Genomic DNA, 98,944 nt, shown 5'->3' on the forward strand with positions numbered 1-98,944 from the left:
ATAAAATGTATCAATTCAAAAGTTCAAATTTTAAAAAACTTAAAAATTATGCAGGCCATCCTGAACCAGACTAACACTGCTAAAACACGACCACTTCAAAAACCTTTTCAACAATCAAAAATGTATTCAATTGTACCCATCTTTATTTGGGTACTTTTTTTTGCCAATCTTGGTGCGCTTATTTATTATTTTCCAAACACGCCAACGTGGCATTGGGAAAACATCTTCAAAATTAATGGGTTCACGCTTTTAATTTGGACAACCGTAACATTTTTCAGCGCAATTGTAAGCACGTATGCTCGTAATTATCTAAAAGGTTTTTTAAACCATTCACAATTCACAATATACAGTTTTGGATTTCTTTTTGTGGTAATGCTCTTGGTGATGTCCAACCACATCCTTCCCTTTATAGGCTCTTGGTTGCTGATGGGTATATTTATGGCGCAACTGATTGGTGTTGATAAATCTTGGGTAGAAGCGCGAGAAGCTTCGGAATATGCCCAAAAATTCTTTTTGCTTGGCACTTTTTTTCTGGGAAGTGGTTTATTTCTTTTAGCAAGCCAAACAAACTTTTATACCATTGAAGAAATAATTCAAAATCTTGAAACGCTACCAGCATACATAAAAATAATGGCGTCCGTTTGTATTATTATGGCCGCAATAATCCAGTCGGCAATGTATCCATTTCAACGCTGGCTGCTTTCGGCGATGACCGCTCCCACGCCAGCTTCAGCATTAATGCATGCTGGTTTTGTAAACGGTGGTGGTATTCTGCTAGCCTTTTTTTCAACCCTACTTTTTGACTCGCATACATTAACGCTACTCTTTGTAATTGGTGGAATTACTGCCATTACTGCGCAGTTCACAAAATTGCTACAAGTAAATGTGAAACAAAAATTAGCCTGTTCTACAATTGCCCAAATGGGATTTATGATTATGCAATGTGGGCTCGGTTTTTTCAATGCCGCAGTTGCACACCTTATTTTACACGGGTTTTATAAAGCCTATTTATTTCTTTCCGCCGGAGATGAAATTCAAAATACAAACCCATCCAAACCTTATAAAATAGTAATTACACCGGTTCAAGCTTTGGTAGTACTTATTTTCGGAGCATTGGGAGCCGTATTGTTTTCCTATCTCACGGGAAAGGGCACGACTTTGGACAGTGGCATCATTCTTACCCTGATTGTCGCAATAACAGTAGGGCAGGTAACCTATAATATTGTAAAACAGGAAATTTTTACATCGTTCCAAAAAATCCTTTTCCCAATTATACTTTTCACAACCGGCATTGTGCTGTACGCGCTACTTTATAATGGAGTAACCATTTTGATGGCAGATATGCCAATGATTGACGCACCGGTATCCATTTCCGCAATACATATCATTTTTGGAATCATCTTTTTGATTGGCTTTTTTATAATGAAACTAGGTGTTTACAGAAAAGTACCTTGGCTCTACGTAAAACTGATGAATGATTCACAACCCTATAAAAAAACCATTTTAACTTCAAATCAGAAATCTTTATGATGAATTCAAAATTGCAGCAAAGTTTAAATGAAGCTTCCGAAATTGTCGGTACAACCTGGCCGCTTTACGGTTTCGTAACTTCTAATCCGCTTGTAGGTTTTGAGAAAAATCATTTCTCTGAAGCATTAAACCAAGCCAAAACGCTTTTTGGTGCACGTTCCTTTCCCGAAGTTTCGGTTTATCGCCAAGCTTGGGAGCGCAATGAGATTGACGAAACCGAAATTTCTACGTTACTTTTAAAAAATGGTTTTTCAGAATCGCCCTTCGAATCACTTAAAAAGATGGAGATTGAAACGCCTATAATTGAAAGAAATCAAAATCCAAAACTTAATCGGATTGTATCAAAATGGCTCGCTGCCTTTATGGACGAAGGTTTGGCTGAATGGGAAATGCCAAATAAAAATCAAGGTTTTTATAAATCTTGGCGAAAATTGGCAAAGTACGATTCTAAACTGCAGATTAAAAACAGTGATGAAATCCCTGAAAAAGCCTCAGAAACTTTAGAAAGTATTTTGAAATCATATTCAAAAGAAGAATGTGTTGAAATTTTTAAACAGCATTTGGCAGCGTTGCCCGGATGGACAGGCTATATAAAACATCGGAATAATTCCAACACGTTATGGCAAAAAGAGTACCCAATAACCTTTGAAGATTATTTAGCCGTTCGCTTTTTTATTGCGAAAAAATTGAATATAGAAATTCTTCCGAAGAAAATTGCAAGTAATAATAGTGAAACGGTTTCGCTGCGCCATCTTTGGCTGCAAGCCTGGGAAAATAGCTGGCAGAAAAAATTGACTAAAACGCTTGAAACGAACAAAACTGAATTGAATAAAAATGTTTCAACTTCAGAAATTCCCGATGCCCAATTTGCTTTATGCATAGACACGCGCTCAGAGTTAATGCGAAGACATATAGAGAATTCGGGTAACTACGAGACTTTTGGTTATGCAGGTTTCTTCGGAATTGCGATGGATTATAAAAACGAAAATGACGGCGTGATTCGGAAATCCTGTCCGCCAATTGTAGGTTCTGCGTATCAAGTTTCAGAAATTCCACAGAAAACTAAAATAGCATCCGCTAAAAAATTCACCCAGCGAAACCAAAAGAAAATTTTTAGTGAATATTTTCTGAAAAGAATGAAAAACATGCTTCCATCTGCCTTTGGATACGTGGAAGGTTCAGGTCTTTTTTATGGATTCTCTTTAGTTGGTAGAACAGTTTTTCCGGGAAATTCCTATAGATGGAAGAATAGAAATGCCACTGATTATGAAAATGTTTATGAGCCGCAAATTGATAAATGTTCGGAAAGAAATCACTCGCATTTAGAAATTCCATTGACAGAAAAAGTTGCAATAGTGAAAGGGGCTTTCGATCTTACAGGTTGGAAAAACTTTGCACCACTCGTGCTTTTTGTTGGCCACGGAAGCCATTCTGCAAATAACCCTTTCGGCTCTAGCTTGGATTGTGGGGCTTGTGCCGCGAGTCCGGGAAGGCATAATGCGCGGATGCTCGCCAAAATAGCTAATTCAGAAGATGTAAAAGAAATTTTGCGGAAGGAATACGGGTTTAATATTCCTGAAGAAACTGTATTTATAGGAGCTGAGCACAACACTACGACGGACGAAATTGTAATTTTTGACTCTGAAGTGCCCAAAACTCATTTGCTAGCTTTGCAAAACTTGAAAGCAAATCTTGCAAAAGCGCAACAAACCGCTACTGCAGAACGATTAAATACAAAGCATAAAAGCGTGAAAATAGCGCACGGAAATGCCAACAATTGGTCAGAAACGCGACCTGAATGGGGACTAGCGAAAAATGCCAGTTTTATAATTGCGCCACGAAAACTGACTAAAAATCTAAATCTCGATGGACGCTGTTTTCTCCATTCCTATGATTGGGAATTAGATGCCGAAGGCGCCGCGCTGGAAGGAATAATGCAGGGCCCGATGGTTGTTACACAATGGATTAACAATCACTATTACTTTTCTACGGTAGATAATGAAACCTTCGGCGGTGGTTCAAAAATTACGCATAACGTAACTGGAAAATTTGGAGTGGTTCAAGGCAACGGTGGCGATTTAAAAATGGGACTTCCCTTGCAATCGGTAAAACAAAGCGATACTGAAATGTATCACCAACCGCTGCGGCTTTCTGTTGTTATTCAAGCACCCATCGAGCGTATAAAAGGGATTTTAAAGCGGAATGCAAACATTCAAAATTTGTTGGACAACGAGTGGATTTATTTAATGGTAATGGATCCAAAAAATGAAAACCATATAAAAAGATATTCCAAGGGTATGCAATGGGAAAGCGTAACCAATTCTGAAAAAATTGAGAAGGTAAAAAGTGAAGTGAAAGAGGCGGTTGTTTCTCAACTATAAATTTTAAATCTTACCGAAATGAAAAGATATAATGGTTCCGAAATTTTTAGAAATAGATGTGTTGTTATAGCAACAATGCACAAAAAGGAAACAGTTATCGAGCCACTTTTAAAGCAAGAGTTTGGATTGAAAGCTATAACTCCAAAGAATTTTGATACTGATCAATTTGGAACATTTTCTGGAGAAATTGAACGTGTAAGAAATCCTTTGGAAACCGTTCGCGCCAAAGCGTTGGCAGCGCTTTTACAAACAAATGAAAACTTGGCAATTGCGAGTGAAGGTTCTTTTGGACCACATCCCGAAAGTCCCTTTATAATTGGAAATGAAGAACTTGTTATATTGATTGATACGAAAAATGGTTTCGAAATAATTGGTAGGCATTTTACGGAAAAGACCAACTTCAACCATCAAAAAATAGAAAATTTAAATGATTTGAAGGAGTTCTCGGAAAGAATAGGATTTCCTGAACACGGTATTATTCTGAAAATTTCCAATGAAAAGAATTCAGAAAGTATTTATAAGGATTTTAAAAGTTTTGATTTGTTGCATAACCAAGTTGTTAAACTGTTGGATGAAGAAAAGAAAGTTCAAGCTGAAACAGATATGCGCGCATTTCAGAATCCAACCCGGATGGAAGCTATAAAACAGGCGACAAAAAATCTTGTAAATATTATAAATACAAATTGTCCAAAATGCAATGCGCCCGGTTATTCAATAATTGAGGCCATTCGTGGCCTTCGGTGCGAGCTTTGCAATTTACCCACAAAAGGATTGAAGGGATATATTTTTTCTTGCCAAAAATGTAATTTCAGTTGTGAACGGAAAAAGGAAGATGTAAATTTTCAAAATGCTACATTTTGTGATTACTGCAATCCTTGAATTTTTGATTTAATAATTTTCAAGCCACTTATAATGTGTTTCAATTACAGTTTCAATGTTTTCCTTTAAAAATTCGAGATAGGTTAGTGCAGCGGGTGAAAATTTCTTGCCTTTAAGCCAGATAAGATTCCACGCGGTTTTTACTGGCAGCCCTTTTACGGGAACGATACTTATTTCTTTATCGTTCAGCTCATTTTTTAAACCAATCAAAGGCATAATACTAAAACCCAACCCCGCTAAAACCGCTTGTTTAACCGCTTCATTTGAGGTAAGTTGAATTTTTTTATTCACTTGAATATTGTTGCTGGCTATAAAACGCTCCATGGATTGTCTTGTTGCTGAACCTTCCTCGCGGTAGATCCACGGTAAATTTTCAAAAATTTCAGTTCTCTTTTTTGAAATTGATTGTGTTAAGGCAGGGCTTCCCACTAAAAATAATTTATTCTCCATCAAGCCCATTTTTTCAACTTTCAGATTATCTGGCAATACGGAAACAAGTGCAAAATCTACTTCATTTTTTTCCAGTGCTTCCAATACTTGATATCGATTGGTAACATCCATTACCAAGTCTACACCACTGTTTTCATTCAAAAAAGAGGACAGAAAAAATGGCATTACATATTTTCCTGTAGAAACTACGGCAATAGTCAATCGGCCAGTTAGCTGTCCTTTAAAAGCGAGGCTTTTGTGTTTCATTGTTTCCACTTCTGCTAAAATACGTTTCGTAGCTTCGGCAATTTCTTGACCGAAAGACGTAACGTAAAGTTGTCTTCCAATAACTTCCGTTAAGGATATTTCAAACTGATCCTGAAAATTCTTTAGCTGAATTGATACAGCAGGTTGCGTTAAATAAAGGGCTTCCGCTGCTTTGGTTATACTTTTGAGTTCTGTTATTTTCAAAAATATAGTGAGTTGGTTGAGTGTATAATTCATTAATTAATTTTATTAATTGCATAGTAAATATAAATAAAAATATATGAGTAAACATCTTCATATTTGTAGTGAATATTTAAAAAATCAATTGAATGAAAAAACAAGAAACAGTAGATCTAATTAAAGGAGAATTCACGCCAGATGAGGCATCGGAAATATTATTTTCAATTATTGGTGATAAGATTAAATTTAATAATCGTCAGATTTTTAGTAGGGAAGAGCGTAATCTTGGAAATACGGACAGATATAAAAAAAGGCTTATAGAATTAAAACATTCTCAAGAAAAAGTTTCAAATCTAATTGATTTAGCCAAAGCCGAAGGTAAGATTATTGAGGTAAGTGGAATTATTGATATTACAGTTAGATAAATCAATTGAACAAAACAAAAAAATCCCCTATATAGGGGATTCGATGTGATCGCAGAAGGATTCGAACCTTCGACCGCCTGCTTAGAAGGCAGGTGCTCTATCCAGCTGAGCTATGCGACCAATAAAAAACAAAAAAACCGAACTTTGTGTTCGGTTTTTGTCGGGGTGGCAGGATTCGAACCTGCGGCCTCCTGCTCCCAAAGCAGGCGCGATAACCGGGCTACGCTACACCCCGTGAACAGCAATCAATATTGTTCACTGTAATTTTGGAGTTTTTTTTTAACTCAATAATGCGGAGAGACAGGGATTCGAACCCTGGCGACGGTTGCCCGTCGACAGATTAGCAATCTGCTCCGTTACCACTCCGGCACCTCTCCAATTTTTTATGAACGTGTCATCCTAAAATGCGGTTGCAAATGTAAGTTTTCAATTGTAATAACGCAAGCAAAAAACGCCCTTTTTTAATGTTAATTTTTAAAGCGGTTTAAATCAAGGGAATGCTAGGCAAATTGATTCAATAAAAAATAGATTTAAACCTTAGAACAAATGAGCATCTCTTTTTTATCCTCTAAATTAGTCACAAAAAACAAATAGATATCGCCACCGTCTTTAATTTTCCACTTTTTACGAAGGGTTTCCACAGATTCTGGAAAATTTCTGGTAGTAATATTTGCTTTTTTGAAGGATAGGGCGGCACGCATCTCGATTTTGGTATAAGGAATAGCCTTTTCAATCAAAAAAACTCTTCCCGGAAAATCTATTAAAGTTTCACTGGTATAAAGATGTGTATTTTTATGAAGTTTATTCACCTTAAATTTTTCGAACACCAAATCGAAGGCACCACTTTTTAAGATTGCAGCATTTGGCTCATAAAGATACTTTTTGGGTAAGCTATATAAAGCCGTGGGAGTTTCGTTCCATTTAAAATCAAATCTTTCAATCCCCGATTTTTTGATATTTACAGTTTTAATATGTGGTTCCTGAAAAGCATCCTTTTTCAATAACCAAAGCAATTCTTTTACTTCGTTATCAACCGCAACAATATGAATTTCGAAAACTTTCTGCAATTCAGCCAATCCAATTGAAACATCCAACATAGGCGAAGTTTTCAAAAGTAATTGATTGCAGTTAGTTAATATTTTGGATATATTTTCAGGTATATTCGGTTCGCAATCCCTAAGAAAGAAAACCTTTCCTTTACTTTCATGGCGCCGGGAAGGGTCTGCGTATACTACGCCATAATTCTTGCTTAAAACGGCCGTTAAACCATCTTCAGGAAAACATTGGACATTGTCTTTATGGAAAACTTTAAAATTATGCTTTGCCATCTCTGAGAGTGCTTCATTAATTTCAAAGTGATGCACAGTAGAAATTTTTTCAGAAAAGGAAAAACTATCAACCCCAAAGCCGCCAGTTATATCTGCAAGAATTTCACCTTTTACCAATGAAGCCTTATAATCGGCAGTTATTTCAGAAGAAGTCTGCTCTAGATTTAATTTTGGTGGAAACAAAATATTTTGCGTTTCAAACCAGGTTGGCAGTTTTTTTTCAATCTTTTTTCGGCTTTCAATTTGCTGAATCAATTCATGGACTGAAACATCTTCAAACGGACTACCGGCGAAAGCAAGTTTTGAAATATCGTCTTCAAAATTTTTTATAAAATTCTGTACTTCGGTATTTAAAAGGGCAGAGTTAATCAAATATTATAGATTTCGGGTAAGGCGTTTCACAACTTTGTATTCCGATAGAAATTCTTTAGCTATTACTTTTAATGCCGTGTAAGTAGGAACGGCAAGTATCATTCCCGGAATGCCAAAAACAAAACCTCCTATTAAAATTACAAGAAAAATTTCCAGCGGATGGGAGCGAACACTGTGACCAAAAATTACAGGCTGAGATATAAAATTATCAAAAACCTGGGCAATAGCATATCCTCCCGAAGCAATCATTAATAATGGCAAGAGTCCTGTAGAAAAATCAGCTCCAAGGTTATTGGAGATTATTACAAGTAACATTAACCCCCAACCTATTATTGGACCCAGATAGGGAACAATATTTAAAAAGGCACATATTAGCGCCACTGCAATTGCATCACGAATATCTAGATAGAGCAGAAGTACGGAGTAAAAAAGTGAAAGTATAAAAATTTGTAAAAGCAGACCTATAAAATAACGGGAAAGCAGTTCTTTAATTTTTATTAATATCCTTTTAAATTTTTCTTCATCTCCAGTTTTTGCCAGGGAAAGTACTGTTCGGGCTATTAAGTATTCATCTTTCAAAAGAAAGAAAGAAATGAACAAAACCGAGAATATACCAATAATAGTACCTGCAATATTTCCGAAGAAAATATCAATAAAACTTGGAATAATTTCAATATCCATATTTTGTACGTAGGTAGTACGCTTGATTGCTTCAACCAGCTGAAAATGGTCTACACCAAGATAATCACTGGCTTGGATGTTCAGTTCGTTTAAATCGCGCTTTACTTGTTCAAAATCAATTTGGGAAATATGTTTTCCCTGTTCAATTATAATAGGAACAAAAATACTGAGAAGTAAACTAAAGGTTCCAATAATAATAAGAAGTGTAAAAACCGAAGCTAGCGTATTCCCGAAACGAAACCTTTTTCTTAAAAATAATACTAGCGGCCTTCCCATCAATGAAAGTACCAAAGCCAAGCCAACATATAGAATGAGTGCTTGTATTTCATACAAAAACCAAATAAAAATTATGATACCCACCATTACAGCGAGGGCTCTTAATATACCTAGGGTTATTGCTTTTGCAGTAGTTTTCAAGCAGTAAATATACTATATTCCACTATAGAAAAAATCAAAGTTTTGTTAAGGGATTGTAATGTTGATTAATGAATAATAGTATGCTGCGAATTAATTTTCGAAAACGTATTTAATAATATTGGCACCCATTTGCAGGGCTTTAAGTCTTACTTCCTGCGGATCGTTATGAACTTCTGGGTTTTCCCATCCATCACCAAGATCTGTTTCAAAAGTGTAAAGCAGGACCAATCTATCTTCCACAAAAATACCGAAAGCCTGTGGACGCCCTCCGTCATGTTCATGAATTTTGGGCATTCCCTGTGGAAACTTATAAACGTAACTAAACATCGGATAATTAGCGGGTAGCTCTTTCAATTCTTTGTTGGGGAAGATTTTCACAATTTCCTTGCGTATATATTGGTCTATTCCGTAATTATCATCAATATGAAGAAAACCGCCGCTCATCAAATAATTACGAAGGTTTTCAGCCTCTTCGGAGGAAAAGAAAACATTTCCGTGACCCGTCATATGCAAAAAAGGATAATCAAAAATATCAATGCTACTAGGTGTAACGGTTTCTGGCTTTTCCTTTATAGAAGTGTCTATGTGTTGGTTGCAGAATTTCGCCAAATTAGATAGCGAAGTTGGGTTTGCATACCAGTCACCACCACCGCCGTATTGCAAAAGAGCTATTTCCTGAGCTGAAATGTTGCCGATAAAAATAAAAATAAAAACTGTAAATATTGTTATTCGCATATCTTCAAAAGTACAAATTCAGAAAGAATAAAAGTGAAACAATTTTCTAAAAATGGCTTACTGTAAGTTTTAAAGAAATAGACGGACAAACTTTTAAAATTGTTGGTATGAAAAGGATATTATTAGTGCTTATTTTTCCGGTGATTTTTGCAATTTGCTCTTTTAATAAAGACTCTTCCGAATTAGAAAATAAACCTTTTGCCATAGTTCAACTTTTTACTTCGCAAGGTTGCAGCAGCTGTCCAAGTGCTGATATACTGTTAGAAAAAGTTGAAAAGGAATATGGAGGCAAAAACGTTTTCGTTCTTTCCTATCATGTAGATTATTGGAACCGTTTGGGCTGGAAAGATGTTTTTAGCAAGAAAGAATTTTCAGATATACAGTATCGCTATAGTACTAAATTTGGAGGCTCAAGTGTTTATACTCCGCAGGCAGTGGTAAATGGCGATGTTCATTTTGTAGGCTCCAGTGAAGCAAAAATGGAGGATAATCTTTCAAGATTTCTAAAAATAAACCCTGAGAATACAATAGCTCTTTCTGAAATTAAAAAAACCGGAAATCAAATAACTTTCAGCTATAAAACGGAAGGTGATATTTCCAGAAAAGATTTAAAAATTGCGCTTGCCATCGAGAAAAAAGAAACTAGTATTAAACGCGGCGAAAACAGCGGACGAAAGCTTTCAAGCGTAAATATTGTAGTAGAGCAGTTAAAGAATTCACTAACTGAATCTAGTGGAACAATGAGCATCAAAATTCCAGAGTTGGTTGAAAAAGGGGATCAACTTATTTTGATTGGATTCGTTCAGTCCCAGAATTTTGTCATAACTGCAGCGACACAACAAAAAATATAATTAAGGCCTAACAGGTTTTCCTCCAATTTTGAAGCTTCCGCAATGGGCGGGTGGCAAAAAATTGAAATCTGTTGGGTTTTATTCATTTAAAAAAGCTACGCTGTGACAAGCCACCACAGCCGCAGTTTCCGTTCTTAAACGGCTTTCACCCAAGGTAACTGGAATGTATCCGCCCTTTTTTGCAAGCTCAATTTCTTCAGATGAAAAATCACCTTCGGGACCGATAAGAATTGTTACTTTCTTATTTGGAAGTAAGATTGATTTTAAGGATTTTTTATCGGTTTCTTCGCAATGCGCTATACATTTTAAATCAGCGGAATTATTTTCCAAATTTATAAAATCCTTAAATGAAACGGAATCATTTAAAATGGGCAAATACGCCTTTAGCGATTGTTTCATGGCACTTTGAAGGATTTTTTCATACCGTTCAGGCTTAATGATTTTTCGTTCGCTGTGGGCGCAGATTATTGGGGTGATCTCTGTTATGCCTATTTCGGTAGCTTTTTCTAAAAACCATTCGTAACGATCGTTCAGTTTTGTGGGTGCAACGGCTAAATGAAGCTGATAGGGTAGTGGTTGCTGAATATCTTGTGAAAGTATTTTTACCAAACACGCTTTAGGATTCGCATTCATTATTTCTGAATCGAAAAAAGAACCCTTTCCATTTGTGATTTTGAAAGTGTCGCCTTCTTTCATTCGTAAAACCTTTGCAATATGACGGCTTTCCTCTTTATCAAAAGTAATTTCCTTTGTGGATTCTGAAATGTTGGGATTGTAAAAAAGCTGCATTTATTTCAATTTTGTTTTAGCGTGTGCAACGCCTATTTCTACCCATTGCTGTAGTTTTTCCTCTGTATTAAAACCTTGTGCTGTTACAAAAATGAATTCCTTCATCGGTTTTCCGGTAAAGTCCATTGGTTTTACGAAAGGACTTTTGGTTATTTCAGCCATTTTTTCAGCGGGGATGCGAACCATCAATCTTTCCTTGGTTTCTCCCACACACATTTTTCCTTTAAAAAGAAAACAAGTACCTCCGAACATTCGCTTTTCTTCGATGTCCTTTTTCCAAGGATTGAGAGCAGTTCTAATGCGTTTTAATATTTCCTCGGAATTTGGATTCATATTCTCAAAACTTCATGCGTGCCGAAGCTACAACATTATTTTCGGCGAAATTTTGAGTTTTGTATTTTAGTTCGCCCACAATGGCAATCATTGCTGCGTTATCTGTGCAGAACTCAAATTTTGGAATATGGGTTTTCCAGCCGTATTTCGCTTCGGCTTCTTTTAAAGCCGTTCTAATACCACTATTGGCAGAAACCCCACCACCAATAGCTATTTCCTTTATCCCTGTTTTTTTTACTGCGTTTTTTAGCTTATCCATTAAATAATCTACTATTGTAAACTGAAGGCTTGCGCAAATGTCTTCTATGTTTTCTGAAATAAAATCCGGGTTTTTATTTACTTCCTTTTCAACAAAATAAAGTACCGAGGTTTTTAAACCACTAAAACTGAAATCTAAAGGACTAACTTTTGGTTTTGGAAACTTGAAGGCTTTTGCATTTCCTTTTTGCGCATATTTATCAACCAAGGGACCACCAGGGTAGGGAAGCCCAAGTATTTTTGCACTTTTATCAAAAGCTTCGCCTACGGCATCATCTATGGTTTGGCCTATTACTTCCATTTCAAAATAATCTTTCACTTTTACAATTTGTGTATGCCCACCACTAATGGTCATCGCCAAAAATGGAAAGTTAGGTGCGGTTTGTTCTTCGGTCTTAATAAAATGTGCTAAAATATGTGCTTGCATATGGTTAACATCTATCAACGGAATGCCCAAACCCATAGCCAAAGATTTTGAAAATGAGGTACCTACAAGTAGCGAACCCATCAAGCCAGGACCGCGCGTAAAAGCAATGGCGGATAACTGATTTTTGTCGATATTTGCTTTTCGTAAAGCTTGATGCACAACTGGCACAATATTTTGTTGGTGTGCGCGTGAAGCAAGTTCGGGAACCACCCCGCCGTATTGTTCGTGAATTGCCTGAGTGGCAACAACATTGCTGAGTATTTCACCGTTGTTGATAACAGCTGCAGCCGTGTCGTCACAGGAAGATTCAATACCGAGAATATAGCAATTTTTTTGTGTCAAAGTAAAAGGGGTATATTTATTGGTTGTAAAATTAAAACTTTAAAAGCGTATCAAAAAACTTCGGAAAATAATAGTTCGCACATTCGTGATCATTGTATTGCTGCTCGTGCTTATAATTATTATTTTTTCAATACCGGCAGTACAGACTTGGGCTGCTAAAAAAGTAACCACAAATCTTAATGAAACTTACGGAACTGATATTCAAATAAAACGGTTGGGCCTCAATTGGAAAGGCGAAGTGGACGTCCGTGAAGTTTTTATTGCTGATCATCACGCAGATACATTAATTTATAGCAAAGAGCTGCAAACCAATATAATTAGCTTTCAAAATTTAATTAAAGGGGATCTTGGTTTTGGAAGTATTGCACTGGATTACGCCAAATTGTACGTTAAAACTTATAAAGACGAAGAAACCGATAATCTTTCCATTTTCGCTAAAAAATTTGATACAGGCAAGCCTAGTACTTCTCCGTTTTCGCTATTTAGTAACGATGTAAGCTTAACCAATAGCAGGATTAAGATTACTAACGAAAATCTTGAAAACCCTGATGTTTTTATTTTAGACAATGTAAACGTAGTTGCAGATAATTTCAAAATTAATGGCCAAGACGTTAGTGCCAATATTAAGAAATTGTCCTTGATTGCTGCCCGTGGAATTACTATTAATGACTTACAAGCAGACTTCTCTTATACTGCTACAAATATTACTCTAAAAGATTTGAATCTTGAAACTACAGAATCAAAAATTGTGGGCGAAATTGATTTGGATTATTCAAAAAACGGGATGGCAGATTTTGTGAATGATGTAATTATAACAGCAAACATCAAGGATTCTAAAATTGCATCAAACGATTTAAATGGTTTTTATAACGAATTTGGCCCAGATCAAATAATCTTACTAGATACTGAGCTAAAAGGAACTTTAAATAACTTTACCGCTAACAACCTGAAATTTCAAACCGGTGATACAAATATTGAAGGAGATTACATTTTTAAAAACATTTTAGATTCAGAAAAAGAATACGCTATTACCGCCTCCAATCACAATATTTCAACTAATTATTTTGATCTCAGACGCTTTATGCCGCGTGTTTTAGGCGACGTTGTGCCAGTAGAATTAAAAGAGTTAGGATCTTTTAATCTTAGCGGAAACACTTCAATTATTGGTAGTGAATTAAATACAAAAAGTAATTTACAAAGCACAATAGGACAAGCAGTTGTAGATTTAAAAATGGGCAATATCAATAATATTGACAATGCCTATTACAAGGGGAATATTGTGTTGATAAACTTCAATTTGGGCAAAATTGCCAATACAACTTCTTTGGGAAAAATGACCGCCAATTTAGATTTTGACGGTCGCGGTTTTAGCAAAAACACAGTAAATACAGAGATTTCAGGAAAAATATCTTCTTTTAATTTTGAAGATTATAATTACAAAAATATTGTGGTTTCGGGAAATCTTAAAAATCCTCTTTTTAATGGTGAACTTTCTATTGACGACCCAAACTTAAAAATGCAATTTAAAGGTTTGATAGATGCATCAAAAGAAACCAACCAATTAGATTTTGAGGCAAATGTTGAATATGCAGAATTGAATCAACTAAACCTGATAAAGCGTGATAGTATTTCGGTCTTCACTGGGAAAGTGGTGGTTGACATGGAGGGAAAAACCATTGACGACGTTGTTGGAACCATCAACTTCAACCAAACCTTTTATCAAAACGAGCGAGATTATTATTATTTTGATGATTTTAATATTACTTCATCATTTGAAGGCCCTAAGCGAACCATTGAGATAAATTCACCCGATATTTTAAATGGAAAAATTTCAGGCGAATTTTTAATTGCAGATATCCCCAATCTTTTTCAGAATGGGATTGCCAGTATTTATACAAACTACATTCCCCAAGAGGTTACCACCAATCAATATATTGATTATGAATTTGTTATTTACAATAAAATTATTGATGTTTTTGTACCCCAATTGAAACTAGGTGATAACACCCGTGTAAAAGGATCTGTTTCTTCGGATGAATCAAAGTTTAAGCTCGATTTCCGTTCTCCGGAAATACTTCTTTTTGACAATTATATAGGTAAACTGAATATTCAAGTAGATAATGACAATCCATTGTATAATATATACATATCTGCAGATTCCGTATACACGGGATTCTATAATATTAAAGATTTAAACGTAATTAATAAAACTTTGAACGATACTATGTATGTACGTTCAGAATTTGCTGGAGGTCCAAAAAAAGAAGACCTTTTTAACCTTTCATTATACCATACCATCAACCCCTCGGGTAAATCTGTGATTGGTGTAAAAAAATCTGATATCACTTATAAAGGCAATGTTTGGTATTTAAACGAAAACAACAATCGCCTAAATAAAGTTGTTTTTGATGATAATTTTTCCGAAATCAGGATTGATTCCTTGGTTTTAAGTAGAAATGACCAATTAATTCAAATGGCAGGCGTATTGCGAGATTCAACGTATAAAGATTTAAAGGTGCGCTTTAAAGACGTAAATATTGGAGAGATAACGCCGGAAATAGACAGTTTGCGTCTTAATGGAAATATGAACGGAAAGTTTGATTTTCTTCAAAAGAATGGCGCATATTATCCAAATAGTACCGTAACAATTGATAACGTTAATATCAATGAAATTCCGTTCGGAGATTTGAATTTAAAAATAGACGGAAATGAAGATTTAACCAAATACCGGATAAACACATCCTTAACAAACAATGATGTTAAATCAATAAATGCCGTGGGTGAAATTGATGTTTCTTCCAAAAACCCCCAAATACAGCTCAATGTTGATTTAAATCAGTTCAACATGCAGGCTTTTAGTCCATTTGGAGGTGATGTAATTACCAATATTCGCGGACTTATTTCTGGAAATGCAAAAATTTCAGGTAGTTACAAATCTCCAGATATTTTAGGGCGTTTCTCTTTGGTTAAAAGTGGATTAAAAATTCCTTATTTGAATACAGATTTTGATATTGAAGATAACGCACAGATTATAGTTACCAAAAATAAATTTCAAATAGGCTATACAAATATTACCGATACCAAATACAAAACTGAAGGACTACTATCGGGAAATGCTACACACACGAATTTCAGCAATTGGGAACTGAATTTGAATATTGACGCACCCGAACGATTGCTGGTTTTGGACACGCCTCCCGAGGAAGATGCGCTTTATTACGGAACAGCTTTTATAAGCGGAGATGCCAAAATTAAAGGACCAATTAATGAGCTTGTAATTAATGTGAATGCCACTACGGAAGAGGGAACAACATTTAAAATTCCAATAAGTGATACAGAATCCATCAGTGACGATTCATTTGTGCATTTCCTTTCTCCCAAGGAAAAAGAGGCGCGTATAAATGGAGAGGATATAGTTTCAGAAGATGCGAAAGGACTTAGCCTCAACTTTGATCTTGACATTAATAGAAATGCCGAAGTAGAAGTAGTGGTAGATAAAGTGAACAATTCTACTTTAAAGGGCCGCGGGGCAGGTATTCTTCTTATAGAAATAAATACAAATGGAAAATTCCAAATGTATGGCGATTTTCAGGTGTATGAAGGGACATATGATTTTAGATATGGCGGAATAATACAAAGAACCATTGGAGTAGTGCCTGGCGGAAATATTACTTGGGACGGTGCGCCCGAACGTGCCAATTTAAACTTAAGCGCAATTTATAAAACACAAGCTAATCCGTCTGTTCTATTAGACAATCCTTCCATAAATACAAAAATACCTGTGGAAGTCTATGTAGGTTTGGAAGGCGAACTTGCAAAACCAGAATTATCTTTTAGCATAGATTTTCCGAGAGTAAGTTCAACATTAAAAAGTGAGTTGCAATACAAGCTGCAAAATCAAGAGCAGATGCAGAACCAGGCACTTTTCTTATTGGCTTCAAACTCTTTTGTAAATGACAATTATGCGGGTTCCAACGCTTTTGCGGGGACAGTGGCCGATAGGGTTTCTGGATTGGTAAATAATATTTTTGCTGATCAGGATGGAAAGTTCCGTGTTGGTTTAGATTATTCTGTAGGTAATAGGACTCCAAATCAAGAAACATCAGACCGTTTTGGCATTACGCTTTCCACACAGATAAATGAACGTATTCTTATAAATGGAAAAGTAGGTGTTCCCGTGGGGGGAGCAAATGAAACCTCCGTTGCGGGTGATATTGAGGTACAGTGGCTTATAAACGATGATGGAAGCCTACGTATGAAATTTTTTAACCGACAAGCAGACCTTCAGTTTATTGGGGAGGATCAAATTTTTGAACAGGGTACAGGAATTTCGTATTCCGTAGATTTCAATACGTTCCGGGAACTTTACCAAAAACTCTTCAATAAAAAAATGACCTTAGAGTCTGAAATGCCTGTAACGCCCGATGACGATACATACCCAGTGGATTTTAAACCAAAAGGCATAAAAACGGATGAGGAAGGGCAGTAAAGGTTTTAATTCTAATGGTAAATTGAAGATTTAACTATTTTCTTTTTAGGATATTTTTTTCTTAATACAGCGTCCTCTCGGCTCATCAGCCTCATGAAGTACAATTTCGGAATGAAGGAACTGTGCAGCGGCAGCTGAATCCTTCACTTTGGATGCACTGCGTTCTAACATTTCGGATTCAAACTCACTTAACACACTTTCTCTTACCCCAACTTTTCTCCATTGAGATAAGGGTCTGCATCCTAATGAGATTCCTCTAGCTAATGCCAAAGCATCCAGCAGCGCTTGATTCGCCCCTTGCCCTTTAAATGGACTCATAGGGTGAGCAGCATCACCAATTAGAGTCACTGGTCCGCCTTTTATTAATATCTCTTTCTTAAGTATTTCTCGGTCATACACAGGATATCCAGAAACTTGAGCTTCTGGGGTTGCCGCCAAAATTTGAGGAATAGGATTGTGCCACTGCGTTCTCTTGCATGCTTCTATCTTGAGTGCTCGAGCGCCTTTAGCACTTAATGCCTTGGCCTCTTTTTCTGGCATTGGAAAACTGAGTTGCCACATCACTGAGTCTGACGCATAGGGCATTATGTAGATACGTTCATTACCATTGGCGGTTTGAAATACCGTCGCCGAATCTAACAAAGAACTATCAACACTTTTGAGCGCACTCAAAGAACAAATACCCAATATCACAATACAATCTAGGTACCGTAAAGGGGAAATATTTTCATCCATCAATAAGCTCCGCACCGAACTACGAATTCCATCGGCTCCAACCACAATATCTGCCTTAGCGCTTTTTATTTCTCCGTTCACTTCAAAATTCAGTTCAACAACTTCATTATTAAAATTTTTAAAATTTATTAATTGGTGGCCCCACTGCACTACATCATGGCTGCCAAGTTGTTCAAGCAGCGCTAAACGCAAAGACTGCCGTGCTATATGGACATTTGTGCGTTTTGAAAAGGTTTTTACATCAGACTGTAACCACTTTCTCATACCCCATTCACCGATTACTTTTCCGTCTGTAGTGTGTACTAGATGTCTTTTTGAAATAACTCCTTTTTCTAAAGAGAATATACCAAACCCCTCTATTGCTTTACTAGCTTGTTGCAAAGTGAGTCCATACCCCTGAGATCTTGCATTAAAGTTGCTATCGCGTTCATAAAGTGTAAAAGGTATTCTACGGTGCAAACAAGCCACAGCTAGAGCCACTCCGCCTATACCGGCACCAATAATAGCAACGTGCGGGTAATTTTCTTTATCTGCTAAAGGAGGACTGGCAGAAGGAACTAAACCTGATCCAGAACAGTTTAAGCAAGAATATAAGTGACCCTTAGGACGAACTGGAACTGCTCCTTCGCCATTTGTTTTTTCAAATTGATCGAGTTCCCTCTGGTAACGAAGTCGCACTTTCTTTCGAATTCTTTGGCTTTTTTTGCCACGCCCTTGACATTCTTGACAAATAGTCCAGCTAGTGGCTGTATTTTCCACCTTTTTCACTTTTCATTATTTAATTTGATATTGACTTCCTTCTATAATAAAAAACTTAGCCAGTACTATTGATAATAATAAGTTCTTAATCCCCAATGTTTAAAAACTTTTTTACCATATTCTTTTTTGAAATGGCCCCTAGTAATTGTTCAAAGTTACATGCTGTATTTTTATTCGATTTCATTTTTTGAAATATTCGGTAAAATTTCAATTCCGCTCCTTTTCATAAGCTCACTTGCGTTAAAGTCAGTACATATACCTTGATCAAGTTTATAGCTAAAAATCATCGAATTATCTTTAATTTCACTATTGAAACTATAATTTGTAACTAACTTTTTATTTCCTGATAATTTTGCAAGTTTAATATCGTGTGTGGCAATGATTCCTGAAGTTCTGAGCTTACTTAATTGATTAATCAATGAATTCCCTCCTTTATATCTATCTTCAGAGTTTGTGCCTTTAAACATCTCATCCAACAGGAAATAAATATTATTATTACTTTTTATTTGTTTCAGCATATTTTCAATCCTACTTAATTCTGCATAAAAAGAAGAAATTCCTTTCATTAAATTATCTTGGGTTCGCATACTTGTATATAACTTCAAATTAGAAACCTGTCCATATTTTGCACAACAAGGACCACCAGCTAATGCTAATACAAGGTTTACCCCAACACTTCTTAAAAAAGTGCTTTTTCCTCCCATATTAGAACCAGTAATCATAACGACATCACCTTGTCCTTCTGAATGAAAATCATTGCAAACACGTTTATTAGAGTCTATTAGCGGATGCTCTAACGCCTCGAATTGTATGTAGTGATCCTTTTCTGTTATCTCTGGAAATGCATAGCATGGATTGGAATAGCAAAAACCTGCAAAACTATTTATTACCTCAAACTCACTTACAACTTCTGCCCATAGTTTTAAAAACGCTTTATTCTTTAATTTCCATTTTTCTGTTCCAATAATCAAGTAAATATCCAAAAGCAGGAAACTATTTAATAGTGGATACAAATAATTTCCATTTATCGGTATCTTTTTTATAGGTCTTTGATGTGAGAAGTCCAATAAGCCACATATCCTATTAATTTCATTGCTCGCTGAATATTTGCCCTTTATAAGTATTGACTGTAATTCGTGTAATTTTTTAGATTTAAAACTGTTACTTTCTATTTCAGTAATAAGTGTCTGATAACCCCTTAATGTGTTAAGATTTTCTGTGGAGGTTTCAACAATATTTTCGGCAATTGGTCTTAACTTTCTTAAAATGACTTGATTGATAAACAAGATTAGAATCATTAGAGATAATGAAATAACAACAATTAATGAGCCCAGGTTAGCATAAAAAAAGTATGCGACAAACAAAAAAATAATTGGAAGAGATATTGCTATTGTTATGTATAAATAGCTATGTTTTAATAAAACTATAGGTTTCTCTACCCAAGCCATCAATTTAGAATAATCGCTTGTTTTATTTTGAAAGTGCATACCTGACGCTTGAAAACCTTGCCTCCAATCCAAATTCGGAGATAATTCTTTTATCGCTTCTTGTCTGTCATATATTTCAGAATTAGGTGCAGCTTCAGATAGCCATTGAGATAAATAAATCATACCAGACTCTGTGGTTGTTCTATTAAGCAACTGAAAAATGGAATGTTGTCCGAAAATATCTAGATCAGATGTATAAGGGTGATTTGGATTTATAAATTTATGTCCGGTATCGAATTCTTCCAAATCACATTTTTCTCTTAGAATTTCTGATTCATTTATCTTTTTCAGGAATGTAGTATGCTTTTTTAAGTAATCTATTTTGTTATAGTGCTTTATAACAAAAGCAAAACATATAATTAAAATAGGAAGAACAATAAAAATAGGAGTAATTAATTTGATGGTAAAAGAGGTTATAAGGAAGGCAATTGAAATAACGAAAATTAATAATCTAAGAAATGAAAAACGGGCTAACAACTTGTTAAGCTTTAATAATCTGGCATCATATATTTTTATATTATCTGTATAAATTTTCATTTTTCTTCAATTTAAAATATCCTTCAATATTCAAATATCGGTATAACTTATTTTTAAAATTATACATAACCATTAATGGACGATTACGAAGCTCAAAAATTTGGTGTAAGTACAAGTTTTGATAAGAAATTAAAATCTTGATTTTACTAATTTTTCGTCTTTTATTATATACATTTTTCTATGTCTATATTCATTAGCTTCAAATATAACATAAAAGCTATTACTTCCTAATAACAGTAACTTATTGCTAATTCCTTCTTCTATAAACCAGCAAATAAAATTTTAGAATAGAGTCAATAAAAAAGGTTTCCGCAAATGCGAAAACCTTTTTTGAGAATAGGAACGAAAGGATACTTTTTACACTATTTTTATTTACTTCTCAATAATTAATTTATGTGTTACTTTTCCAGCTGAAGTTTCAAGAGTGATAAGATATATACTGCCACTAGAAAGATTTTTAATCTCCTTAGAATACTTGTTTTTACCTTCTTTTAAATTTTTTAAAACAACTTTATCTACCAATATTCCTTTAACATCGAAAACATAAATTTTCACATCATCATTTTGGGTTAAATTGAACTGTAGATTTAAAATTCCATCATTCGGGTTTGGATAAATTTTTAAATTAAGCGCATCTGTACTAGCGGTATTAAAGTCATCAATTGATAGTGGAGAGGCCGCTTTTATAAAAACTTTAAATATTTGGTTGTTTGCAATACTTTGAGTTCCATCATTAATAAAAAAAATGTTTGGCTGAGAACTACTAATTCCACCAAATATATATCCTATTAAAGTGTTTTCGTTGGTGATGTTATCTAGTTTAAAAACCATATTGTCAAAATGTGGAAAATTTAAATTTGGAATAAACTCTGCGCCAGATCCAAGTAGTGCGGGCATCTCTATTGGCAATTTATGCTCAGACATTACACCATTTGCATCTCGTGTAACTCTTGCGATTGTATTTACAAAAGGCACATTGTCATCCTGAACCAAGGTGCCATTGCTATCATAAAATTGAGCAATCCCGCCAAAAAACACAGTATGCATTTCATTTTCTGTTGTAGAATATAATGGTAAAACGGGACAATGATAATGATTATAATACTGTTGAAATGTATTGTTTACGGCATATCCTTGGGAATCTACTGTAACAGAATTTAAAAAAGGTAAATCTATATTTTGTTGAAAAACGCCGGAAAACATAGTAATTCCTTCAGTTCCATTTGGTAATATTTGAGCTTCTGCATTATAATCTCTTCGATGAAAATTTTCAATGTCTGTATAGGAAGGCAAATGATTAATTGTTATAGAAGTTCCGTCGTCCAAAATTGTAAATCTTCTAATTTGGTTAGAATATTCCTGTACAAATGTTGGCTGGTTATTTGGATTATATCTTCCTATAAATTTTTGCCCTCCAAGCAAATAATAGATGTCATTAATTTTATTTAATCCACCACCCGTAACTTGAAATTTTGGGTCTGTAATTTGTCTAAAATGACTTGTAAAGCTTGAATTTGTAATAATGGCATTAATTACATTAGAAACCTTAATAGCGGTAAGATTTGCATATGTTGTATGATCACCCGCTATTGCACTATATCCATAACCACCAAAACAATATAAATAATCTCCCTCTTGAAAAAACTCCATATTAGTGGCGCTTAATTGTTCTTGGATTGATGTGGGCAATGAAGTAAGTGGTGCTGACCATTTTTGCTCTGTGAGTGGATCTACAACTATTAATTGGTTATTATTTCCCGCGATATCAAAAGCGGCAAAAGGCTGTCTTCGATGTAATCCATCTAAACGGCCCCCAACAATAAGCCATTTGCCATTGTCTTGACCAACGACATACGATTGAATTCCGCCTAAACCATTAATATTTATTGGCTCTATGCTAATTTCAAAAGGAGCTGTTTGCGAAAAACTGAAATATGAAATTAACGTTGCTGCTAGGAGTATTATAATTCTTTGTATCATTCTTAAATTTTAATCAAAACTAATTGTTAGGAATGATTTGTTTTGTAGCTTTTGATACAGACGGTTCTATTTATTTAATAATCTATTAGGCTATAATACCGTATTTTAACAAAAAAATCCCCAAGTCTAAACTTGGGGATTTTCTAATTCTATTACAATAACTTATAATGATGCAATCACTGAAATTTCCACATTTACAAACTTGGGTAGATTTGCAACTTCCACAGTCTCGCGGGCTGGGGCAGTGGTTTCGTTAAAATAGGTGGCATATACTTCGTTAATAGCAGCAAAATTGTGCATATCGCTAATAAAAATACTAGTTTTTAAAATGTTTTCAAACGTCATGCCGGCTTCGGTAAGGATAGCCTTTAGGTTTTCCATTACCAGCTTGGTTTCGGTTTTAATATCATCAATCACTAAATTTCCAGTTTTTGGATCAATAGCAATCTGCCCAGAAGTATAAAGCATATTTCCATTAAGCACCGCTTGGTTATATGGGCCAATAGGAGCAGGGGCGTTGGGTGTAGTGATTATTTTTTTCATTGAAAGTTGAATTTGTGAATCTATGAGTAAACTATATAATTCATTAAAGTCTTTTGTCGCTTTCTCGGCGCTTGTCATATTTAATATCACTAAGCACTGACGATTTTATTCCAACAAAGAAATACCAGGCGGTGTTAATACTGCCAATGGGTGTCCAATTGAAACTCATCTGCCAACTTTCCAAATCGCGCTGGAAACGGAACTGTGTAAGTGTAACCCCTTTGTTTTTAAAATCATACCCAGAGGAAACGCCCACGGTCCATCGCGGTGCAAGTTCCATATTGGTACTCATCATAAACGATTGGCTGGAAATTTCATTCTGTCGCTGGTTGTTTCCGTAGGTTATTGTGTATGCAAAGCGCACATCCCACGGAATACTGTAATTGTACCATTCAATATTGGTTTTGTCTTCATCTTCGTTTTCATCGTTCTTATAAATCTGCCCTTCATAAACATCTGCAGCTTCACCAAAGAGGTCGTCGGGTCGCCCACCATTTCGGAAGGTTTCGTTTTCTATTCGGTCTGTATCTTTTGTTTTTGTTTCAAAATCTTTACTGGAGAAGGAATAGTTTATACTAACATTGGCATTTGTAAGCCTAAAAAGACTTCCCCCATTGTCAATATTAAAAACATCAATCTTTTTATTATTGCTATCGAGAGCATAAGGATCTAAAGTTCCACTAAAGTTGAATTCCAGCTTTTTTACAATTGGAATACTTCCCGTAAATTGCAACGGACTCCATTGTAAAGAATCACCAGCAAGATTATAAGCTGTAGAAAAGTTAAGGTTGTTCAGTAAAGTAACTTTTTTGGGTTCTAAAGCAGTAGTATCTCTATCACGTACTTTAGCTTCAAAAGTATTACTGAGCGACATCCCGATGCTACTTGAATAAACTTTACTTGGAGGCCCGTAAAGCGTATTTTCAAATCTGGAGTATTCTACAACCTGCGCTGCCTCATCTGCGGTGGCAGGTATAATAAATTCATCATAATATCTATCAAAAGATGGATTGATGTTATAACTAATGGAAGGACGAACTACGTGCCTTAGGGCCTGTATTTTACTGTCTTTTCCAAAGTTGAAAATTCCGTAAAGAGTGGTTCCTAAACTGGTTGAAAAATTATAGGTTCTATAACTCTCAAAGCCTGAAAGAGTATCCTGCACAATGCCCCCCAAACCATTGTCTACGGTTTCATCATAGCGTTTTCGCGTACTTTTCAATACCCAAGTTTCACGATAATTAGTTCCTGCAGAAGCACTTAAATATTTTAAAATCTTAAAGTTTGTTGTTAGAGGAATATTGTGCTGTGCGCCAATCTGTGCCGAATTGAACATTTCTGGTTTAAAGAAAAGTGAATCTGTGGTCAGGATTCGGTTTTCAGCAGTAAGATCATACTGAAAGTTTATATTTTGAATAATCCCTTTTTTGGTACCATCTTTTGGTGCGAATGGATAGATTCTTGAAACACTGGTATTCAAATTTGGTAAAGACATGGATATTTCCTGTGTTCTCGTATTTTGTGAATGTGTAGCTGCTACCGACAAATTTACCTGCGGTTCGCCCTCAAACGTTTTTGAATAGGAAATGGAGGAACTCAGTGTATTTACCAATGCGCTTGCATTGTTTGTTTGGTTGATGGATTGCGTAAAATATTTACTGCTCCCTATGTTCACAGAAGCTGAAAAACGGGAGCTTGGGCTGCTTTTAGTATCTTGTGAGTGAGTCCAGCGTATGTTGTAAATACTGCTTTCGCTAAAGTCGGGGAAACCGCGTTCACTATTAACAAGGCTTTCAAACCGCGCACTTAAATTTCCTTTAAATTTATAGCGAATGGCATACGTGGTTTCTCCACGCAATGCATAACTTCCGTTGGTGTAATAATCGCCCAGCAAACTAAAATCCAGATAATCGTTAATGGCAAAATAATACCCACCATTTTGTAAGAAGAAACCACGGTTGTTATTTTCCCCAAATGATGGAATAATAACCCCCGAAGTACGATCTTCCGTCAACGGGAAATATGCAAAAGGGAGTCCGATGGGCGTTGGTACATCGGCAATATACATGTTTGTAAGACCGGTTACAATTTTTTTCTTTGGAACAAATTTCGCCTTTCGGGTATAGAAATAATATTCGGGATCGTCAATATTTTTTGAAGTGGTAAACTTCACATTTCGCAGATAGACTACAGAATCATTCACTTTTTTAGTTACTTCGGCAATCACCTTGAATCCATTTTGCTCCGTTCGGCTATTATATACAAGTGCTTTTTCACTATTAAAATTATACCGAATGGAATCTGGCTCCACACGATTGGCTCCCTGTACAAAAATAGGCCGCTGACTGTAAATACCAGAACTATCAATACCCTTGGCATATACTTCGTTCTTATTGTAGTCAAGAATTATTAACCCAGCATTTATGCGCATATCTCCATAAATTATGAAGGCTTGGTTGTACATATATACTTTATTCTCCTTTCTATTTAGAAATACATAATCTTCTCCATAATATTCTACCACATCAGTTAAGGTTTCTTTGGCAGGCTTTATGGAATCAGTTTTTACAGTGTCTCGGACCTGTTCATTTATTTCGTCAATAACAGGTTTTAAATTTACGGAGAGAGTATCGTCTTTAGTTGTTTTTTGAATATTCGCTTCATTCTTCGGCGGAATATCTTGTGCATGTATAACAGCGCTGCCAAGAAGCAGGAATGTTAAGAAGATTGTTAAGTAATGCCTGTTAGTCTGCAATGCTACGATGCTATTATTTTGTAGTTTTGGCTCAGTATTTGAAACGGTCAAAAATAAACATATTTTTTCGGGTACGTTTTTTTAAATGATTTTTTTAGAAAAAAGAAAATGTGGCTGAAATTGAACCAGGCACAAGGACAAAAAGGAATCACAACAAATAAAAAATGCTTTATAATTTATTTTTTTTACCTAATAGTTTTTACATAAAATAAAATCCCTTATATATCGTATATAAATGTGGTCTTGGTCCATATAGTCAATTTTTAAAATATTAATCAATAATAACAATCGTTAATAGATTTATGCAAACGAAAATATTTTCATCTTTCGTATTAATAATAATTTTTTCAATAACCAGTTTTACTGCTTCTGCGGCTGAAAATCCCATAAAACCATTTATTGTAGTTTTGGACGCAGGGCACGGTGGACACGATACGGGAAATATAGGCAATGGTTACAAGGAATCTGAAATAGCACTAAACATTGTTCTGAAAGTTGGTGCAGAACTGGAAAAGCTTCCAAATGTAAAAGTTATTTACACCCGTAAAACCAATGTTTTTATTGAATTGCGTGAACGCGCCGCCATTGCAAATAGGGCAGATGCAGATCTTTTTGTTTCGGTGCACTGCAACGCTCACAAAAGCCAAGCATATGGTACTGAAACATTTGTACTTGGACTTCATAAAAGCCAAGCTAATTTTGAAGTTGCCAAAAAGGAAAACGAAGTTATCTATCTGGAGGATAACTACAAAGAAAAATATGGCGGTTTTGATCCAAATGCTCCAGAATCATTGATAGGGATGGTATTAATGCAGGAAGAATATTTAGACCAAAGTATCCTTTTGGCAAGTTTGGTGCAAAACAATATCGTAAACAACTTAAAGCAAAATGACAGAAGTGTAAAACAAGCTGGATTTTGGGTTTTACACAATACATACATGCCAAGCGTATTAATTGAAACGGGGCTTCTTACAAATAAAAATGAAGGAGCATATCTAAATTCTGCAAAAGGACAGTCAGAAATGTCACGAGAGATAGGCAATGCTATTAAAACATATATTAGTAGCCTTTCAGTTGCCACTGAAAAAATAAAAGATCCGGAAATAGAACAGATACAAGTTGAGAAAACCATCGAAACTACGAAGGAAAATGTTTATGAAGGCGTAATTTTTAAGGTTCAACTCGCAGCTACCAGTAAAAAGATAGATCCTAAACCCAGTAACTTCAGAGGTATTAAAGAAATAAATCGTGAAAAGGAGGATAAACTTTATAAATACTATTATGGGGAAACATCAGATTATAATAAAATTCAGGTAATGAAAACATTTGCACAGCAAAAAGGATATCCCTCTGCATATATAGTAGCATTTAAAAGTGGGAAAAAAGTTAATGTATCGGAAGTGTTAAAATCCAAAGCCAATTAATAGGCTTTCTTTATATTTATCACTTAAATTTGTTGAAAATCTAAAAATAGAATCTTGAGACTATCGAAAGAAGTTAAAACCGGAATCCTCGCCATTGGCGCTATATTATTATTGATTTTTGGTTACAGTTTTTTAAAGGGAACTAACCTTTTGGACAAAAACCGAGAATTTTTTGTGAAATATAATAACGTTGAAGGTTTAGCACAAGCAGCTCCCGTTACTATCAATGGTCTTACCGTTGGTAAAGTTCAGGACATTACATTTGCAAATTCAAAAGGTGGATTGATAGTAAAATTTACTGTTGAGAAGGATTTCGAATTTTCAAAAAACAGTGTAGTTAGAATTTATAGCACAGGGCTTATTGGCGGAAAATCCTTGGGAATTTTCCCCGAATACGATGTGAAAAATATCGCTAAAAGTGGTGATACGCTTCGTGGGGATGTTGAAGACGGCATGCTAACAGCGGTTTCAAAGGCTTTGGGGCCGTTAGAGAAAAAAGTAAACAATACTTTGGCTACTGTTGATACACTACTGCTAAACGTAAACGCAATAATTGATGAAAAAACCCGTCAAAATTTAAAAGAAGCTATTGAAAATTTAAACAATACCTTAAATTCATTTTCGGGTGTTTCAGAAAACCTGAATCATATTCTTGCAAATAATACAGGTAAACTTGATAATACCTTTACCAATCTAGATCAAACCGCAGGTAATCTTTCCAAATTGACAGATTCTTTAGCGCAATTAGATACAGGAAAACTTGTAACAGATTTGCAAAATGTAGTAGATAAAATGGACAAGATTGTGTCTGGTGTTGATAATGGCGAGGGTTCAATTGGAAAGCTCTTAAAAGACGATAAATTATACGAAAATCTAGAAGGTGCTTCAAGACAGTTGGAACAACTTCTTCAAGACGTGAAATTGAATCCAAAACGTTACGTTCACATTTCTGTTTTCGGAAAAAAGAACAAAGAATACGAAACGCCGGACAACCCAGACGAATAAACCATGCAGTACATTCCGAATATACTTTTCTCAATCGCCCTTGCAGTGGGTATTGGTTATTTTACCATTAACATTCGTAAAATAATCCGAAATATAAAATTGGGGCATGAAATTGATGCTTCAGATAATACAGCCCAAAGATGGAGCAACGTATTCCGAATTGCCCTCGGGCAGTCAAAAATGGTTGTTCGCCCAATTCCTGGATTGCTTCACATCTTTGTTTATGTAGGTTTTGTCATTATAAATATTGAAGTACTCGAAATAATTATTGATGGTATTTTCGGAACGCACAGAGTTCTTTTTTCAATACTCCCTACTGGTTTATACAACTTTTTGATTGCTTCTTTTGAAATTCTTGCTTTCCTCGTTTTAATAGGAGTTATTCTTTTTTGGACTCGAAGAAACATTCAAAAATTAAAACGTTTCTGGGCTAATGAAATGAAAGGCTGGCCAAAAAACGACGGAAATATCATCCTTTATTTTGAAATGGTGTTGATGGTTCTTTTTCTAACAATGAATGCGGCTGATCAATCTTTACAATCATTGGGCGCAAGCCATTATGTTGAAGCTGGATCATTTCCTATAAGTCAATTTATCGCTCCACTTTTCAACGGACTTTCTGAAGGGACATTAATTGCAATAGAGCGCGGTGCTTGGTGGTTGCATATTTTAGGAATACTTGTGTTTCTTAATTACCTGTACTTTTCAAAACACCTTCACATTATCTTGGCGTTCCCAAATGTTTATTTCGGAAAAGTAGTTCCAAAAGGAAAATTTAAAAACCTTGATTCCGTTACTAATGAAGTGAAAATGATGATGGATCCAAATGTAGATCCATTTGCAGCGCCCGCGGAAGGAGTAGCGGAAGCACCTGCAAAATTTGGCGCCAGCGATGTGATGGATTTAAACCGAATTCAATTGTTGAATGCTTATACCTGCACAGAATGTGGCCGATGTACCAGTGAATGTCCCGCAAATATTACTGGCAAAAAACTTTCTCCCAGAAAGATAATGATGGACACCCGTGATCGTTTAGAAGAAATAGGGGAGAACATCAATAAAAATGGGGAGTTCAAACCAGACGGAAAACAATTGCTTGACGATTACATTTCAAGAGAAGAACTTTGGGCTTGCACCACTTGTAATGCTTGTGTAGAAGCTTGCCCTGTAAGCATAGATCCATTGAGTATTATTATGGATATGCGCCAGTATTTGGTAATGGAACAATCTGCAGCACCCACAGAGTTGAATGTTTCAATGACCAACATTGAAAACAATGGCGCCCCTTGGCCTTACAACCAAATGGATCGTTTAAACTGGAAAGATGAAAACTAGTAATTAATTCAATTTATTGAATTAAAAATTAAACAAGATGAAGAAAGAAGAAGTAGAAAAAATGCTGCACGAGAAAGTAGAAAAAGGCGAACACGTAAGCCCTATTCTTCCCGAAGGAACAAAAAACTACTTGATTGATATAGACGGTACCATTACAGATGATATTCCAAACGAAGAGCCTGAAAGAATGGCAACATGTGAACCGTTTCCCGATGCTTTAAAAACATTGAATAAATGGTATGACGAAGGCCATATTATATGCTTTTTTACATCGCGCACAGAAGCCCATCGGGAAGTAACCGAAAATTGGCTAAACAAACACGGCTTTAAATATCATAGTATGTTGATGGGAAAACCACGCGGTGGAAACTATCATTGGGTGGATAACCATTTGGTGAAAGCCACGAGGTACAAAGGAAAATTTACAGATCTAGTAGAAAAAGAAGTAACTATCGAAGTTTTTGAAGATTAATTAGATAGAAATATAAATTGTCACCCTGAGCGCAGTTGAAGGGTTGAAAATAGAAACTTAAAAAAATGACTGAACAAATAAAAGTCCCAACAATGGCCGAATATATGGCCCAAGGCAAAAAACCCGAAGTTTTATTTTGGGTAGGTTGTGCAGGGAGTTTTGACGACCGTGCAAAAAAAATTACCAAAGCCTTTGTGAGGTTGCTCAACAAAGCAAATATAGATTTCGCCGTTCTTGGAACTGAGGAAAGTTGTACCGGTGATCCCGCAAAAAGAGCAGGGAATGAGTTTCTGTTCCAAATGCAGGCAATGACCAATATTGAAGTACTTAACGGATACGAAATAAAAAAAATAGTTACTGCGTGTCCGCATTGCTTCAACACAATAAAAAACGAATATCCTGGTCTTGGTGGCAATTATGAAATAATGCATCACACCCAGTTCCTCAAATCTTTGATGGAAGAAGGACGTTTGAAAGTGGAGGGAGGTAAATTCAAAGGAAAACGTATTACATTCCACGATCCATGTTATTTGGGAAGAGCGAATGGGGAGTATGAAGCACCGCGAGAATTGCTTCAAAAACTTGAAGTAGAGCTAGTAGAAATGAAACGCTGTAAAAGCCGCGGATTATGTTGTGGTGCTGGTGGTGGCCAAATGTTTAAGGAGCCAGAAGCTGGAAATAAAGATATTAATGTGGAGCGCACAGAAGAAGCTTTGGAAACCGCTCCTAAAATTATTGCGGCGGCCTGCCCGTTTTGCAATACCATGATGACAGATGGAGTTAAGGCTAAACACGCCGAAGAAGATGTTCAGGTTTTGGACATTGCGGAAATGATTGCAAATGCAGAAGATTTATAAAAATGCTGACAGATTTTAAAAACCTCCCCGATGATTCAAGAGTATGGATTTATCAGGCCAATAGAAAATTAAGTGACGATGAAGTTGCTGAAATCTCCAAATTAACAGAAGATTTCTTAACTAAATGGACCGCCCACGGCGCTGAGTTGGAAGCGGGCTTAGAAATAAAATACAATCGTTTTATTGTTTTAGGATTAAATCAAGCAAATGCCTCAGCTTCTGGCTGTAGCATAGATTCATCTGTACATTTTATTCAATCGCTTCAGGAAAAATTTGATGTTGATTTACTTGATAAAATGAATGTTACTTTCTATTCTGGCGAATATATTGCGTATAAAACTTTGGCCGATTTTAGAAAAATGGCGAAAGACAAATCTGTATCAAAAAACACTGTTGTCTTTAATAACCTTGTAAATACAAAAGCAGAATATCTTGAAAATTGGGAAGTTCCCGCGAACGAAAGTTGGCACAATAGATTTTTATCATAAAAAACATTTTAAAATTATGAAAAAATTATTGTTTGCACTTGCATTCTTTATTCTGTGTTTTCCTGCTTTTTCTCAGGATAAAAACCCATTAATCGTTAAAAAAGATTTTCAAAACCAAAAAAAATGGGTCGATAGTATTTACGACAATATGACTTTGGAAGAAAAAATGGGCCAACTGTTTATGGCTGATATTTTCAGCAGCGACCCGAAGGAAAAAACTGATAAAATAAAAGACTTAATTAGCAACTACAATCTTGGAGGAGTAATCTTTTCAAAAGGTGGTCCAGTTCGGCAAGCCCGATTAAATAACGAGTTTCAATCACTCGCAAAAATTCCGTTACTAGTTGGAATGGATGCAGAATGGGGGCTAGCTATGCGTCTCGATTCAACATATGCTTTTCCGTGGAATATGACATTGGGTGCAATTACAGATAACAAAATAATTGAAAAAATAGGACATCGCATTGGCGAACAGTCTAAACGCTTGGGGGTCCACATAAACTTTGCGCCAGTTGTTGATATAAATACAAATCCTAAAAACCCAATTATAGGGAACCGTTCTTTTGGAGAAGAAAGGGATAATGTAACAGAAAAAGCGCTCGCTTTTATGAAAGGAATGCAGAGTGCTGGGGTTATGGGCAGTGCAAAGCATTTTCCTGGTCACGGCGATACCGATATGGATAGCCACAAAGCTCTACCCACTGTTGATTTTTCTAGAGAAAGACTTGACACCTTGGAGCTGTTTCCTTACAAAAGATTGATAAATGAAGGATTAAATAGTGTAATGGTCGCACATTTGAATGTCCCTGCATTGGAAGAACAAGCCAATTACCCTTCATCGCTCTCCGCTAAAGTGGTGACAGATCTTTTAAAAAATGAAATGGGGTTTAATGGCCTTATTTTTACCGATGCGCTTAATATGAAAGGTGCTTCTAACTTTAAAAAACCTGGCGAAATTGAATTGGCAGCTTTTTTGGCCGGAAATGACGTGCTTTTGATTTCTGAAGATATTCCGAAGGCAATGGAATTTCTAATCAATTCATTTAATGAAGGCGTTATTAGTGAAAAGCGATTGGCTTATTCCGTAAAGAAAATTCTTTATGCCAAATATAAAGTAGGCTTAAATCACTATAAGCCCGTAAATACTACTTATTTGGTAGAAGATTTAAATTCGGTTAATGACAATGCGCTCTATGAAGAGGCTATGGATAATGCATTGACCGTGATCAAGAATGATCGCGCCATTCTTCCCATAAAAGATCTTCAAAAAAAGAAAATTGCCTATATAAATTTTGGAGATGACTCTGGAGAAGAGTTTTTAGAAGAATTAAGAAAATATGGCAATGTTACTTGGGTAAAGGCAAATAGTTTGGACGATTATGTTCAGAATTTAAAAGAGTATAATTATGTAATTATTGGTTTTCATAAATCAAATGATAACCCTTGGAAAAAGTTTGAATTTTCTGAAAATGAACTTGTTTGGCTTTATGAAATTGCACGAACCAACACTGTTATTCTTGATGTTTTTGCAAGGCCTTATGCAATGTTAGATTTGAAAACTACCTCTAATTTTGAAGGTGTAATTATGTCTTATCAAAACAGCAAAATTTCACAACAAATATCGGCACAGTTAATTTTTGGCGCTCGGGAGGCTAAAGGAAAATTACCTGTTTCATTGGGTGCGGATTTTCCTTTAAATAGTAGTTTAAAAACAAAATCACTTAAAAGACTTCAATACGGAACCCCCGAAAGTGTTGGTGTAAATAGTTATAAGCTAAAAAAAATAGACTCTCTTGCAAACTTAGGTATTAGTCAAGGAATGTATCCCGGAGCTCAAATTCTAGTAGCACGTAAAGGAAAGATTATCTATCAGAAGGACTTTGGCTATCATGAATATGATAAAAATCTCGCAGTTCGTGACACCAATGTGTACGATCTTGCTTCCCTTACAAAAATTCTTGCCAGTTTACCGTTAATAATGCAGCTAGTAGATCAAGAGGAATTGAGTTTAGACACCAAACTTTCCGATATGCTTCCGGAGTATAAAAATTCAAACAAAGCAAACATAACTTTAAAGCAAATGCTCTCGCATTACGCTCGCCTTAAAGCTTGGATTCCTTTTTATCGCCATACTTTTAATGAAGAAAAAACAGGTATTTCCTCAAAATACTATTCAGATATTCCCGGGAAAGACTTCAACGTGCAAGTGGCCGAAAATCTATATATGCGAAGGGATTATATGGATACTATTTTTAAAGATATCCGTGAAAGTGATTTGAATCCAAAATTAGAATACAAATACAGTGATCTACCATATTATATCTTGAAGCAGTATTTTGAGCGAAAATATGGAAAACCTTTGGAAATCATTGTACAAGAGAATATTTATGAATCTTTGGGAGCCAATTATACAGGCTACCATCCTTTGGAAAAATTTTCAAAAGATAATATTCCCCCGACAGAACAAGATGATCTTTTCAGAAAGCAGAAAGTTCAAGGGTATGTGCACGACCAAGGAGCAGCAATGCTGGGCGGTGTGAGTGGTCACGCGGGATTATTCAGTAATTCTAACGATGTAGCCAAAATAATGCAGATGTATCTCTGGGAGGGATTTTATGGAGGAAAACGATATTTTAAACCAGAAACCATGGAGATTTTTAACACCTGCTATTATTGTGATAAAAACGTAAGACGAGGTGTTGGTTTTGATAAACCACAATTGGGAACCTCGGGTCCAACTTGTGGTTGTGTGTCTATGACTAGTTTTGGACACAGTGGTTTTACAGGTACTTTTGCCTGGGCAGACCCTGAACAGGAAATTGTTTATATATTTTTATCAAATAGAACTTTTCCCGACTCTGAAAATAGAAAACTGATCCAGAGCGATTTGCGAAGCAAAATTCAGGAAGCTATTTATGATGCAATTGATTATTAAAGGGAAACAGGAAAAAAGACCACTTCGCTGCACCTCCCACAACAAATTTTAATTAAATAACAAATTGTCCTGTTTCCTTTAGTTTTGGGTCTTAGTTCAAAATAGAAAAATTATGAGAATAGCAATAGTATGTTATCCAACCTTTGGTGGGAGTGGGGTAGTAGCCACAGAACTTGGTTTGGCACTTGCCGAAAATGGACATGAAATTCATTTTATTACATACAAGCAACCTGTGCGATTAGAACTGCTTTCAAAAAATATTCACTTTCACGAAGTTTCTGTTCCAATGTATCCACTTTTCCATTATCAACCTTACGAGCTTGCTCTTTCCAGCAAATTGGTAGATATGGTGAAACTTCATAAAATTGAAGTCCTCCACGTGCATTATGCTATTCCACATGCCTATGCAGGCTATATGGCGAAAAAAATGCTGGAAGAAGAAAATATATATATTCCAATGGTTACCACGCTTCACGGAACCGATATTACATTGGTTGGAAATCATCCATTTTATAAACCTGCAGTTACTTTCAGTATCAATAACAGTGATGTGGTAACTTCAGTTTCAAAAAGCTTAAAAGATGATACTTTGCACCTTTTTGACATAAGAAAGGAAATACACGTTGTTCCCAATTTTATAGACATCCCAAAAAAAATAAATACGTTTACCGATTGTCAGCGGGATATGATGGCGGCTAGAGATGAACGTATAATAACACATGTAAGTAATCTCCGTAAAGTAAAAAGGGTAAAAGATGTAATAGAAGTATTTTACCGTATTCAGAAAAAAATTCCATCAAAATTGATAATTGTGGGCGAAGGTCCAGAACGCGAAGCTTGCGAAAACTTGTGTGCAAAAAGAGGAATAGAAGAAAAAGTACTTTTTCTGGGAAATAGTAATGAAGTGGATAAAATTTTATGTTTTACAGATCTATTTATTCTCCCGTCGGAAAAAGAAAGTTTTGGTCTTGCAGCTCTAGAAGCAATGGCTTGCGGAGTACCGGTAATTTCAAGCAACACTGGAGGTCTTCCTGAAGTAAACATTCAAGGCGTAAGTGGATTTTTAAGCGATGTAGGTAACGTTGACGAGATGGCCGAAAATGCATTAAAAATTCTTAGTTCGGATGAATCGTTAAGTATATTTAAAAAGCAGGCCGTTGAATCTGCAATGATTTATGATACCAAGAAAATAGTGCCTTTGTATGAAAAATTATATGAAGAAGCAATCCTTCAAATGAAACAGTTCTAATTTTTAATAATTTGTTTTTATAAATTCCATTGCATTATCATGCATCACTCGCTCTACAATAGTTTCAGCGTTGATCCTGTTAAAGTCATTGAGCATAATTAAATTTTTTGAAAGGTAACTTTCAGCATGATTAAGTAATTCTTCGGATAGATCCTTCATATTTTCTGCAGTCCACAAGCCATTGATAGGGTTTACAATTCCATCAAAATCACTACCAATACTTTGTATTCCCCAGCAAAATAAACCTTTTCTATCAAGAACTTCTGCAATATGTTGCACTTGCCGCCAAACCAACAGTGCTTTTTTATTTAGCTGTTTGCGTTTGTTAGGGAAAATCATTTTACTTTCTGAAATGGCTTTACTACTACCAATGCGCCTTTCGTCCAACTGTATTCCGAAGATTCCACTACTTCTTGCAATTCGAATTAATTCATCATCATAGAAATTAATGTCAATATCACAAAACCAATCTTCGTGTCCCATAAAATCCCTTAGATTCCATTCAACAATAGAACGTTTGCCATTACACGCTCCGTGACTTGCGATTATTGGTATCTTTTCAGAAACATATTTTGTGTCCAATAAGTTATAATATGCTTTTCGCGAAGAAGTACTCAAGTGCTTTACATCTATCGGGATTCTTTTGCCGTCAGTATTGTCAAGTAACAAATCAATCGCATCAAAGCCTAGATCCGTAATCCCAGTATTTAAACCTCTATCTTGATTTTTTTTGAGCATACCAATAGAGATGCTTCGTGCGTGCCCACAAAGTTCATTGTAAAAATGATGGGCTAGCGTAAGAAACATCGGGCGATGCTCCCAGTTTTTTATGGCGTTTATGTTTCCAATTACTTCGGTACGGCTTGCCATGTCTTTGTTTAAGTCTAATCCAGTATTAAAACTATGACCACCCTCAATGGTGATGATAATATTTATAATTTTTTTTGAATCAGTTTCCTGTGAAAGATTTTTTTCTACATCCTTATAACTTCGTACAATTCGATAGGTGTAAATTACTCCATCAATATTTTCTACCTGATTATGGAGCTGTTTGTAATAATGATATTCATCCATCAAATCCAGATAATAGTCATTATTACTTCGTATATAATCCATCCTGGATTGACTAATACTTGCAGCAAGATTAACTAATACGTCTGTAACTCCTTTTATTCCGATGATTTCTTTGCCAAAAAAATGTTTTTCAAAAGGGTAGAGGGCAACAACAACTACTTTGGTTTTGGATTTTGCTAAAGCAGTTAAATCAGTTTGAGTGAATTTGGTAAGAGTAACAATTCGATTGACAAATTTTTCAAGGAAATTGGGAGGACTATAATGCCAAATTGAGTTTTTTCTATTTGGATCTAGCGCATTTTGTTTGGTTGGTTTATTCTTAAAACTTTTGCTATAAGGTTTTAACGAGGGGTGGCAATGAATATCAACATAATTCTTTTTCATAATCCTTTATTTTATGGAACTTTTAAAATTGCAATAAAATTTAAAGCTACAAAACAGGATTTTTCCTGTTTTTTAAAAGGAAAATGCCCCTTTAAAAAGGGGCATTTTTTGTAAAATAATATGTTGAATTAATTTTAAAACTGATAACGAGCACTCAAACCTACATCAAAACTAACATCATCTCTGTACCCCAAGTTTGCCTGTGGTCTGAAATCAAAAGAAATAAGTAACGGGAAATCAAAATTGTATTCTATCCCAACATCGCCCGTTAAAAAGGCAAATGCTTCAGAATCATTATACCTGTCGTCATAAGGGTAATCGTTATTCTTACGATCATAACTTACAACACCTGCACCCAAACCAGGACCAGCATACCAATTGAACCCACCATCAATATTCCAAACCCATTGATAGATTCCGGTAAGCTTTACGGCATCCCAATAACGCTTACTGTGAAACGCCAATCCAAGTTCCAGCCGGTTATCATCACCAACCGCACGTTGGTAGTTTACTTCTGGGCCAAAACCATCACTTTCGCTTAGGCGAATACCAATGGCATTTTTTGAAATTTCTTGTGCACTAGCTTGCCATCCAAATGCAGAAACCATAAACATTAAAAAAATTGCTTTTTTCATAATTATTCTATTAGTTAATAAGCTGTAAAAGTAACTCTATTACTAAGTAGCAATAGTTAATAGCGTGCCAATCCTTAATTAAATATCTACAAATTTTTGTTAAGGAATTTTCTACATTTACAGTCTGTGCTATGAAAAAAGAACTCCAAGATTTCAATAATACTTTTGAAGGTGAATTTTTTAAAGATTCACTCCATAAAAGCATTTATGCAACGGATGCATCCGTATATAGAAAAATACCATTCGCTGTAGCGTATCCAAAAAATGAAGCGGATATTAAACAGTTAATTTCATTTGCTGCCAAAAATAATACATCGCTAATTCCTAGAACTGCAGGTACATCGTTGGCCGGACAATGTGTAGGCGATGGAATTGTAGTGGATGTATCAAAATATTTCACTAAAATTCTTTCGGTAGATACAGAAAAGAGAACTGTTACGCTTCAGCCTGGAGTGATTCGGGATGTATTGAATGCATATTTAAAACCTTTTGGACTTTTCTTCGGGCCGAATACTTCCACCAGTAATCGGTGTATGATTGGCGGAATGGTAGGAAACAACAGCTGCGGCACAACCTCTATTCAATATGGAGTTACACGCGACAAAGTTTTAAAACTAAAAACCATTCTTTCCAATGGAAGTGAAGCAATTTTTGCCCCCCTTTCAAAAGAAGAATTTTTAATAAAAACGGAACTGGATTCTTTGGAAGGAAAAATTTATAAAACAATTTACAATGAATTAATTTCCAAAGAAGCACAGCAAGAAATCTGGAAGGAATTTCCAAAGCTCGGAATCCACCGCAGAAATACAGGGTATGCAATAGATAGTTTACTCAATACTTCTGTTTTTGGTGAATGTAACGATGAAATAAACATTTGCTCCTTACTGTGCGGTAGCGAGGGGACTCTTGCCTTTACAACAGAAATCACACTGCAATTAGATCCATTGCCACCAAAATTTACCGCCATGGTGGCTACTCATTACCACACTTTGGAGGATTGTTTGAACGATGTGGTAATCGCTATGCAGCACAATCTGCATACCTGCGAAATGATGGATAATGTAATTTTGGATTGTACGAAAAAAAACAAAACCTACGAACCGTATCGTTTTTTTGTAAAAGACAATCCGAAGGCTATATTGCTTTTAGAACTTAAAAGCCATTCAGAAGCAGATTTAAATAGACAGACAGAAGCTTTATTGGAATCATTAAAGATTTCTGCACATAGCTACCACAGCCCCATTTTAAGAGGCGAAGAGATTGATATGGCGCTCGAACTTCGAAAAGCTGGCTTGGGACTTTTGGGGAATATGGTTGGTGATAAAAAAGCAGTTGCTTGTATTGAAGACACAGCAGTTGCTTTGGAGGATTTATCTGCTTACATACAGGAATTTTCCGCTTTGATGAAAAAGTACGATCAGCAAGCTGTTTACTATGCACACGCTGGGGCAGGTGAGTTGCATTTGCGACCCATTCTTAATTTGAAAGAAACAGAAGGGGTTGACTATTTCCGAAAAATCACCACTGATGTTGCAAAGCTTTGTAAAAAATATAATGGGTCCTTTAGCGGCGAGCACGGTGATGGCATTGTTCGCGCAGAATTTATTCCTTTAATGATTGGGGAAAAGAATTATGAAGTTTTAAAAGAAATTAAATCTGCCTTCGATCCAAAAAATATATTTAATCCGGGAAAGATTGTCGATGCTTTTAAAATGGACGAGTCATTACGTTATGTAATTGATAGAGAGGAGCCAACTATTGAAACCTTACTTGATTTCAGTGATTCTGAGGGAATTTTACGGTTAGCAGAAAAATGTAATGGTAGTGGCGATTGCCGAAAAAGTGAAAACGCTGCTGGAGCAATGTGCCCCAGTTATCACGCTACAAAAAATGAAAAAGATACAACTCGTGCAAGAGCCAATGCATTGCGGGAGGTATTAACAAATAATGAAGCTGTTAATAAATTTAATTCTAAGGAGTTAAAAGAAGTTTTTGATTTGTGTATTAGCTGTAAAGCCTGTGCTAGTGAATGCCCAAGTAACGTGGATATCAGTTCTGCAAAAGCAGAATTTTTATATCAGTACAACAAATCAAATGGCGTCTCACTTTCCAATAAATTATTTGGAAAAAGCACAAAGCTTAATAGAATGGCATCGAGTATTCCGAAGTTATCAAATTGGTTTTTTTCAAATGGTTTTACTTCAAATATTATTAAAAATATAAGTGGAGTCCATCAAAATAGATCCTTGCCAATAATTTCAACTAATAGTTTTAGTAAAATACATCAATCCATTAAAAAACAACATATTAAAGAAAATTTTATCGAAACTAAATTTCATAAAAATCTATTGTTATTTGTTGATGAATTTAGTAATTATTTGGATGCCGAAATAGCACTGGATTCTTTTTTACTTTTAACGGGTTTAGGTTACAAAGTTACAGTTATTGATACTTTAGATAGCGGTAGGGCATTGATTTCAAAAGGGTTTTTGGAGGAAGCAAAAAAGGAAGCCAATAAAAATATTTCTTATTTAAAAGACAAGGTTTCAGAAATGATTCCGTTGGTAGGTATTGAACCGTCTGCAATTCTTTCTTTTCGCGATGAATATTTGCGATTGGCGGATGATAAATTAGCCGCAGCTAATATTTCAAAAAATGCATTCTTGATAGAGGAGTTTTTGGCATCTGAAATCCAAAATAAAACTATTTCTGCAGCACAGTTCACTTCTGAAGCAAAAAATATTAAAATTCATTCACACTGTCACCAAAAATCATTGAGTAACCAAAAAGTGACTTTTGATATTTTAAATCTTCCCATAAATTATAAACCCACCATCATTGCTTCTGGCTGTTGTGGGATGGCCGGAAGTTTTGGGTATGAAAAGAAACATTACGAAGTAAGTATGAAAATAGGGGAGTTGAAGCTATTTCCCTCAGTGAGAAAAACAACCGAAGAAACGATTATTTCAGCTAATGGCACAAGTTGTAGGCATCAAATTTTGGATGGAACTGGAAGGAAAGTTTTACATCCTGTCACTATTTTAAAAAATGCATTAAAAAAGTAAGTTATAGTGTTGTTTTAAATGCTTTCATCGCGGCTAACATTACTTCAAATCCTCCGTTTTCTTCCTCAAGCAAAGGTTCTTCAGGAGCTAAAAGATGTTGCCGGTCTTGGTATGAATATAAAGTCCAGCGTTCATTATTATACTCCAGAGCAGTTAAGTTTTCAATCCAATCGCCACTATTTAAATATTCACAACTTCCCTTAGCAGTTTTTATTTTTTTTATACACGGCTGATGAATGTGGCCGCAAACAACGTAATCAAACTCATTGTCAATTGCCAAGTCTGTAGCTGTAGTTTCAAAATCATCAATAAACTTCAAGGCACTTTTTACACTGTTTTTTATTTTTTTGGAAAGAGAATATTTTTCACGCCCCGCTTTTTCAAGAAAATAATTTATGAATCTGTTGAAAAGAATTAAAAGATCATATCCCCAACCACCAAGTTTTGCAATCCATTTTGCGTGTTGTATAGAAGCATCAAATACATCACCATGAAAAAACCAAGCTCTTTTACCATCCAAATTGAGCAAAAGTTTATCTACAATTTGAATGTTGCCCATTTTGGTATCGCTAAATCTGCGCAACTTTTCATCGTGATTACCAGTTATGTAATACACTTTGGTGCCTTTGGTGGCAAGTGATAGTAGTTTTTTTATTATTAGCAGATGTGCTTTTGGAAAATAACGCTTTCGGAATTGCCAGATATCAATAATATCACCGTTCAAAATTATTTTTTTTGGCTTTACGGAATTTAAATAATTTAGTAATTCTTTAGCGTGGCAGCCGTAGGTCCCAAGGTGGACGTCTGATATTACAACTAGCTCAACTTTTCTTTTCAATCAAAAATATTTATACTACAAACTTCTAAAATTTAAAGAGTAAATATTTTACGTCAATGTTACGTTTGCTGTGCTTTATGGTTATTTGGGTTGTAGTATGTTTCTAAAATATTAAGGATAGTGTTTATTTTCATTATTCGTCCCTATCGTTTACATTTGTTGAAAACCATTATATGGCGGGAAATTCCTTCGGAACAATATTTAAACTTGCAACATTTGGCGAATCGCACGGTCCTTCTATCGGTGGAATTATAGATGGCTGTCCAGCAGGTATTTCATTAGATATTGAAGCGATACATGCTGAAATGCAGCGCAGAAAACCAGGTCAGTCTGCTATTGTTACCCAACGAAAAGAAGAAGATGAGGTAAAATTTCTTTCAGGAATTTTTGAAGGTAAAACAACTGGTATGCCCATTGGATTTCAAATTGAAAACACTGACCAAAAAAGCAAAGATTACAGCCACATAAAAGATATCTATCGTCCCTCACACGCTGATTTTACGTATGATAAAAAATACGGAATACGTGATTACCGCGGTGGAGGGCGTTCTTCTGCACGTGAAACTGCTTGCAGGGTTGTTGCCGGAGCGATTGCAAAACAATTATTGAAGAATATAAAGATCATCGCCTACGTTTCTTCTGTGGGTGAAATGGAACTGAAAAAACACTATTCCGAACTTGACTTTTCTGAAATCGAAAAAAACCCTGTTCGGTGTGCTGATGCAGCAATGGCTTCAAAAATGGAAGATTATATAAAGTCCATTCGAAAGGAAGGCGATACTGTTGGGGGAATAATTACCTGTGTTATCCAAAATGTTCCTATTGGTTTAGGCGAACCGGTTTTTGATAAATTACATGCTGAATTAGGAAAAGCAATGCTATCCATAAACGCCGTAAAAGGGTTTGAATACGGAAGCGGTTTTGCAGGAACCAAGATGAAAGGTAGTGAGCATAATGATGCGATTAATGAAAACGGAACCACGAAAAGCAACCACAGCGGCGGAATTCAAGGCGGAATAAGTAATGGCGAGGATATCTATTTTAAAGTTGCCTTTAAGCCTGTAGCTACCATTATGCAAAAACAGGAAACCATTAACAGCAAAGGAGAAAAAGCCGTTGCTGAGGGCAAAGGCCGTCACGATCCTTGTGTGGTTCCACGTGCTGTACCCATTGTTGAAGCCATGGCAGCATTGGTTTTGGCAGATTTTTATTTATTAAACAAAATTTCAAAATACGGAACAATTTAATATTTCTATGAAAAAACTAGCGCTACACTGGAAGATAATCATCGGACTTGTTTTAGGTATAATTTGGGCATTGCTTTCAAGTAAATTGGGCTGGAGCGAATTTACTATTGATTGGATAGCACCCTTTGGAAAAATTTTCATCAATCTCCTAAAGCTAATAGCTGTTCCTTTGGTGTTGGTTTCAATTATTACAGGTGTGGCAAACATTGGAGATCCTTCAAGCCTTGGAAGAATGGGAGGGAAGACACTACTTGCATATTTGCTTACAACACTTTTTGCAGTAGGTTTAGGTCTCGCGCTTGTTAACATTATTCAACCTGGAAAATTAATTGATGAACAAAGCAGAATTGACAACCGTATTAGTTATGAGGTTTGGGCCGCATCTGAAGGCTACGAAATAAAAGATGGAGTTAATTATTTACAGGATCCTGCATTCTTTGAACGTGCCCAAAAAATAACCGACCTTTCAAAGGGGGAACTGAGAGATGCCGCTGTAAGCGATAAAATGCAGACTGCTGAACAAACAAAAGAAGCTACACCCCTTCAACCTTTAGTAGATTTAGTTCCTGAAAACTTTTTCTTCTCGTTGACAAACAATGGGTTGATGCTTCAAATTATATTCTTCGGAATATTTTTTGGGGTTTGCCTCTTGCTTATTCCGAATGAAAAATCAAAACCCGTAACAGACTTTATGGATAGCGCAATGGAAGTTTTCCTAAAAATGGTAGACTTGGTTATGCAGGCAGCTCCTTTTTTCGTTTTTGCACTATTGGCGGGGGTTGTAAGTAAAATGGCTGGAGATGATATTGGAAAAGTATATGAAATATTTAAAGGCTTAAGCTGGTATTCACTAACCGTCTTTTTAGGATTGATGCTGATGATTTTTATTGTGTACCCTTTATTGATGAAGCTTTTTGTTAAAAAAATACCTTACAAAGGGTTTTTTAATGCAATTGCTCCCGCACAGACCTTGGCATTTTCAACTTCAAGTAGCGCCGCCACACTACCGGTAACTATGGAATGTGTGGAAGAAAATCTTGGGGTTGATAAAAAGATAACTAGTTTTGTTTTGCCAATTGGAGCAACAGTAAATATGGATGGAACTTGCTTGTATCAAGCTGTTGCTGTTGTTTTTCTCGCACAACTGCATATGATTGATTTAACATTCGGACAACAATTAACTATCGTACTTACTGCTACATTGGCCTCAATTGGTTCAGCCGCAGTACCGAGTGCAGGTCTAGTAATGCTTATAATTGTTCTGGAATCTGTTGGATTAAATCCGGCTTGGATTGCTATAATTTTTCCAGTAGATAGAATTTTAGATATGTTCCGAACCGTTGTAAACGTTACGGGAGATGCAACCGTTTGTACCATAATTGCTGATGGCGAAGGCATGCTTAATTACGATCCACAGGAAAATCCTTCTGAAACATTCGATTTAGATTCTTAAATAATTTAATGTTCATTAAACTTTTTTTATGACTAATCATTTAATAGAATAATGATGCGTCAAAGGTTTGAATTTCTTATATGATTATATTTTAACAGTTTAGTTTTTTGAAAAAAGATTAAATTTCAGTAATTTAGATTATTACTTCTCCCCGGGAACAAATGCCCGATCTAATTTTTTTTCTTGAATTTACCTATTTAGCTATGACTAAATATCATAGTTATGAAAAAAATTATCTTATTATTTTGTGCTGGCTGTACATTAGTAAATGTATTTGGCCAGGTGGGGATTGGAACCGTAAATCCCACTAATTCTTCAATGCTTGAAATTAGCAGTACCTCTGATGGAGGCACTACTTACAAAGGTTTTATGCCGCCTAGAGTTGATGTTGCTGCACAGCGGGATTTAATAAACCCTTCGGTAAACGATGTTGGTTTAATGGTTTTTGTGGAATCTATTGGATGTCTACAAATTTGGAACGGTACTAACTGGGAAAACATCAATTGTCTCGATAGAATAGCGGTTGAGCCTTGGATAAACGAATTTCATTATGACAATATTGGTGCAGACCTTGGTGAATTTGTAGAAATCGCTGGGCCTACTGGATTGGATTTAGGTAATTATAGATTATTGTTTTATAATGGGGTTGATGGATCTGTTTATTACGGACTTAATTTATCTGGAATAATTGATAATGAATCGAACAATTTTGGGGCTTTAAGTTTTTCTCCTCCTTCTATTCAAAATGAAATGGAAGGAATCGCTCTAATCAAAAGATCAAATGGTCAAGTCATACAGTTTATTAGTTATGAAGGCTCTTTTACAGCTACAGAGAATTTAGCTAATGGAATGACTTCAATTGATATAGTAGTTTTCGAGGATGGAACTGATTCTGCCGGGCTTTCCATTCAATTAACTGGAACTGGAGATTTTTATGGCGATTTTATTTGGAATGCCCCTACAGATGATTCTCCAGGAGATTTGAATGTGGGGCAAAATATTAATTGAGAATTTATTTAGTTTGCTGAATTAAAGAAACCTTTCCTTCAATTCCGCAGTTGGAATCATACAGCTTTCTTTTTTTCCGAACCACTTGTAACGATTACGGGCAATATAATCGTAAACAGCGTTGCGAATAAATTTTGGAACAATCATAAACCCAAAAAGTAGAGGATAAGCTCCAGATAGATCTTTAGAGATCCGAAGGGCAGCGGTAGATTTTTCGTAATGTTTTTCACCATCAATAAAAATAATGGAATCTACTTTTTTTGTATCAATTTTGAATTTTGCAACCAATTGTTTCCCAATCTCACTCTGAAGCGCCGCAAATTTGAAGATGTTTTTTTTATCTCGTTGAATGATATATGTAACCGCGCCATTGCATAGGTTGCAAACGCCGTCGAACAATATTATTTTGTGTTTTGCATTCATAATAATCTCTCGCTAAACTTAAGGAGACAAATATCCTGTCGAGTGCAGTCAAGAATTAATTAAACTTTTTCTAATTCCTCCAGACTTACATTAGTCGTAAACATTCCATAATTAACGATTGCTTTGTTTTTTTCAATAGTATCAATTGTTCCAATAGCCTTTCCGTCAATCATTCGAACCCTGTCGCCAATTTTGAGTGCAACTTTCGGTTTTGGGGAAGGTAATTTTTTTGCTTGTTCTTTTTCTTCCTTCTTCCGCTCACGAATTATTTCAACTTTTTGCTCAACTTCCTTAATAACATTTTGCTCTTTAACTTTTACAGCCTTTTTTACTTTTGGAGTCAACTTTTTTCGCTTGCTGTTTTCTATCATTACCAGCTTCATCAACTCATCAATCAACTGTTTTTTCTGCTTGTTGTTGAAATACTTTTCAGAAAGTACATCCACCTTTTTGCCTAAACTGATTAGTTTTTGGTTGGCATCAAATAATTCTTGATAGCTTTCCAGTTTTTCCTGTACGCGAGCATTTACTTCTTCTAATTGTTTGCCTTCAACTCGAGCTTTTTGTTCTTCATTTTTTAAAGATTCTGAAGTTTTCCGAAGATTTGAGCGCTCTTTTTGAAGGTTGGCAATCGTTTTATCAAAGCGAACTTTACCGCGTTCAATTTTTTTCTTTGCCTTATTTATAAGACTGTAGGGAATACCGTTTTTCTGAGCAACTTCAAACGTATAACTGCTTCCCGCTTCGCCCAAATGCAGATGATACAAGGGCTCCAAAGATTTATTGTCAAACTGCATATTGGCATTTATCGCGTCTGGCAGTTCGTTGGCCAATAGCTTTAAATTGGTATAATGCGTTGTGATTATCCCGAAAGCTTCACGCTCGTAAAAAACTTCCAAAAATGTTTCTGCCAATGCGCCACCAAGTTCGGGGTCGCTTCCAGTTCCAAATTCATCAATCAAAAAAAGTGTTTTATTGTTGCACTTTTTCAGAAATTGATTCATTTTTTTTAAGCGATAACTATAGGTACTCAAATGATTTTCAATGGATTGATTGTCGCCAATATCAGTTAAAATCCTTTTGAAAAAGCACATTTCACTTTGCGGTTCAGCGGAAATCAACATACCACTTTGCAACATTACCTGCAAAAGCCCAACTGTTTTAAGTGTAATACTTTTACCACCAGCATTTGGCCCAGAGATAACAATTATTCGTTTGTCGGGAACCAATTCAATGCTTTGCGGAAAGGTTTTTTCTTTCCTTTTATTGTTTGAAACCAACAGTAATGGGTGGAATGCTTTCTGAAGCGAAATCTTTTTTTCTGAAGTTATAATTGGCAAAACACCGTTTATTTTTAGAGCATATTTTGTCTTCGCGTATAGTACGTCCATTGTTATCAAGTATTCCTGATAACTCGCTAAAAGTGATGCATACGGTCGGACAAATTCAGTTAAAGCTTTTAATATTCGCTTTACTTCTTCGTCTTCTTCATAAAGCAAATTGCTAAGTTCATTAGCATATTCAAGGGTTTCCTGTGGTTCAATATAAACAATGCTTCCGGTTTTTGAACTACCCAAAACAGCGCCCTTTACTTTTTTTCGGTGCATCGCCTTTACGGCAAGAACACGACGATTTTCAACAACAGATTCGCGAATTTCATCCAAATAATCATTTTGAATGTATTGCGAAAGTGCTTTTGTAAAAGAGGAATTAATTTTTCCTTTTACCACATTCAATCTTCTGCGAATCATCCCTAACTCCGTAGAAGCTTCGTCTTTTATTTCGCCGTATTTGTCAACCCGTTTGTTTATTTCTTCAGAAATGATTGAAGTATAACTTACTTCTTCCGAAAAAGAATTCAAGTGAATGTAAAACTCTTCAAACTTTTTGAAAAATTTTAAAAGTATCCGAGTAGTTTCAGAAATGGAAAGAATTTTTCGAAAACCTGAAATTTCAAGCGAGCTGTTTTCAATATCCAGCAATCGCAACTCTCTAAAAATTGTATCAAAACCGTGGTTTGGAATTCTATTGTCTCCATCAAACGAAGCCGTAAATTCCTTTACACGTTGTAACTCAGGTTCAATTTCTTCAAAATCCTGAAATGGCGCTATTTCAAGTACCTGCTCACGCCCCGGTTCGGTTACACAAAATTCCGAGACTTGACGCAACACCGAAGGGAATTCAAGGTCTTCTAAAGTTTTACTGTCTATACGGAGTTTCCGTTTTATTTCCATTAATTTTACTTTTTCAGCAATCATACAAAAGTAATAATAATGCAGGTAACAATCGAACCCACATGGAAGGCGATTTTAAAGGATGAATTTGAGAAACCCTATTTTAAAGATTTAACCGAATTTGTTAAAGATGAGTATGCTTCAACCCTATGTTTTCCACCAGCGAAGGAGATTTTTTCAGCTTTTAACCACACTCATTTTGAGGAAGTAAAAGTTGTAATAATTGGGCAGGATCCTTATCACGGTCCGGGACAGGCGCACGGTCTTTGTTTTTCTGTTGGTGAAAATGTTGCTGTTCCACCTTCACTTAAAAATATTTTTGGGGAAATAAAAACAGACATTGGTTCATCACTTCCCCACAATGGAAATTTGGAACGTTGGGCAGATCAAGGCGTTCTACTTTTGAATGCAACACTAACGGTTCGCGCCCATCAAGCTGCAAGCCATCAAAATAAAGGTTGGGAAAAATTTACGGATGCAGTGATTGAAAAGCTTTCAAAAGAAAGAGAGGGATTGGTTTTTATGCTCTGGGGTGGACCCGCAAAGAAAAAAGGGGCAAAGGTGGATACTTCAAAACATTTGGTATTAACAAGTGGCCATCCTTCACCATTAGCAGCAAATAGGGGTTATTGGTTTGGAAACAAACACTTCAGTAAAACAAATGAATATTTAATAGGGAAAGGAAAAAAACCAATTGATTGGTGATTTTAGGAAAAGAAAAGAAATGGGGATATTTCTTATTCTTCTTCCGGTACTTCTGATTCGGTTGCGTCATTGCAGCTAAATTGCAATAGCAAGAAGTTTGTGACTAACAACGCTCCCAAAACGATTAAAAAAGTAGTCATAATATTTGATTTTATATCAATAAGATGCAGCTAACACTTTCGGGTTGCGTAAAAATTAAGATTTTTTTTAGAAATTTTGTAAAATGTTGTTTTCCTGAATTTTACCTTCTATCAAATCCAATTCCAATAGTTTTTGTTGAATTTTTTCCAGCTCTTCTGAAGTTAATTGACGGTCACTCCATTCAGTTAACGATAGCCATTCACGCACATCTTCAATTTTTTGACCGTAGCGTTTGGCTATCATTTCATCAATACTTGGCAGTGTATTAAAATTTTCTGTCATGGAATTTATTACTTCCAAAATATATTTGACACTTTCGGTATCATTTTCCAAAACATCATTTCGAACAGCTATAACAAAACTTGGCCACGGAGTAGGGGATTCGCCAATTAATCGAAACGTACCATTATCCACATGTGGTTTGGTCATAAACTTTTCCCACATAAAATAATCACCGTTTCCTTTTGGAAGCCCCTCTAAAGCCCCATCCAGATCTTTTATTACCTTAAAATACAAATCGTTCTTCAAATCCCATTCAAGGTTTTCAGCATTCACGAAAGCCATTAAATGTGAACCAGAACCAAAACGGCTTATTGCGGCTTTTGTTCCTTTTAAATCTGAAACCGTTTCATAATCTGAATTTGCAGCCACATGAATTCCCCAAAGCAGCGGAGATTTTACAAAAACTTGGACAATCTTGCTTTCATTGCCATTAATAATATCGCGTACCATTCCTTCGGTTAGAATTACAGCCATATCAATTTCTTTATCCCGCAAAGCACGACACATTTGACCTGTTCCGCCGGGATAATCCTTCCATCGCAGATTAATTCCTTTTTCGTTAAATTTCTTATCGCGAAGTGCGATGTACCAAGGCAAATTAAAATGTTCCGGCACGCCGCCAATTAAAAAGTTTTTCATTCTGTAATTTTTCCCAAAGTGTATTGAATAAGCGCTTCAATGGTTTTTGCTGCATCTTTGCTGAAATTTCCCGAAGCACGATTTGCGATAATCGCATTCATTGAAACTGCACGATGCCCAAGCAATTTAGACATTCCGTACATTGTGGCCGTTTCCATTTCTAAATTGGTTATTTTTTTCTTTTTATATCGGAAGGAAGTCAGTTTTTCATTCAAATTTATATCCTTCAATTTTGCGCGAAGCACGCGGCCTTGTGGCCCATAAAATCCAACATTGGTAATAGTTATACCAGAATATGTCTTTTCTGAAGAGAATTTTTTAAATAAAGCTTTATCTGCTTCCACAACATAAGGCACAGAATTGTCAGGATTCCATTGGGTATGATCTATAAAAGCTTGTGCAAATTCACGATTAAAAATTTTGTCTGTCTTGTCGTAATAATGCATTACGTTGTCCAAGCCAATACCCAAACTACTTATTAGAAAACTATCAACTTCAATCTCTGGCGTTAACCCTCCTGAAGTCCCAATTCTGATGATTTCAAGAGATATTAGCTTTTTTTTTGGTTGACGTTTTTCAAAATCTATGTTAACCAAAGCATCCAGCTCATTAAATACAATATCAATATTATCTGGACCAATTCCTGTGGAAATCACACTAATTCGTTTTCCTTTATAAGTTCCGGTGTGGGTTTTGAACTCTCTATGCTGTGCAGTTGTTTCAATAGTGTCAAAATATTTTGAAACCATTTCCACACGGTCAGGATCACCAACAGTAATTATTGTTGGGGCAAGTTGTGAAGGTTCCAAATCCAAATGGTAGATTTTTCCTTCTGGAGTCAATATTAATTCAGATTCCTCTATTCTCATCTTATCATTTTTATCCACCAACTCTTTTTACTTTAAAGCCCTTATCTTTTAAAAACTGCATAATCTTATCACGATAATCACCTTGAATGATTATTTGTTCATTTTTAAAACTTCCGCCAACGCTCAATAATTGTTTTATTTCCTTTGCAAGAATTTTAAAATCTGAATCTGCGCCGGTATAGCCTTCAATAATAGTTATCGGTTTGCCTTTTCGCTTTTCATATTTACAAATCAATGGATCATCTTGCATCCAAATAGTAGATTCCTCCTCGGTTTCAGGAACCTCTTTTGGTTCGTGATCGGGGAAAAGGTTTTTTAATTGGTCTTCTAGAGATTTCAATGTATTAGATTTCAGGTTTAATTATAAACTGTCTTGGGCACTGCTTACTTCTTTATGAGTCCTATTTCTACTAAACGTTGGTGTAAAAATTTACCTGCGGTTATATCTTCGTAGGCTTTTGGGTGTTCAGCGTCAATACATTCTTCCAAACAATTCAGTTTCATATCGCTTCGCGGATGCATAAAGAAAGGGATGGAATATCTTGGACTGCCCCATTCCTCGCGAGGTGGATTTACAACTCTATGGATTGTAGAACGCAATTTATTATTAGTAAGTCGTTCCAGCATATCGCCCACATTTATAACCAACTCATCCTCATTTGGGATTGCGTCAATCCATTCGCCATCTTTTCGCAACACTTGAAGTCCGCCAGCAGATGCGCCCATTAATAATGTAATCAAATTTATATCTCCGTGAGCTCCCGCACGCACTGCGCCTTTGGGTTCTTCGGTTATAGGTGGGTAGTGAATTGGTCTTAAAATACTATTTCCATTTGTTGCCCAATGGTCAAAATAAAACTCATCCAGACCTATATATATAGCTAAGGCCCTAAGCACATAAATCCCTGTTTTTTCAAGCATTCGGTATGCTTCCATACCTGTATGGTTAAAATCCAGCAATTCTTTAACATGTACGTTTTTCGGATATTCTTCTTCAAGATTGGCATCGGCAGTAGGTTCTTGTCCAAAGTGCCAAAACTCTTTTAAATCACCTTCTTTCTTTCCTTTAGCATGCTCTTTTCCAAAAGAAATATAACCTCGCTGGCCGCCAAGTCCTTCAATTTCATATTTTTCCTTTACTTCAATCGGCAGGGCAAAAAAACTTTTTACTTCTTTATAAAGTTCGTCCACCAAATTATCACTGAGAAAATGGTTTTTAAGCGAAACAAAGCCTATATCTTCATAAGCGGAGCCTATTTCATTTACAAATTTTTGTTTTCTATTTGGGTCTTCGGAAATAAAGTCGGCCAAATCTACGCTGGGTATATTATTCATAGCAATTAAATTTAGGGTACAAAGATACCAAATTGTAAAAGTTTTTCCGAAGATAAAATTTGCTTTAATAATCCGTATTACAATGGTTTTTTTCTACTTTTGAATCTTCTAATTACTAATGATGAAACCTGAAACAACTCCACATATTTTTTTTGATTATAACCGAAAGGATCTTGACAATAAAACCTTGCTAAAACTCTATCGCGGAATGTTGAAGCCGCGAATGATAGAAGAAAAAATGCTAATTCTGTTGCGTCAGGGAAAAGTGTCAAAATGGTTTAGTGGAATAGGGCAGGAAGCAATTTCAGTAGGAATCACGGCTGTTTTAGACAAAGACGAGTACATATTGCCTATGCATAGAAATCTCGCAGTATTCACTATGCGCGATATTCCCCTTCACAGATTATTTTCGCAATGGCAGGGAAAAGCCAACGGTTTTACAAAAGGACGCGATAGAAGTTTTCATTTTGGAACTCAGGAATTCCATATTATTGGAATGATTTCGCATTTAGGCCCACAATTTGGCGTTGCTGATGGAATTGCTTTGGCTAACAAATTAAAAGGGAACAATAAAGTGTGTGCCGTATTTACAGGTGAAGGCGGAACAAGCGAAGGAGATATTCACGAAGCACTAAACGTTGCTTCTGTCTGGCAACTCCCGGTTTTATTCTGTATTGAAAATAATGGTTACGGACTTTCAACCCCCACCAATGAACAATATAATTGTGAGAACCTTGCAGATAGAGGCAAAGGCTACGGCATGGAATCACATATTATTGAAGGTAACGACATTTTGGAAGTTTACACAAAATTGAAAGATCTAGTGGAAAGCATACGTACAAATCCACGTCCTGTGCTTTTAGAATTCAAAACTTTTAGAATGCGTGGCCACGAAGAAGCTAGTGGGACAAAATACGTTCCAACAGATTTAATTGACGAATGGGGCTTACGTGACCCCCTTCTAAATTTTGAAAGTTATTTGCTATCCGAAGGAATTCTTTCTGATGAAAAGATCCAACAGTTTAAAAATGAGTTTAAGCACGAGATTGATGAAAATTTGGATATAGCTTTTGCAGAACCAAAAATAGAATCTACTGAAGCTAATGAATTAAATGATGTTTACAAAGAATTTAAATATCAAGAAGTTAAGGAAAATTTAGAAACAGAAAATATACGTTTAATTGATGCGATTTCTCACGGTTTGAAACAGTCCATGGAACGTCATGACAATCTTGTGATAATGGGTCAAGACGTTGCTGAATACGGGGGTGTTTTCAAAATTACTGAAGGTTTTGTAGAGCAATTCGGTAAAGAGCGGGTACGTAATACACCTATATGTGAATCTGCTATTGTTTCTGCAGCAATGGGTCTTTCAATAAATGGATTTAAAGCTGTGGTAGAAATGCAGTTTGCAGATTTTGTTACTTCTGGTTTTAACCCAATCATTAATTACCTGGCAAAAAATTATTACCGTTGGAACGAAAAAGCTGATGTGGTTGTACGTATGCCTTGCGGGGCAGGAGTAGGCGCAGGACCTTTTCACAGCCAGACAAATGAAGCTTGGTTTACACATACACCAGGTTTAAAAGTAGTTTATCCCGCATTTCCGTATGATGCAAAAGGTTTATTAGCTACGAGCATTGAAGACCCAAACCCCGTAATGTTTTTTGAACACAAAGCACTATATAGAAGTATACGTCAAGATGTGCCTACTGATTATTATACAATCCCATTGGGGAAAGCATCTTTATTAAAAGAAGGAAAAGATGTCACTATTATAACCTACGGCGCAGGTGTTCATTGGGCTTTAGAAACTTTAGATCAAAACCAGGAAATTAGCGCAGACTTAATTGATCTAAGAACATTGATACCTTTGGATACTGAAACTATTTATAAATCTGTTGAAAAAACAGGAAAGGTTATTATACTTCAAGAAGATTCTTTGTTTGGAGGTATTGCGTCAGATATTTCAGCATTGATAATGGAAAATTGTTTTGAACACTTAGACGCTCCCGTTAAAAGAGTTGCCAGTTTGGAAACGCCTGTTCCGTTTGCTTCAAATTTAGAATCTGCCTATCTTCCTAAGAATAAATTCAAAGAAAACCTATTAGATTTGCTTTCTTACTAGTATTTTAACATTCGTTGTTAAACTTTAGATAAAGGAAATCCAAATGTTAAAATTGTTGTTTACTTTAGTATCATACTAATCATTAAAACACATTATTATGATACGCTGGATTGTTATTTTTCTAGTCATTGCATTGATTGCAGCAGTTTTTGGATTTGGAGGCATCGCAGAAGGTGCAGCTGATATAGCCAAAATTATTTTTTACATTTTTATTGTACTATTAGTACTATCGTTACTTTCAAGTCTATTTAGAAAGTAAAATTACTTAACCCTTTTTTAAAAACAAACTATCATTTATGAAAAAAATCCTCATTTTGGCCCTTATTGCGGTCACAGCTTTTTCGTGTGGAACACCTAAGACTGTTCAAGAATCCCGAAAAGTTATTAAAGGCTATTGGGCTTTAAACAGTATCTCTTATGACTCTTCAGGAAAATATAATGTTACCTTATTTAATGACACTTCAGTAGAGTGTTTTGAAGGAAGTAACTGGAGATTTATACCAAATAATAATACAGGTAATTATACTATTGAAAATTCAAATTGTCCAACGGGACAACGTGATTTTATCTTTACAATTCAAGAAATTGACCCCGCAACTGGTTTGTATGATTTCCTTTTAAAACCCACAAATGCCAAAGGTAAATCAGATACAAATGTTGGTTTCAGACTTCGTCTTGCTCAATTAAACGAATCTTCGATGCGTTGGGAGCAAACAGTAAATTTGGACGGGAAACCATTCAAAATAAATATGAACTTTTCTAAAATTCAAGAATAATTATGAAGACATTTTTTAAACAAACTGCATTAGTAACTTTAGCTTTAACCCTTATTGTTAGTTTAGGGAGCTGTGAAGCTACCCGTAATGCAAATAATAAACAAAAAGGTGCTGTAATTGGCGCTACCGGCGGAGCTATTTTGGGAGCCATTATAGGTAATAATGTCGGAAAAGGTGGAAACGGAGAGCTTGGGGCTGTAATTGGCGGTGTAGTAGGCGGTGGAGCAGGTGTTCTTATCGGAAACAAAATGGACAAGCAAGCTCAAAAGATTGAAGAAGAAATTCCTGGTGCTCAAGTAGTAAGAGTAGATGATGGAATCGTTGTAACTTTTGATGAAAACAGCGGTGTTTATTTTGATACAGCTAAATATAACATCAACACAGCATCACAAAACACGTTAGACAAACTAGCAAATGTGCTAAAAGAATATCCTGATACTGATGTTCTTGTGGTAGGTCATACAGATAGCGTAGGTGCTGAAGAGATGAATTTAACACTTTCTAAAAACAGAGCTCAATCTGTAACAAATTATTTTGTTCAAAACAAAGGATTGAGTTCCGGAAGATTTACTACTAACTGGTATGGAGAAACTGCTCCAGTAGCAGATAACTCAACAGCTGAAGGCCGTGCAAAAAACAGACGTGTTAACCTTGCAATCGTTCCAAATCAAAAAATGAAGAACGAGGCTAAACAACAAGCTGGCGAATAATATTGAAATAAAAATAAATTTTAAATCCCGTACCATAATTGGACGGGATTTTTTTTAGTTTTAAAGGAACGGATGACAAACTTAAAAAAATGGGATATTATTGTAATAGGGGGCGGACTTGCCGGTCTCTGCACTGCATTACATCTAGCAAATAATAATTGTAAAGTCTGTTTGATTGAAAAAACTGATTACCCACATCACAAAGTTTGCGGTGAATATGTAAGCAATGAAGTATTGCCCTATTTACAATCTTTAGGAATTGATCCTTTTTCAATTGGGGCCAAAAAAATAAATAAATTTGAATTTACCGATAAAAGCGGTTTCCCCTTAAACGTAAATCTACCGTTGGGCGGATTTGGATTGAGTAGATATGCTTTTGACAATTTAATATATCAAACCCTCAAAAACAAAGCAACAATTGTTTTTGACACCGTTGAAAAAATTGATTTTGATAAAAATCAATTCACTGTTTCCACACAAAGTAAAACTGTTTATAAAACAGACTTTGTTGTCGGTTCTTTCGGAAAACGTTCTAATATTGATTCCTTTTTAAAACGAGACTTTATGAAGCAAACTTCTTCTTGGCTTGCTGTAAAAAGTCATTATGAATATGATTTGCCAGAAGATACTGTTGCCCTTCATAATTTTAACGGCGGTTATTGTGGCTTAAGCAAAACAGAAACTAATGCAGTTAATGCCTGTTATCTTACTACTTTCAAATCATTTAAAAAATATGGAGATATTAAAAATTTTCAAAAAAAGGAACTTTCAAAAAATCCTTTTTTAGAAAAATTCTTTCGAGAAGCAACCCCAATTTTTAAAAACCCATTAACCATTAGTCAGATCTCATTCAATAAAAAGATGCCTGTTGAAAATCATATTTTTATGGTTGGAGACAGTGCTGGTTTAATACACCCTTTGTGCGGCAATGGTATGGCAATGGCCATTAAAAGCGCTCAGATTTTTTCAAATATATTTTTAAAAGCTTTCCAAAATAACAGTTTTGATAGATTAAAATTGGAAGAAGCCTACACAAAGAAATGGCAAAATGAATTCGGCGAACGCTTAAAAACAGGAAGATTAATTCAGCGAGTCCTATTGAATCCTTATGCTTCTAAAATAGGATTTTCAATGGCGAGAGCCGTACCTTCCATTGTGCCAAAAATTATCAAAAAAACCCACGGAACCAAATCTCTATGATAACTTTCAACAATAAACAAAGATCCCATCAAATAGAAATAATGGACGATTTGGATTTTCAAGGGGAAGAAATGAAAAATGTATTAAACGATCTAAAAAACGTAAACAGATGGCTTGGCGGCAACAATATAACTATTGACGGAATAGAGAAACTCCTAAATGGCTATTCAAAAAATTCTTTAATTACTATATTAGACTTAGGTTGTGGAGATGGAGAGTTGCTTCGTAAATGTGCAGACTACGGAAAAAATAATAATTACAATTTTGAATGTATAGGAATAGATTTCAACGAAAATATTTTGGAATTCGCCAAAAAAAAGAGTTTCAACTATCCAAACATAAAATTTAAAAAAATTGATGTTTTTTTAGAAGAGGAATTACTTCCCAATTGCGATATTGCAATATGTACATTGTTTTTACATCATTTCAGCAGTGAAAAAATTGAAACACTACTAAAAATAATTCTTGAAAAATCTAAAAAAGGATTGATAATTAACGATTTGCAGAGAAGCCTAACCGCATTTAAACTTTTTAAATTTGTTAGTCAAATGTTTTTGAAAACAAAAACTGCCCAACACGATGGTTTGGTTTCCATTGCCAGAGGCTTCAAGAAAGATGAGCTTGAGAATATTTCAAAAAAAATCCCAAATCAAAAAAGCAAAATCCAATGGCGATGGGCTTTCCGTTATCAGTGGATACTTAAAAAAAATATATGAACGTAAAAATAACAACCGTAGCAAAACAACTGCCGCCGTACAGTAGAAATACCGATGAAGTAATTCCATTTGTAAAGCAATGGATGCACGAGCAAGATACCCGTTTTCAGAGAAAAGTGATAAAAATATTTGAAGGTGCGGGGGTGGACAAACGCTACTCCATTATGGATCCCATAGAGGTTTTCACCAATACAAGTTTTGAGGCACGCAATGATATTTATATCCGAGAAATTACTAAGCTTGGCAAACAATGCGTTGAAAAAGCATTGGAAAAAGCGAATTGGGAACCCACAGATATTGATTTTATAATTACCGTAAGTTGTACGGGAATAATGATTCCATCTGTTGATGCATATTTAATAAACGAACTTAAAATGAAACAGGACATCGTTCGGCTACCGGTAACAGAGATGGGCTGTGCCGCAGGTGTTTCGGGAATTATTTACGCAAATAATTTTTTAAAGGCAAACCCTGGGAAACGCGCTGCAGTAATTGCGTTGGAGGCACCAACTGCCACTTTTCAGCTAGATGATTTTTCAATGGTAAACATTGTGAGCGCAGCAATTTTTGGTGATGGCGCAGCTTGTGTTTTACTATCTTCCAACGAAGAAGATACCGGTCCCGAAATACTTGCTGAAGAAATGTACCACTTTTATGATTCTACAGATATGATGGGCTTTAAGCTTGTAAATACAGGATTACAAATGATTCTTGATAAAGGAGTACCTGAAAAAATTGCTGAACATTTTCCTGCTATTGTACATCCATTTTTGAAAAAAAATAATTTTGATATTAAGGATATTGATCACCTCATTTTTCATCCCGGAGGACGAAAAATACTAGAAACAGTTGAGGATTTATTCGGCAGTTTGGGCAAAAACATTGAAGATACTAAAGAAGTGCTTAAATTGTACGGAAATATGAGCAGCGCGACCGTACTTTATGTTTTGGAAAGATTTATGGACCAAAAACCTACAAAAGGAGATTTAGGTTTAATGCTAAGTTTTGGTCCTGGATTTTCGGCACAGCGCGTTTTACTGAAATTTTAAAATTTCTTTATTCCAAATGAAATAATATTTATGAAAGAATTCGAAAATCAATGGGCAATTATTCTTGGAGGCAGTAGCGGCCTTGGACTTGCAAGCGCCAAAAAACTTGCTTTCCACGGAATGAACATCTGCATTGTCCATAGAGATCGAAAAAGTAATTTAGCCGCATTTGATGAAGAAGTAAATAAAATGGAATCGTATGGAGTAAGGGTTAAAACTTTTAATCAAGATGCTTTAAGCAATGATGTTAGAAATGCCATTGTTCAAGAATTTCCAAAGAATAGCGTTAAACTATTGGTGCACAGTATCGCCAAGGGAAGTTTAAAAAAAATGAATGGAAGCGAGGAAGAATTACTTTCAAAACAGGATTTTGACATTACCATTCACGCCATGGCCACAAGTTGGTATGAATGGAGCCAAGCTTTAATACATAACGAAATATTCACGAAAAAAGCGAGAAATGTTGCTTTCACCAGTGAAGGAAATAGTAGAGTATGGCCAGGTTACGGCGCGGTTTCAGCAGCAAAATCTGTACTTGAGGCACTAATGCGAAATATGGCTGTGGAATTAGCTCCGCTGGAAATAACGACCAATTGCATTCAGGCTGGAACCACAGAAACTCCTTCATTTTTAGTAATTCCGGGTAGCGATGAACTTGCAAAAATGGCAAAAAAGAGGAATCCTTTTCAGAAACTAACACAACCTGAGTATGTTGCGAATGTATTGTATTTGCTCTGCAAAGATGAAGCCGATTGGATAAATGGAACCATACTGAAAGTAGATGGCGGGGAAAGCCTGAGATGATTAACGATTTTAAATTTTGAAACATAACTATATTCTTAATTCACTTCCGTATTCCGAACCATTTTTGTTTGTGGATGAAATACTCTCTGTGTCGGAATATGCTATAAAGGGAACATATACATTTGAGCACGATGCTTACTTTTATAAAGGACATTTTAAGGACTATCCAATTACACCGGGTGTAATTTTAACGGAATGTATGGCACAGATTGGCTTGGTATGTTTTGGAATCTATCTTTTAAATGGAAAAACTATTTCAGAGAAATCCACATTTGCATTGAGTAGTACTGAAATTGATTTTTATCTTCCTGTCTATCCAGGTGAAAAAGTTTCCGTTGTTTCAGAAAAAATATATTTTAGATTTCAAAAATTAAAGTGTAAAGTAAAAATGCTAAATGCAAAAGAGCAAGTTATTGCTAAAGGAACTATTAGCGGAATGATTTTGAAAGAGAATAAATCCAAATGAAGAAACGCGTTGTAATTACTGGTCTGGGAATTGTTTCTCCAAATGGGGTAGGGATTCCAGCATTTACGAAAGCAATTAAAAAGGGCGTTTCTGGAATCCAGTTTTTCCCCGAACTGCGCGATCTCAATTTTTCTTGTCAGCTGGGTGCAATGCCAACTATTTCCGAAGAAAAAAAAAGGGAATATCTTTCAGAGCTACAACTTCGAAATTTTAATAGCAGTGGGATTTTATATGGAATAATAGCAGGAATGGATGCATTTAAAGATGCAAAATTGGAACCTGCAAAAAATGATGATGAACCACTCTGGGATTTGGGAATAATATTTGGAAGTGGTACAAGTGGCGTTGAAAAATTTCGCGAAGCAATTTATAAAATTGACGATAAAAACGTGCGGCGACTGGGAAGCAATTCCGTAGCCCAAACTATGACAAGTGGGGTAAGCGCTTATCTAGGTGGGCTCATTGGCGCTGGAAATATGGTTACAGCCAATTCTTCTGCTTGCGCAACTGGCACAGAATCACTCTTGATGGGTTATGAGCACATTGCCAATGGAAAAGCTACCTATATGCTTTGCGGCAGTACAAGTGATCAAGGACCGTATATTTGGGGCGGTTTTGATGCCATGAAAGTTACAACCTATAAATACAATAATACTCCCAAAAAGGTTGCAGGCCCCATGAGCGCAGATGCTAGCGGATTTGTTCCTGGAAGTGGGGCAGGGGCTTATTTATTAGAATCATTGGAAAATGCGCAAAATCGCGGTGCCACTATTTATGCAGAAATTTTGGGCGGAGCTATAAACAATGGAGGCCAAAGAGGAGGAGGAAGTATGACGGCACCCAATAGTTTAGCAATTCAAAAATGTATAAAACACGCATTGAAAGATGCAAATATTTCCGCATCGGAGATTGAATATATAAATGGTCACTTAACTGCAACAATTAAAGATCCGGACGAGATTGAAAACTGGAGCATTGCATTGGATCGAAAAGGGAATGACTTTCCGTATATAAATTCTCTAAAAGGAATGGTAGGTCATTGCTTGGCGGCAAGTGGAAGTATTGAAATTGTTTCAGCAATTCTTCAACTTTACGAGGGCTTTATTTTTCCAAATGTAAATTGTGAAAATTTGCATCCAAGAATTACTGAAGTCATTTCTCAAGAAAGAATTTCGACGAAATTAGTTAAAACCTCGTTACATACCATAGCCAAGGCTAGTTTTGGTTTTGGTGATGTAAATGCTTGTGCTATCTTTAAAAAAATTTAAAACTATGAATTCAGAAGAAATTTACAGGCTTCTTGAACCTATTATAAAAACCTACTTGCCTGAGGACATTTCAGCAAAAGAAATAAATAGAAACAGTGATTTGACCCGAGAACTGAATATAAACTCGGCCCATCTTGTAGATATAGTTTTAGATATTGAGGATGTGTTCAATATTGAATTCAAAAATGAAGATATGGAAAGTCTTCGCAATGTAAACGATGCAATTTCACTCATTCAACAAAAGATTTCTGGCTAAATAATTATTTAAACAGTTGTCTTATCATTTTGTTAATTCTTCTTTATAAACCAGTTAAAGTGGGTTAATTTTTTTGTTTCGCCTTTATGAATGATTAATTTTAAGTAAATTAAAATATTATGAAAAAATTATTTCTATTATTATTTGTTTTTACTACGTTTTCGGCATTCTCACAAGATCCATTTTTGCAAAAATCGAATCCAGAATCAAAAAAGGAAGCTGTTAAAATTACAAATAGTTATATTCCAAAACTTGCCTTAACTGGTAAGCAACAGCTTTTATTTCAACAAAAAGTTGAGGAATTTTTGATTAGAAGATATAAAATTGAAGCAGAATTTGAAGGAAAAGAAAAACTCAACATGCTCTATCAACTTCAACAGCAAGAAACTGATGAAATGAATAACATAATTACACTTCCGCAAATGGAAGTCTACAAAAAGGTAAAACCAACTATTCAACCATTGGAAACAGTAAAAAAGGACGAATAATTATTCGTCCTTTTCAATAAAATTTTCATCTTCTGTTGTGCTCTCAATATCTGGATCGTCACCGTCCATTGGGCTTTGTTCCAAACCAGCTGAATCTACCTCAAAAAATTCCATAATTTCTGGGGGATTATCTATTTGTTTGGTTCGTTTTCCTTTAATAGCAATAGGTCTTGAAATTACGCAATCATTTTTTTGTATGATCTTAAGCCAGTCGTTGGAGCTAAATTCTGCAGTACTCTCATCACTCAAATCGAGTTCTCTTTTATCTACCAAATCTCCAATTTTCACCCCCAGAGCCTCAGCAATTTCTGCCCATTGTGTATCTGAAACTTTAGTTTTCGCTATATCTATGGCCAAGTATTTTTCGTTAAGTCCCGTTAAATAACTTAAAGTATGTCTGCCCACGCGGGTATTGCTACTGTAAATAAGGGTTAACTGCCTTTCATTTCTTGCTATCACTCCCATATCATTCATCTGTATTAGTCTTTTTTTATTTAAGGTATAGTGCCAAGTAGTATTTACATATTTTTTTACGAAATGTTATTTGGCATTTTAAATTAATGTGAATTCAGTTTTTCTTTTCTTTTTTGAAGTTGTGAACGAAGTTCTGTAATAACTTTTGCCACAGAAGCTTCAAAAGAGCCTAAAGATGTTTCGGCAAAAATAGTGGGGCCAGGCATAGCCAAACGAATACTGCATATTTTTCCGAGCTCAGGATTGGAAGTATTTTCTTTTTTAAAATAAACATCTGCACTTACAATTGCATCATATTTATTTTCAAGTTTATTTAGTTTTTCAGCTACAAAAGCTTCCAATCTCGGACTCCCTGCCACCTCGTGGTATTCAAAATTTATATTCATAATCGTTGGTTTTATTTATCAATTTTAAAGATACAATAGCCAAAAATCCATTCCAAACTTTTAATAGGATTTTGTGAAATTAATCTTCTTCAGCGGGCTGCGGGTTTGGATCGGGGATGAGGAGAGAGGCAATTATACCTCCCGCCAATGAAAAACCAATTACACTAAGCGAAAGCCATTCAGGGATTTCAATATTGTGGGAAAGAATCATTTTTACACCAACAAAAGCTAGTATTACTACCAAACTATAATTAATATATCTAAACTTGGTCAACATCCGTGATATTAAAAAATACATAGATCGTAGTCCTAAAATTGCTAAAATATTCGAACTGAAAACTATAAACGGATCTGCTGTTATGGCAAGGATGGCAGGAATACTATCCAGGGCAAAAAGAATGTCCGTCAATTCAATTATTATTAGTGCAACAAAAAGTGGAGTAGCAGCGCGAATACCCATGCGTTTGATGAAAAACTTATCCCCGTCCATCTTGTAACTTATCGGAAAAAGCTTTTTTAGGAAACGGAACATCTTTGATTTTTTAGGATCGAATTCCTCCTCTTTGTGGAACAACATTCTAAAAGCAGTAATCAAAAGAAAACCACCAAAAACATAAATTATCCAATCAAACTTATTGATTAAAGCAACGCCAAAAAAGATCATTAACGCCCTAAATACAATTGCTCCTAAAATTCCCCAAAACAGAACTTCGTGTTGGTACTTCTTCGGAATAGCGAAGGAAGAAAAAATTACCGCTATTACAAAAACGTTGTCAATACTTAATGAGAGCTCTATTAAATAGCCTGTTATATATTTTAATACTGCAAGTTTTGGTGTAAGATCTGTTGGATTCTCAATCAAACCATCCTTAAAGAGCCAATAAATTACCCCAGAAAAACTAAGCGCTACAGTTACCCAAATTGCGGTCCAAATAGCAGCTTCTTTAGTTTTTATTACATGTGGATTTCGGTTAAAAACACCCAAGTCCAAAGCCAGAAATAATATAATAAAAGCAATAAAAATTACCCAGACAATCATTAATTAATATTTTGAACAAAAATAAGTGCAAATACTGTCTTAAAAATATAGGAAAATGTTAATAATAGAATAGAGCGTTAAATCTTTTTTAAAAACTTTTTAAGACAATACAAACTTGGTACATTTAAAATAAAAAACATGGAAAAATTGACTACAATTCAAAAAATCACCCCATTAGATTACCCTGTTTTAGATAATATAAAAAATAGATGGAGCCCTAGAAATTTTGCAGAAACCCCTATCACTGAAGAAAAAGTGAAGGTGTTACTGGAAGCTGGCCGTTGGGCTCCAAGTGCTTCTAATATTCAGCCGTGGCGCGTAATTTGGGGAATTAAAGGAACTGAAATGTACGATCGTATTTTTGATTGTTTAGACGAATTCAACCAAAGTTGGGCAGTAAATTCACAAATGCTGTGGATAAATGCTTTCAAAAAAACAATGGAAAAGAACGAAAAGGAAAATTTTCATGCCCTGCACGATCTCGGCCTTTTTATGGGAAATATAGTTCAACAAGCCCACAGTATGAACATTGGTGTGCACCAAATGGCAGGGGTTCAGTTTAAAAAAGCCCAAAAGGATTTTCACTTTCCAGAAGACTACCACGTAACTACGGCTGTTGCTTTTGGATATTTTGGAGGTGATCCCGAAGATTTACCCGACGATTTGAAAAAACAGGAATTAGAGAAAATGCGGGAAAGGAAACCCCAGCAGGAATTTGCTTTCAACGGAAATTTTAAAGATAAAAAATAATAATTCAGATAATTATGAGCGATAAAAAAAAACATGCAGATTTTCAAGATGAATACAGAAAATCATCAAATTTTGGAAAACTTCAACAAGATGAAAATCTCAAAATTAAAGGAGATGGAGAATTAAAGGTTGAAAATGATACTGAAATGAAATTGAAATCTGAACAAAAAAAGATTTCAGATACACTTAAGGAAATCAATTCAGAAGAAGAATAAAACTAAAAATCATGAAAATAGGAGTAATAGGAAGTGGAAATATAGGAGGTAATCTTGGAAAACATTGGGCAAAAGCTGGGCACGAAGTTTTGTTTTCTTCTAGGCATCCTGAACAATTAAATACTTTGGTAAAAGAAGCAGGAGGAAAGGCAAAAGCAGTAAGCCTCGATGAAGCGTGGGAAGCAAATGCAGACGTATACCTATTGGCTGTACCTTTTAAGGCAATAGATAAATTATCTGAACTTTATGCTGGTGAATACGGCAACAAAGTTATAATTGATGCTACCAATCCATACCCCGAAAGAGATGGTGAGATGGCACAGGAAGTTCGGGACAGTAATAGAAATGCTTCGGAATATACCGCCATGAAATTTGGAACAGCCAAAACGGCCAAAGCGTTCAATACTATTTATGCCGAACACTTAAAGGATAGAGCATTTAGGGATACTGATAAACTGGCAATCCCATTTGCAGCCCAAGATGAAGAAAGCAAACAGTTAACGCAACAGCTCATTGAAGATATCGGTTTTGAGGCTGTATATATTGGCGGATTAGAAAACACACATATTATGGATCCCGATCAAAAAATTTATGGAAAATCCACCAATAGAGAACATTTAGAAGCAATGATTAAAAAATAAAATCATTGCCTTATAAAAAGAAAGGTTTCGTTTTTGATAAACTAAAAAATTTTATCTTCGAAGAACGAAACCTTTTTTGGTATCAACACACTATATGCTAAAAAAAAAGAACAACGAAACCGAAGAACAGAAAAACATTGATGAGGAATTGAAAAAATCAGAGTCCTCTGAACTGACGCATGCAAAATCGCACGGTGAAATCCTTAAACAACAAATAATTGAGGGGCAGGAAACTTATGATAAAAATCCTATAAGTATCTTGCTAAGTTCATTTACCGCTGGTCTTGAGATAGGTTTCAGTTACCTACTTATTTGCACGCTTTTTTTCTTTCTCCAAGGTAAAGTAGAAGAAGACACAATAATTAAATTATTGTCTTTTGTTTATCCTGTTGGGTTTATTATGGTGATTTTAGGGCAATCTATTTTGTTCACAGAACACACTTCTTTATTAACGCTTCCCGTTCTAAATAAAAAAAGAACATTGCATAGCTTATTAAAATTGTGGGGCTTAGTAATATTGGGAAATTTAATTGGTGGCTATGCTATTGCATTTTCATTGGTTTGGATAGGCCCGCATTTAGGAATATTTGACCTAAAAACTGTTGAAAAAATAGCTATACACGTCACAAATTATGACAATACAGTAATTTTTGTAAGTGCAATTCTAGCTGGTTGGTTAATGGGTTTACTTTCTTGGCTTATTGCAGCTTCAAAAAGCACACTTAGTAGAATAGTTTTAATATTTATGATTACCGCAGTTTTGGCATTTACAGGGCTGCACCATAGCATAGTAGGGAACGTAGAGGTGTTTGCTGGCCTAATAAGTTCTCCAGAAATAACCATTATAGAGTATGTAGTATTTATTTGCTTGGCACTTTTGGGAAATGCCCTAGGTGGAGCTTTCTTTGTAGCTCTGCTGAAATACCGAGCATTTGTTTATGATGTGGAATAATAAAGCGCTACACTTTCGGAATTTATATAAAATAGAAAATCCCATTAAATAAAGGGATTTTCTGTTTTACTTATAAAAAGTAGAATTCATTTAACCAGGATTAATATTTGCTCCTGGTTTAGTTTTAACTTTTGGTTTTGCTTTCTTTTTTGCAGGTTTTGAAGAAGCTTCTGGCTTCTTTTTTGGCTTGTCATCTGGCGTCGATTTCATATCTGGCGGTGTTGGCATAATTGAAAGATTTTAGTTACACAATGCTTAAAGATAAGCATTTTATCGATAGTTTTCAATTTATTATATTGAAAAAACGAATAACCTTTTTGAATTTGAGTAACTTAGCGAGGCTAACCAAATAGTATGAAGCTAAAGTCTTTTTTCAAGCAATGCCACGAAAAGGAGGTATTTAAAATGTTGTCTATTTATGTAGTATCTGCTTGGGTAATTTTGCAGGTACTTTCCATTACTTGGCAGCCCTTGGGACTTCCTCAAAAATCCGTTGCATTTCTAATTATCGTTCTGCTTCTTTGCTTTCCACTTTATATTTTCTTTCTATGGAAATTTCGAATAGTGCCATCGCAGAAAACGGAAATCGAGCTCGATGAAAAGGAAAAAAAGAAAAGGACTGCTTTTAAAAAAATGTATTTTTCTTCTTTGGGAATAATCACCTCACTTTGTGTTATCTCCGTTTTTTTAATCGTTACAAAAAATTTTTCCCAAAATAATGCAGATAATCTTCCCAAGATAATTAAGAGTGATAAAATTGCAGTGCTCAAATTTGGAAACAATACGGGCGATCCACAGTATGATATTGTAAGCAAAATGGCTTCAGACTGGATTATACACGGAATAACAGAAAATAATGTAGCACAAGTTATCACCCAAGATTTGATAGATGAATACAAAACTATTTTAAAGGGAAGAAAAATAGAGGAGGATGAAACGACCATAGTCAAGGAGTATTTGAAGCCAAGTAAAATCATTTCGGGAAATTTCTATTTGAAAAATGGAAGTCTTCTTTTCCAGGGAATGCTGAATGATGGAAAAACCAACAAAATTAATTTTTCCTTCAAGCCCACACTATGTGATGCAAATAATCCACTAAAATGCATTGAAGACCTTAACGAGTCTATTACAGGTTATTTCATTACGGAAGACAAGAAAAAACTTATGCTTCAGGAAACGCCACCAAAATATGACGCCTATAAATCCTTACTAGAAGCAAAATACAGTAATGACAGCCATGAATATATAAACCTTCTAAACAAAGCTATTACGGCAGATTCCACTTATTTTGAGCCTAAGGTTTTGCGCGTTGCTCATTATTACAATCAAAAGGAGTTCAAAAAATCTGACTCGCTACTTAAATTAATAAAACCAGATTCCTACACTAACAAGCGGCAGTTGAACCTACTTAATATGTATGAGGCATTGTTAAAGGGCGATAACAGGACCACTTATAAAACTATTTTAAAAGAATATGAAATAGCTCCTTTCGATATACAAACCAATAAAACAGCAATGGTGGTTGCCCTTCAGCATGTGAATCGCCCAGAAGATGTAGAAGCAATCTATAAAACAGTAGCCATGGATAGTATGAACCTTCAAAATTGCTTTGATTGTGTTTTACGGATCTATGTAAAAGTTTATGCCGACATAGAATTGGCCAAATACAGTACAGCTATAGCAACTATTGAAAGTGCACAGAAAGAAACCGAAGCCAAAATACTGAATAGACCTTTGGTAATCGCCTACGTTAGAGCAGGGAAGGAGGAGGCCTTAAAACAATTTCTTCGAAAAATAAATATTATCGCAACCCCAGAAGATACTCAGGAATTATACCTACAGGCTGGTAAAGAATATTTATTGAAAGGCGATACTCTAAAAGCTAATGAATTTTTCAACAAAATAATAAATACTGAATCCGAAACAGTATCTGGGAAGTTATCTGATGCCTTTTTTTATAAAGAGGAATATGCCAAGGCGAAGAGTATATTAAAAAAAATTCACCTTAAAGAGCCAGACAACATTGAAGTTTTGACAAAACTTGCAATATCCAACATGAAGCTTGATTATAGAACCGATACCGAAAAAAATATCAATTCTTTAGAAAATTTACGAGCAGATTATCAGTTCGGAGAAGTGGATTATGCCCTTGGGCAATATTATGCAGCAACCAATAACAAACCTGAACTATACAAACACCTGTTAAAGGCAGTGGCCAATGGACATCTATACCACTGGAAATACTTTAAAAACGATCCCCAATTCAAAAACTATAATAAATCAAAAGAGTTTGAGGAAGTAATGAACTTTTGGAAATAATATTTTTCAGCTCTTCAATTCTTTAAAAAATTCAAAAACATGGCAAAACTTAAAAATGCTCATGCGCTTTTAATTGGGGTAGGTAGTGATGATTTACCGGAAACGGTAGCCGATGCTAAAGCCCTATATAAAATATTGGGCGACAAGGAACACGGTAGCTACTATAAAAAAAACATTAAAATTGTTACAAAGAAAAATGCAACACGCAAAGGGATTTTAAAAGCCTTTGATGATTTACTTGAAAGAACGGATGAAGAGTCTTCGGTTTTTCTTTTTTATTCAGGGCATGGTGGCATGTATAGCGATAATACATTTATTAAGGATAAAACCAAGAAGAAACCAGATGCAGAAAATCAAAAGTATTTTCATCTGTGCCCTAATGATTATGATCCAGATAATTACGAAACAACTTGGATTAAGGCTGAAGAGATAAAATTTAAAATATCAAAACTAAAATCCCGAAGGTTGATTTTTTTTCTAGACTGTTGCCACGCAGCGGGCATGACCGCTGGTTTTTCAGGTCTTAGCAGCGCAAATCAGCCCAGACATACAAATGCAGATGGCCTTGCACAAAATTTAGACGATGGCAGGGGAATGACCATAGTTTCTGCCTGTCGTGCAGAACAGTTGAGTGTGGTTTTGGAAGGAGATGAAAACAGTCTTTTCACCAAATGTATGATAGAGGTTTTAAGAGGAGATACCAAAGATGAAAACGATGATGCTTTTGTTCGCATTTTTGACGTGGTTAAATACCTTTTCAAAAGAGTTCCCGAAATATATCCAAAGCAAACCCCATATGCAAATCTGCAGGTATTTGAAGATTATGTAGTGAGTTTTGCTTCAAATTTAATGGATAATAACATTAATGATGATGAAATTGAAACTTTAGTAAAAGCATCCAATACACTTAAAAAAGAGCCAGTTACAAAATTTAGGGAAACTGAAAGCTCCAATAGCGCTATATTGTTTGTGCACGGGTTTTCCGGAGAAGCTGAAAATAGCTTTGGTGATGCTCCAAAACTGCTTATGGCAAACGATAATCTAGCTGGTTGGGATCTCTTTCCTTTAGGATATAGTGGTAATGTTGTGCCAGAGATGGGTAAGAATATTTGGGCCTGCGCCAGTGATATCAGACGGAATTCAGACTTTTTGGTCACTTCTATCAAAAACAAGTTTAGCAAGTATAAGAGAATTGCGATTATAGCACACGATTTAGGTGGTATCGTAGTGCAGCAAGCTTTGTTAGAGCTTCAAAAAGAAGATATGGATAGAATTAGCCACGTGATGTTTTTTGGTACACCCAGCAACGGATTACCTGAAATAGAATTGAAAAACTTCTTTACCTATAGCAATGAAGAAAAAGAACTTAAAGAGGGAAGTCCATATATGCGGAAGCTTAGAAATCGGTGGGATGATAGGTTTCAAAATACATATCCTTTTACATTAAAAACCATTGCTGCTACCGCAGACCAATATGTACCCATTTCTTCTAGCTTGGAACCATTTTCAAAGCAATATCAAGATATGATAGAGGGAGATCATTTTTCAATTGTCCATATTGAAAAGGAAGAAAATGATAGTTACCAGCTTTTGTTAAATACCTTGATGAATAAGAGTTTTTTGAATAAATCTTCAAATAAAGAGGAAATAAATATTGCGCTTGGCGAATACAATGCCGTTATTAACACCTTGTTGCCCAATTTTAAAGACCTAGACAGCAAAGGCTTAGAACAGTTAATTTACGCTTTGGAAGGTGCGGGTAGGGAAGAGGAGGCGATGAAAATAATGAACGAGCATCCAACGGCAAAAAATAATTCAGTATTATTAGGAATAATGGGAGGGCGATACAAACGCCAGTATTTAAAAACACATTTGGCTGAAGATTTAAAAATGGCTTTTAAACACTATAACGATGCCCTTAAAATTTCAGAGGGGAAAAAGGATTACTCACAAATTTATTATCACGCCATAAACTTGGCTTTTCTCAGTTTAATGAAAGGAGAAAGAGGAGAAATGACTGCTTTTGCAGACCAAGCCCATGAAGCCACTCAAAAAGACCCATTTCCAAGTCTTTGGAAATTTGCCACTATAGCTGAAGCTTTTTTATACAAAGGCGACTTCGAAAAGTCAAAAGAAAATTATGGAAAAGCAGCTACAATGGCCGGATTGCGTGAAAAGATTTCAATCCATTCAAATGCTTACAACGCTTACGTAAGCCTGATGCAAACAGACAATCCCGAAGATCCATTCATCAAATTTATGAAAACCAATTTTTTATCGTAATTTAATTTCAAATTTATATGTTATGCTGAAATTCTTTCAAGACAAAATCCCAAAGTTGGATTTCATAAAAGCAAAAAAGAAACCAATTGCTATAAAATGTGTGCAAGTTGACGAGGAATTTGAAGTGGAAACCATGGAAGGAGTTATGAAAGGAAAACCTGGCGACTGGCTAATGGTTGGGGTTAATGGAGAGGTGTATTGCTGTGATGCAGCGATATTTGAGAAAACGTATGATCTGTGTAAGGATGAGGAATAAATATTAAAAAATACTATAAAATACAGAAACCCAATAACCAATAAAAAATGGCTCAAGACACAATATTTTTCAGCTATTCGCGGGATGACTCTGATTTTGTTTTGATGCTTGCCAAAGATTTGCGGGAGGCAGGAGCTACCATTTGGTTAGATCAGTTGGATATTCAACCTGGCTCACGCTGGGACAGTTCAATAGAAAAAGCATTACAGGAATCAAACACGCTTTTGGTGATTCTCTCATGTTCTTCGGTAAAATCAAATAATGTATTGGATGAAGTTGCGTTCGCACTGGAAGAGCATAAAAATGTTGTCCCCGTACTCTTGGAAAATTGCGAAATCCCTTTTCGGTTACGCCGATTGCAGTATGCAGATTTTAGTGACAACAGGGAAACGGGTTTAAAAACGCTTATAGATGCCCTACAATTAGGGAAAGAAGTGGCCAAGAAGTTGGTGGAAAAGGAAAAAGAACATCCCAATCCAAAACCTACACCAATAACTCCCAAATCACGGACTGTTCCACCACAGGAACCAAAAAATGTGCAACGCCCACCTCAAATGCCGTACAAAAAGAAAAACTTTACTAACTATTATATTTTGGGTGGTTGTCTTTTTCTAGTACTTATTGCGATCTTATTTTTTATAATTATGGCTTACTACTTATCAGCAGAACCTGGATATTATGATTATTAATGGTGTAAAACTTACAGTCTAATTTTTTTGATAACAGCTTCATCCTCAAGTTAAAACAAAAGTTTTCAGTACATTAGCGTATATAACACAAGTAAATAGTTATGGCAGAAAACACTATATTTTTTAGTTATTCCCGGGATGATTCGGAATTTGCATTTAGTCTTGCCAAAAGTCTTCGCGAAGCGGGCGCAAAAGTATGGCTGGACCAATTGGATATAAAACCCGGCCATAGGTGGGACAATAGCATAGAAAATGCGCTGAAATCTTCGCATACATTATTGGTTGTATTGTCAGAATCATCCGTAAAGTCAAATAATGTAATGGACGAGGTATCATATGCCTTGGAAGAAAATAAAAAAGTGGTCCCAGTACTTTTAGAGGATTGCAAGATACCATTCCGATTGAGACGCTTACAGTACGCCACCTTTACGGAAGGACATAAAAAAGGGATAGACAGCTTAGTTAGTGCGCTTAAATTGGATGATACCGTAGCGAACAAGTTGGCAGACGTCGCCGAATTACCCATGCTACCTAAACCAAAACCCATAAAACCCGAACCCGCGCAACCCTTAAACCCAGTACAAACAAACCTATCAAACAATCAAAGACCTAAAAAGAAGAGTAATGCTTGGATATATATACTGAGCAGCTTAGCAGTTATAACAGTATTGGCTGTGCTTTTAATACTATCCATAGGTAGCAATACAGATGAAAAAGTAACGGATACCCCTGAAGGTCAATACAACAACCAAATTATAAAAACCCAGGATAACCCAACCAATAAGGAATCGGCGATAGCTCAGGATTGGGCGTATGCAACCAACACAAATAACATTGAAGCTTATATACAATTCGTAAAAATGTACGGTAAAAATAATGCGTATTACAATGATGCCTACACACGGATGAAGAATATGTTTTCTGAAAATGGGTATGTAAAATACGGCATTGTAAACGTGGAGCAATATTTTCACAAAACACTATATTTTGAAGGTAATGAATTGACAATACCAGTACAGGGTGATTTTATTTCACCCAAAATGGAAAACGAAATATGGCAAAATAATTTGCCCACAGGTTATTATGTTCAACCCGGTAGGTTTTATTTGGTGATGGATGTATTAACGGATTCAAATAATGTGGTTTGGGTACATTTGGCTATTTAGATTGGAGCAGTGTATTTTTTTTACTGAAAAGTTGGGGGTAGAAGTTATGGGGACTAATTAAAAATAATAATAAAGTGATTTGCAGGACTAATTGATAGGTTTCAAAATATTCTATTTTACATAATATAAATTATAGAACAAAAAGGTTATTCTGTAATTCACATTAAAGTTTGTGCTATGTTGCTATAATTCTATATTATGTAAAATATCCCACAATGTTCCATACGCTTCATTTAAAATCCGTTGGGGGTCATTAAACTTTTTGGTTTTCGTCTGAATTCAAGTTCGCGTTGGTATGTTCTATAATTAGACGCTATGTAAAATTGCCGCGCACCTTGTGCTGGGTTTAATAATTTTTCTCTTTCAGATTATGCAGTAATGGTTTTATTATTTGTTACTTTCCAGCCAGCCGCACAAAAGCAAACATCCGTCCTATCTGATTATTTTGTGCTTTTAAGAATGCTCAGGCTGTAAAAAGTTTTCAGGAACATTTAGGAAAGCTTCCCGTAAGAGTAAAAAATTTATTCCAGCGCACCATCCAATCCATAAATTTCTTTACACTTACTCGTTTAGTACTTTTGTTGAATATTTTTTTGTTTAGAGCATTTACATTATGTCAAGTAGAAATTACTCACTTCATATTTGGCAAGCTCAGGAATTATGGCTATGAATATCTTGATTTCCCAATTACTCAGATATGGCAATAATTTCACATCATTGCTAAAGAAAATTTTTCCATCTGGATTTGAAATAATTTCTGAGGGAAATGCATATAATAATATTGGCTTATTTTCATTTACCAAAACCAATCCTAGATACTGATTAGCTGTTATATTTCCTAAGTCCTGCTTTTGGATTTTGATTTTTCGATCTGAATCTAGATTGATATAACGTAAATGTAATTGAATGATTTTACCAGTTGGTGCAGTAATAATATAGTCTAAACCCACTACTCTACTTTTATCAGGAGTAATTGTTAACTTGATTTTTTCAAGTTCATTTATAACGAAATCTAGTATTTGAAATTCTGGCTCTTGCATTTAAGATTGTAAAGATAAATGTTTCTTGCACTTTCTTTTTCCTTGATGAAAAAGAAACAAAAAATCAAGGCTTCAGAATACTTTGGAAACAATGTACGGGTCGCTCGCTACACTTTAGGAAAGATTGGAACTTTTTAAGACTGCTTGGTACTGCCATTAAACTTTTAGCAAATTAAGAATGTGTAGTGCTGACACCCTAAAGTGCTTAACGCTCAACTCCCCTATTGTTTTAACCAAAGTTTTCTGAGGCCAAAGAAACATTCCCATTCAATTCAAGCTTTTAACTCTAAATAAGAAAGTCAACAAAAAAAGAAACAGCTCCCTAAAAGAAGAAGCTGTTTCCTTACACAGGTTTTCTTTCCAAAAAAACCTACCATTAAGTTAATATCCATTTTAGATATGGGCACTACCCTACCAATACTATTTTCAGAGCATTATCACTTGCCAGTTCATAGAACGCAGTATTGATCTCTTGATAAAAGATAATACCCACAGCAGTTACAACTCCCACGGTCAAAGGCAATGCGGCAGCAAAGCCAAGGTCAACGCTAAGTGTAGTATCGCTACCAACCATGCCACCAATGGGTATTTCGGCACTAAAGGCGATGCCATTGGTTTCATTTTCATCGGGAGCAACGGGTTCGTACCCTTTTATTGCGTTAGCGTAAGCATAATCGCTCAACACCGTAACTGCAAGTACCAATCGAAAGTGCGTAGCACCTTCGGGCGGATTTATATAATTACTGGTGTTAAAATCAGGAACCAACCAAGTGGCCACACTTCTGTTTGCATCCAAAGATGGCGGGTCGCTCGTAGCATAAAATATAGAATCCAAAGGTGCTTTTTTGTTGAACTCAAAACCTTCCAACAGGCTTTTGTTGTTCAAGATCTCAAATTCCCTCTGGCCACGAATGCCTGGCCCCACAGAATTGATGCGCTTCATCAATCCTGTTATCCGTCCGACTATATAGTTGCCAGCCATACTCTTAATGATATTGGCAAAGCCCATTCGCAATGCCTTTCCTACAATTGCCGAAGCTCCAAACTCCGACATGTTTTCGCGTGTACGCTTAAAGGCAGGTTCTTTTAGTATTCTGTCCTTTTCCACACCACCAGTGGTGCGCACAACATCCTTTCCTTTGTTCTCATAGAAGGTAAGACCTCCCAATGAACCTCTCAACTTGATAAATCCTTTCTGATTTGCCATGATTTCTAGGTATTAATAACCCCCTACCGTTCCAACAAAATTGGAAACACGAATAGAGGGTTGGTTAAACTTCATCCCCGCAAAGGCGGAAATCTTCTCATTGTAAACCGACAGACAATATAGGCGCCTAAATTGCTACCGCTTTATTTTTTGGAAGGGATTTGTGTGGAAAGAAATCTTGCGATTGTTTTTTAGAATTTCAAATAATGTGCCAAAATGCATCATATTGATAATATTTTAATGACCTATTCCAAGAAGACTAGCTACTAAATAAAAATTGAAACCTAAAAATCAGCTTTATTATTAACTCCTTACGAAATCAAATTAATACAGCATATTTTATATTTGTTTTTTTGTGTGTGAGTAGGTAAAAAACAAATTAGTGTATATTGGTGTTATTCTTTAGAGGCTAAAATTTTTTCTTTAACATTTTATTGATATTTTTTTTATATTTGGAAAACTTGTAAATTACACTATTATATAGATAATATAAACAAATAAAATATCATTAAAGTTAATATTAAGAATAGTATGCTATACATTTAAGTAATCTGTTGTGGATATTTTTTAACTGAAACATCGGAATTGAACGTACAATAAATAATAATTTAATATAGAGAAGTAAAATTTAAAAATAATATATATATGAAATCATTAGAAGTTTTAAAAAGAGAAATTTTAGAAGATGGCGTAATAGACGCAAACGAAGTAAAAGAAATTGAAAAGGTAATTTATGCAGATGGAAAAATCGATAAAGAAGAGGCTGATTTTTTGTTTGAATTAAATGATGCGGTTTCAGGAAAGGACAATCATTCTTCTTGGCAAGATCTCTTCGTGAAGGCTTTATCGAGTTTTGTACTAGATGATGATGCTTCAAATGGAGAGATAGATGAAGATGAAGCTAAGTATTTGGTCAATCAAATCCAAGGAGATGGACAAATAGATGCAAATGAACTAGCACTTTTGAAAAATTTGAAATCTATTTTAGGTTCACTTCCACAATCTCTTGAGAAACTCATTAAGTAAATTAGCTTCTTTATACGTTTTGTATTGTTTATTTCTATGTAGTTATAATATGGATCATCAAACTAATGTTTTTTATTAGGTAATTTTGAATTATAGACTCTAGTAATAACGCTTAAAAATAGATATTAAGAACTGCTGGAATACATCGTCAATAAACCATCCTTGATAAGTTTAAAACATACCTCTTAAATTTAACAGTGGTTATTTGTAAGAATTTTTATATAAACATTTTATAAAACCCAACTGTCATCTCCCCTTCTAATATAATGGATGTAAAATGGCAATTAATATAAAACTATATGATTATAATTTCTACTTTACTAATAGCATTGTGTTGTATTATCATTTGGAGAGCAAGTGATGGTTTTGAAGCAGCGTCAGAATTTCTAGGCCGTAACTTGAGTGAAGGAGTAAGAGGTGCAACAATAAACGCTATTGGCTCTTCTATGCCAGAACTTTTTACGACAATGTTTTTTTTATTCGTTCTTAAGAATCGCGATGGATTTGCTGGAGGTATTGGTACCACTGCTGGAAGTGCAATTTTTAATGGAATGATTATTCCAGCTGTTGTAATATTAGTAGTTATTTTTAAAGGAATGACTAAAGAAGTTGTGGTTTCCAGAAAAGTCCTGTTACGAGATGGAATTTCCCTTTTGATTTGTGAATTTGTTCTAATTTTCCTTCTTGGAGGGAATACTTTGACCTGGGTTCATGGATTGATTCTAATGAGCTTATATGCAATTTATGCAACATATATGCTTACTTCTATGAAGTCGAACATTAATGTAGAAGGTAATTCAGAGGAAGCCGATATTGACGAAGAAGAAGATGAGGATCAAAAACAAAATTCTGGAAATATATTGTTGAACCTTGTCACACTTAATCTTGAACCAATTTTTATAAAGGGTGAAATCAATACAACAAAAGCTTGGACTCTTTTGTGTGCTGCTATGCTTGTTATTGGTTCCGCTTGCCTATTATTGGTAAAGTCTTGTGAATGGTTAGGTGATGATTTAGGAATTCCAATTTATTTTATTGCAGTAATACTAGCCAGTGCGGCTACGAGTGTTCCTGACACAATTTTATCTATGAAAGACGCGCAAAAGGGTAATTATGATGATGCAGTATCCAATGCACTTGGTAGTAACATTTTTGATGTTTGTTTTGCGTTAGGATTTCCATTATTTCTATTTACCGTTATTTATGGACCTATTACGATGTCTCCAGAAACAGTTGTAAATGTCTCGGAATTGCGGATATTATTATTTATTCTAACCCTGATTGCTTTTTTCATTTACATTGGACGACGCAAAATGGGTGGAGTTAGTGCATTTTTATTACTATTAATATACGTTGTTTTTACATTATATATTCTTGGACGTTCTATGAATGTTGATTCTGCTAATGAAGTTAGTATTTGGCTAAATCAAATAAACCAATATGTTGATGGTTTTAGATTTTGGAAATAAATATAAAAATTAACCTAAAAAAGCGGGGAAATTCCCCGCTTTTTATTTGCTTAAGTGTATAATATACTTGTGTTTTATCTACAAATTATTATTCCGTAACAATTCATTCACTTTGGCTTGAATAACAGCATATTCGCTTCCAAGTGCATTCTTTCTATCAATACCGTTACCAAAATTACCTCTAATAACTTGTAAAACTTTTTCTTCAATACTGCCTTGAGCTAAATTACCCGAAGATTGTTTTATAGAAGAATCGGAATTTGACATTGAATTAGAAGTTTGCTTTTTTGGTTCAGATGTATTAGTTATTCCATCTTTTTTATTGCTATTTAACTTATTAGTATCTTCTGATGGGTTAGACTCAGAAACAACTACTTCTTCATTCAACTGACTTTTAACAGTGTTATCAGCTTTATTTAAATCAGAGCCTGATATCATTTCATCTAAATTGGATAGGCCATCACCATCAGTATCTGCATTACCATCAATGGCATCATTTGGATTTAAATTATTCGCTATTTCAAACTCATCACTTAATCCATCATTATCACTATCTTTAAATGTACTGTTTGCACCTGTAGGATTAGAACCTAAGGCTACTTCTGCCCCATCAGACTGCCCATCACCATCACTATCTGCTATATTTAGATCAGAGCCTGCAATCATTTCGTTTAAATTAGACAAACCATCGCCATCATTATCTGCATTCCCATCAGTAACATCATTAGGATTTAAATTATTCGCTATTTCAAACTCATCACTTAATCCATCATTATCAGTATCTTTATAAATACTAGTAGCATCTGTAGGGTCAGATCCTGAAGCTACTTCTGCTCCATCAGACTGACCATCACCGTCACTATCAGAATTCTCAGGATTTGTTCCTAATTCTTTTTCTTTAATATCAGAAACTCCATCATTATCAGAATCAATAATTGCGGTATTTACATCAGCCAAATTATCAGCAGCAGGCTTAACAACAGCATTTGGTCCATTAAAAGGGTAGAATATATAAATTAATAATGCTATAATTCCAAAACCAGCTACTAGTAAGTATGGCATTACTTTACTTTTTTCATTAGAAGAAGAAGCATCTTTTTTGGAAATATTTGATGATTCCTTTTTTCCTAATGAAGTTGAAGAAGTATCTACTTTTGCTATATCAATTGAATCATCATTTTCTAATGAAGCTGAATTTTCACCCTTAGCAATGTTAAAACTTTCCTTTTTTTCAAATGGAGAAGACTCTCCTTTTGCTAAGTTAAATGAACCTTTATTTTCTGGTGAGGGTGATTCTCCTTTGGATAGATTAAATTTTTTTTTATTCATAATTAAAATCTTTTAGCATATTTAGAAATAAATTTAGGAAGGCCTCCTTCATAGCCTTGTCCAATAGCCGTAAAATTCCATTCTCCAGAAGCATCTCTAACAAATTTCCCAAATTCAACAGCATCTTCTTTCCCGAAAGATTCACTTAGAGTGTATCGGCATAATTCCTTATCTGTAGATTCATCCCATACCCTAACATAACAGCCTTCAACTTTACTAAAATCGAGATCTAAAGTCCTTCGATCTTTTAATTCATCATTAGGGAATTTTGTAATAGTTACAACTACTAAAATCTCTTTAATATTATTAGCTACACGGTCAAAATAAATTCTCATATCTTCTTCGTCATCACCATCATCACTATCATTATCCTCCCCACCACCGATTTGATCAATGGCTCCTAAGACAGATCCATCAGTAGAATAAGGTCTTTCATCATCTTCACCTTCATATTTTGTGGTTAATTCTGAACCATAAAACACTAAGTCCGTCATTTCAGGAATTTGACCGTTTTCTCCTAACAAAAATGCAGATACGTCAAGGTCAAAAATAGGACCACCTTGATCTTCATTGGCATCCCAACCTAATCCTACACCTGCTATTTTTAATCCTGGAGCTGCTTTTGATAGATTAAAAGAACTCCCTTTTGATAAATTAAATCCACTCATAACTATATTGTTTTAAAATTAGTATTAATTGTACATTGATAATAGTGTTCCTAAACCACCTGAAAATCCATCACCCATAGCTTCAAAATGCCATTCATTTTCATAATTGTATACTCTCCCAATCTGTACGGAATCTGAGCCTGTAAAATCTTCTGATAAATTATAATTACACAATTCATTTCCGCTAGCATCATCAAGAATTCTTATAAAAGCATTTTTAACCATTGAAAAGTCTTGATTATTTGAATCTGCTTCATGAATGGTTACAACAAAAATCATTTGTAGAACCTTAGAATCAACTTTACTAAGGTCCAATTTTATTTCTTCATCATCCCCATCTCCCTCGCCTGTTCTATTATCACCTTGATGAATAGTAGAACCATCACTACTTTTTAAATTGTTGTAAAAAATAAAATAGCCGTCTCCGGGTATTTTATTATTTTCATCTATCATAAATACTGAAACATCACAGTCAATTTCATTTCCATTAGCATCGGTTGCGTCCCAGCCTAGTCCAATGTGCAGATTTTTTAAACCCGGATTTTTTTTTGTTAAGTCGATTGATTGACTTTTAACTAAATTTATACTCATAACTCTATTTTTTAAATTGGAATAATATTTAAATGTTTTATTTTAATTAATATTTAAATTCTCATCGAATATTTATTTCGTTTTTTTTTTACTTGACCTCAATAGAGGTGGTGGCGGTGGCGGTTTTGGTTTTGAAATCGCTTTGGGCTCCGAAGTTTTATTATCATTAACCCTTATTGGTGGAGGAGGCGGTGGCGGTGGTTTTGGTTTTGAATTTTCATTGGTTTCTAATGTTTTATTTCCATTAACCTTCATTGGAGGAGGCGGTGGCGGCCGTTTTGGCGTTGAAATCACAAATGAATCCGATTTTTTTTTGTCTATTATAGAGGGCTCAGAAACTTTAAGTTTTTGATCGGACAATTTGGATGTTTGATTTTCACCACTTGTTTCTCCTGATTTCAAAGATGCTGTTGAGATAGAAGTCTCTTTTCTGTTTAAATCTTTTTTAGTTGAAAAATCTCCAATACTTATTATATCCGGTGATGAAATAAATAATTCAAATATTTCTTCAATCTCTTCATTACAATGATAAACGTTATTATAATGAGATTTGATTTTATCTAGGAAATTTAAAGAAGTTACTGTTTTTTTAAATACTACAAGTAAATCTAAATTTGCAACCTTAGCATTTTGTTCGCACTCTTTAACTAAATCGAAATCTTTAGTGAAATTAGCTTCATAGGAAAGTACCTCTTTTACTTTTTTCATTTTTAGCCTAACCTTCTCAATACTTCCATCAGAAAGTTCAACAGTTATAAGGGGTTCAGATTTAGTAGTATTACTATACTTTTTCGCTAAAGGAAGTAACCTAATTAATTCATTTTTCTCATTTACTAAAGAGCCTGATTTAAGCACGGCTAAATCAAAAAGTATTTTAGCAATAATTCTATTTTTTGGATCATTAGCTAGATCTTTACCAATTTTATTGAATTTAGGCGTTTTGGAACTAAGCTCATTATAAAAATCAATATAAAGATTATTATCTAAACCATCAATCAGAAGATATCCCTTATATGCTCCAATTTTTCCTTGAATATCTTTATACGCCCCAATCCTTCTGTATTTATCTAAATAATTAATTAATAAATAGTTCAAGTAGATAAGTTTAAGATTCTTATAGTTCGCGGCTATAAATAAATCTCCTACGAAATTAATCTCATTTTGCATAATATCACTTGCGAAAACTAGATTCAAATTTATTTTTTCACGAATATCAGCAACATTATTTGATGACATTAAAACTTCTTTAAGGAAATTATTAATTAGATATTCAATACCCAATAAAAGTAGATCCTTGTATTTTTTTTCTTTACTGTAAAATTTAAATGATGAATCAATATCTTTTATTAATTTAAAATAATCAAAATATGTTTTTGTAAATGACCTTTCAAATTTTAGCTTTGCGGAATGACCAATTTTAAAATCTGACTCTTCACAATAAAAGTATAAAGGTATTACTGGTTCATTTTCAAATTCATAAATCTTATATTCTCCTTTATTTTGACTAAAATAAAAAGACAAATTATTTCTACTTATATATATAGCAATATCAAAATTCATCTATTTTTGGGCTATCTTTTTTAAAATAACATTTTCAAAAAACTGCATCCCTTCTAAAATTATTATAGGCGCTACAAAATCAAACCCTTTGGGATTTCTCTGCGCCACTTTAAATTCAGGCATTTGTTGAATATAATCTGAAATATTCATGCTTTGAAATCCATTCATGAAATCTTGTTGAGTAGCTTTTAAGCCAAGATAATTTGTAGCTAATTGAAAATACAGATGTGCAAATTGCATAAACTTAGGACAAGGTTTCTGACTATTCTCTGGTCTAAGCAAAAACAATTTTCCTATATTTTCCATCAGTAAAGCATTAATAGATGACTCTGAATTAAGTTTAGTACTTTGTCCTGATGAAGAAATCAATTCAAAGCCATCTTCACCAATTACTTCAAGTGGTTTTTCATCAGTTTTTGGAATGTATAATTTACCAGTTGTTGATGCCAATCCTTTAGCTACCTCATATTTCACATCAGAAGATAGATTTTCATTATCTCTACTTTGAAAGATTGGAGGGCCTCCTAAATGTTGTTTAGCCGCCTCCATTCCACCAAACCCATTAATAAACATATCCATATAATACTTCTTATCAGCCTGCGGATTTATTGCTTTTAACCAATCCATAATTCTTGACCCTTTCCCTGTAAACTGGATCTGAATCTTAGGACTGCTCCAATCGGTTGTTCTATTTGGTGATTTGTCAATCTCTAACTTCACTTTCTTGGCAATTTGACCAGCATAATAAACAATAAGACCTGTTATATAAACATTTACCGAAACCATCTCTTTACACTTTGCTCCAAGTAATCTGTAAAACTCATCAAATTCATTATCAGTTAATCTATCTACTAATTGCTCAAAATAATAAGGAGCAGTATTTTCGGTATATTTATTTGCTCCTTTATTAATACCCTCTAGTTTAATGCCTTTTTTATCTAAAAGTTCTATTAATACCGTTTTGAAATTTGGAGAGTGTTTGGTAGCTTGAGCAACACGTTGTGCAGCAAAACGAATTGAACTTTGTTTGACCATAGATAAACCAATTCCTGCTGGTCCCTTCATTTGTCCTAATACTAAGATATCAGTTGTACTACCTCCAATATCAAAGCAAATTGTTAATGTATTTGTTTCTGTGCTAACGGTTTTTTTTTGTGCTAAGAAATTTGCAACTGCACAAGACTCTGTCATTGCATAATCATCATCAATCTCTTGAAAATCAAATGTAATTGGATTATCATCAATGAGTATATCTTCAATTTTAGCTATTTTTATTTTCTCATCCGCCCATCCTCCCAGATTTTGTTCAGATTGTGTTTTTTTGCTTACTGATTCTCCCCAATCTCCTGATTCTGTAACACTTCCCCATCCAGTATCATCTGATATTTCTGTGTTAATCTGTTTATCAACACCATCTGATGCTTTACTCCAGCCATTTCCATCTGATTTAATATCAAAATTACCTACCCCTTTTTTTACTTTAAGATTATGACCTTCAATCAAAGGATTTACAACTTCTAATCCACTCCAAATCTGAGTATATGAATCTATTAAATTTTGACCCATTGCCGAAGGATATGACCACTTTAATGAAGACGGATATAGTTTTTTAGCAAAAAGATCAGCATACACCTGTAACAATAAGGAACTTAAATATGCTTTTCTTCGTGATTCTTCCATATCATTATTATCTCCATTTCCAGACCATTTCATGTTGTGTATTAAAGTTGACTGACCAATACTACCTTTAGCATCTCCAAAGTTCAAAATATAAGTTGAGTCGGTACTATCTTCAATAGGTAGGTTTTTTTCAAAACAAGGAAAGCCCCCTTTAACATACTCTGAGGCAAGTGCAGATAAATTACCTTGCCCATTATCATCTTTCATTCTTCTCGTATCATGTAAGGATAAAATAGATTTAATTTGATTGCTCTCTATTTCATCATTTTGAAAGAAAAATATTTCATCTTCCCCTGCAGGTTTAATAGTATTATCTTTTTCATCCGAATCCAAAAGTGAAACTCTTCTGTTATTGAATGTAAATCCTATGGCCTCACCCGCAACGCCCTTTCTGTAAGCAATTGCACTATTCGTACTTCCAAAATCTACCCCTAAATGCGCTTCATCTAGATTTTCTAAATCATCTATTATTTGTAAATAATCATTGGATGAATTTCCATATTCAATCATAGCATAACCAACTAATTTGTTTTGATGTAACATTTGAAAACCTTTAAATGGATTTTTACTTTCAAATATTTCATATTCATAATTTGTACCATCAACGTTTCTGGATAATTCAACTTTCAGATGTGCCGATTTCATATCTGTCTCTTTCCCTCCCTTTGCTATTAATGCTGGAATTTCAGGATCATCGACACTCATAATGACATCAAAATTTTGTGTTTCTAAATTTCCACAAAACGGAATAGCCTGCCAATTAGAACTATTATGTGGCATTTCTGAATATAAAAAATATTTCTTCCATTTTTTACTTACAAAATTTGGCCATAATAAAATATCCTTGCCAAAAATATCATCAGCAGTTGTTTTGTAAACTTTTTTAATTTCTCCTAAATGACTTGTTTGAGAGAATAAATTAAGTTTTACAGTTAAATTTGATGTACTTGGATCGTATGTAGCAGTAATTCTAGTTTTAATATCAGCTGCGTTGTTAATGCCTAGAACAGTACTTAATCTATTCCCGAAAATTTTTATTCCTTTTGGTGATAAAGGCAACATGAAATGTCTAATTTCATTAGGCTCACTTTTAACATCTGCCTTCAATAGTAATAATGGTCTATTTTGTAAAAAATTAGGGTTTCCATCATCATCTACACAGGCAATAGCAGTATCTTCAGGTAATAATAATTCATTTGGATTAAATTCAATAGCATCTTCAGGTGCATCCTCGGCATAAATAACTCCATTAAATCCTGCAAGATTTGTAGAATAATTGAATAAAATATTATAAGGAGTTTTAAAATTACTCACTTGAGGTATATCTTCGGTTATTGATGACGTATAACCTTTATCAATGGCATATTTGTCCATTTCTGAAACCCAAGTTGTCAAATTTCCAATTACATTCTCAAATTCAAAAGGAATAGTTACTTTAGAGAAGAATTCTTTAAATTTATTTGTACCTCTTGCAATATGATTTACATAGCTTTTTAATTTATTTAAACTTTGAGGGTCTATGGATCTTTTTAAGGGATCTGTAAATTTACCAACAACATTCCCTTCATTTTTTTCCTCTTTTACATATATAGAACTTTCTCCAGAAATATCATAAGCAACAGAAGTGAATAAGAAACTATCAGGTGTAGTACCACCTACTACAATTTGTTTTCCGTTTGACTTCGTATATAAAAGTATATCAATATATGGAGTAGAATCTATTTCATTAGGATTTGACCAAAGGGGTTTTCTTTCAAAAAGCATATTTCCGAAAGAACCTTTAGGTTCATATATATTTTCAGTATTTTCTGTAGATTTTTTATCAGAATAAGTTAAACTTATTCTTTTAACTTCTATTTTTTCATGATTTAAAGCAATACAGGTAATTAAACCTCTCCACTCATCAATTAAATATTTATAAAAATGAATTAACCCACTTCCAGTCATGTCCTTATCTACTACATTATCAATAGCATTTCTAAACATGTTTGCTCTTGCATAGATAGTAGGAACACCAGAAATTATTGAACCGACATTACCAGACCCTTCATTTTCACCACCAATTGCTGGTGTAATTATTTCTTTAGTAAAAGTTTCTATGTTTCCTATCTTCTCCCAAGTGTACTCTGCAGCAGGTGGGTTAGATTTAGATTTTATTACAAGTGATGTTAAAGACATAATTTGTTTTTAAAAAATTAATTAAATTTTTTGAGATTTTTTTATAGCATTATAAACATGAGCCAAAAATTTCTCATTTGTTTCTGAAACTTTTTGTTCTTCAACTTTAGGCTTGGTATCTATATCTAATAGTGTTTTCACAAAAGGATCATAAGAATCACCAAATACAGTTGTCTTCCAATGATATTCTTTTTCAGTGAATATTTTACCAGCATCAAATTTTTTATCTAATTCCTTTAAATTTCTAGTATATGCTTTATCATCCAAAACAAATTTACCACTTATAGTATTTTTCAATTGATAAAGCCAACCAGGAATAAACATATTATTCTCAATTGTATAACCAAAATATTCAAGATATCTATTAAGATCCTGCGTATATTGCTCTTCTATTGATTTATAATCTAATATACTTTGTGATTCTAACCTATTTAAGAACCCTTGTACTCCATTATCACCCTCAGCACCTTTGTTTATAGTCTGTGCCAAATGCATAAAAGAAACAAATGCTCCAAATTTTCGCGCAAATAATTTACCATTTTCTCCATCACCTATAAAATCATTGAAATTAAAATCTAATTTACCATCTTTATAATGTACAGCTTTATATAAATATTCAGCTTTAACAACATCCATTCCTTTATCATTATTAAAAAAATCAAAAGCTGCACAAGCACATAAAAACTCTGTTATATGACCAGGGTTTCTTTGTTCTCCTCCACCTGTAACGGTTTTTTTATCATTTTTATCTTTAGAAAAGTCTTCAGAATCTATTGGCCAACCAATATGGTACATCTTCTTATAGGTTCTTTGTACAGTTGGATCTCCCTGATAGAATTGAAGTGCTGCTTGACTATTTAGTGTGAAGAATGAACTATCTGCAATTATGCTATTATCTTTGTTTGCCTTTTGAGCAGCATCAGGCTTTTTGAATGAAAAATATTCTGTTAATAATGTTGCCCCAAATTTAGCGTCTTTATGAAGACTCATGTTTTTATCTCGAATTTTAATGGCATCATTTAAAGCTTTGGGCAAGACAGGGATAGAGGAGGCTCCTGTTCCGCCAAAAATAGAACCGAAAACAAATATTTTTGCATCAGCACCAGCAGTAAAAATTTTGTTGAAAAACACTCCAAATTCTTCTTCTTCAGATTTCAAATCCTTTCCTGTCTGCAAGTTTCGGGCTGCTTCAACTATAGCATGATACATTAAATAAGAGCCTAAATGGGTTTGAGCTCTATAACCGTGTGCTAAATTGAAATCTTGAACACTATCCTCCAAAAATAAATCAGACAATAATTTATTATCAGAATCTACTGAATTTAGTTTAGTTATATTTTTAAATCTTGTTCTCGCGGGATTATTGTAATCCGTCCAAAACCGATACAAATTTAACTTTGCGCTAAAAAAAGTATCAGTATTTGGTGAGCCCCCAATTTTCCCGGGGGTTGTTTTAATTCTATTATAAAGACCTATAAGCTCTTCAGCTCTTTGTTTGTTACCATTTGTCTGATCTGTATCCAAAGTTAAAATATCAATTTCCTTTGAATCGAATAAACCCATTGCAGACATATGGGTAAACGCCTCTAAGCATCTCATCCCTGTGCCTCCAATTGCAATAACAAAATATTTATCTGTACTCGCCATAATTTTTATTATTTATCTTTTTGAAGGAAACCAATTACCGACTTTTCCTCTACTCATCATTTTAGCTAATACAAAACCTAAGATAATATAAACGACCAATACGACCCCTGAAGCTATTGGTGGATGCATTGAAAATTTATTTAGTGCAGGACCAGTTTTTACGTTGGGAATTACCAAAAAGAAATTATATAAATAAAAAGTTAAAGGTGCTAAAATTGCTAAAATCCAAAACCACACTCTCCTTTTTCCTGGGTCTTTTGGATTTGTGCCTCCTTGAAATTTTATGAGATTAGCAATAAGTATAGCCAAAGCAATAAAGAAGACTATAAAAATTAATGCAACTATATATGTTTCTGTTATTTTAGCTGGCACATCTTTTAAATTGATAGTGTTAGAGGCTGCTGATGCTATAGTTGTATTAAGCAAAGCTAAAAGTGACATCGAAGTAATTGTTTTTTTCATTTTTATTTTATTTGTGATTAAAATTATTGATTAAATGGTCCAAATTTTAGGTAGTAACTATAAATTACGCCTTTTGGAATATTATCTTTCATGGTGTTTTTTAATGAAAGATACAATGCTTCATCTTTACCAGAATTATCAATTTTATCCCAAGTTAAGGCAGTTTCATCCATATCTTCAACAACAGCTTCTTCTAAAATTATATCTACTCTAAATAGATTTGGTCGATCATTATTAAGTCCTTTAGTATTTTCATTTAATTGGTCATTAAATTTTAGTACTATTTCATATTTACCTGAGTCGTTGGCTTGGTTTACTTCCCCAGCGGTTTGGTCAAGAAAAAGAAAATCCTGAACTCCTAAATCTGAAATATCGAAAGTTTTTTTAGCATACACAAAATCATTACTTAAAATAGACCTAAAGTTGTTAATAGTATCTTGTTGACTCTTGTTAATAATATTGTAAGGCTCCTCTTCATCAATGGTCGTCAAGCAATCAAAAACTAAATAATTTTCAACTGTTAAACTATCTTTCCCATTTGAATTTTTTACCAAGCTTGGTGGGTTTTCTTTTGCTAATAGGTTTCTTTTAAAATTATTAAAATCATCATTAATGTCGTGCACCACAATTTTAATTTTATTAACATCATAATTATTTAGCATGTCAAAACGGAAAAATAATTTATCAAGTAATGGGTAATTTTTTTTCTTACCATTTTCATCACCCGAATCTCTTAGATAATAAACCAACCCATCATCATTAAGACTAAAGGGAGCTACTGAAAAATCAATAAATTCAAATGCTCTTTTAGGAGATGGGTAATATGCCTCCGTTTCTGTAAAATACTCTAAATATTTATCAGCTCCTGGTGTTTGTGCATTCTTATATTCTCTAACATACATATTCGAAATATTAGTAGAAAAAGACAATGTTTTATAGTCAAGGTTATCTGCTTTTAAATCTGCCAAATAATTTTCTAATATTTTATTTTCAGAATTATTTGGTATAAAGAACATAATGTACATATGTTTCTTATATTCTTTACCATTATTATTTTCAATAAAATCGGTATATACTATCTCTATTTTATTTCCCTTCTTAAACCATTTAGCAAATGCTTTACTCGCCCACATCTCCTTACTTACCGCACCTACCCTTTTGTCGTATAACTCTCCATCGGTAATTAATACACCCACATTATCACTATCAACAATCTTATTAATAGCCTTATCAATAGGAGCCCCTATCTTGTATTTTCCATCAGCAGTTTTAAAACCACTACCTTGAAAATAGTCTACTATATTATTTTTGGGATACTGTATTAAAGAATCATTACTTAGCTCAAAATAATCAGTACTATTGTTTAAATTAGAAATACTAGCAAAAAACTTTTTGTAAACATTTTTGTTATTTTCATTATTTAAACAAAACTTGGTTATTCCATCACTAAAATCTACATATACACCAACTCTATCATTACTATTAGATACATTTTCATCTGGAAAAAATTCTGAATGATATTGCTCGATAATTTTAGTTTCAACAATATCATCTAATGATTTATTGGGGCATTCATCTGAACTTGAAGCACAATTAGTGATTACAAGACATATAACAAATAAAGAAAAGATCCGTATAATATTTCTTAATGGAATAAATAATTTAAATCTCATTTGAACAGTAATTATGGTTAGTTATAAAATAATTTTTTAGAATTTTAATATTTTGTTAACATATTGTGGCGTTAAATTTAACAATTTAAAATATAAAATCTAATGACTATTTCCAATAAATATGATATACATCTAAATTTTAATGATAAACCACTCTTTCATAGAAGTTTTATTAGGATAATTTTTTTTTGATGGATTAATTGTAGACAATTTTTAAACTCAAAAATTAGTGATTTAAGTAATTACTTGATTTAGTATAATTCATATTATTATCTATCATATTATAATAAACCATAAGAAGGAAATTTTCGGGGTTGGTTAATTTGTTTTATACAAATCCAAATCACCCAACTTTAAATTTTTTTTAATTCAATCTCCAAATTTAAAAAACGAATTCCACACAATTTTACGGGAAACCGTAAATTGGAATAAAAATCTTCTGTCCTAGGAAAAAATTTCTTTCTATCCTCAAAACTGAACCAATTTTACTAAAAAGAAAATTATTGCAGAAATTCTCGTGAAAATCATTCGGTTTTTGATGAGAACATGATTTTATTAGAAATTGGGTTCTTGATCTCTTCAAAAAATAATTTTTACCTACCCAAACAAATGATTATAGCCGTGATACATGCCTTGAAATGCTCCTTCACTCCTTTAAAAAAATAAATAACTTGATTACGGTTTTCCGTAAAGTTTTCTTAGGAAGTTATTTTAGATTTGTTTTGATTTTTGGAACTATTGATCCAAAATTGCATAATTCTTTGGTTAAAGTTATATCTATGCAAATAAGAATCTTAATGATATTTCATAGTTTTGAAAAAAGGTTTTATATATGCGTTTTGTAAAAATCTTTATTATTTTAATTTTCATTACGCTAACAAGTTGTTTAGATAATGGTAAAACTGTCGAATTTAACCCTGATCTACCACTGAAGGAAGAAACAGAAGCGATTACTTTTCAAGGAGAAAAAGGAGATGTGGATAAAATTTTAAAATTCGAATTGTATAAAATGAAATACTCACTAGAGTTATCATTCGAAAATGACATTCTAAATCATTTTAATAATGCTGAAAGAAATTTACAATATTATACTGATGAACAACCTGAGAATGCTACTGAAGAATTTTATAATATCTTTCTTAATGATGATAATGACCTCGCCCTTCTAGAAGGTATTTTAGAATCTTTAAGAAATAGAAATATTGGTAATGATTATGACATGGTTCAATTAATAACTTCCTTCGTTCAGTCCTTACCCTATGAAATTGCGGAACCTCAAAAATACCCATATGAAACACTTTATCTTAATAAGGGTGACTGTTCAGATAAATCAGTTCTTTTATGTAAACTTTTTATTCTCGAGGGATATGATGTCTGTCTTTTTTCTTATGACAAAGCAAAACACATGTCTGTTGGATTAAAAGTTGATGAAAATGAAGATTCTTATAATTCAGGGTACATTTATATAGAATCTACAGCAATAATTCCAATCGGAGAAATTCCGACAGAATTAGTTGGTGGAATAAAAATAGACGAAGCTCCTAATGTAATATTACCTAAGGAAAACGGAGATAATACATATAATGAGTTTAATAATTTAAAGCTATTTTATAGCAAGCTAACTAAAATGTATGGAGAAGAATATCTTTCAACATCAATAAAAGGCAAAAACCTATTAGAACAAATGCAAATGTTAGCGCTAAAAAATGATTCATTACAAGATGAACAATCTTCAATGAACCATGTGTTAGATTCCCTTAAAATAGTCATTACCGAGAAAGGATGCGGAGGAACAGTACCTGAGTCCATATATGAGGATTGTATGAAGATTAATAAGCTTTATAACAAATTTGTCAAAAATTATAATAATCTAAATACCCTAACAGTTAATTCCAATGAAATTTATAATCAAAAAGTAAATTTATTTAATTCTCTCAAGAAATAAATAAATTAAGAGAAATTAAGTATGAATATGTATTTTAAAATAATAATTTTTAACCAGATAGATATTACCTTATTGTAATTTATATATTTGAAATAATAAAGATTATTTTAAAAATTAATTATTAGAAAAATGAATGTTATGGTAAAAAGAAACTACATTATTGATCTATTTTGTAAAATATCATTACTATCTCTTTTAGTATTATTAAATTCTTGTTCTTCTCAATCTAAAGAATCTTATTTAGATAATTATAAAGATTTTATCAGCGAGATTAGTAGTGATACTAATGAATATACAGAAGAGGAGTGGATTGAAATGGATGAAGAATATGAAAATTATTCTGGAGATTTATATGATGAATATCAAGAGGATTTAACTTTTCAAGAAAAAATGCTACTGAAAAAATATGCAATTCAATACAATTTTTTTAGATATAAAGAAGATGCATCTGCGTTAATTAATCTTTTTAATAAAAAAGATTATGATAAACTAAAAGAGCAATTAAAATACTACTCCGATAATGAAATGGAAGCAGATATCGAAAATCTTAAAAACCAAGCGGATAAATTTGGGAGTGAAGCTTCCAAAGCATTTGATGATATTTTAAAAGAATTAAACGAAGCTAACCTACAAGATGAGGATTAAATATATTATAACTTTATTTCTATCATTTTCAATAATTTTTTTTATTCTTGGACTTACATACCCTCTTCTAGTAACAAAACAACAAGTGTTTGGGGTTATACTAAAATATCAAGAAATTAAATTATTTGATTCTGTTAAAATATTTTATAAAAATAATGACTACTTATTGGCAGCTATTATATTTTTATTTACAATAATATTACCAATTATAAAATTTTTAGAATTATTGAATAGAAATCTAATTTTTTATGCCGTACCAAAAAAAATTAGCCATATTCTTCATTCCTTAGATAAATGGAGTATGCTTGATGTTTTTTTAGTGGCATTATTGCTATTAAATTTCAAAATGGATTCCAATCTCATTGTTATGAAACTTCAAATTGGAACAACTTTTATAACACTTTCAATTATAACTAGAATGATTACTGTGGCAGTCATGGATTATTACCATCGAGACTAACAATACCTCTTGCTTTTGGAATATTTGGTGTAATAATATGTTAAAAGGTTAGTGATATTATAAGAAAAAAATACGGAGTGAATTAATAGACAACCTTCAAACATCTTCATTAAATGTTGTGTTGACTATTTATAAATTTTACAAATTGATAATATATTTAACGTATATGAAATTGTTTTTAAATAGATTATTATTTTTCTTAGTCATTATATTCTTAAGCTCTGGTTGTAATGGGCGTAATGAAGACTCAAAGGCCACCGCCGCTAACAACGACAGCATTAAGAATGTTCAACAAACATTCATTGTTGAACCTATTAGAAAAGAAAATTCTTTAAAATCAAAATCATTGACCCTAGCTTCTTGGAATATTCAGGATCTAGGCAGCACAAAAAACGCAGTGGAATTAAATGAGATTGCAAACATCCTAAGAAACTTTGATATAGTAGCAATACAGGAAGTAGTAGCTAAAGACCCTGCTGGTGCACAAGCTGTTGCAAAAATTGCCGACGAACTTAATCGAATGGGTTCAAAATGGGATTATCAAGTAAGTGACCCTACCAAGAGTCCCTCAGTTTATATAAGCGAACGCTATGCTTTCCTTTGGAAGACATCAAAAGTAAGCTTGATTCATCAGGCCTATTTAGATAAAGAACTGGAAGATATATGTAACCGCGAACCTTATATCGCCACCTTTAAACTTAAGGGGGAATCAGATCCTTTTTATGTCATCACCTTTCATTCACGCAAGTTCAATGACAGACCGGAAGAGGAAATCATTCATTTCTTGGATTATCCGGATCGTATAAAATCAAATCGAATTATTATTGCTGGTGATTTTAACTTGGACGAAAAACATCAAGTTTGGAAGCCCTTTTATAGAAATGGTTTTAAAAGTGCTTTACAAGATACGCCCACCACATTAAAAATGAAATGCAAAAACGACAACTATCTTAATCATGCTATTGACAATATTTATTTCGCTTCAAGTATCGAGCGAATACAGTCGGGAAGTATAGACATTGTCGGTTCTTGTCAAAAACTTGAAAGGACTCGGGGAATCTCAGATCATTTACCCATTTTTATGGAATTTAAACTTAAATAATCATTTGCTCTTTAAAATTATCATATTAATTCTCGCAATCCTGCTTTTGGTCTGCCTCCTAAAAATGTCTTACGGGTTTTACGAGATGATTCGTTTCTTGACATTGATAGGTTTCGGAATTTTAGCTTATCAAGCCATCAACTTGATAGCAATACAGCCTATTAACAACTCTATTTAAAAACAAGTCAATATTCAATTATAAATAATTTGGTCACTCTATTCTTTAACCTGTTTAGTTATTTTAGGACGGGACAACTCCATAGATACTTCATAGATACTCCATACATACTCCATAGATACTTCACTAAAAGGCATTGGTCTTAATATCCCATTCCACACACTTTTCCTCCCGACCTCTGCCCTACGCAAAAAAGAGTGTTCCACTACATCTTAAAAGAAACTTTTGGAAAGAAAACTTTTTTAAAGAAACATTGTGCAGATAAACTTTGCTTTTTTCCAAAGCAAAGTTACATAACGCAGACATTATAGAACAAAAAGGTTATTCTGTAATTCCCATTAAAGATTGTGCTATGTTGCTATAATTCTATATTATGTAAAATATCCCAGAATGTTCAGTACGCTTCATTTAAAATCCGTTGGGGGTCATTAAACTTTTTGGTTTTCGTCTGATTTCAAGTGTCCGTTGGTATGTTCTATAATTAGACGCTATGTAAAATTGCCGCGCACATTGTGCTTGCTTGAATAATTTTGCTCTTTCAGATTATGCAGAAATGGTTTTATTATTTGTTACTTTCCAGACAGCCGCACAAAAGCAAACATTCGTCTTAACTGATTATTTAGTTCTTTTAAGAATTACATAGCTATAAAAAGTTTTCAGGAACATTTGGGATAGCTTCCCGTAAGAGTAAAAAATTTATCCCAGCACTCCATCCAATCATAAATTTCTTTACCCTTACTCGTTTCGTTCTTTTGTTGATTATTTTTTTGGTTTAGTACATTTATTAAATTCTGGAACTAAAATTGAAAACTTGTTACTACATTATTGTTTAGCCTTTCTTTTTCCTTGATGAAAAAGAAACAAAAAATCAAGGCTTCAGAATACTTTGGAAACAATGTACGGGTCGCTCGCTACACTTTAGGAAAGCTTGGAATGTCTTAAGACTGCCTTGAACTGCCATTAAACTTTTATCAAATTAAGAATATGTAGTACTAACACCCTAAAGTGCTTAACGCTCCCTCCCCTATTGTTTTACCAAAGTTTTCTGAGGCCAAAGAAACATTCTCATTCAGTTTAAGCATTTACAATTTTAAACAGGAAATATTTTACATTTTTAAATATTATGCCAAAAACATACTATAATGTTAACATAATTTTAATATTTATGCCTAATTTTTATTATATTCACTCTATAATTGAATTTAATAAATAACCCTAAATCTAAAATTATGAAAAAAATTATTCTTATTTTAACCCTCGCAATGAGTCAGTTTATCTACTCGCAAATCCCCTACACTCACATTGCAACATCAAATGGCAGTGCTGAAAGAGTTGCAAATTTTCGTGTTACAGATGTAACAAATGATTTTCTTGAAATCACTAACTCCACTCAATACGATAATTCATTTATACCCAGCATTTGGGCACATCAACAATCTGACAACAGATATTCCTTAAGAGTTTTTGCTAGCACTACATCTTCTAATGATAATGGATCTTTACCTTTGATGGTTTTTAGATCTGAAATAAGGAACAATATTAATTTAAGTGCGCCTTCTTCAAATTCAGTATTTCCTTGGGGACCTACTTCCAGTAATGTTTCAACTAGACCACTATTCAGTTGGGAAAATGGAGATACTCAATTAATGAGATTGATTGCTAATGGAAACCTGGGAATCGGAACAATAAACCCTTCCGCCAAGCTTCATGTAGATGGAACTGTTCGTTTTGAAGGACTTACAAATACTACAACAGATCCCTATGTACTAACAAGCGACTCGAATGGAAATATTAAAAGACAACTTATATCAACCATCGGTGGAGGGACTACAAATAATTGTTCTTCCTTAAATTTTCTAACAAAAAATGGATCTACAGGTTTAGAGTGTAGTTCAGTTTTTGATAATGGAAATGTCGGAATAGGACTTTCAAATCCACAAGAAGCTTTACATATTAATGGAAATATTAGAGGAAATCAAACCGGAGGTGCATTGCGCGTGCAAACTTCTAATGGTTACGTAGATATAGGACCAAAAAGTTCTCAAAATTCAGGATTTGACACAGATCGTTCTGCTTTCAGATTTAATAAACAAATCGAAATATATGGCGGGACACTTACTTCTTCAGCTTCCTTTGTACCAACAGATATGGATTTAAAACTTCAAACAAATGGTGTTACCAGAATTTTTGCGGATAGTAATAATGGTTTTATTGGAATAGGTCTTAACAATCCACAGGAAGTTTTACATATTAATGGAAATATTAGAGGAAATCAAACCTCGGGAGCATTACGTATAAATACCACAGCGGGTTATATTGACATAGGGCCAAAGAATTCTCAAAATTCAGGATTTGATACTGATCGTTCTGCCTTTAGGTTTAATAAAAAAATTGAAATAAATGGAGGTATTCTTACTTCTTCAAATTCCATAGTACCCGCAGATAAAGATTTAAAACTTCAAACCAATGGAGTTACGAGAATTTTTGTAGATGACTCTAATGGTTATGTAGGTGTTAATACTCTAACACCATCGGCAAATTTACACTCAAAAGGATCAGCTCGTTTTGAAGATTTACCAAGTGATAAAACCAATTTTACACTCGGAATCGATAACGATGGTTATGTGTATAAAAAAAGAGACGGTAGTTCTGCTTTAAAAGAGGAAATTGAGAATTTATCAAGCGTTGTTCAAAAACAACAAGAACAAATAAATAAACTTCAGGATATTTTAAATGGCATTTTAAAGAATAATGAGAAAGAAAAATATCTCTATTCTAAAATTGTATCTATTAATCCTAATCCCACAATGAATGATGTGAATGTTATTCTAAATATTGATGCAATGGCTCAAGATGTTAAGTTGCTATTAAATAGCATTTCAGGCATAACTTTAAGTAATATTAACATACAAGAAAGGAATCGGGGCGTAAAAAAAATAATAGAAAGAAAGAATTATTCATCAGGAACATATATTTTAGCCCTCGTTGTCAATGGTAAGGTTGTTGATAGCAAGCAAATAATTTTTAAATAGTTTATTTTGTCTAGTCCTAAATAACCTGTATCGGTTATTTAGGACTAGACATATAAATAACGGCTTAAATTGTCTTAAAATGGGAATAATAAAAAACACATTATACACTTTTTCCAATCCAAAATTTATTAATTATTTTAAAAGTCAACCAATTTTTCCGTATTATCATGTTGTTGATGATAAAGAAATTTTTCATATAAAGCATCTTTACAAATTTAAAAATCGACAACAATTTATAGAGGACTTAAACTTCCTACTTGAAAATTATCATCAATTAGATCCTAAGGATATTATTAGAAAAAAAATACCGCCTAACTCATTCCTATTAAGTTTTGACGACGGACTGAGTCAAGTTTATACTGATGTATATCCAATATTAAAAGAAAGAAAAATAAAGGCAGTTTTTTTCATAAACCCTGATTATATTGATAATAAGACTATAATGTATAAGCATGGGTTGAGCCTTTTACTAGAAAAACTTAAAACCCTCAAAGCGGATGACAACTTTATTATTCAAGCAAGAGATAAGATTTATTTAGACTTCAATTCCAAAGAAGATTTAATTGATAAAATCAAGAAAATATCATATACAGAAAGAGACAAAATAAATGAATTGCTTTCAGTATTTAAAATTGATATTGATGCTTATTTAGAAAATGTTAAGCCCTACCTCACAAAAAATCAGATTAAAACTATGGTAGCAGACGGATTTTATTTTGGGGGTCATACAATGTCGCATCCTCCACTTACTGCTTTGTCAGAATTTGAACAAAAAAAAGAAATAATTAATTCAATTGAATGGTTAAAATCAAATTTTGATATAAAATATTCTTTTTTTGCTTTTCCATTTTCAGACAAAAAGATTTCAAAAAAAGTAATAAATGATTTGTTTAAATATGATAAAGATTTATTGCTTTTTGGTAATTCTGGTCTTAAAAAAGATATTAGCGATCGTATAATACAACGTTTTTCTTTGGAAAAACCTAATAAACTAGGAAGTCGCCAAATTATAACAGAAAATTTATATAAGCAATATAATAGATTTATTGGCAAATATGTTATCAAAAGGAAATGATGGAGATAAAGAAAATATTGAAAAAAGATATTCCTTATTTATTTGAAAATAAATCCATTTGGCAATCAGATTTTTTGCCAATCAGTAAGCATCGACTCTGGGCTCACTATGAAAATCCCAATTGTGCAGACAACGATGTTGTTTTGTTGATAGCCTATCTTAATGATGAAATGGTTGGTTATATGGGCGTTTTTATGGATAAAATTACTTTGGATAATATTGAAGAAAAAATTGGTTGGCTTTCAACCTGGTGGATGCATCCAAAAACTAAGGGGAAAGGTATTGGTAGAGAACTGTTGACCAAAATGTATAATTTAAACTCTGGTAAGATCGGTATTTCCCAATTTACTGAAAGTGCAAAAAGAGTCTATGATAGGTCCAATTATTTTACGACCCTCAAAAAAAGTAAAGGGATAAAAGCTGTTTTAAGAAGTAATTTAAGTGAAACAATTCCTTTAATATTTCCTTCAACTAAACCGTATGAAGACATTTTTAATTTTTTTGATGGAGTAATGAATCTTTTTATTAATGTGAAATTAGGTATTAGTAAAATAATTATTAAAAATAAACTTAGAAAAGTAACATTGGAATATCTAATCAAACCCGATACTGAATCATTTGCCTTAATCTCCAATCAAAATATAAACAATCTTTCGCATAAGGAAATTTCTTTTTTTCAATGGCTTAAGAATTTTTATTGGGTCCAAGAAGCGCCATTATTATCATTTACCAATAAAGATAGATATGCATTTTCAATGTATGATAAACGGTTTAATATATATTATATAAAAGTGTGTTTAAAAGAAACATGCATCGGTTTCTTAGTACTTCAAATAAGAAAAAATACTTGTAAGGTTTTATTTGCATATTACCCTTCAAATATTAATTTAGATACACTATGCAACATAATAAAATTACAATGTATAGAACAGAATATTAG

The 98,944-nt window shown here is 34.2% G+C and carries 85 protein-coding genes and 3 tRNA genes; 50 read left to right on the forward strand and 38 right to left on the reverse strand.

The window, feature by feature from the left end:
- The 3 genes from AEQU1_RS15720 to AEQU1_RS15730 all read left to right on the forward strand — a co-directional run.
- Positions 1-1,530, forward strand: a 1,530-nt coding sequence (locus AEQU1_RS15720; RefSeq protein WP_408730915.1) for a proton-conducting transporter membrane subunit, incomplete at its 5' end; no start/stop codon positions are given.
- The gene (locus tag AEQU1_RS15725) at positions 1,527-3,911 is read left to right on the forward strand and encodes a DUF2309 domain-containing protein (RefSeq protein ID WP_111882639.1); all 2,385 of its coding nucleotides are present in this window, start codon (positions 1,527-1,529) and stop codon (positions 3,909-3,911) included. The genes AEQU1_RS15720 and AEQU1_RS15725, both read left to right, overlap by 4 nt.
- 18 nt (positions 3,912-3,929) lie before the next feature.
- Positions 3,930-4,790: a DUF6671 family protein gene (locus AEQU1_RS15730; RefSeq protein ID WP_111882640.1), complete on the forward strand. Its 861-nt coding sequence runs from the start codon at positions 3,930-3,932 to the stop codon at positions 4,788-4,790.
- A gap of 9 nt (positions 4,791-4,799) precedes the next feature.
- Here AEQU1_RS15730 and AEQU1_RS15735 read toward each other — a convergent pair whose 3' ends face one another.
- Entirely contained in the window at positions 4,800-5,723 is a 924-nt protein-coding gene (locus AEQU1_RS15735; RefSeq protein ID WP_111882642.1) for a LysR substrate-binding domain-containing protein, read from the reverse strand.
- 92 nt (positions 5,724-5,815) lie between these two features.
- Here AEQU1_RS15735 and AEQU1_RS15740 point away from each other — a divergent pair, with 92 nt between their 5' ends.
- Positions 5,816-6,091, forward strand: coding sequence for a hypothetical protein (locus tag AEQU1_RS15740; RefSeq protein WP_111882643.1), 276 nt, complete (start codon positions 5,816-5,818; stop codon positions 6,089-6,091).
- Positions 6,092-6,137: 46 nt separating this feature from the next.
- On the opposite strand, the gene AEQU1_RS15745 is transcribed toward AEQU1_RS15740, so the two are convergent.
- The 6 genes from AEQU1_RS15745 to AEQU1_RS15770 all read right to left on the reverse strand — a co-directional run bounded on the left by AEQU1_RS15745 (position 6,138) and on the right by AEQU1_RS15770 (position 9,624).
- A tRNA-Arg gene (locus AEQU1_RS15745) sits at positions 6,138-6,211 on the reverse strand.
- A gap of 40 nt (positions 6,212-6,251) precedes the next feature.
- Positions 6,252-6,326, reverse strand: a tRNA-Pro gene (locus AEQU1_RS15750).
- Between the two features lie 58 nt (positions 6,327-6,384).
- Positions 6,385-6,468, reverse strand: a tRNA-Ser gene (locus tag AEQU1_RS15755).
- 153 nt (positions 6,469-6,621) lie between these two features.
- Positions 6,622-7,791 carry a THUMP-like domain-containing protein gene (locus AEQU1_RS15760; RefSeq protein WP_111882645.1) on the reverse strand — a complete coding sequence of 390 codons (1,170 nt, stop codon included), beginning with the start codon at positions 7,789-7,791 and terminating at the stop codon, positions 6,622-6,624.
- Between the two features lie 3 nt (positions 7,792-7,794).
- Entirely contained in the window at positions 7,795-8,889 is a 1,095-nt protein-coding gene (locus AEQU1_RS15765) for an AI-2E family transporter (protein ID WP_258455309.1), read from the reverse strand.
- A 90-nt stretch (positions 8,890-8,979) separates the two neighbouring features.
- On the reverse strand, positions 8,980-9,624 hold the full coding sequence (locus tag AEQU1_RS15770; RefSeq protein ID WP_111882647.1) for a DUF4159 domain-containing protein: 645 nt from the start codon (positions 9,622-9,624) through the stop codon (positions 8,980-8,982).
- A gap of 107 nt (positions 9,625-9,731) precedes the next feature.
- On the opposite strand from AEQU1_RS15770, the gene AEQU1_RS15775 reads away from it, so the two are divergent.
- Positions 9,732-10,475 carry a thioredoxin family protein gene (locus tag AEQU1_RS15775; RefSeq protein WP_111882648.1) on the forward strand — a complete coding sequence of 248 codons (744 nt, stop codon included), beginning with the start codon at positions 9,732-9,734 and terminating at the stop codon, positions 10,473-10,475.
- A 78-nt stretch (positions 10,476-10,553) separates the two neighbouring features.
- Here AEQU1_RS15775 and AEQU1_RS15780 read toward each other — a convergent pair whose 3' ends face one another.
- Genes AEQU1_RS15780 through tsaD form a run of 3 tightly spaced genes read right to left on the reverse strand, consistent with a single transcriptional unit; the run spans position 10,554 to position 12,624 of the window.
- On the reverse strand, positions 10,554-11,264 hold the full coding sequence (locus AEQU1_RS15780; protein ID WP_111882650.1) for a 16S rRNA (uracil(1498)-N(3))-methyltransferase: 711 nt from the start codon (positions 11,262-11,264) through the stop codon (positions 10,554-10,556).
- Positions 11,265-11,597 (reverse strand): TfoX/Sxy family protein, encoded by a 333-nt coding sequence (locus AEQU1_RS15785; RefSeq protein WP_111882651.1) that lies wholly within the window; start codon positions 11,595-11,597, stop codon positions 11,265-11,267.
- A gap of 4 nt (positions 11,598-11,601) precedes the next feature.
- Entirely contained in the window at positions 11,602-12,624 is a 1,023-nt protein-coding gene (tsaD, locus tag AEQU1_RS15790) for a tRNA (adenosine(37)-N6)-threonylcarbamoyltransferase complex transferase subunit TsaD (protein ID WP_111882653.1), read from the reverse strand.
- 106 nt (positions 12,625-12,730) lie between these two features.
- Here tsaD and AEQU1_RS15795 point away from each other — a divergent pair, with 106 nt between their 5' ends.
- Positions 12,731-17,113, forward strand: a complete 4,383-nt coding sequence (locus AEQU1_RS15795) for a translocation/assembly module TamB domain-containing protein (protein WP_258455310.1) — start codon at positions 12,731-12,733, stop codon at positions 17,111-17,113.
- Between the two features lie 45 nt (positions 17,114-17,158).
- Here the strand turns inward: AEQU1_RS15795 and AEQU1_RS15800 are convergent, their stop codons facing one another.
- From AEQU1_RS15800 to AEQU1_RS15820, 5 genes are all read right to left on the reverse strand, one after another.
- Positions 17,159-18,616 (reverse strand): NAD(P)/FAD-dependent oxidoreductase, encoded by a 1,458-nt coding sequence (locus tag AEQU1_RS15800; protein ID WP_111882654.1) that lies wholly within the window; start codon positions 18,614-18,616, stop codon positions 17,159-17,161.
- Between the two features lie 161 nt (positions 18,617-18,777).
- Complete coding sequence (locus AEQU1_RS15805) at positions 18,778-20,631, reverse strand: MutS-related protein (protein WP_111882656.1); 1,854 nt, start codon at positions 20,629-20,631, stop codon at positions 18,778-18,780.
- Positions 20,632-21,003: 372 nt separating this feature from the next.
- Positions 21,004-22,611 carry a T9SS type A sorting domain-containing protein gene (locus tag AEQU1_RS15810; RefSeq protein ID WP_111882657.1) on the reverse strand — a complete coding sequence of 536 codons (1,608 nt, stop codon included), beginning with the start codon at positions 22,609-22,611 and terminating at the stop codon, positions 21,004-21,006.
- Positions 22,612-22,773: 162 nt separating this feature from the next.
- On the reverse strand, positions 22,774-23,154 hold the full coding sequence (locus tag AEQU1_RS15815) for a RidA family protein (RefSeq protein ID WP_111882759.1): 381 nt from the start codon (positions 23,152-23,154) through the stop codon (positions 22,774-22,776).
- A 43-nt stretch (positions 23,155-23,197) separates the two neighbouring features.
- The gene (locus tag AEQU1_RS15820; RefSeq protein WP_111882659.1) at positions 23,198-25,960 is read right to left on the reverse strand and encodes a putative LPS assembly protein LptD; all 2,763 of its coding nucleotides are present in this window, start codon (positions 25,958-25,960) and stop codon (positions 23,198-23,200) included.
- Positions 25,961-26,211: 251 nt separating this feature from the next.
- On the opposite strand from AEQU1_RS15820, the gene AEQU1_RS15825 reads away from it, so the two are divergent.
- The 8 genes from AEQU1_RS15825 to bshA all read left to right on the forward strand — a co-directional run bounded on the left by AEQU1_RS15825 (position 26,212) and on the right by bshA (position 35,674).
- Positions 26,212-27,333 (forward strand): N-acetylmuramoyl-L-alanine amidase, encoded by a 1,122-nt coding sequence (locus AEQU1_RS15825; RefSeq protein ID WP_111882660.1) that lies wholly within the window; start codon positions 26,212-26,214, stop codon positions 27,331-27,333.
- Positions 27,334-27,387: 54 nt separating this feature from the next.
- Positions 27,388-28,338 (forward strand): MlaD family protein, encoded by a 951-nt coding sequence (locus tag AEQU1_RS15830; protein ID WP_111882662.1) that lies wholly within the window; start codon positions 27,388-27,390, stop codon positions 28,336-28,338.
- A 3-nt stretch (positions 28,339-28,341) separates the two neighbouring features.
- Complete coding sequence (locus AEQU1_RS15835) at positions 28,342-29,673, forward strand: (Fe-S)-binding protein (protein ID WP_111882663.1); 1,332 nt, start codon at positions 28,342-28,344, stop codon at positions 29,671-29,673.
- 37 nt (positions 29,674-29,710) lie between these two features.
- Positions 29,711-30,145 carry a phosphoheptose isomerase gene (locus tag AEQU1_RS15840; RefSeq protein WP_111882665.1) on the forward strand — a complete coding sequence of 145 codons (435 nt, stop codon included), beginning with the start codon at positions 29,711-29,713 and terminating at the stop codon, positions 30,143-30,145.
- A 65-nt stretch (positions 30,146-30,210) separates the two neighbouring features.
- Positions 30,211-31,002: a (Fe-S)-binding protein gene (locus AEQU1_RS15845; RefSeq protein ID WP_111882666.1), complete on the forward strand. Its 792-nt coding sequence runs from the start codon at positions 30,211-30,213 to the stop codon at positions 31,000-31,002.
- Between the two features lie 2 nt (positions 31,003-31,004).
- On the forward strand, positions 31,005-31,490 hold the full coding sequence (locus tag AEQU1_RS15850) for an ABC transporter ATPase (protein WP_111882668.1): 486 nt from the start codon (positions 31,005-31,007) through the stop codon (positions 31,488-31,490).
- Positions 31,491-31,506: 16 nt separating this feature from the next.
- A complete protein-coding gene (locus AEQU1_RS15855) occupies positions 31,507-34,425 on the forward strand; it encodes a glycoside hydrolase family 3 N-terminal domain-containing protein (protein ID WP_111882669.1) in 2,919 nt (972 codons plus the stop codon).
- A 112-nt stretch (positions 34,426-34,537) separates the two neighbouring features.
- Entirely contained in the window at positions 34,538-35,674 is a 1,137-nt protein-coding gene (bshA, locus tag AEQU1_RS15860) for an N-acetyl-alpha-D-glucosaminyl L-malate synthase BshA (RefSeq protein WP_111882671.1), read from the forward strand.
- 3 nt (positions 35,675-35,677) lie between these two features.
- Here bshA and AEQU1_RS15865 read toward each other — a convergent pair whose 3' ends face one another.
- Positions 35,678-37,132 (reverse strand): membrane dipeptidase, encoded by a 1,455-nt coding sequence (locus AEQU1_RS15865; protein ID WP_111882673.1) that lies wholly within the window; start codon positions 37,130-37,132, stop codon positions 35,678-35,680.
- 134 nt (positions 37,133-37,266) lie between these two features.
- Positions 37,267-37,767: a hypothetical protein gene (locus AEQU1_RS15870; protein ID WP_111882674.1), complete on the reverse strand. Its 501-nt coding sequence runs from the start codon at positions 37,765-37,767 to the stop codon at positions 37,267-37,269.
- 131 nt (positions 37,768-37,898) lie between these two features.
- Between AEQU1_RS15870 and AEQU1_RS15875 the strand changes: the two genes are divergently transcribed.
- Entirely contained in the window at positions 37,899-40,832 is a 2,934-nt protein-coding gene (locus AEQU1_RS15875) for an FAD-binding and (Fe-S)-binding domain-containing protein (protein ID WP_111882676.1), read from the forward strand.
- A 1-nt stretch (position 40,833) separates the two neighbouring features.
- On the opposite strand, the gene AEQU1_RS15880 is transcribed toward AEQU1_RS15875, so the two are convergent.
- Positions 40,834-41,670 (reverse strand): UDP-2,3-diacylglucosamine diphosphatase, encoded by an 837-nt coding sequence (locus AEQU1_RS15880; protein ID WP_111882677.1) that lies wholly within the window; start codon positions 41,668-41,670, stop codon positions 40,834-40,836.
- 173 nt (positions 41,671-41,843) lie between these two features.
- Between AEQU1_RS15880 and aroC the strand changes: the two genes are divergently transcribed.
- From aroC to AEQU1_RS15895, 3 genes are all read left to right on the forward strand, one after another.
- Positions 41,844-42,917: a chorismate synthase gene (gene aroC, locus AEQU1_RS15885; RefSeq protein WP_111882679.1), complete on the forward strand. Its 1,074-nt coding sequence runs from the start codon at positions 41,844-41,846 to the stop codon at positions 42,915-42,917.
- Between the two features lie 7 nt (positions 42,918-42,924).
- The gene (locus tag AEQU1_RS15890) at positions 42,925-44,370 is read left to right on the forward strand and encodes a dicarboxylate/amino acid:cation symporter (protein ID WP_111882680.1); all 1,446 of its coding nucleotides are present in this window, start codon (positions 42,925-42,927) and stop codon (positions 44,368-44,370) included.
- A gap of 222 nt (positions 44,371-44,592) precedes the next feature.
- Positions 44,593-45,378 carry a hypothetical protein gene (locus AEQU1_RS15895; protein ID WP_111882682.1) on the forward strand — a complete coding sequence of 262 codons (786 nt, stop codon included), beginning with the start codon at positions 44,593-44,595 and terminating at the stop codon, positions 45,376-45,378.
- A 21-nt stretch (positions 45,379-45,399) separates the two neighbouring features.
- Here the strand turns inward: AEQU1_RS15895 and AEQU1_RS15900 are convergent, their stop codons facing one another.
- Both AEQU1_RS15900 and AEQU1_RS15905 read right to left on the reverse strand, forming a co-directional pair.
- Positions 45,400-45,801 (reverse strand): thiol-disulfide oxidoreductase DCC family protein, encoded by a 402-nt coding sequence (locus AEQU1_RS15900; protein WP_111882683.1) that lies wholly within the window; start codon positions 45,799-45,801, stop codon positions 45,400-45,402.
- 59 nt (positions 45,802-45,860) lie between these two features.
- The gene (locus tag AEQU1_RS15905) at positions 45,861-48,035 is read right to left on the reverse strand and encodes an endonuclease MutS2 (RefSeq protein WP_111882761.1); all 2,175 of its coding nucleotides are present in this window, start codon (positions 48,033-48,035) and stop codon (positions 45,861-45,863) included.
- 39 nt (positions 48,036-48,074) lie between these two features.
- On the opposite strand from AEQU1_RS15905, the gene ung reads away from it, so the two are divergent.
- Entirely contained in the window at positions 48,075-48,740 is a 666-nt protein-coding gene (gene ung / locus AEQU1_RS15910) for a uracil-DNA glycosylase (RefSeq protein ID WP_111882685.1), read from the forward strand.
- Between the two features lie 207 nt (positions 48,741-48,947).
- On the opposite strand, the gene AEQU1_RS15915 is transcribed toward ung, so the two are convergent.
- The 4 genes from AEQU1_RS15915 to AEQU1_RS15930 are packed head-to-tail and all read right to left on the reverse strand — an operon-like array spanning position 48,948 to position 52,006.
- Complete coding sequence (locus AEQU1_RS15915) at positions 48,948-49,802, reverse strand: substrate-binding domain-containing protein (protein WP_111882687.1); 855 nt, start codon at positions 49,800-49,802, stop codon at positions 48,948-48,950.
- Positions 49,799-50,671: a nucleoside phosphorylase gene (locus AEQU1_RS15920; RefSeq protein WP_111882763.1), complete on the reverse strand. Its 873-nt coding sequence runs from the start codon at positions 50,669-50,671 to the stop codon at positions 49,799-49,801. The genes AEQU1_RS15915 and AEQU1_RS15920 overlap by 4 nt, the downstream gene beginning before the upstream one ends.
- 10 nt (positions 50,672-50,681) lie before the next feature.
- A complete protein-coding gene (locus AEQU1_RS15925; RefSeq protein WP_111882688.1) occupies positions 50,682-51,011 on the reverse strand; it encodes a translation initiation factor in 330 nt (109 codons plus the stop codon).
- A gap of 44 nt (positions 51,012-51,055) precedes the next feature.
- Positions 51,056-52,006 carry an isopenicillin N synthase family oxygenase gene (locus AEQU1_RS15930; RefSeq protein ID WP_111882690.1) on the reverse strand — a complete coding sequence of 317 codons (951 nt, stop codon included), beginning with the start codon at positions 52,004-52,006 and terminating at the stop codon, positions 51,056-51,058.
- A 118-nt stretch (positions 52,007-52,124) separates the two neighbouring features.
- On the opposite strand from AEQU1_RS15930, the gene AEQU1_RS15935 reads away from it, so the two are divergent.
- From AEQU1_RS15935 to AEQU1_RS15990, 12 genes are all read left to right on the forward strand, one after another.
- Positions 52,125-54,134, forward strand: a complete 2,010-nt coding sequence (locus tag AEQU1_RS15935; protein WP_111882691.1) for a thiamine pyrophosphate-dependent enzyme — start codon at positions 52,125-52,127, stop codon at positions 54,132-54,134.
- A gap of 97 nt (positions 54,135-54,231) precedes the next feature.
- A complete protein-coding gene (locus AEQU1_RS15940; protein WP_111882693.1) occupies positions 54,232-54,393 on the forward strand; it encodes a DUF1328 domain-containing protein in 162 nt (53 codons plus the stop codon).
- Positions 54,394-54,430: 37 nt separating this feature from the next.
- Entirely contained in the window at positions 54,431-54,910 is a 480-nt protein-coding gene (locus tag AEQU1_RS15945) for a lipocalin family protein (protein ID WP_111882694.1), read from the forward strand.
- Between the two features lie 2 nt (positions 54,911-54,912).
- Entirely contained in the window at positions 54,913-55,620 is a 708-nt protein-coding gene (locus AEQU1_RS15950) for an OmpA family protein (RefSeq protein WP_111882696.1), read from the forward strand.
- A gap of 72 nt (positions 55,621-55,692) precedes the next feature.
- Positions 55,693-56,820 carry an NAD(P)/FAD-dependent oxidoreductase gene (locus tag AEQU1_RS15955; protein WP_111882697.1) on the forward strand — a complete coding sequence of 376 codons (1,128 nt, stop codon included), beginning with the start codon at positions 55,693-55,695 and terminating at the stop codon, positions 56,818-56,820.
- Positions 56,817-57,536, forward strand: coding sequence for a methyltransferase domain-containing protein (locus tag AEQU1_RS15960; protein WP_111882699.1), 720 nt, complete (start codon positions 56,817-56,819; stop codon positions 57,534-57,536). Before AEQU1_RS15955 ends, AEQU1_RS15960 begins: the two co-directional genes overlap by 4 nt.
- A complete protein-coding gene (locus tag AEQU1_RS15965; RefSeq protein ID WP_111882701.1) occupies positions 57,533-58,585 on the forward strand; it encodes a type III polyketide synthase in 1,053 nt (350 codons plus the stop codon). The genes AEQU1_RS15960 and AEQU1_RS15965 overlap by 4 nt, the downstream gene beginning before the upstream one ends.
- 30 nt (positions 58,586-58,615) lie before the next feature.
- Positions 58,616-59,389 (forward strand): SDR family oxidoreductase, encoded by a 774-nt coding sequence (locus AEQU1_RS15970; protein ID WP_111882702.1) that lies wholly within the window; start codon positions 58,616-58,618, stop codon positions 59,387-59,389.
- A gap of 16 nt (positions 59,390-59,405) precedes the next feature.
- Entirely contained in the window at positions 59,406-59,855 is a 450-nt protein-coding gene (locus AEQU1_RS15975; RefSeq protein WP_111882704.1) for a 3-hydroxyacyl-ACP dehydratase FabZ family protein, read from the forward strand.
- Positions 59,852-61,123: a beta-ketoacyl synthase gene (locus AEQU1_RS15980; protein WP_111882705.1), complete on the forward strand. Its 1,272-nt coding sequence runs from the start codon at positions 59,852-59,854 to the stop codon at positions 61,121-61,123. The genes AEQU1_RS15975 and AEQU1_RS15980 overlap by 4 nt, the downstream gene beginning before the upstream one ends.
- Before the next feature lie 4 nt (positions 61,124-61,127).
- A complete protein-coding gene (locus AEQU1_RS15985) occupies positions 61,128-61,379 on the forward strand; it encodes an acyl carrier protein (RefSeq protein WP_111882764.1) in 252 nt (83 codons plus the stop codon).
- A 119-nt stretch (positions 61,380-61,498) separates the two neighbouring features.
- Complete coding sequence (locus AEQU1_RS15990) at positions 61,499-61,867, forward strand: hypothetical protein (RefSeq protein WP_111882707.1); 369 nt, start codon at positions 61,499-61,501, stop codon at positions 61,865-61,867.
- On the opposite strand, the gene AEQU1_RS15995 is transcribed toward AEQU1_RS15990, so the two are convergent.
- The 3 genes from AEQU1_RS15995 to AEQU1_RS16005 form a co-directional block, all read right to left on the reverse strand.
- A complete protein-coding gene (locus AEQU1_RS15995) occupies positions 61,868-62,341 on the reverse strand; it encodes an arsenate reductase family protein (RefSeq protein ID WP_111882708.1) in 474 nt (157 codons plus the stop codon).
- Positions 62,342-62,424: 83 nt separating this feature from the next.
- Complete coding sequence (gene hpf / locus AEQU1_RS16000) at positions 62,425-62,727, reverse strand: ribosome hibernation-promoting factor, HPF/YfiA family (RefSeq protein ID WP_111882710.1); 303 nt, start codon at positions 62,725-62,727, stop codon at positions 62,425-62,427.
- Between the two features lie 79 nt (positions 62,728-62,806).
- Positions 62,807-63,766, reverse strand: coding sequence for a TerC family protein (locus tag AEQU1_RS16005; RefSeq protein WP_111882711.1), 960 nt, complete (start codon positions 63,764-63,766; stop codon positions 62,807-62,809).
- 138 nt (positions 63,767-63,904) lie between these two features.
- Here AEQU1_RS16005 and AEQU1_RS16010 point away from each other — a divergent pair, with 138 nt between their 5' ends.
- The 4 genes from AEQU1_RS16010 (at position 63,905) to AEQU1_RS16025 (ending at position 66,324) form a co-directional block, all read left to right on the forward strand.
- Positions 63,905-64,516, forward strand: a complete 612-nt coding sequence (locus tag AEQU1_RS16010) for a nitroreductase family protein (RefSeq protein WP_111882713.1) — start codon at positions 63,905-63,907, stop codon at positions 64,514-64,516.
- Positions 64,517-64,530: 14 nt separating this feature from the next.
- The gene (locus AEQU1_RS16015) at positions 64,531-64,731 is read left to right on the forward strand and encodes a hypothetical protein (protein WP_111882714.1); all 201 of its coding nucleotides are present in this window, start codon (positions 64,531-64,533) and stop codon (positions 64,729-64,731) included.
- A gap of 11 nt (positions 64,732-64,742) precedes the next feature.
- Complete coding sequence (locus AEQU1_RS16020) at positions 64,743-65,372, forward strand: NADPH-dependent F420 reductase (RefSeq protein WP_111882715.1); 630 nt, start codon at positions 64,743-64,745, stop codon at positions 65,370-65,372.
- A 94-nt stretch (positions 65,373-65,466) separates the two neighbouring features.
- On the forward strand, positions 65,467-66,324 hold the full coding sequence (locus tag AEQU1_RS16025) for a formate/nitrite transporter family protein (protein WP_111882717.1): 858 nt from the start codon (positions 65,467-65,469) through the stop codon (positions 66,322-66,324).
- Positions 66,325-66,414: 90 nt separating this feature from the next.
- Here AEQU1_RS16025 and AEQU1_RS16030 read toward each other — a convergent pair whose 3' ends face one another.
- On the reverse strand, positions 66,415-66,552 hold the full coding sequence (locus AEQU1_RS16030; protein WP_181566800.1) for a hypothetical protein: 138 nt from the start codon (positions 66,550-66,552) through the stop codon (positions 66,415-66,417).
- Between the two features lie 126 nt (positions 66,553-66,678).
- Between AEQU1_RS16030 and AEQU1_RS16035 the strand changes: the two genes are divergently transcribed.
- The 5 genes from AEQU1_RS16035 to AEQU1_RS16055 all read left to right on the forward strand — a co-directional run bounded on the left by AEQU1_RS16035 (position 66,679) and on the right by AEQU1_RS16055 (position 73,037).
- On the forward strand, positions 66,679-68,643 hold the full coding sequence (locus tag AEQU1_RS16035) for a lipopolysaccharide assembly protein LapB (protein ID WP_146743768.1): 1,965 nt from the start codon (positions 66,679-66,681) through the stop codon (positions 68,641-68,643).
- Between the two features lie 39 nt (positions 68,644-68,682).
- Entirely contained in the window at positions 68,683-70,926 is a 2,244-nt protein-coding gene (locus AEQU1_RS16040) for a caspase family protein (protein WP_111882720.1), read from the forward strand.
- A 22-nt stretch (positions 70,927-70,948) separates the two neighbouring features.
- Entirely contained in the window at positions 70,949-71,182 is a 234-nt protein-coding gene (locus tag AEQU1_RS16045; RefSeq protein ID WP_111882721.1) for a PGDYG domain-containing protein, read from the forward strand.
- 47 nt (positions 71,183-71,229) lie between these two features.
- Positions 71,230-71,871 carry a toll/interleukin-1 receptor domain-containing protein gene (locus AEQU1_RS16050; protein WP_111882722.1) on the forward strand — a complete coding sequence of 214 codons (642 nt, stop codon included), beginning with the start codon at positions 71,230-71,232 and terminating at the stop codon, positions 71,869-71,871.
- A gap of 101 nt (positions 71,872-71,972) precedes the next feature.
- Positions 71,973-73,037: a toll/interleukin-1 receptor domain-containing protein gene (locus AEQU1_RS16055; protein ID WP_111882724.1), complete on the forward strand. Its 1,065-nt coding sequence runs from the start codon at positions 71,973-71,975 to the stop codon at positions 73,035-73,037.
- Between the two features lie 611 nt (positions 73,038-73,648).
- Here the strand turns inward: AEQU1_RS16055 and AEQU1_RS16060 are convergent.
- Entirely contained in the window at positions 73,649-74,077 is a 429-nt protein-coding gene (locus AEQU1_RS16060) for a hypothetical protein (protein WP_111882725.1), read from the reverse strand.
- 406 nt (positions 74,078-74,483) lie between these two features.
- Positions 74,484-75,284 (reverse strand): hypothetical protein, encoded by an 801-nt coding sequence (locus AEQU1_RS16065; protein WP_111882727.1) that lies wholly within the window; start codon positions 75,282-75,284, stop codon positions 74,484-74,486.
- Positions 75,285-75,929: 645 nt separating this feature from the next.
- Between AEQU1_RS16065 and AEQU1_RS16070 the strand changes: the two genes are divergently transcribed.
- Positions 75,930-76,310 (forward strand): TerB family tellurite resistance protein, encoded by a 381-nt coding sequence (locus tag AEQU1_RS16070; protein ID WP_111882728.1) that lies wholly within the window; start codon positions 75,930-75,932, stop codon positions 76,308-76,310.
- Between the two features lie 299 nt (positions 76,311-76,609).
- Positions 76,610-77,779, forward strand: coding sequence for a sodium:calcium antiporter (locus AEQU1_RS16075; protein WP_111882730.1), 1,170 nt, complete (start codon positions 76,610-76,612; stop codon positions 77,777-77,779).
- A gap of 78 nt (positions 77,780-77,857) precedes the next feature.
- On the opposite strand, the gene AEQU1_RS16080 is transcribed toward AEQU1_RS16075, so the two are convergent.
- From AEQU1_RS16080 to AEQU1_RS16115, 8 genes are all read right to left on the reverse strand, one after another.
- Positions 77,858-79,108, reverse strand: coding sequence for a hypothetical protein (locus tag AEQU1_RS16080; RefSeq protein WP_111882732.1), 1,251 nt, complete (start codon positions 79,106-79,108; stop codon positions 77,858-77,860).
- A gap of 2 nt (positions 79,109-79,110) precedes the next feature.
- A complete protein-coding gene (locus AEQU1_RS16085) occupies positions 79,111-79,776 on the reverse strand; it encodes a TerD family protein (protein ID WP_111882733.1) in 666 nt (221 codons plus the stop codon).
- Positions 79,777-79,800: 24 nt separating this feature from the next.
- Complete coding sequence (locus tag AEQU1_RS16090; protein WP_111882735.1) at positions 79,801-80,367, reverse strand: TerD family protein; 567 nt, start codon at positions 80,365-80,367, stop codon at positions 79,801-79,803.
- 72 nt (positions 80,368-80,439) lie between these two features.
- Positions 80,440-81,927, reverse strand: coding sequence for a hypothetical protein (locus AEQU1_RS16095; protein WP_181566801.1), 1,488 nt, complete (start codon positions 81,925-81,927; stop codon positions 80,440-80,442).
- Complete coding sequence (locus tag AEQU1_RS16100) at positions 81,928-85,785, reverse strand: hypothetical protein (protein ID WP_111882738.1); 3,858 nt, start codon at positions 85,783-85,785, stop codon at positions 81,928-81,930.
- Positions 85,786-85,806: 21 nt separating this feature from the next.
- Positions 85,807-87,432 carry a hypothetical protein gene (locus AEQU1_RS16105; RefSeq protein ID WP_146743769.1) on the reverse strand — a complete coding sequence of 542 codons (1,626 nt, stop codon included), beginning with the start codon at positions 87,430-87,432 and terminating at the stop codon, positions 85,807-85,809.
- Positions 87,433-87,444: 12 nt separating this feature from the next.
- Entirely contained in the window at positions 87,445-87,894 is a 450-nt protein-coding gene (locus AEQU1_RS16110; protein WP_111882741.1) for a hypothetical protein, read from the reverse strand.
- Between the two features lie 23 nt (positions 87,895-87,917).
- A complete protein-coding gene (locus tag AEQU1_RS16115; protein WP_111882743.1) occupies positions 87,918-89,567 on the reverse strand; it encodes a hypothetical protein in 1,650 nt (549 codons plus the stop codon).
- 832 nt (positions 89,568-90,399) lie between these two features.
- Here AEQU1_RS16115 and AEQU1_RS16120 point away from each other — a divergent pair.
- From AEQU1_RS16120 to AEQU1_RS16150, 8 genes are all read left to right on the forward strand, one after another.
- A complete protein-coding gene (locus AEQU1_RS16120) occupies positions 90,400-91,512 on the forward strand; it encodes a hypothetical protein (protein ID WP_111882745.1) in 1,113 nt (370 codons plus the stop codon).
- A 138-nt stretch (positions 91,513-91,650) separates the two neighbouring features.
- Positions 91,651-92,157 carry a DUF6565 domain-containing protein gene (locus AEQU1_RS16125; RefSeq protein WP_146743770.1) on the forward strand — a complete coding sequence of 169 codons (507 nt, stop codon included), beginning with the start codon at positions 91,651-91,653 and terminating at the stop codon, positions 92,155-92,157.
- Positions 92,147-92,617: a paraquat-inducible protein A gene (locus tag AEQU1_RS16130; protein ID WP_111882748.1), complete on the forward strand. Its 471-nt coding sequence runs from the start codon at positions 92,147-92,149 to the stop codon at positions 92,615-92,617. Before AEQU1_RS16125 ends, AEQU1_RS16130 begins: the two co-directional genes overlap by 11 nt.
- A 166-nt stretch (positions 92,618-92,783) precedes the next feature.
- The gene (locus tag AEQU1_RS16135) at positions 92,784-93,719 is read left to right on the forward strand and encodes an endonuclease/exonuclease/phosphatase family protein (RefSeq protein ID WP_111882749.1); all 936 of its coding nucleotides are present in this window, start codon (positions 92,784-92,786) and stop codon (positions 93,717-93,719) included.
- A gap of 4 nt (positions 93,720-93,723) precedes the next feature.
- Complete coding sequence (locus AEQU1_RS16400) at positions 93,724-93,897, forward strand: DUF6804 family protein (RefSeq protein ID WP_309300269.1); 174 nt, start codon at positions 93,724-93,726, stop codon at positions 93,895-93,897.
- Positions 93,898-95,126: 1,229 nt separating this feature from the next.
- Positions 95,127-96,929 (forward strand): hypothetical protein, encoded by a 1,803-nt coding sequence (locus tag AEQU1_RS16140; protein ID WP_111882751.1) that lies wholly within the window; start codon positions 95,127-95,129, stop codon positions 96,927-96,929.
- A gap of 79 nt (positions 96,930-97,008) precedes the next feature.
- Complete coding sequence (locus tag AEQU1_RS16145; protein WP_111882753.1) at positions 97,009-98,004, forward strand: polysaccharide deacetylase family protein; 996 nt, start codon at positions 97,009-97,011, stop codon at positions 98,002-98,004.
- Positions 98,001-98,944 (forward strand): GNAT family N-acetyltransferase (locus AEQU1_RS16150; protein ID WP_146743771.1); only part of this gene is annotated, 944 nt, incomplete at its 3' end. The genes AEQU1_RS16145 and AEQU1_RS16150, both read left to right, overlap by 4 nt.

The organism is Aequorivita sp. CIP111184 (assembly GCF_900489465.1).
Classification (GTDB): domain Bacteria; phylum Bacteroidota; class Bacteroidia; order Flavobacteriales; family Flavobacteriaceae; genus Aequorivita.

What these genes read in the sequence shown, in the direction of transcription:
- AEQU1_RS15725 (WP_111882639.1), top strand. Translation starts at nt 1,527, where the DNA reads ATGATGAATTCAAAATTGCAGCAAAGTTTAAATGAAGCTTCCGAAATT.
- AEQU1_RS15730 (WP_111882640.1), top strand. Translation starts at nt 3,930, where the DNA reads ATGAAAAGATATAATGGTTCCGAAATTTTTAGAAATAGATGTGTTGTT.
- AEQU1_RS15735 (WP_111882642.1), bottom strand. Translation starts at nt 5,723, where the DNA reads ATGAATTATACACTCAACCAACTCACTATATTTTTGAAAATAACAGAA.
- AEQU1_RS15740 (WP_111882643.1), top strand. Translation starts at nt 5,816, where the DNA reads ATGAAAAAACAAGAAACAGTAGATCTAATTAAAGGAGAATTCACGCCA.
- AEQU1_RS15770 (WP_111882647.1), bottom strand. Translation starts at nt 9,624, where the DNA reads ATGCGAATAACAATATTTACAGTTTTTATTTTTATTTTTATCGGCAAC.
- AEQU1_RS15775 (WP_111882648.1), top strand. Translation starts at nt 9,732, where the DNA reads ATGAAAAGGATATTATTAGTGCTTATTTTTCCGGTGATTTTTGCAATT.
- AEQU1_RS15780 (WP_111882650.1), bottom strand. Translation starts at nt 11,264, where the DNA reads ATGCAGCTTTTTTACAATCCCAACATTTCAGAATCCACAAAGGAAATT.
- AEQU1_RS15785 (WP_111882651.1), bottom strand. Translation starts at nt 11,597, where the DNA reads ATGAATCCAAATTCCGAGGAAATATTAAAACGCATTAGAACTGCTCTC.
- AEQU1_RS15805 (WP_111882656.1), bottom strand. Translation starts at nt 20,631, where the DNA reads ATGAAAATTTATACAGATAATATAAAAATATATGATGCCAGATTATTA.
- AEQU1_RS15810 (WP_111882657.1), bottom strand. Translation starts at nt 22,611, where the DNA reads ATGATACAAAGAATTATAATACTCCTAGCAGCAACGTTAATTTCATAT.
- AEQU1_RS15815 (WP_111882759.1), bottom strand. Translation starts at nt 23,154, where the DNA reads ATGAAAAAAATAATCACTACACCCAACGCCCCTGCTCCTATTGGCCCA.
- AEQU1_RS15825 (WP_111882660.1), top strand. Translation starts at nt 26,212, where the DNA reads ATGCAAACGAAAATATTTTCATCTTTCGTATTAATAATAATTTTTTCA.
- AEQU1_RS15835 (WP_111882663.1), top strand. Translation starts at nt 28,342, where the DNA reads ATGCAGTACATTCCGAATATACTTTTCTCAATCGCCCTTGCAGTGGGT.
- AEQU1_RS15840 (WP_111882665.1), top strand. Translation starts at nt 29,711, where the DNA reads ATGAAGAAAGAAGAAGTAGAAAAAATGCTGCACGAGAAAGTAGAAAAA.
- AEQU1_RS15845 (WP_111882666.1), top strand. Translation starts at nt 30,211, where the DNA reads ATGACTGAACAAATAAAAGTCCCAACAATGGCCGAATATATGGCCCAA.
- AEQU1_RS15850 (WP_111882668.1), top strand. Translation starts at nt 31,005, where the DNA reads ATGCTGACAGATTTTAAAAACCTCCCCGATGATTCAAGAGTATGGATT.
- AEQU1_RS15855 (WP_111882669.1), top strand. Translation starts at nt 31,507, where the DNA reads ATGAAAAAATTATTGTTTGCACTTGCATTCTTTATTCTGTGTTTTCCT.
- bshA (WP_111882671.1), top strand. Translation starts at nt 34,538, where the DNA reads ATGAGAATAGCAATAGTATGTTATCCAACCTTTGGTGGGAGTGGGGTA.
- AEQU1_RS15865 (WP_111882673.1), bottom strand. Translation starts at nt 37,132, where the DNA reads ATGAAAAAGAATTATGTTGATATTCATTGCCACCCCTCGTTAAAACCT.
- AEQU1_RS15870 (WP_111882674.1), bottom strand. Translation starts at nt 37,767, where the DNA reads ATGAAAAAAGCAATTTTTTTAATGTTTATGGTTTCTGCATTTGGATGG.
- AEQU1_RS15875 (WP_111882676.1), top strand. Translation starts at nt 37,899, where the DNA reads ATGAAAAAAGAACTCCAAGATTTCAATAATACTTTTGAAGGTGAATTT.
- aroC (WP_111882679.1), top strand. Translation starts at nt 41,844, where the DNA reads ATGGCGGGAAATTCCTTCGGAACAATATTTAAACTTGCAACATTTGGC.
- AEQU1_RS15890 (WP_111882680.1), top strand. Translation starts at nt 42,925, where the DNA reads ATGAAAAAACTAGCGCTACACTGGAAGATAATCATCGGACTTGTTTTA.
- AEQU1_RS15895 (WP_111882682.1), top strand. Translation starts at nt 44,593, where the DNA reads ATGAAAAAAATTATCTTATTATTTTGTGCTGGCTGTACATTAGTAAAT.
- AEQU1_RS15900 (WP_111882683.1), bottom strand. Translation starts at nt 45,801, where the DNA reads ATGAATGCAAAACACAAAATAATATTGTTCGACGGCGTTTGCAACCTA.
- AEQU1_RS15905 (WP_111882761.1), bottom strand. Translation starts at nt 48,035, where the DNA reads ATGGAAATAAAACGGAAACTCCGTATAGACAGTAAAACTTTAGAAGAC.
- ung (WP_111882685.1), top strand. Translation starts at nt 48,075, where the DNA reads ATGCAGGTAACAATCGAACCCACATGGAAGGCGATTTTAAAGGATGAA.
- AEQU1_RS15915 (WP_111882687.1), bottom strand. Translation starts at nt 49,802, where the DNA reads ATGAAAAACTTTTTAATTGGCGGCGTGCCGGAACATTTTAATTTGCCT.
- AEQU1_RS15920 (WP_111882763.1), bottom strand. Translation starts at nt 50,671, where the DNA reads ATGAGAATAGAGGAATCTGAATTAATATTGACTCCAGAAGGAAAAATC.
- AEQU1_RS15930 (WP_111882690.1), bottom strand. Translation starts at nt 52,006, where the DNA reads ATGAATAATATACCCAGCGTAGATTTGGCCGACTTTATTTCCGAAGAC.
- AEQU1_RS15935 (WP_111882691.1), top strand. Translation starts at nt 52,125, where the DNA reads ATGATGAAACCTGAAACAACTCCACATATTTTTTTTGATTATAACCGA.
- AEQU1_RS15940 (WP_111882693.1), top strand. Translation starts at nt 54,232, where the DNA reads ATGATACGCTGGATTGTTATTTTTCTAGTCATTGCATTGATTGCAGCA.
- AEQU1_RS15945 (WP_111882694.1), top strand. Translation starts at nt 54,431, where the DNA reads ATGAAAAAAATCCTCATTTTGGCCCTTATTGCGGTCACAGCTTTTTCG.
- AEQU1_RS15950 (WP_111882696.1), top strand. Translation starts at nt 54,913, where the DNA reads ATGAAGACATTTTTTAAACAAACTGCATTAGTAACTTTAGCTTTAACC.
- AEQU1_RS15955 (WP_111882697.1), top strand. Translation starts at nt 55,693, where the DNA reads ATGACAAACTTAAAAAAATGGGATATTATTGTAATAGGGGGCGGACTT.
- AEQU1_RS15960 (WP_111882699.1), top strand. Translation starts at nt 56,817, where the DNA reads ATGATAACTTTCAACAATAAACAAAGATCCCATCAAATAGAAATAATG.
- AEQU1_RS15965 (WP_111882701.1), top strand. Translation starts at nt 57,533, where the DNA reads ATGAACGTAAAAATAACAACCGTAGCAAAACAACTGCCGCCGTACAGT.
- AEQU1_RS15970 (WP_111882702.1), top strand. Translation starts at nt 58,616, where the DNA reads ATGAAAGAATTCGAAAATCAATGGGCAATTATTCTTGGAGGCAGTAGC.
- AEQU1_RS15980 (WP_111882705.1), top strand. Translation starts at nt 59,852, where the DNA reads ATGAAGAAACGCGTTGTAATTACTGGTCTGGGAATTGTTTCTCCAAAT.
- AEQU1_RS15985 (WP_111882764.1), top strand. Translation starts at nt 61,128, where the DNA reads ATGAATTCAGAAGAAATTTACAGGCTTCTTGAACCTATTATAAAAACC.
- AEQU1_RS15990 (WP_111882707.1), top strand. Translation starts at nt 61,499, where the DNA reads ATGAAAAAATTATTTCTATTATTATTTGTTTTTACTACGTTTTCGGCA.
- AEQU1_RS15995 (WP_111882708.1), bottom strand. Translation starts at nt 62,341, where the DNA reads ATGAATGATATGGGAGTGATAGCAAGAAATGAAAGGCAGTTAACCCTT.
- hpf (WP_111882710.1), bottom strand. Translation starts at nt 62,727, where the DNA reads ATGAATATAAATTTTGAATACCACGAGGTGGCAGGGAGTCCGAGATTG.
- AEQU1_RS16005 (WP_111882711.1), bottom strand. Translation starts at nt 63,766, where the DNA reads ATGATTGTCTGGGTAATTTTTATTGCTTTTATTATATTATTTCTGGCT.
- AEQU1_RS16010 (WP_111882713.1), top strand. Translation starts at nt 63,905, where the DNA reads ATGGAAAAATTGACTACAATTCAAAAAATCACCCCATTAGATTACCCT.
- AEQU1_RS16015 (WP_111882714.1), top strand. Translation starts at nt 64,531, where the DNA reads ATGAGCGATAAAAAAAAACATGCAGATTTTCAAGATGAATACAGAAAA.
- AEQU1_RS16020 (WP_111882715.1), top strand. Translation starts at nt 64,743, where the DNA reads ATGAAAATAGGAGTAATAGGAAGTGGAAATATAGGAGGTAATCTTGGA.
- AEQU1_RS16025 (WP_111882717.1), top strand. Translation starts at nt 65,467, where the DNA reads ATGCTAAAAAAAAAGAACAACGAAACCGAAGAACAGAAAAACATTGAT.
- AEQU1_RS16030 (WP_181566800.1), bottom strand. Translation starts at nt 66,552, where the DNA reads ATGCCAACACCGCCAGATATGAAATCGACGCCAGATGACAAGCCAAAA.
- AEQU1_RS16035 (WP_146743768.1), top strand. Translation starts at nt 66,679, where the DNA reads ATGAAGCTAAAGTCTTTTTTCAAGCAATGCCACGAAAAGGAGGTATTT.
- AEQU1_RS16040 (WP_111882720.1), top strand. Translation starts at nt 68,683, where the DNA reads ATGGCAAAACTTAAAAATGCTCATGCGCTTTTAATTGGGGTAGGTAGT.
- AEQU1_RS16045 (WP_111882721.1), top strand. Translation starts at nt 70,949, where the DNA reads ATGCTGAAATTCTTTCAAGACAAAATCCCAAAGTTGGATTTCATAAAA.
- AEQU1_RS16050 (WP_111882722.1), top strand. Translation starts at nt 71,230, where the DNA reads ATGGCTCAAGACACAATATTTTTCAGCTATTCGCGGGATGACTCTGAT.
- AEQU1_RS16055 (WP_111882724.1), top strand. Translation starts at nt 71,973, where the DNA reads ATGGCAGAAAACACTATATTTTTTAGTTATTCCCGGGATGATTCGGAA.
- AEQU1_RS16060 (WP_111882725.1), bottom strand. Translation starts at nt 74,077, where the DNA reads ATGCAAGAGCCAGAATTTCAAATACTAGATTTCGTTATAAATGAACTT.
- AEQU1_RS16065 (WP_111882727.1), bottom strand. Translation starts at nt 75,284, where the DNA reads ATGGCAAATCAGAAAGGATTTATCAAGTTGAGAGGTTCATTGGGAGGT.
- AEQU1_RS16070 (WP_111882728.1), top strand. Translation starts at nt 75,930, where the DNA reads ATGAAATCATTAGAAGTTTTAAAAAGAGAAATTTTAGAAGATGGCGTA.
- AEQU1_RS16075 (WP_111882730.1), top strand. Translation starts at nt 76,610, where the DNA reads ATGATTATAATTTCTACTTTACTAATAGCATTGTGTTGTATTATCATT.
- AEQU1_RS16080 (WP_111882732.1), bottom strand. Translation starts at nt 79,108, where the DNA reads ATGAATAAAAAAAAATTTAATCTATCCAAAGGAGAATCACCCTCACCA.
- AEQU1_RS16085 (WP_111882733.1), bottom strand. Translation starts at nt 79,776, where the DNA reads ATGAGTGGATTTAATTTATCAAAAGGGAGTTCTTTTAATCTATCAAAA.
- AEQU1_RS16090 (WP_111882735.1), bottom strand. Translation starts at nt 80,367, where the DNA reads ATGAGTATAAATTTAGTTAAAAGTCAATCAATCGACTTAACAAAAAAA.
- AEQU1_RS16095 (WP_181566801.1), bottom strand. Translation starts at nt 81,927, where the DNA reads ATGAATTTTGATATTGCTATATATATAAGTAGAAATAATTTGTCTTTT.
- AEQU1_RS16100 (WP_111882738.1), bottom strand. Translation starts at nt 85,785, where the DNA reads ATGTCTTTAACATCACTTGTAATAAAATCTAAATCTAACCCACCTGCT.
- AEQU1_RS16105 (WP_146743769.1), bottom strand. Translation starts at nt 87,432, where the DNA reads ATGGCGAGTACAGATAAATATTTTGTTATTGCAATTGGAGGCACAGGG.
- AEQU1_RS16110 (WP_111882741.1), bottom strand. Translation starts at nt 87,894, where the DNA reads ATGAAAAAAACAATTACTTCGATGTCACTTTTAGCTTTGCTTAATACA.
- AEQU1_RS16115 (WP_111882743.1), bottom strand. Translation starts at nt 89,567, where the DNA reads ATGAGATTTAAATTATTTATTCCATTAAGAAATATTATACGGATCTTT.
- AEQU1_RS16120 (WP_111882745.1), top strand. Translation starts at nt 90,400, where the DNA reads ATGCGTTTTGTAAAAATCTTTATTATTTTAATTTTCATTACGCTAACA.
- AEQU1_RS16125 (WP_146743770.1), top strand. Translation starts at nt 91,651, where the DNA reads ATGGTAAAAAGAAACTACATTATTGATCTATTTTGTAAAATATCATTA.
- AEQU1_RS16130 (WP_111882748.1), top strand. Translation starts at nt 92,147, where the DNA reads ATGAGGATTAAATATATTATAACTTTATTTCTATCATTTTCAATAATT.
- AEQU1_RS16135 (WP_111882749.1), top strand. Translation starts at nt 92,784, where the DNA reads ATGAAATTGTTTTTAAATAGATTATTATTTTTCTTAGTCATTATATTC.
- AEQU1_RS16140 (WP_111882751.1), top strand. Translation starts at nt 95,127, where the DNA reads ATGAAAAAAATTATTCTTATTTTAACCCTCGCAATGAGTCAGTTTATC.
- AEQU1_RS16145 (WP_111882753.1), top strand. Translation starts at nt 97,009, where the DNA reads ATGGGAATAATAAAAAACACATTATACACTTTTTCCAATCCAAAATTT.